Here is a 110,239-nt window from a genome sequence, read left to right as displayed (position 1 = left end):
GCGCCGGCCCGCCGCCGGGCGCCCCGAACTCCAACGTCGCCTCCACACCGAAGTGGTCGGAGATGAACAGCCCCTCCTCGGCGGGCACGTCGCCGCGCAGCGCCGCACGTGTCACCCGCGCCCCCGTGGCCCCCAGCAGGATCCGGTCCAGCCGCGCCGCGCGCCCGGACATCGAGCCCACCGCGGCCAGCGGATTGGCCACCGGGTCGAAGGTCGGCGTACCGTCCGCCGCCCCGTGCACCTCGCTCCAGGCGTCCCGCATGCCGAGTGCGGCCGCGGGCCCCTCGGCCCCGTGGCGGCCGTCGTTGAAGTCGCCCAGCAGTGCCACGGCGGCTTCGATGCCGGCCAGGCCCTCCGCGAGCCGGGCCAGTTCGGCGTCCCGCCAAAGATGCCCGTTCTCGGTGTGGTCGCTGGTCAGGTGGGTGGCGGCGGCGACCAGAGGGCCGGCCGCGGTGTCCACCGTCACGGCGGTGACCGCCTTGTGCGGGCCGAGCAGGTGCATTCCCGCCTCCCGCACCGGCAGCCGGCTCAGCACCAGCAGTCCGCACTCGGTGACGTCCCGGCCGCCGGGATCCGTGCCGAGGGCGTACCCGGCCCGCACCCACGGCGCCGCCAGCAGCATCGAGAGGAGTTCGGGCTCGACCTCCTGCAACGCGATGACATCGGCGTCGGCGGCCGCCAGATCGGCCAGCAGCAACGGCCTGCGCCGGGCGGTGGCGATGCGCGGGGCGTCGTACCGGTCCCAGAGCGTGTTCCAGGTCAGCAGCCGCACCGGCGCGGAACCCGCGGCCGCACCGCGGGGCGGGGCCTGCGCGGGCCGCCAGGCGCCACCGCCCGCCGGGTCCCACGCGTACGGGGTCCGCGCGGTGAAGAACGGGGCCCGCAGCAGGCGCGGATCGCGGACCCGCCCCGCCGCGGTGGCATCGATCCGGTCCACACCCGTGGCCCGGTCCCAGACCAGTTCGCCGTCCGCCTCGACGAACAGCACCCGGTGCCAGGGGATGTCGCCGCCGGGCACGAAGGAGGGCAGCGGAACCCGCTTCGGCGCGGCCCCGCGCTGGAGCAGGCCGAGCACGAACCGCGCCGGATCGAACCGCGGATCCCAGCGGACCTGGTGGTAGAGCTGCTCACTGGTACGCATCAGATCTCCCCGCAGATCGTGTCCGGGCCGTCGGTCAGGCCGCCCGCCGCGTCCTCCACGTCCCCGCCCGCACCGATGTACCACGTACGGTGCGCCCGACCGGCGTACGGGGGACTGAAGCGGTGCAGCTGGGAGGTCAGCACCTGCTCCGGCACCGGATGCGGGCGCACGGCGTTGCGGCGCCGCAGCTCCGGCTCGTCGACCAGCACCACGGCGTGGGTGACCAGCGCGTCGCGGCGCCGCGCGACCGAGCCGGCCAGGCCGCGCTGCTGGTCGGTGAGCGAGGTGGCGTCCCACACCACCGTCCCGCCCCGGGCCAGGGCGGCGTCGAGGCGGTCCAGGCCCTTGCCCAGCACGTCCGCGTTGGCCCGCTGGTCCGCACGGGAACCCCGGGCGGTGCGCAGGTCGTCGAGACTGATGTACGCGTCCACGCCGGGCAGGCCGCGGGCGAAGGTGCTCTTCCCGCTGCCCGAGGGTCCGCTCAGCTGCACCAGCCGAGGAAACGTTCCGTCGCGCCACTGCCAGGTCGCCGCCACCGCCTCCTCGACCACGACGCAGCTGACCCCCGGACCCCAGCCGAGGCGCGCCGCCGCGATCCGCCCCTGCCCGAACGCCCGCCGGGCCTCCGCCCAGCAACGGTCGGCCGCGTCCGCGTCCAGCCCGGCGAAGGGCTCCCGCAGCGCGGCCCGCAAGGCACCCAGCGGATCCCGGCCGCCGAGCAGCCCCGCCTCGTCGGCCCACAGCGCGGACCACTCCACGGACTCCCGCGCCTCCGGCCCCTCGGCCAGCGCCCCGGCGAGCGCGTGCAGCACCCCGAGATCGGCCGCCATGGCCATCCGGACCAGCCCGGCCCGCCGGTCCGCGTCGGGGAACGGCCGCTGCAGGTACGGGTACAGCCCCACCAGGTCGCCGACCCGGCGGGCGAGTCCCATCCCGGCCGGGCCCGCCGCGAGCCGCGCCGCGATCCGGCCGCGCGGCTCGCACCGCAGCAGGGCGGCCAGCACTGCGGCCAGCCGGTCCTCGCCGGTCCGCCCCGCCCCGTCGATCCGCGCGGCGACTTCGGCCACGTCATCGGCCACGTCAGGGGCGGGCTCATCCACACCGGCGGCACGGGCCGTGCCCGCCCCGACGGCAGCGGTCAGCCCCGCCACGTCCGGTTCGGCTCCCGAGCGCACCGCCCACAACGGGGCCGCCGGCCCGAGCCCGTTGGGCACGACCTCGGCGAACATCCAGTGCGTACCGGTCTGCACGTGCCCGCCCCGCACCCACTTGGCCACGCACCGCCCGAAGTCCTCGCGCGCGAAACCGGCCGCCGTCCGCACGACGTACCCCTCCTCCCGCGCGGTGTCGAGCTTCAGCTTGCGCAGTGCACGTTCGTCGAAGGTGCCCCGCCACAGCACGCGCGGCGTGGGCACCCCGAGGCCGCGCAGGAACCGTACGGTCCGGTCCCAGTCCAGGCAGTGCTCCCCGTCCCACACCGAGAACCCGTAGAACCAGCCGTCCAGATCCTCGTACGGGATCGAGTGCCGCGCGTACAGGTTCTCCCCGCACACCCGCCGGCCGGCCGGAATCCCCGGGCCGATCCTGCCCTGGAGCCCCTTGACCCAAGCCCGCGAGGGATGGTGTGCCGAATCGAGGGAGCGGGCGTGCAGGCCGTCCGCGTACAGGGTGGTGTTCTCCCCGTCGAGCTTCTCCGTCACCACCACCTCGCGCCCCGCCAGCCCCTCCAGCCCGACGGTCCGGACGTTGTCCGCCGAGGCCCCGGGGGACCAGGGCAGGTGCGGCGTACGGGGATAGTGGGTGCGCATGATCCGCTCCTGCTCGACGACGTGGTGCCTCGTCACTGTAGGTATCCGGAGCAGACGCATCCACCCATTAACCCCGCGGGGGAGCCCTGGCCTTCGGGGTGCTCAGTAGCCGAGGGTGAACCGCCGGCCCGCGTGCGCGTCGAGCTCGATCTCGTCGAGCAGGGCGACGGCGTAGTCCTCCGTGGAGATCCGGCTGAGGCCCTCGTCGTCGACGACCAGGTCGTCGATCCCCAGCCGGTACGTGCCCGTGCGCTCGCCCGGAGCGATCTGCGCGGCCGGGCTCAGGCAGGTCCAGCGGACCTCCTCCACGGGCACCGTCCGCAGGAAGTCCAGGGCGTCCCCGTGGGCGTGCATGAGGGCCAGCACGGGCGCCGGGATGCCCGCCTGGTCCCAGACCAGCGGGCCGCCGGGGGTGCGCAGCGAGCCCGCCCCGCCGACGACGACCACCCGCGGCCGGGGCGCATCCGGGCCGAGCGAACGCACCCCGCCGATCAGCGACTTCGCGGCGGTCAAGAGGGTGGAGGGATCGCCGGGGCCGGGACCGAAGGCGCTGATCACCACGTCGTGCCCGGCCACCGCCCCGGCCACGGACGCCGGGTCCAGCACGTCGCCGCGCACCACCGCCGTGGCCCCGCCGCCCGGGTCCGCGAGTTTCGCGGGATCGCGTACGACCGCCGTGAACTCGTGGCCGCGCCGGAGTGCTTCGCGCAGCACCTGGGTTCCGATGGTGCCGGTGGCGCCGAAGAGGGCGATCTTCGCCATGGCGACTCCCTGGGGTGGAGGGCTGTACGGAGCCCCGGTCGGGCCCGTCCGGCCCATCCAAGCGAACCGGCCCGCCGCCGCCCGGCAGCCGGGCCGGGGCCAGTCGGATGATCCGGCCTGATCGTCAAGGGACCCCCTGGCGGCACAGGCCCACGATGGACGGCGGGACCCTTCCCCGGGCCGCCTCGCACAGGGGGGCCATGTCGTACGTGCGCTGCGCCGCGGGCCGGGACTTCGCGGCTGCGGGCGGGCGCTTGCGCGGCTTGGCCGGGACGGCGGGCTTGGCGGACCTCGCCGGCTTCGGCGGTTTCGCAGGGCGTGCGGGCCCGATCCGGTGCGGCTGCTGCGGTGCCGAGGCAGGTACCGGCACCGGGACCGGCGCGGGCGCCCGCTCGGGCTCCGGCGCCACCGGGGCGGGCTCGGACACCGCCGGCAGGGGCCCCAACGGCAGGGCGAGAGGCGTCGGTTGCCGGGGTTCCGCACGGACCGCCGCGGGCACCGGCCGCGGCACGTCCGGCAGGCCGGCGGGACGCACCGTCACGCATCCGGTGGCCGTGACGAGCGCGGCAAGGGTCAGGGGCAGGGCCCGGCGCAGCTGCATCCGCCCACCCTGCCGCACCGGCGCCGAGCCAGCCGAACCCATCACACGGTCGAGTGACCCCGGCGACTCGGCGTGCACCGGGAGGGCACGCGCCGCGGCGTCCCGGAGCGAACCCGGACGATCGAACATACGATGGGCGGGAGCCGGGGCGGGCGCTCGCCGCGCCGCCGGTCCAGGCCGTCGTGGGAGACGTATGACAGAGGTCGCCGACCCAGCGCGGACCGTCATCCTGACCGTGGACGACGATCCGGGAGTCTCCCGTGCCGTCGCCCGTGACCTGCGGCGCCGCTACGGCGCCGGGTACCGGATCGTGCGCGCCGAGTCCGGCGAATCCGCGCTGGAGGCACTGCACGAGCTGAAGCTGCGCGGTGACCTGGTGGCCGTGATCCTGGCCGACTACCGCATGCCGCAGATGAACGGCATCGAGTTCCTCGAACAGGCCCTGAACGTGTACCCGGGCGCCCGGCGCGTGCTGCTGACCGCGTACGCCGACACCAACGCGGCGATCGACGCGATCAACGTCGTCGACCTCGACCACTACCTGCTCAAGCCCTGGGACCCGCCGGAGGAGAAGCTCTACCCGGTCGTGGACGACCTGCTCGCCGCCTGGCGCGCCGGCGACTACCGGCCGGTACCCGCCACCAAGGTGGTCGGACACCGCTGGTCGGCCCGCTCCTCGCAGGTGCGCGAGTTCCTGGCCCGCAACCAGGTGCCGTACCGCTGGTACTCCTGCGACGAGCCCGAGGGACTGCGGCTGCTGGAGGCGGCCGGGGCCGACGCACAGCGGCTCCCCCTGGTGATCACGCCGGACTGCACCGTGCTGATCGAGCCGGAGGCGCCCGACCTGGCCGCCCACGTGGGGCTCGCGACGACGCCGACCGCCGAGTTCTACGACCTCGTCGTGATCGGCGGCGGCCCGGCCGGGCTCGGCGCAGCCGTCTACGGAGCCTCCGAGGGACTGCGGACCGTACTGGTCGAGCGGTCGGCGACCGGCGGGCAGGCCGGGCAGAGCTCCCGCATCGAGAACTACCTCGGCTTCCCCGACGGCGTCTCGGGCGCCCAGCTCACGGAACGCGCCCGCCGCCAGGCCGGCCGGTTCGGAGCCGAGATCCTCACCGCACGCGAGGTCACCGGGCTGGAGCTCAACGGCCCGGCGCGCGTCGTCCGCTTCTCCGACGGCTCGTCCGTCGCCGCGCACAGCGTCATCCTGGCGACCGGCGTGTCGTACCGGCAGCTCCAGGCACCGGGCTGCGAAGACCTGACGGGCCGCGGGGTGTACTACGGCTCCTCCCTCACCGAGGCGGCCTCCTGCCAGGGGCACGACGTCTACATCGTGGGCGGCGCCAACTCCGCCGGGCAGGCCGCGATGTACCTGGCGCGCGGTGCGAAGTCGGTGACGCTGCTGGTGCGCGGCGCGTCCCTGGCCGCGTCCATGTCGTACTACCTGATCCAGCAGATCCAGGAGGCGCCGAACATCTCGGTGCGCACCCGGACCGTCGTCGAGGCGGCGCAGGGCGAGGGGCACCTGGAACAGCTGGTGCTGCGGGACGTGGACAGCGGCGCGACGGAACTCGTGGACGCGCAGTGGATGTTCGTCTTCATCGGCGCCGCCCCGCTGACCGACTGGCTGGACGGCACGGTGCTGCGCGACGAACGCGGCTTCATCCTGGCCGGGCCGGACCTCACGCCGGACGGCAGGCCGCCTGCCGAGTGGCCGCTGGACCGGCCGCCCTACCACCTGGAGACCAACATTCCCGGCGTGTTCGTGGCGGGCGACGCGCGGGCCCGGTCCGCGAAGCGCGTCGCGTCCGCCGTCGGAGAGGGAGCCATGGCCGTGATGCTCGTCCACCGGTACCTGGAGCAGTCGTGAGCGGGCGGGCGATGCCCTGCAGTCCGCGGGAGATCGCCTCGCTGTTCCTGTTCGAGAAGCTCTCCCCGGAGCAGCTCGGCCGGTTGTGCGCCGAGGGGCGGGTCGAGCGGTTCGACACCGGTCCCGTCTATGCCGAGGGCGAGCCGGCGACCTGCTTCTACGTGATGATCGAGGGCACCGTCGTACTGTCCCGCCGGGTCGGCGGCGACGACGTCGAGGTGAGCCGGACCTCGCAGCGCGGGGTGTACGCCGGAGCCATGCAGGCATACCTGGGCGACCGGGTGCCGCAGACGTACAACAACTCGATGCGGGTGACCGAGCCGACGCGGTTCTTCGTCCTTCCCGCCCAGTCGTTCGCGGACTTCATGCAGGAATGGTTCCCGATGGCCGCGCACCTGCTGGAAGGGCTCTTCTTCGGCGCGAAGAACACCCAGCGGGCCATCGGCCAGCGCGAACGGCTGCTGGCCCTCGGATCCTTGTCGGCCGGGCTCACCCACGAGCTCAACAACCCGGCCGCGGCGGCCGTCCGGGCCACCGCAGCGCTGCGCGAGCGCGTGGGCAAGATGCGGCACAAGCTGGCCGTCATCGCCCACGGCCCTTACTCCCGCGAGACACTCGCCGACCTCATCGAGATCCAGGAGCGCACTGCCGAGCGCGTCGCGAAAGCACCGGTGCTGAGCCCCCTGGAGGCCTCCGACCGGGAGGACGAGCTCGCCGACTGGCTCGACGCCCACGGCATCGCGGAGGGCTGGCGGATCGCACCGACCTTCGTGCAGGCCGGGCTGGACACGGACTGGCTGGAGCAGGTCGCGGCGGCCGTGGCCGAGGACATCCTCCCGGGGGCCGTCGGCTGGCTCAACTACACGGTCGAGACCGAGCTGCTGATGGACGAGATCGACGACTCCACCACCCGCATCTCCCACCTCGTGGACGCCGCCAAACAGTACTCGCAGCTCGACCGCGCCCCGCACCGGGTCGTCGACGTCCACGAACTCCTCGACAGCACTCTGCTGATGCTGTCCGGCAAGATCGGTCCCCGGGTCCGGGTGGTCAAGGACTACGACCGCTCCCTGCCGGACGTGCCCGCCTACCCGGCGGAGCTCAACCAGGTGTGGACCAACCTCATCGACAACGCGGTCTTCGCCATCGGGAGCACCGGCAGCGAGGGCACGCTGTCGGTCCGCACGGCGCGGGAGGGGGACCGGCTGCTGGTGGAGTTCCGCGACACCGGGCCCGGCATCCCGGCGGACATCCGCAGCCGCATCTTCGACCCCTTCTTCACCACCAAGCCGGTCGGCGAGGGCACCGGCCTCGGCCTGGACATCTCCTGGCGGATCGTGGTCAACAAGCACCACGGCAGCCTCCAGGTCGAGTCCGCACCCGGCGACACCCGCTTCCAGGTGCTGTTGCCGCTGACCGCACCGGAAACCGAGGCCGAGCCCGGAACCGAGGCCGAGCCCGGAACCGAGACGGAGACCGGCACCGAGACGAGGACCGTCACCCACACCGGCACCGAGACCGCCGAGGAGCCCGCATGACCGACATCAAGGGGATCGACCCGAGCGTCCCGCCCGCCGGCACCGGCTGCGCCGACTGCGACGCCCTGGGCGGCTGGTGGTTCCACCTGCGGCGCTGCGCCCAGTGCGGCCACATCGGCTGCTGCGACTCATCCCCCGCCCAGCACGCCACCGCCCACTGGAAGTCCACCGGACATCCCCTGGTGCAGAGCTTCGAACCGGGCGAAGAGTGGTTCTGGGACTACGGCCGCGACGAGATGTACGAGTCCGGACCCGAGCTGACGCCGCCGGGCGGCCACCCCGCGGACCAGCCGGTGCCGGGTCCGGCCGGCCGGGTCCCGGAGGACTGGATGCGGCTGCTGCACCGCTGAAGGGGCCCGACCCGTCACCCGCGAGTGCCGGTACCCGGCTCAGCGGGCCCGCCCCCCTGGCCGGTCCGCGCGCCGCCGTGCGGACGGCCGGTGCGGCGCAGGGCGGCGGGTGTGGTGCTGTACCAGCGTTGGACGGCCCGGCGCAGGGCGCGGGCGTCGGCGTAGTCGCTTCGAGCGGCTATCGCGTCGATGCTCAGGTCCGTGCCGTGGAGCAGCCGCGTGATGTGTTCCCGGCGTACGGTCTCGACCTCGTTGCTCCATGTGGTGCCGTGTTCGTCGAGGCGGCGCTGCAGGGTTCGCGTGCTGATGGCCATGCGCCCCGCCGCCGCGGGCAGGGTCAGGGAGCCTCCGTCGTGGAGGGAGGTCAGGGCGGCGCGGAAGAGGTCCAGCCAGTTGCGCAGCGGGACGGCGGTGGCGAGGGTCTGCTCGGCGTGTCTTCGCAGCACGCTCGACAGGCCGGGCTGGGCGTGCGGGGAGGGGGCGTTCAGGTCGGTGGTGCGGAAGGTGATCGAGCTGACCGGGGCTTCGAACTCGATGGTGCGGGTGCCGTAGAGCTCGATCAGGGCGTCGTGCCGGGCGGGTGCCTCGGCGGCCAGGGCGACGCGGACGGGCACGAGGGTCCGCTGTGCGGCTTCGCCGAGACGGCGATGGAAAAGGCCGAGCGCGCAGGCGCGGACGGCGCAGGCCGCCTCGTGGGCCAGGTCGGCCTCGTTGAGGTGACTGATGGTGACCTGGTCGCCGTCCTCGGATATCCGGGCGGTCTCCGTGCCGGTGTCGGCGACGGTGGCGAGGTAGGCCGAGGCGTCCCGCATCCCCTCGAGCGGTGTGGGCGCGGACGTGAACAGGTAGTCCCAGACCCCGAGGCTGCCGATGTCCGACTGCTGGGTCATCACCCGGGCCACCTCGGTCCAGGGCGCGTGGACGGTGGCCAGTTCCGCGATGCGGATGCTCGTGAGGGTGGGCGGCCGGCACAGGTCGTCGTTGAGGTGCTCGGGTGCCAGACCAGGCAGGTGCGCGTATCCGGCCGCAGGTATCCCGAGCAGCCGTGCGGCGTTGACGTTCAGGCGGGTGAGGGCGGAGGAGGTCGTCCCCTGGTGCGCATTCGAGACCACAGCGGCCGAGCATAGACCAGGGTGAAATAGCAGGTCATCGCAGGAGCGTGGGGGCCGCGGTCCCCAACGCGGCGTGCAAGGTCCCCCCTTGGCGCGTTCGGTCCCCTAACTGGCGTCTGCTGCCATGGGCCACGTGCCCTCCCTTCCCTAGCGTAGTGATCGTTCCCGCACGGTGCGGACGGCACGTGACCCCGTGAAACGGAGTCATCTGCGGTACGGAGTACGGGAGGTCCCGGCCGGAGTCCCCCCACGGGGGTGGGGGGCTCGGGAGCCCGATGCCCGGGTCACCTCCCGCGCTCCGCGCCGCCGGGCAGCGTGCGGCTCCCCGCCCCCGTGGCCAGGCGCAGCGCGTGTTCCAGCGGGCCGCGGCGCAGTGGGCTGCCGGCCCAGAACCGCTGCCAGGCCCACGTCAGGGCCAGCGCCGTGCCGCTGAAGGCGAGCCAGGAGGACCAGGAGGCGGCGCCGTGCGCCGGACCGGCCAGCACCAGCGCGTGGACCACGTACGCACTCAGCGCCATCGCCCCGAGCACCGTGAGCGGCCGCAGCAGTCGCCCGCCCAACGCGTGCCGGGCGGCCAGCGCGCACAGGCCGATCAGGGCGCACCCCACCCCTGCGTTGCCGAGGGTCTCCAGCGGGGTCTGGCTGTACGGGTCGGCCACCAGCAGCCAGTCCCAGGAGGTGCTGGGCACGGCGCCGAACTGCCCGCTCAGCACCTGCCCTACGGGGTCGGCGGCGGCCAGGGCCTGCGGGTGGTGGACGGTTATCGCCTCCAGCAGCCGCTGCCGGCCCCCGAACACGTGGGCGGCGAGCCAGGCGGAGCCGTATCCGGCGACCGCGGCCGCCGTGCCCCACCCCGCCATCCTCCGGGCCACGGCCCGCTCCCGCACGTCGCACAGCCGGGCCAGGGCCATCCCGGCCAGGACGTACGGGAAGTAAGTGGCCAGCGGATACGCCCCGGTGAGCAGCAGCTCGCACACCACCGTGCCCAGCCCGGACCAGCTCGCCAGGTCGGCGGCCTCCGGGACCAGGCCACGCCCGGACGACCCGTACCCGAACACCGGGCCCAGCAGGAACGACAGCAGCGGACCCGCCACCACCGAGACGCCCGCCACTGCGGCGAGCACCGGCGTGGACAGCCGGGTGAAGGGCTCGGCCGCCAGGAAGTACACGGCGAAGAAGGCCAGGATGACCAGGATCCCCGGCCACAACGAGGCCAGGAACAGGCCGAGTACGGCCAGGACGGCGCACCGGATCAGCAGCGGACGCCAGCGCCGAGCCCAGCCGTCGGGCCGCCGCGCCGGGTCCTGACCGCGCTGGGCGAGGACCAGGGAGAAACCGGCGAGGAGCGTGAAGAGGGCCGGGGCGCGTCCGTCGGCCGCGACGAGTACGTAACCGGCGCCCTCGGGCCGCGGGCCGGGGCCGACGTGCACGGCGAACATGCCGAGGACGGCGAGACCGCGCACGGCGTCCACCCCGGCCAGCCGGCCGCTCCCGCCGCTGCGGCCGCCCGTCACGCTGTCGCGCCGGCGGCCGCACCGCCGGGGCCCGCCGCCCTCCGCCGCCTTCCGGTCGCCGGCCGGGTGCCCGTGGGGGTAGCGCGTCGCATGTGGGGATCTCTCCTGGGTCCGGCCAGTGCGGTGACGTGGTCGGACCGGCGGTTTTCATGCCGCCAGTCCGCCTGCGGAAGGTACCAAGGGCGACATAACCAGGTAATAAGCAGCTAGGGGGGCGGTAAGGGCGGGGGCCGGGAGTCGGGGGGCCGAGGCGCGCGGGTCGCCGTAACCCGGGGGCCGCGCCCGCTGTTGCACAGGCGGCAGGTCCACCCACGGTGAACGGAGTCCGATGCCGCAGCTGACCGACCAGGGCGCGATCGACCGTGCGGAGACCGACGGGGCCGCGATCGACCGTGCGGAGACCGACGCGGCGGAGACCGACGGGGCCGCGATCGACGGCCCGGCCGGGACCGGCCCGGCCGGGACCGACGACCACGAGCGGACGGGGACCTGGATGACCCCCGAGGAGTACGGGGCCTCCCGCGCCGCCGTGTGGACCGCGGCCGTCGTCCTCGTCACCGACACCGACGGCCGGGTCCTCGTCCAGAGCGTCGACTACCGTGCCGACCGGCTGCTCCCCGGCGGAGCCGTGGACGCGGGCGAGGCACCCTCCGCGGCCGCCGCCCGCGAGCTGCGCGAGGAGCTCGGCGTCGACGGCCGCTACCCGCGCGGCCTGGCCGTGGACTGGATCCCGGCCGACACCCCCGGCTTCCCGCCCGAGATGCGCTTCCCCGGCGAGATCCTGCACGTCTACGACGGCGGCACCTGGAGCGCCGAGCGGATCGACGCCGTCCGCCTCCCGGCCCAGGAGATCACCGGCATCCACTTCGCCGAGCCCGCCGACCTGCCCGCCCTGATGGACGCGGGTGACGCCCGCCGTGCCCTGTCCGCCCTGCGCGCCCGCATCAACGGCCCCGGCACCGCCCTGCTGGAGGACGGCCGCCCCACCGCGCCGACCGCCCTCGACCGGCTCGGCGTGCTCCGCACCCGGCGGACCCCGCTGCACGGCACCTGGCACCCGGGTCCGGTGCCGGCGCAGCTGCCCGTACGGGACCACTGCGGCTGGCTGTTCGGCCCCGACGGCCGGGTCCTGCTCCTGATCGCCAGGGCCACCGGTACGGCCCATCTGCCGCCTCCGACGGCCGGACCGGCCACGGGGGCCGTCCCGCTCGGCTACCGGCACGCCGCTCAGGGCTCCCACGCCCGCACCGCGGCCCGCCTCACCGGCCTCCCGCCGGCCCCGGACCCGGCGTACGCCCGCCTGCTGGCCACTCCCGAGCAGGTCCGCGAACTGAGCGACTGGGGCCCGGCCGGTGCACACGAACTCGCGGCGGTCCACGAGGCCCGCGCCCGTCTGTCCCTCCCCGTCCCCACCCGCACGCCGCCCACGGAGCTCCCGGAGGACGGCGTGCGCTGGTGACGCGGGCGGGCGGCCGCCCCGGCCGCGGCCGCCGCCATGATCGGGAAATCCGGCGTCCGCGGTCCCCGGTCCCGCAGCATGGGGCCATGAGCGACAGTGCGATCACCTACACGCTGTACATCCAGGCCGATCCCGCCCGGGTGTGGCAGGCCCTCACCGACCCCGCCTTCACCCGCCGGTACTGGGGCCTGAGCTTCGAGACCGACTGGGCGGTGGGCTCGTCGATGGACTGGGTCGAGCGCGGGGCCCGCACCAGCGACCCCGAGCAGGTGGTCCTCGACTGCATTCCGGACCGCGTGCTCTCCTACACCTGGCACACCTTCAGCCCGCAGTGGGCGGCCTCGGTCGGGATCGGCGAAGAGCTGCGGGCCGAACTGGCCAAGGAGCGGCGCACGAAGGTGACGTACGAGATCGAGCCGGTCGGCGACACCCTCGCACGGCTGACCGTCCTGCACGAGGGGTTCGAGCCCGGCGGCACCCTGATCGGCATGTGCGGGCGGGCCTGGCCGATGCTCGCGTCGAGCCTCAAGACCCTGCTGGAGACCGGGGCTCCGCTGCCCGAGCCGGAGCACGAGGGCGGGCAGGGGGCCGGCGGCCACGAGACGCACGAGACCCGCCGGAACCACGGGACGCGCGAGGACTGAACCCGCGACGCGGAGAGCCGGCCCCCGGCCGTCCTGCGCGGTCCGGCGCCGCCCGGCTCTCCGCCGTACCCGGCCGGACCGGCCCGTACCCCGCACCTGAGATCATGTGGAGCAACCACGGATCAGGAGCGCGGACATGGCACCCGAGCGGCAGGGCTGACGGGCATGGGACACACACTCACGGAGATCCTGGACGCGGCGGCCGAGGGACGGTTCCCGCCCCCCGACGGCGGCACCACCGTGGTCCCGCAGGAGAACCGGCGCGACGCGGGCGTCATCGCCTTCACCGCGCACTCCGTGGTGTTCACCGACGAGGACCCGGACTGGGTGCGGTCCACCCTCGACGCCCTCGACTGCGACGCACTCGCGGCCACCATGAACGCCCGTTTCCTGGCCGCCCTGCTGGACCGCACCGGACGCAGCACCGACACGATAGACCTCCTCACCGTCGCGGGCCCGCTGCGCGGCGAACCCCCGCTCGAGCTCCGGGAGATGGCCGACCCCGACCACCCCCGCGTGCGGCGGGCCCTGAAGCGCCGGGACGACGTACGGGTCTGGTCGGCCGACGGGGGAGTCCTCGTCCTCGGCCGGGGCGTCGCGGGCCGCTGGGAGACGGCGATCGAAGTGGACGAGGACGTCCGGCACCGGGGACTGGGCCGGGAACTGGCCCGCGCCGCCCGCCACCTCGTGCCCGACGGGCAGCCCGTCTGGTCCCAGCAGGCCACCGGCAACGCGCGCAGCATCCGCGCCTTCCAGGCCGCCGGATACCGCCCGGTCGGCGCGGAGTCCCTGCTGCTGGCCCCCGCGGGCCGATGACGCCCTGACGGCACCCTGACGACCGGCCGTTCACGGCGGTCGTGTGGAATGGGTGCCATGGGGAGAGGGAAGAAGCAGCAGCGGCCTGCCATAGGCATGCCGGAGCGGGTCCTGGTCATGCCGGTGAGGGACGGCTGGGCGCAGTCGATCGTCGGTGTCGCCTGCGGCCGGGCGGACCCGGCCGTCGTCGATGCCGACCAGGCGAAGGCCCTCGCCACCGCGACCGTGACCGCCATCGCGCGGGATCACCACGGGCTGGCCGTGGAGGTCGGCTGGGAGCCGCTGCCGGACGGCGCCTGGGCCGGGCACGTACGCGAAGGCGTCGCCCGATGAGCCGTTCCGATGCCGCCACGCCCCCGGAGCACTGGCGGTACGGCCGCCACCTGGAGACCCTGGCCGTCGCGCCGGGCGGGAGCGCCGAGGCCGAGGCCGTGGCCGCCGTGCTGCGCGACCCCGATCCGGTGATGGCGGAGAGCGCGGTGGTCACCCACCTCGACCGCCGGGCGGCGCGGCTGCTCGCCGACGAGGGCTTCCCCGCCTGGGCCCGGGCGATGGCCGCCGCGCTCGCCGGACGGGCCTTCCCCGAGCGCCGGCTGCGGGAGTGGGTCCTGCTCAAGGCCATCACCCGCGGCGAGTCCTGGTCCGCCGCGGAGCTCACCGCGGCCTCCGACTGGTGCCAGCGCACCGCCGCCCAGTCCCTGACCTCGTACGAGGCCCTGCGCCTGCTGGCCGCCAGCGGCCGCACCGGCCGCGTCCGCACCGCCGCCGCGGTCCGCCTCCGTAGGCGGACCGCCCTCTGAAACGGCCGGCCGCGCCGCGGCCCGTCAGACGCCCCGGCGCACCCGGGCCGCGCGGCGGGCCTCGGCCTGCTGCCGGGCCTCCACGGTCTTGCGGGACTCCTTGCCCTTCCCCGGCCGGGTGCCGATGCCGCGGAAGCCGAGGTCCGACCCCGAGGGCCGGCCCTTGGCGTCGGTCGGCGCAGAGCCGGCCAGCGGCACTCCGGGTGCGGCCTTGGCGCCGGTGATCCGGCTCAGCGCCGCCTCACCGGACCGGACCTGCGTGATCGTCGGCCGGATCCGGGCGTCGGCCATCAGCCGGACGATGTCCCGGCGCTGGTTCGGGGTGACGAGGGTGACGACCCGGCCGGACTCGCCCGCGCGGGCGGTACGGCCGCCCCGGTGCAGATAGTCCTTGTGGTCGGCGGGCGGGTCCACGTTGACCACGAGGTCGAGGTCGTCGATGTGGATGCCGCGCGCCGCGACGTTGGTGGCGACCAGGACGGTGACGGCCCCGGTCTTGAACTGGGCCAGCGTCCGCGTGCGCTGCGGCTGCGACTTGCCGCTGTGCAGCCCCTCCGCCCGTACGCCCATGGCCCGCAGGTGCTTCACGAACTGGTCGACCCCGTGCTTGGTGTCGAGGAACATCAGCACCCGGTTGTCCCGGGCCGCGATCTCGGTCGCCGCCGAGATCTTGTCGGCCGCGTGGATGTGCAGCACGTGGTGGTCCATCGTGGTCACCGCGCCCGCCTGCGGGTCGACGGAGTGCGCGACCGGGTCCTTCAGGTAGCCGCGCACCAGCTGGTCGACGTTGCGGTCCAGGGTCGCCGAGAACAGCATCCGCTGCCCCGCGTGGTGCACCTGGTCCAGGATCTCCGTGACCTGCGGCATGAAGCCCATGTCGCACATCTGGTCGGCCTCGTCGAGCACGGTGATCTTCACCCGCTCCAAGTGCACGTCCCGCCGGCCGACGAGGTCGCTCAGGCGGCCGGGGGTGGCCACCACGACCTCGGCGCCGGTGCGCAGGGAGCTCACCTGCCGGCCGATGGACAGGCCGCCGACCACGGTGGCCATCCGCAGCTTCAGGGCCGCCGCGTACGGCTCCAGCGCCTCGGTCACCTGCTGCGCCAGCTCGCGCGTCGGTACGAGGACCAGCGCGAGCGGGCGCTTCGGGTCCGCCTGCTGTCCCGCGGTACGCGCCAGCAGGGCCAGGCCGAAGGCCAGGGTCTTGCCGGAGCCGGTCCGCGCGCGGCCGAGGACGTCCCGGCCGGCCAGCGCGTTCGGCAGCGTCGCGGCCTGGATGGGGAACGGCTCCTTGACCTCCAGGGAGGCCATGGTCGTCACCAGCTCAAGGGGCAGGTCGAGCTCCGAGAACGAGTCCACCGGCGCCAGCCCCGGCACCTTCGGCTCGTGCATCGTGAACTCGCCCTGCGGCCCGATGCTCCGGGGGGTCTTGCCGCCGGACTTGGCCCCGGCCTTGGCACCGCCCTTCACACCGAAGCGTCCGTGAACTGACGGGTTCCTCATGCAGGACCTTTCGAAGCAAGAAGCAGATGAGAAGAAGATGGTCAACCGCCCATGGTACCAGCGGCGGCTAAGCCTCCCCGGTGTCCAGCTCCCCGGAGCGCACCTGTGCACAGTGGGCGCGGACCTCGGCCGCGGCGCGCTCGAACCAGTCGGCGATCACGGCGGTCTCGTCGGGGGTGTAGTCGGCGAACAGGGCGCCCAGACGGTCGTGGAACGGCTGGTAGACCGCGACGACCCGGGCTGCCGCCTCGGGCTCGGCCACCACCCGTACCCGGCGCCGGTCGGACGGGTCGGGCCGGCGCCGCGCGTACCCGGCCCGTTCGAGGCGGTTGAGGACCCCGGTGACGGCGCCGGTCGTGAGGTCCACCAGCTCGGCGAGGTCACCGGCGGCCAGCGGGGTGTCCCCGGCTCCCAGGATGTGGCCCAGGCAGGTCAGGTCGGTGACGTTGAGCCCGAGGCGCTGTGCCATCTCCTGCTGGCCGACGATGCCCAGGGCGACGTACTGGTCCATGCGCGACATCGCCTCCGCGGCCGTGGCCGGGGGGCGGGGCTTGCCCTCCACGCACATACTCCTCAGCGTCTGAGTTACTTAGCTCGTGAGATAAGCGAATCCTCTCTCCGAGCCTACTGCCGACCGTTCGACCAGGGAGAATCATGAGCGCGCACGGCCACGTCGACCTCGGCCACACGGTGGCCGGCTGGACCGGTACCGTCCTGGCCCTGCCGGGCTTCGCCGGAGCGGGCGTCGCGGTGTGCGCGGCCTGGACCCCCGGGATCTGGCCGGGCCTCGGCGTCGTCGCCGCGGCCGGGATCGTCACCTGGCTGCTGCACCTCGCCGGATGGGGCAAGCCGAGCGGACCCCGCCCGGAGTGCGACTGGGACTGCGCACCCGGGACACCGTGGCCCGCACGGGGCACGCCGACTGCCTGGGCTGCCGGGTCAGCGGACCGCGCCGAGCCGCAGTAGCAGCGTGCGCGAGGCGGCCGGGAAGCGCAGCACCCGCATGTGGTGCCAGCCGCCGCGGGTCAGGGCGGCGAGCCGGTCGATGCCGGCCGGCCCCGGCCCGAGGCCGGGGCCCAGCCCGAGCGCCACCAGCCGCAGCAGGCGCTCGCCGAGCGCGCCCACCCCCGCGAGGTAGGCCTCCATGGCCGCGCGGTGGCCGGGATCGGGCCAGGGCACCGGCCGTGGCAGGGCAGTCCCCGTGCGGCCGTCAGGTCCGGGGTGGTGGTGAAGATCTCCGACGCGTCCCGCTCGCCCGCCGTGACCTCCTCGCCGGAGGCGATGTACCCGCTGTACGAGGTGTCGTTGACGTACGCCGTCTTCTGCGCCGGCGGCCGGGCGAAGAACCGGCGGCTCGCCGCCGGCGCCTCCCGCGTCCGCGCCCGCTGTCCGGCGTCCGCCGAGACCTGGAAGGTCCCGTCGCGCCGCCAGGCCGCGGTCTCGCCCGGCCGAGCGCCTCGTCCGCCGCCGTGCCGGTCACCCGGTCCGGCACCCCGAATGTCGCGAACCCGCCCATGTCCGTCCCCTCTCGAAGGGCTTCCGGAAGGCCTCCGGAAGGAGCTGCTCCCTCTTTTCACGGACAAGGCGCTCAGAAGTTCGAATACGCGCCGCGCCCCGGTTGGCCGCGTTCAGCGTGTGCTGTCGGGGACCGTTGGGCAGGATCGAGACGGCCGCATATGCGGCCCGCAGTGGAACGTTGAGAAGGATCAGCCAGATGGCAACAGGCATCGTGAAGTGGTTCAACTCGGAGAAGGGGTTCGGCTTCATCCAGCAGGACGACGGCGGCCCCGACGTGTTCGTGCACTTCTCCGCTATCGCGACCACCGGTTTCAAGTCGCTGGAGGAGAACCAGAAGGTCGAGTACGACGTCACCCAGGGTCCCAAGGGCCCGCAGGCAGAGCAGGTGGTCCCCCTCTCGTAGTGCCGCTTCACGAGCCACGCCCGTGAGGAGAGCCCCGCCGGTCGCCGGCGGGGCTCTCGTGCGTCCGGGGCCCCGACCGTGCCGCTAACCGGCGCGGTGGAGGGCCAGGAGCAGGCGCCAGAGGTGGTCCGCCAGGGCGGACGGGTCGGCCGGGCCGGCGCCGTGCAGCCAGTCCGCCAGGACGCCGGTGAAGGCGGCGGCCACCGCCGAGGCGACCAGGTCCGGGTGCGGGGCTCCCGCGGCCGCGCGCTCGGCGCGGGCGCGTTCGCGCAGCTCCCGGTGGAGGCGGTCGCCGAGCGGGCCGCCACCGCCCGGGAGGAGCAGGGTGCGGTAGAGCGGCGCCCGGTCGGCCGCGGCCGTGAGGAAGGCGGCCAGCGCCGCCGGGGGCCGGGCCGGGGGGAGCGCGGCGGGGCCGGTCTGCCAGGCGTGCAGGGCGTCGACCGCCGCGTGCACCACATCGGCGCACGCGTCGACGGCGAGGGCGGTGAGGTCCTCGTAGTGCAGGTAGAACGTGGCGCGGCCGACGCCGGCCCGGCGGACCACCGCCGAGACGCTGACCTCCGCGAGCGGCGTGGTGGCGCACTCCGCGAGCAGGCTCTCGCGCAGCCGCCCCTTCGTCCGGGCCGTGCGCGGGTCGCCCGTACGCGGGTCCTGCGGGCTCACGCGGCCAGCAGCGCCGCGCCGAGGGCGAGGGCGCCGGGCAGGGCCTGGGCGACGAGGATCCGGCGGTTGGCGGTCGCGGCCCCGTACACCCCGGCGACGATCACGCAGACGAGGAAGAAGATCTGCGTGGCGAGCGAGTCGATGACGAGCGACCAGATCAGACCGGCGGCCAGGAAGCCGTTGTAGAGGCCCTGGTTGGCGGCGAGCGGTGCGGTGAGGCGGGCGGTGTCGGCGTCGAAGCCGGACAGCGCGCGGCCGGGCGGGCGCTCCCACAGGAACATCTCCAGGACCAGGAAGTACACGTGCAGCGCGGCCACGAGGCCGATCAGGATCTGAGCGACCGTGTGCATGGCCGCCTCCACTTCTGGGGGCTGAATGGGGACGCTATTTCCTGGACAACTGTACAGGAAGTCTTTCCCGGTCCGTTGTCGTACCCCGCGCCCACGCTGGCCGGGTGACCCTCCTCCACGAGGACTTCGCCACCGGACGCCACCGCGGGGTCGGAGCCCGAAACTCCGCTGGGGCCGGGTGTACGCCGGCCTCGACGGGGGACGACCGGTGTTCCGCCCGTGGACCGGTCCGGGCTGCCCTGGCACGCGGCCACCGGGGGCGCCGTCGGCGAGATGGCGGGCGCGGAACCGCACACCGTGGTCCTCGCCGGGTACGGGGACGGGGACGGGACCCTGTGCGTCGACGACGGAGCGGGCTCCCCGCACGCCGTCGCGGAGGCCGAGTTCGGCACGGCCTGGTCCGGGCACCGCAAGGGCCGGGGAGTGGGCCGCCCCTCGGCGCCCCCCGGCCGCCGTACGCGGACGTCCTCGACCTCGCCGGGCGGCCCGGAGGCGGCCGCGGCCGGGCGGCGCTCCCTGTTCGACGAGTGCGCCGCCCTGGTGGACCGCTCCCCGAGGCTGGAACGGCAGGCCGTCACCCTGCTCTGAGCCTCAGAGGTTGGCGTCCAGGAAGGCCCGGAACTCCTCGCGCGTCATCGGCCCGGCCTGGCTCGCGACCGCCTCGCCGTCCTTGATGAGCACGGCCGTCGGAGCTCCGGTCACCCCGTAGCGCCTCGTCGGCTCGGGGCACCGGGTCATGTCGGTGCGGACGGCCGTGAACCGCGTCCCGTACTCCTCGGTCAGTTCGCCGACGACCGCGTCCATCGCGCGGCAGGCCTCGACGGCCTTCGGCCAGGTGCCGCAGAAGTAGGCGAGAACGGGCCCGGACGTCATCGACAGGATGAAGTCGAACTCCTGGTCCTCCAGTGGCTGGTGCACCCGACGTGCCATGCGTGTCGCTCCTCGCTCGTACGCCCCCGCGATCGGGAGGGCGTCCCCCATCATCGCCGCATTGTCAGTGGCGCCTGTGAAGCTGAGCTGCATGGACGACAGGATGCTCCGGCGCCGGGTCTACGGCGCCGACCACGACGACCCCGACCCCGGCCCGCGCCCCGGCCACGTCTACGGCGAACTGGTCGGCGGGCCGCTCGACGGGCTCCTCCTGGACATCACCGGCTGGAGCGCGCCCCAGCTCGCCGAGGAAGCCAGGCTCCCCACCGAGATAGGGCGCTACGGAGCGGGCGGCCGCGCCCACTACCGCCGCCGCGCCGCGGACCCGCGCCACTGGGACTGGACGGGTGACAGCCGCTGACCTCCGGTGGCCGTGCGCGGAAAATCTTCGAAGAATTTCCCGGAGGCTGTCGATCCGGGTGTCTCCCGTTCGACGCAGGGGTGAGAGGCGGGGAGAGTCCCCGCCCTCCCGACCGAGGAGTCACCATGCCGCGCTTCCTGACGATGATCCGCATCAATGAGCAGGAGCTCACCACCGACACCGAGTTCCCGCCCGAGTTCCTGCAGAACATGGGCGCCTACATGGAGGAGATCAACAAGGCCGGCGTCATGCTCGACACGGCCGGACTGCTGCACACCCCCGAGGGAACCCGGGTCAACTGGTCCGGCGGGAAGATCAGCTACACCGACGGCCCGTTCACCGAGACCAAGGAGGTCGTCGGCGGCTACTCCCTCATCCAGTGCAAGGACAAGGCGGAGGCCATCGAGTGGACCAAGCGGTTCCTCGAGATCCACCCGGCCGAGTGGAACGTCAGCGCCGAGGTCCGGGAGATCGAGGAGATGTGATCCCGTGGCGTCCGCGCCGCGTTTGCCCTGCCTCGTCACGGCTGCTCTGATGGGTGGCCGTGACGGCAGTGAGTGCGGCCCAAGCGGTCGAAGCGGTGTTCAGGATCGAGTCCGCGCGGATCATCGCCGGCGTCGCCCGGATCGTGCGGGACGTCGGCATCGCCGAGGAGATCGCCCAGGACGCCCTGGTCGCCGCCCTCGAACAGTGGCCGGAGTCCGGCGTCCCGGACCGGCCGGGCGCCTGGCTCACGGCCACCGCCAAACACCGCGCCATCGACCTCGTCCGCCGCAAGGAGACCTACGTGCGCAAGCTCGCCGAGGTCGGCCGGACCCTGGAGGACGCGCCGCCGCCCGCCGAACCGGCGGACCCCGATGACATCGACGACGACCTGCTGCGCCTGATCTTCACCTCCTGCCACCCCGTCCTGGCCACCGAGGGCCGGATCGCGCTCACCCTGCGCCTGATGGGCGGGCTGACGACCCAGGAGATCGCCCGCGCCTTCCTCGCCGCCGAGCCCGCCGTCGCCCAGCGCATCGTCCGGGCGAAGCGGACCCTGGCCAAGGCCGGGGTGCCCTTCGAGGTCCCGTACGGCGCCGACCGCGACGCACGGCTCTCCTCGGTCCTGGAGGTCATCTACCTCATCTTCAACGAGGGCTACTCGGCCACCGCCGGGGACGACCTCGTCCGCCCCGCCCTCTGCGAGGACGCCCTGCGCCTGGCCCGCGTCCTGGCCGGCCTGATGCCGCAGGAACCCGAGGTGCACGGCCTGGCCGCGCTGCTGGAGTTCCAGGCGTCCCGGATCGCCACCCGCACCGGCCCCGACGGGGAACCGGTCCTGCTCGCCGACCAGAACCGGGCCCGGTGGAACCGCATGCTCATCGCCCGCGGCGCCCGGGCCCTGGGTCACGCCGGGAACGGCCCGTACTCCGTCCAGGCCGCCATCGCCGGATGCCACGCGGCGGCCGTCCGCTACGAGGACACGGACTGGCCGCGGATCGCCGCGCTCTACGCGCGGCTCGTCCAGCTGATCCCCTCGCCGGTGGTGGAGCTCAACCGGGCCGTCGCGGTCTCGATGGCCGAGGGGCCGGAGGCGGCCCTGCCGCTGGTCGACGCCCTGGCGCGGGAACCGGCCCTGCGCACCTACCACTTGCTGCCGTCCGTACGGGGCGACCTGCTGGAGCGGCTCGGCCGGCCGCAGGAGGCCCGGGCGGAGTTCGAGCGCGCGGCCTCGCTGACGCGCAACGCGCAGGAGCGCAATCTGCTCCTGCGGCGCGCGGCCCGCCTCTGAGCAGGGAGCAACGGCCCCAACTCGCTGTGCACGGCGCCCCCTTGCCCTCGAAGTGTGTTCCCTCGCGGGCGAGCCGGGACTCGACGAGGACGAGGACGGCGACGTCGCCCCGATCGTCGCCTGCGGCATCGCCCGGCTGCTCGACGGCATCGAGACGTCCTGACCACCGAGGGAAGGAAACCGATGAACGAGAACCACGTACGACGGCTCATGGGAATCTGCGGCGTCGCGGCGGGCGCACTCGCAGCCGTCGCCGTACCACTCTGCTTCGTCCACTCCGGCCCGCCGCCCGCCGGCTACGTCCTCGCCCGGATCCTCCTCAACCTCCTCACCTGCGCGGCCCTGCTGGCCTTCCTCGCGGGCCTGCGCCACGTCATCCGCGGCGCGGGCCCCGCCTTCGACTGGCCCGCCACCCTGGTCTTCGGCGCCGGGCCGGCCTACGTCACCGTCACCCTGGTCGCCGCGTCCGTAGAGGCGGGCATCGTCCTGGAGCACCCCGGCGGGGACCTCGATCCGACCGTCGACGGCCCGCTCGCCCACGCCGGCATGCTGCTGCACGGCTCGGCCGCCCGGCTGCTGACGGCGGTGCTCCTCGCCGCCGCCGGGTACGCGATCCTGCGCGCCGGCGTCCCGCCGCGCTGGACCGGGTACACGGCCTACGGCGTCGCCGCGGTCAACCTCGCCTTCGTCCCCTCGCTGTTCTTCGGCACGGACGCCGCCGACTTCTACAGCGCGGTGGGCTGGGGCAACACGGCGCTGACCGCAGCCCTCCTCGTCCACTGGGCCTTCGCCGTCGGGATCGCCCTGCTGCGGAGCACCCCGCGAGCCGCCCGGGCGGCCACCCCGTAGGCCCCCGGTTCAGCGGCGCCGGGCGTACGCGGCCACGTCCAGCGGGGTCCCCACCGGACGCCGCGGCGGGGTCAGCGCGATGGGCCGGCGGAAGCCGCCGGTGCGGGCGATCTCCTGGACCGTGAGGCGCAGCGCCGCCTGGAAGTCGCCCATGGTCCGGCGGGCCGCCGGGGTGTCGACGTAGAGCGAGTTCATGTGCAGCCCGTCCGTGTCCCGCTGGAACCACGAACAGGCCCCGTTGGCGCGCGCCGACCACACGTGGGTGGCGGGCCGCCAGTCGTCGTGGCGCTCGGCGCCCGGGCACTTGCGCATGTCGATGTACGAGAAGAAGTTCACCGGGTACGGCCAGGAGCGGGCGGCGAACTCCTCGGGTGCCAGCAGCTCCCACGCCCGTACGAACGGCACGTCGAGATGCCCGATCATCTCGGTGAAGCCGGCCCGCACCGAGGTCATGACCTGCGCGAAGTCCCGGCCGGGTGAGGCGTCGAACTCGATGGGCATGGTGTTGACGAACCAGCCCACCGAGTTCGTCCAGGTTCCCCGGCCGCGTTCGCTGACCGGCATGAGGCCCCGGTAGACGCCCGGCCCGCCCGCCTCGCGCAGGCACACGGCGACGGAGGCGAGCACCCCCATGAAGGGCTTGCCGCCGGCCGTCAGGCAGGTCTTCTCGAACACCTCGGTCTCGCCGGCGTCCAGCAGCAGCGAGGCCTCGTTGACGATCGGGTACATCCGGTCCGGCTCGACACCCAGGTCGAGCGGGAAGCGGGGGAAGAACTCGCCGGCCCGGCCGATGAAGGCCTTCCAGTAGTCCAGGCGTTCGTCGCGGGCGTCGATGGACAGGTAGCGGCGGCGCTGCTGGTCGGCGAAGTCGAGATAGCTCGGGGCGGGCGGCAGCGCGATCTCGTCGCCGCGGCGCAGGGCCTCGTAGGCGGTCAGCACCTCACGGACGACGATGGGCATCGACATGCCGTCGCAGACGATGTGGTCGAAGGCCAGGTAGACCGTGGCGGAGTCCTCGCGGAGCACGGCGCCCATGATGAACAGCGGCCAGGAGAGGGTGTCGATGCTCCGCTTGAACCGTTCGACGAGGAATCCGTTCAGCAGCTCGGCGGACTCGAAGGTGCCCACGTCCCGGGGCTCGAGGGAGAGTCCTGCGGGGTCGAAGGGCTCGCAGGCCAGCTCCCCGGCCAGCCGGCGGAAGGCGCACCGCAGCACCTCGTGCCGCCGGACGAAGGACAGCAGGGACTGCGCCATGGCCTCCTCGTCCAGCGGGCCGGTCACTTCGAAGGTGACCGCGACCCAGGACGCGACCGGGTCGTCGGCCGCCCGGCTCTCCTCGGCGACGGTGAAGTGCTTGTCCTGGTTGAAGGACGCCTTCCTGCTCGCCGGATCGTCCGTGCCGCCGGCCTCCGCCGCCGTGGACCGGAGCCGCCACTCGACCACCCGGCCGGGTGCCACGTGGTGCATCTCCAGAGGAAACTGCCGCATACCGTCATCCCTTCGTCCCCCGGATCAACCCCCAGGCCCTAACGACCCCCGGCCCGGGGAAGTGACGAACCACTTGAGCCGGGCCGAGGGAGCGGGCCGGGAGACGGGGGCCGAGAGGCCCGGGATCAGAGGGAGTTGAGGTCCACGGCGTCGGCCATCGCCTTGTACCCGGCGTCGTTCATGTGGAGGCGGTCGGCGCGCAAGGCGTACTCGTCCTTGATCTTGACCTCCTTGGGGTGCGCCGGGTCGGCGGGCGCGGCGAGCACCCGGTCGAAGTCCACCACCCCGTCGTACGCGCCGCTGGTGCGGATCCAGGCGTTCACGGCCGTACGGACGTCCTCGCCGCGCTCGGTCCAGTAGGCCGAGCCGTGGAAGGGCGGGATGGTGGCGCCGATGACCTCGACCCCGCGGAGGTGGGCCTCGCGGATGAGCTGCCGGTATCCGGCGATGATCTCCTCGGCGGTGACCCTGGGGCTGGGCACGGTGCAGTGGTCGGGGGTGGGGGAGTCCGGCAGGACGATGTCGTTGGTGCCCTCCAGGAGGATGACGGTTCCCACGTCCGGGCGGCCGAGCGCGTCGCGCCGGAACCGGTCGAGGGCGCTCTCGCCGAAGCACGCAGAGTCGTTCAGGACCTGGTTCCCGCCGATGCCGGCGTTCAGCACAGGACGTGAACGGCCGTTGTCGGCCAAGCGCTTGGCGAGCTCGTCGGGGTAGCGGCGATCGGAGCCGGGGGTCGCCCCGAAGCCGTCGGTGAGGGAGTCGCCGAAGGTGACGACGGCCCTCCCGGGGCCGCTCGGACGGATGTTCTTCACGTCGACGCCGGCCAGGTAGTACCAGGAGAAGCTCGGCTGCGCGGCGGCGAAGGCGTCCGCCGCCGGGTCACGACGGTGGTCCCCGGAGGCTTTGTAGGACAGGGACATGGCGACGTTGTGGAAGGTGGCCGGACCGGTCGGGCCCTCGAAGTAGAAGGTGACGGTGAGCTGTTCGAAGGCCTTGACGGGAAGGGCCACCGGATCGCTGGAGAGCTGCCCGCCGGCCGGGACCGTGACGGACTGCGCCCCGTCGAAGCGCAGCGCACGGACCGACTCCGGCTGCACGGCGGCGCCCCCGGCGGTCCGGGCGACCGTCGCGCCGGTGAGCCGCAGCGGGGCCGTGCCGTAGGCGTTGGTCAGCCGGACGCGCAGCTCGGACCCCTCGGCGCCGACGCGGACCACCTGGCGCACGGACTCACCGGTGAAGCCCGCCTCGGACCAGTTGGGGTACCAGGGGGAGGTGGCGGGGGCCTGCGGGGAGGCGCCCCAGGCGCTGTGCCAGGGGCCGTGGGGCGCGGCGGAGGCGGGAGCGGTGGCGGTCACGGCCATGAGCGCGGCGGCCAGCGGGAGGGCGAGGACGATCTTCTTGGCAGTCATGCTCCTCTGACCCGGACGGGGGAGGGGATGTGACGGCCGAGGCCAAAGTGTCCCGCCCGGCGGACCGTCAGGGCACCAGATCGGCCATCACCGTGCGCGGCAGCGCGGGGTTGGCGGCGGCCTCATGGGCCACCCAGGAGTCCTCGTCCGCGAGCAGTGCGGTGACGGTCGCCGCCGGGAGGGCCGGATGGGCGGCGGCCAGCGGACGGGCCCTCCTGTCCGCCAGGCAGGCGAGCAGGGCCGGGCCCGTCGCGTTCGGGTGCCGGGCGACCTCCTTGAACACCCTGCGCACGGGTGGTCGATGCCCGGTCAGGTGCTCCAGCAAGGCTCCGGACGCGTCCGGGTTGGCGGCCACCGCCGAGAGGACCTGTGCCCCGTGGAGCGAGACCATCGAGCGCAGCCGGTCCTCGGACAGGCCCGGGTGCGGCGCGACGGCGCGGACCACCGCCGCATCCCGGTCCTCGGCCAGCGCGTCGCGCAACTCCGCCGGCAGATCGCGCCGCTGCGCCACGAGCATCCGTACGGCCGCATGCGGGGACGCGGCCAGTTCCGCGACCTCGCAGGGCGGGGCGGCGGCGATCCGCGGCAGCAGCGCCGGCCCGATCCGGAGCGTGGTGGCCAGCTCCACCAACACGTCGAGCGGAACCCGCGGATGCCGCGCCAGGCTCCGCCGTACGTCCTCGTCCGGGTCGGCGGCCAGGACCCGGATCAGCTCCGGCCCGATCCCGGGGTTCTGCGCGAGCGTGGCCCGGACCCCGGGCCGCGGGTCGGCGGCCGTCCGCGCGTAAACGGCCTGCGGCAGATCGGTGCGCTCGGCGAACACCCAGGTCACCGACAGTTCCGGGTCCTCGGCGAGGGCGGTCACGGCAGCAGCAGGTGTGGCCGGGTTGGCCGCCGCCGCGCCGCGCACCTCGGGATGCGGGTGCCGCGCGAGGCGGTCGGCTTCGGGTACTTCGGCGGTCCAGAGGGCCAGTTCGGTGACGACCTCCACGTCCGGGTCGGCGGCGAGGGCCGTGACGACGTCCGGGGGAAGGCCGGGGCAGGAGGCCAGTTTCCAGCGGATGTCGGGGGAGGGGTCCGCCGCGAACAGACGGGCCCACTCCGGCAGGCCGCGGCCCTCGTCGAGGAGGGCGAGGGCGGCGTAGGGCCGCGCCGCCGGGTCGACGTCGGCGGCGGTGAGGTGCCCGCCGCGGGCGAGCCCCACGGCGGTGTCCTCGTCGCGTGCGGCCAGGGTCGCCACTTGGGCGCGGCCGAGGTCGGCGCGGCCGGTCAGGGCCGCCCGGACCAGATCGTCGACCAGGTCATCGGCGGAGTCCTCGACGAGGGCCTCGGACGGGTCGGGCTCCGCCACGGCCCACGCGATCAGCCGGTCGACCAGCTCGGGCGGCAGCGCGGGATTGGCGGCGAGGCCCCACAGGACGTTGTTCACTGGCCGGCTCCGGTCTGTGGTGCGGCTGCGGCTGGCGGGGCCTCGGCCGCTACCCGCAGGACTCTCAGCCGCCGCACGTCGAACTGCGGTTTCCTTGACACCCGTTCAGCGGCTGGTCGGTTGCGGTGGGGACGATACAGCGGCAGGGCCGGGGCCACGAACGGATTTTCGTCATCGGCCGCGGCCGGGCGGTCGACTGGCCGCCGGGTGCGAACGCCGGATCGGCCGGGCCCTGATCAGCCGTCGCCGGCGCGCCGTTCCAGGGGCGTTGCTACTGCCGAGTTGCTCACACTGAAAGTCACGCTGCCGGCCCGGTAGCGGTCGTCGGACCACTCGATCGGGCGGCCGGTCGCCGTGGCGGAGACGTGCCGCTGGCGCAGCAGCGGACTGCCGCGCCGGATCGCCAGCAGCCGGGCGTCCTCGCTGCCGGCCGGGAGGGCGTCGATGAGGTGCTCGCCGTAGTGGGCGACGACCCCGGAGCCGCCCGCCAGCCGGTCCATGACGGAGCGGCAGTCCTCCGGCATGGCCTCCACCGCTGCCGCGACCCAGTCGGGGTAGGCCGTCCGCTCGACCATGGTGGGCTCCCCGTCGAGCAGGCGCAGCCGCAGTACCGCGAGGATCTCCGCACCCGGCGCCACCGCGAGCCGCTCCGCCTCCTCGACGGTCGCGGGCCGGCGGGTGCGGGAGAGGAAGCGGCCGGCGGCCTCGTGCCCGACCCCCTCGGCCCACTGGGCGAAGTTGTTCAGCTCGCCGAAGCTGTGCCGGCGCTCGTGGCGCAGAACGATCCTCCGCGCGCCCTGCCGGGAACCGATCAGCCCCTCGGAGGCGAGCGTGGCCACCGCTTGGCGGACCGTGCCGCGCGACGCGGACCAGCGGGCGGCCAGGTCGCTCTCGGAGGGCAGCTGGGAACCCACCGGGTGCTCGCCGGAGAGGATCGCCCGGCGCAGCGCATCGGCGATCTCCAGATAACGGGCCGTGCCCATGCCCTTCGCCCCCCTCGGTGCGTGCGGATCATCCCGGTCGATGCCGCACCCATGATCATTCCAACATGCCCTGTCACGACTTGTTCCGGTCATTCTCAGCTCTTCGTCGAGCCGTGCTCCCGGAGACGGGCGCCGTTCACCGTCCGTACAGCGAGCCCGGGCGAACTGGTGCCAACTTGTTCAGACAAGTGAACCCACCCTCGTCTCCGGGAGAGACCGTGCTCAGTTCCTCCGCCCGTCGCGGTGCGGCCGTACTGCTCAGCGCCGCCGTACTCACCACGCTCAGCGCGTGTGGTGCGGCACCCGACCAGAAGTCCGGCGGCGCCGGCGCCAAGACCGGCGTACAGCCGAGCGCCGCGGCCTCGGTGGCCGACTTCGGCTCGATGGAGGCCCTCGTCGCCGCCGCCCAGAAGGAGGGCAAGCTCAATGTGATCGCGCTGCCGCCGGACTGGGCGAACTACGGCGAGATCATCAAGGCCTTCGAGGCCAAGTACAAGATCAAGGTGAACAGCGAGAACCCGGACGCCTCCAGCGCCGACGAGATAGCCGCGGTCAAGTCCCGCAAGGGCCAGGACCGCGCCCCCGACGTGCTGGACCTCGGCATCGCCTTCGCCCGCAGCGGCGCCGCCGAGAAGCTCTTCGCCCCGTACAAGGTCACCGCCTGGGACAAGATCCCCGTCTCCCAGAAGGACGCCGACGCCCGCTGGTACAACGACTACGGCGGCTACGTCTCCATCGGCTGCGACGCGGCCCGCATCGCCACCTGCCCGAAGACCTTCGCCGATCTCCTCAAGCCGGAGTACAAGGGCAAGGTCGCCCTCAACGGCAACCCCACCAAGTCCGGTTCGGCCTTCGGCGGCGTCTACGCGGCCTCGCTCGCCAACAAGGGCTCCTTCGCGGACATCCAGCCGGGCATCGACTTCTTCGGACAGCTGAAGAAGAGCGGCAACTTCATTCCCGTCGAGTCCACCCCGGCCACCGTCGAGAAGGGCGAGACGCCCATCTCCATCGACTGGGACTACCTGAACGCCGGCTACGCCGAGCAGTTCAAGGGCAAGGGCGTCGACTGGAAGGTCACCGTCCCCGCCGACGGCGTCTTCGCCCAGTTCTACTCGCAGGCCATCAACGTGGACGCGCCGAACCCGGCGGCCGCCCGCCTGTGGATGGAGTTCCTCTACAGCGCCGAGGGCCAGAACCTCTGGCTCAAGGGACACGCCCGCCCGGTGCTGCTGCCCCTCATGACCGAGGACGGCACCGCCGACAAGGACGCCGTCACCAAGCTCCCGCAGGTCCAGGGCACCCCGGCCTTCCCGGCCTCCGCGGAGCTCGACCGGGCCAAGGCCACCCTCGCCGAGAAGTGGGACAAGGCACTCTCCTGATGTCCACCTCCGACTCACGCGCCGCCGGCGGCACCAGCCGCCGGCGGCGCGGCCCGCGCACCTGGCTCGCGGCCCTCCCGCTCCTCGTCTTCACCGGGCTCTGCTTCGGCATCCCGCTCGGCGCCATGGCCTTCGGTGCGGTCACCCGCACCGACCGGGCGAGCGGCGCCACCCGGCTGACCGGCGAACACCTCGCGCGCTCGCTCCAGGGGCCCTACCTCGGCTCGCTCGTCGGCAGCGTCCAGCTCTCCGCCCTCACCGCACTCGTCGGCGGAGTACTCGGCGTCGTCATCGCCCAGGCCGTGGTCACCTCCCGCTCCAAGGGCCTGCGCAGCGCGGCACTGACCGCCTCGGGCGTACTCGCCAACTTCGGCGGGGTACCGCTCGCGTTCGCCTTCATCGCCACCGTCGGCATCTCCGGAGTCGTCACCCAGCTCGCCGATCTCGGCAGCCTCGGCTGGAGCCTGTACTCCTTCACCGGCCTCACCGTGGTCTACCTGTACTTCCTGATCCCGCTGATGGTGCTGGTGATCGCCCCGGCGCTGGACGGGCTGCGTCCGCAATGGCGCGAAGCCGCTCAGAGCAGCGGGGCCACCGGATGGCAGTTCTGGCGCCACGTCGGCCTGCCGGTGCTCGCCCCCTCCCTGCTCGGCGGGTTCGTGCTGCTCTTCGGCACCGCCTTCGCCGCCCACGCCACGGCCGCGGCCCTCGTCGGCGGCTCCGTACCGCTCGTCACGCTCAAGATCGCGGACGCGCTGTCCGGGAACGTGCTCACCGGCCAGGAGAACGTGGCGCTCGCCCTGGGCCTCGACATGATCCTGATCGCCGGCCTGGTCATGGCGGTCTACCTGCCCCTCCAGCGACGGAGCGCCCGATGGCTGCGATGAACACACCCGCCCCGCCGGCCCGGGCCGTCCCGCCCGGCGAGCTCCGGGCGGACGACCGCACGGACGGGCCCGCGCGAGGCAACTCCCCGGTCCCGGTCCCGGCCCCCGCTTCCGCCCCGCCGGCCCGGCAGGGCCGAGGCGCCCGCCGCCCCGGGATCTGGCGCGGAGCCGTCCTCGCCCTGGCCGGCGTCTACTTCCTCGGCCCGCTCCTCGCCTCCTTCGTGTTCACCGTGCACGTGCCCGGCCGGGGAATCACCTTCGAGGCGTACGGCGAACTGCTCTCCGCCGACGGCTTCACCGAGAGCCTGCTGCTCTCCCTCGGCCTCGCCGCCGCCACCATCGCACTGTCGCTGCTGCTCGCGGTGCCCGCGCTGGTGGCCGTACGCATCGGCTCCCCGCGGCTGCGCCCGGTCGTCGAGGTGATGTGCATGCTGCCGTTGGTGGTGCCGCCGATCGCCCTGGTCACCGGAATAACCACCGTGCTGCGCTGGGGACCGGAACACCTGTCGCGGACCCCGCTCTACCAGACCTTCATCGCCGTCCAGAACGAGAAGTTCCCCGTCGTCCTGGTCCTCGCCTACACCGTCCTGGCGCTGCCCTTCGTCTACCGCTCACTCGACGCGGGCATGCGCGCCGTCGACGTGCCGACGCTGGCCGAGGCCGCCCGCAGCTGCGGCGCGAGCTGGCCGTACGTCGTCCTGCGCGTGCTCCTGCCGAACCTGCGGGCCTCGCTCGCCGGCGCCGCCTTCCTCACCCTGGCCCTGGTGCTCGGGGAGTTCACCATCGCCTCCCTCCTGGGGTTCCGGCCGTTCGCCGTGTGGATCGTCTCGATCTCCGGAGCCCAGGCCCGCATGTCGGTGGCCGTCTCCATCCTCAGCCTCCTCATCACCTGGCTGCTGCTGATCGCCCTTTCACGGGCGGGGACCGCCCCCGCCACCGCCGCGGCCGCCCCCGCCACCCCCTCCCGCAAGGAGTCCTGACCCCCATGCCCACCACCCTCCCCGCGGCCGGGAAGCCGGCGGACGCCACCGAGCCCGCGGACCGCACCGAGCCGACGGGCGGCGCACGCGTCGAATTCCGCGGCCTGCGCAGGGCGTTCGGCTCCGCCGTCGCCCTCGACGGCCTCGACCTGACCGTCGAGCCCGGCGAGTTCCTGGCCCTGCTCGGCCCGTCGGGCTGCGGAAAGACCACCGCCCTGCGCGTCGTCGCCGGCTTCGAGCAGCCCGACTCCGGTGAAGTCCTCGTCGACGGACAGGACATCACCCGGGTCCCGGCCAACCGCCGCGACGCCGGCATGGTCTTCCAGTCGTACAGCCTCTTCCCCCACCTCAACGCCCGCGACAACGTCGCCTTCGGACTACGCGTACGCAAGGTCGGGGCGGCGCAGCGCCGCGAACGGGCCGCCGAACTGCTCGACCTGGTCGGCCTCCCCGACCACGGCGACCGCTACCCGCACCAGATGTCGGGCGGCCAGCAGCAGCGCGTCGCGCTCGCCCGCGCGCTGGCCCTGCGCCCGAGGGTGCTGCTGCTCGACGAGCCGCTCTCCGCGCTGGACGCCAAGGTGCGGTCGAACCTGCGCGAGGAGATCCGCCGGCTCCAGCTCTCCCTCGGCATCACCACCGTGTTCGTCACGCACGACCAGGAGGAGGCGCTGTCGATGGCCGACCGGGTCGCCGTCCTGAACGCCGGCAGGCTGGAGCAGTGCGCGGCCCCGGCCGAGCTGTACGACCGCCCCGCGACCCCCTTCGTCGCCGAGTTCGTCGGCACCATGAACCGGCTGCCCGGGCGGCTCGCCGGCTCGGGCCTGGTGGAGGTCGCGGGAGCGCGCCTGCCGGTGGACGGCCCGGTGCCGCCGACGCCGGACGTGGAGGTCCTCGTACGACCCGAGAACGTGACGGCGACCGCCGACGCGCAGGGCACGGCCACCGTGGTCTCCGCCTCCTTCTTCGGCTCCGTGACCAGGCTCCACCTGGAACTGCCCGGCGGGGTACCGGTCAAGGCGGACCTGCCCTCGCGGGACGCCGGAGCCCTGGTGCCCGGTGCGCGGGCCGCCGTGGGACTGGCCGAGCGGCCGGTGCTCGTCCTGGCCAGGTCCGTGTGAGCGCCCTCGCCGCGGTCCTGTTCGACATGGACGGCACCCTCGTCGACACCGAGGGGCTGTGGTGGCGGGCCACCGAGGAGGTGGCCGACGGCCTCGGCCACCGGCTCACCGACGCGGACGCGCCCGAGGTGGTCGGCCGCGCGGTGGAGGACACCGCCGCCCACCTCGTACGGGTCTCGGGAGGGGGAGACCCGTACGAGGTGGGCGCGGCCCTCACCGACACCTTCTTCCGCCGGGTGGAGGCGGGGGCGCCGATGCGGCCCGGCGCCCAGCGGCTGCTGACCGCGCTCACGGCGCAGGGCGTGCCCTTCGCCCTGGTCAGCGCCTCCCCGCGGGTGGTCGTGGACTCGGTGGTCGGGGGCTCGCTGGCCCATGTCCCCTTCGCCTTCACCCTGTCCGCCGACGACACGGCCCGGACCAAGCCGCACCCGGACCCGTACCGGGCGGCCGCCGGACGGCTGGGCCTCGTACCGCAGGCGTGCGTGGCGGTGGAGGACTCGCCGGACGGCGCCGCCTCCGCGGAGGCGGCCGGCTGCGGGGTCCTGGTCGTGCCTTCGCTGCTGGCCGTCCCCGCCTCACCGAAGCGGGTCTTCGCCCGCTCCCTGGAGGAGGCCACCCCCGAACTCCTCAGGAGCTGCCTGCCGGCTACCCACTGAAAGGTCGCTTCTCTTGGTCAGCCGTCCTGCCGTCGCCCGAGCAAACGGCCCTGTTCCTGCTTCAGGCCTGCGAACCCGTTCCGCGCGTACGCGGCTATCTCCTCACTGGGGAAGGGCACCACGGACAGGTGCTCGTCATAGCTCCCCTGCTCCCACCGGGCGGCCGTGATCTCGTAGCCGGAAACGTGTGCGCACAGCTGGAGCAGAATCGGCGGCATCTCTGGTTCGCTCACGAGGTCAGCGCGCTTGATGACCAGGTCGCGCATCGCCTGAATGTTCGGGAGGAAGACGGTCCTGACCCACAACCGCCACTCGGCGAGTTCCTCGTCGGAAGGGGGTATCTCATGCACGAAGGGCGACCTGCCGTCAGGACGAGCGTTGCGCTCCATGAACGCGCCGAAGATGCGGCTGTTGGCTTCCGTGAGGGCGAACAGCGGTCCGTAGAAGTCGCTGAGCTGCCGGTTCAAGCGAGCGAGGCGTTCTTGGCGCTGCGACAGGCGCAAGCCGTTGATGTACGTGGCTCCATAGCCGACGAACGCCAGCACGATGGTGACGACTGCTGTGATCATGGGAGGCGATGTTAGTGAGCATCACCTCCTTTGGTTGACCTGCGGCAGCAGATCAGGGTCGACGCGATCCGGGCGAAGGCCAGGAGGTGCTCGGCCTTGCGTGCGTACCGGCGCTGGAGTCGGCGGCGTCCGGCGAACCAGGAGGACCGGAAAAGGTTCGACGGGTGGGGGGGCGGCCATGCCTAGGGTGGGCGGATGAACGGGATACAGATCGTCCCCGACCAGGGCGAGTGGCGGGGTGGGTTCGAGGAGCGGGTGCTGGCCGGGTACCGGGCTGCGGGGTGCTCGGAGCCGCTGGCCCGGGCCCTGCTGGAACGGGCCGTGGAGGACATCGACGGCTGGACGGTCGCCACGGACGGCACCGGATGGATCGCCGTCGGGGTGACGCAGGACAACGGTGCGACCGTGGGCCGGATCCATGACCTGACGGCGCCGCGGGGGCGCGAGTGGGCCGAGCGGTGGTGCGCCGAGCACGGAGCGCAGCGGGTGGAGGTCCGGCTCACCGGCGGAGCGGGGGCGTTCGCCGACTACCCCGTACGGAGACAGATCCGGATGCGTGCCACGGCCGAACGGCCGGAGCTGCCGCCGGGCCTGACGGTCCGCCCGCTCACCGAGGAGGAGTACCCGGCCTGGTACGCCGCCGAGGAGGCCGGGTACATCGCGGACATCGTCAGGTCCGGAGTCCTGACCCCGGAGCAGGCCAAGGCGAAGTCCGACCAGGACTTCGCCCGTTACCTCCCGCAGGGATACCTGACCCCCGGCCACGCCTTCTACGTGATGGAGGCCCACGGCCGGGCGGTCGGCGCCGGCTGGGTGAACCACGGCTTCCTTCCGGGCGTGACCTTCGGCTTCTCGCTGGAGGTGTACGAGGAGCAGCGCGGCAAGGGATACGGCCGGGCCGCGATGGCCGTCGGCGAGTGGGCCGCCCGGCAGGGCGGCGACGAGGCGATGATGTTCAACGTCTTCGGCGGCAACGAGGTCGCGATGAGCCTGTACGACAGCACCGGCTTCGCCGTACTGGACGAGTACCGCTCGATCGGCCTCTAGGCCGGGAAGGCATTGCGGTGGGGTGGTCGGGCCGCCGTTCGAAGGGGTCCGACCACCCCCGCCCGGCCCGATCGGCAACACACCCCTGGGGATCCGGGTCGGCGACGTCCTCAGGAACCGCCGGCGCGGAAGGCCGTGGCGCGGACGGTGGTGCCGCAGAGCGCGAACTGCCCGCCGTCGTCGGGCGAAACCTGGAGCCCGCCGCCTCCCACGCCCAGCACGATCGAGGGCGCGACGGTCGGCTCTGCTCCGGAGGCGCAGTACCCGTCGGCCTCCCCGAGCACCGGGGTGAAGGTGAGCTGGGTCCAGGCCCGGCCGCCGACCTGCAGCTCCACGGGGCGCGCCTGGCCCTGAGGGACCACGTTCAGGGGCCTGTTGCGGTCCGGCGAGCCCTGACCGGCGAGGGCGACGGTGGGGAACCCCTTCAGGGAGCACGCCTCCGGACCTTCGTTGATCAAGGTGATCCGCACCCGGCTGCCGCGGATCTGCTGCGCGCTGTCCGCGAGGAGCTGTGTGTTCGTGCAGGGCGGGGCGGGTGCCCGCAGCCCGTCCGGCTGCTGCGCCGCGGCGCCGTGACCCGCGGCCAGCAACAGGCCGCAGGTCACGGCGCCCGTCGCGAGCCAGAGGGTCGTGGCCCTGGCCACGCCTGCCTGCGTTGTGCCGTTCATGCGGTCTCCTCACGGTCCGCAGGACGCCCGCTCACGCCGGGCCACATCTCCTCCCAGCCTGGCACCACCGCTGCCCGACGGCACCCGTAACGCTCTGACCTGGAGGGCAGGACACCCCTAGGAGGCCGGCAGGCCGAGGATCTCGAGGATGCCCTCCGCGTAGGCGGCGGGTCCCGAGCCGGGGGCCGCGGTGAGTTCGCGGCGGAAGCCGACGGTGCCGGTGCGGATGAAGGCGACGCACTGCCCGTGCAGCCCGGCCTCGTGGGTGCCGCCGTCGTCCACCGTGCACAGCAGGGCCAGCAGCGTCCACAGCAGTGCCTCGCGGGTCGCCTGCCGAGGCGGCTGCGCGGCCCACACGGCCATCAGCACGGCGCACACCGCCGGAGCGGGCGGTTTCAGGTTCTCCGCGAAGAAGACGTGGCCCTCCAGCGCGTGGAACGCGGCCGGATGGCCCTCGGCGGCATCCCGCACGGCGGCCACCAGGTGGCCCGCCGAACGGCCGCAGCCGCATTCCGTCGAATCCCAGTCGTGCCGGGCGATCTCCGCCTCCACCGCGTCCGGAACCAGCGGACTGCGCGCCGCCGCGCCCTGGCGCAGCAGAGCACGCTGCTGCTTCTCGCTCCCCCTCATGGGGCACAGTATGAGCCCAGGGCCGACCGCTCTGCGAGGGGGGTCGGAACCGGATCACCAGCACCGTCGTCTGAGCCCCCGTGTGGATGAAACGAAGAATTCCGGCCCTGCTCCTCGCCCTGCTCGTCACGCAGCTCGGCGCCCTGGTCAACCCCGCGTACGCGTGCGGATGCGGGGCCATGGTTCCCGACGGCCAGTCCCGGATCGGTGTCGACCGGGAGACGTCCGTCGTGCGCTGGGACGGCCGCACCGAGCAGATCGTCATGCGTTTCACCGTCGGCGGGGACGCCCACCGGGCCGCCTGGATCATGCCGGTGCCGGGGCGGGCCACGGTGGAGCTGGGCGACGGCGACATGTTCGGCGAACTGAGGGACCTGACCCGGCCCGAGCGCAAGGCCCGGCACTACTTCTGGCCGCGCGACCGGGACTGGCCCTTCTCCGCCGGCCGGGGCGAGCTCGCCGGCGCCGCACCCCCGGGCGCCGCGGACGCGTCCGTCGGCGTCGTCGGCCGCGAACAGCTCGGCGACTTCGACGTCGCCCGGCTCACCGCCACCGACCCGGACGCCCTGAAGACCTGGCTGGAGACCAACGGCTTCAAGCTCCCCGACCGGCTCGCCGCCGAAGTCCAGCCGTACGTCGACCAGCGGTGGGAGTACGTGGCGGTACGGCTCGCCCCCCGCCAGCAGGGCAAGGTGCTGCGCGGCGACCTCGACCCGCTGAGGATCCGCTTCGAGAGCGACCGTCTGGTCTACCCGATGCGGCTCTCCCGCATGGCGAAGACGCCCCAGTCACTCGGCCTGTACGTGCTCGCCGACCACCGCATGGAACCCGCGTCCCCGATCGGCGGCTCCGCGCCGAAGGTGACCTTCGCGGGGACCGTGCACCCGAAGGACGGCCCGATCGCCGAACTGGCGGGCGGCAAGGCGGTGTTCCTGACCGCGATCGACCAGGAGTTCCCGGAGCCGGCCCGCATCGACGCCGACCACGAACTGCGCGCCACCGCCAAGGACACCCCGTACCGCAGGGCCGTCTACCACAACGAGCTGCTCACCGTGGGGGACGGCATACCCGTCTGGCTCCTGACGGTGTCGGCCGTCCTGGTGGCGCTCGCGGGCTCCTTCTTCGCTGTGGTCCGACGCCGCCGCCGGCTCCGCGAGGACCGGGCCGCCTGAACTCCCCCGTACGGGCGGCCCGGTCCCGCCGGCCACGACTCGACGGGCCGGCGGAGCAGGGCCGTCCCGCACGGGCGCCCGGAACGGATCAGAGGGGCCGGGGAGGCTGGGTCCGCCAGAAGGAGCACTGGTGGTCCTCGCCGAAGGACGAGGTCGTCCGCGTCGCCGACGGATTCAGGGTGAGGACCGTACCGGCGGCGGCGCCGGCCGCCGGCCACGGTGTCTGACCCGCTGCGACCGGAGCGCCGAAGCGTGCGAACGCGGCCCAGTAGCGCTTCATCCGGGTGCCGAGCGCGGTCTGGACCGGGGTCAGCGGGCGTTCGCCCATGGTGAAGTCGTGCAGATAGGCGAGCTCCGCGCTGTGCGCGTTCGACTCGTCCAGGCCCGGCACCTGCGCCCCGGCGAGGGTGGGCGACTGCGGGTCGTCGAACTCGTAGACGTACGTCGGAACTTGGGAAGCGAAGAGCTGAGCGGTCCACGCCGTGTGGCACGCGAAGGTCGAGTCCGTCATGACGGCCGACAGCGCCAGGTACGGCGAGCCGTGCGCCGCGACCGGATAGCGGGCCAGCACCTCGGGGCCCGCAGCCCCGTGGTCCGCCAGGATCTGCGCCGTGTACTGCTCCGCCGTCAGCCGCGGCTGCGTCAGCGCGACGAAGAAACGGGCCTCGGCGCGGGTGCTCCCGATGAGTACCGGCACCTTGTTCCACGTGCCGTCTCCGATGGCCTGCGCGGGTGGGAGCGGCAGCAGGCCGTCACCGGACGCCGGGCCCGGGGTGGGCAGCGTACGGGCCGCCTCGACCAGCGCCGCCCCTGAGGCGGCGCGCAGGCAGGCGGCCGCCTCCTCCGCAACGGTGCATCCCGCGCGGGCGGCGAAGGACCGCGCCTGCCCCTCGGCAGCCGCGCCGTCCGGCGTACGCAGCAGGGTGCACGGACCGCTCTGCAGCACCGCCCGGTGGAAGAGGCCCGCGGCCGAGGGGGCGGCCAGCAGCGCGCAGACGGAACCGCTGCCCGCGGACTGCCCGGAGATCGTCACGTTGCCCGGATTCCCGCCGAACGCGCCGACGTTCTGCCGGGTCCACTGCAGCGCCGCGAGCTGGTCCATCAGGCCGAAGGACCCGGAACGCCGGGCGTTCTCCCGGCCCAGCCCGGGAAGGGCCAGATAACCGAGCTGTCCCAGCCGGTAGTTGATGCTGACGACCACGCTCTGGGTGAGATCGGCCATGGTGCGCCCGCCGAACTGCGTGCCCGTTCCCTGGCTGTACGCACCCCCGTGCATCCAGAGGATCACCGGGAGCCGGGCTCCGGGGCGGGCGGTCCGGGGCCGGTAGACGTCCAGATACAGACAGTCCTCGCTGACGGCCTGCGGATCGGCCAGGCCGAACGGCGAGAACTGCAGGCACGCGGGCGCCTGTTGCGCGGCCTCGCGCACCCCGTTCCACCGGGGCGGTGGCTGAGGTGCCCGCAGCCGCGCGTTCCCGACCGGCGGAGCGGCGTAGGGGACACCGAGGAAATCCTGTGCACCGTCGCGTGATTGACCGCGCAGGTTGCCCTGCGCCACGGCGACGACCGGGCGCGGCGAACCGTCGGCCGATGCCGAGGGTGAGGGCGGCGAGGCCGCCGCCGGAAGCGCCGAGGCGAGCAGGGTCACCAGTGCGAGGGCCGTGCCGAGCAGGGATCTTGCCGAAGACAGCCGGTTGCCGGGCCTCTTCATCCGTCCTCCTGGAGTCGTGCGGAGTGCGCGCACGGGTGTGAGCGGGTGCGTGCGGGTGCGTTCGGGGTGTGGCACGTTCCTGCCGGGGCGGCCTCGGACCTCGGACCTCGGGCTTCTGCCTCCGGCTCGGGGGCCTCGGCGGCCTCGGGTGCGGCCGGGGGCGGAGCCGTGTGCCCGCTCCGCCCCCGGCCGGTCCGCGGTCCTACGGACGGAGCCCGGTGATCAGGGCCGAGGTCACGGCGTGGTCCGCCGGTCCGGTGTTCCAGTCGGAGTTCATCGGGCTGACGGCGATCTTGCCGGCGGCCACCGCCTCGATGTCGCCGCCCTTGGCGGCGGGCTTCAGGGCCACCTTCACGGTCACCTTCCAGGTGCCGTCACCCGCGTCGGTGAAGTCCGGCTCGAGGAAGTTCTGCGGGTCCTGGAAGGTGGTGGCCACACCGGCGGCCGTGCCCTTGCCGTCCGCACCGACGACAGGGTGGTTGACGTTCAGGCCGACTCCCTTGGGCAGCAGGGGACCGGACCGTGCCCGGACCCGCAGCCGGTCGATCAGCTTGACCGCGAAATCGAGCGTGGGCCCCATGGCGTTGACCGTGGTGACCGGGTCGGGCGCGCTCAGGCCGCCGGTGCTCAGCGCGATGGCCGGCACGCCGGACTCCAGAGCGGCGACGGCACCGCCGACCGTACCGGAGTGGGTGGCGAGCCCGGCGACGTTCGGGCCGAAGTTGGTGCCGGAGACGACCAGGTCGGGGGCCTTCCCGGCGAAAACCTCGGCCAGCCCGAAGGCGACGGAGTCGCCCGGAGTGCCGTCGACGGCCCAGACCTTCGGCTCGGGGTGCTTCACCGAGATCGCGGGGGCGCTCATCATCTTGGTGCCGGTGCCGCTCTGGTTGGTGACCGGGGCGACGATCGTGACGTCGTGCCCGGCGGCGGTCAGCCGCTCGAAGGCCTTGCGGATGCCCGGCGCGTTGTAGCCGTCGTCGTTGGTGAGCAGGATCCGCAACGGGCCGGCGGGTGCGTCCGCCGCCGCGGGCGCGGTCTGCGGCGCGGCGACCGCGGGTGCCGTGCCGGCCAGCGCCGGTGTGCACAGCATCAGGGCGGCCAGCGGCAGGACTCGCTTGCGTCTCACAGAGTGCTCCTTCAGAGCGGAGGGAGGTGAGGGTGAGCGGTGGTGCGTGGTGCAGCCCGGCGGGCGCGCGACCCTCGGCGCGCGCCCGCCGGAGTTCCGGCCGGACCCGGTCCCGCGGGACGGGCCCGGAGCGGGTCCGGGGGAGCGGGCCCGGAGGAGGGCGGTCAGCGCACGCTGCGGATCGGGAGGATCGCGAGCGCGCCGATCAGGGAGAGGGCTCCGCCGACGAGGAAGAGCGGGGTGTAGCCGCCCAGTGCGGTGACGACGGCCGAGGCGACGAAGGGGGCGATGATCTGCGGTCCCGCGTTCGCGATGTTGAGCACGCCCATGTCGCGGGCAGCGTCCTCGGCCCTAGTACTGCAACCGCATGTGTGGGTCGTGGCCTCGGCGTTGGTAATGGCAGCGGCGGGCTCGGGCCTGGCTGCGGCGTCGGAAGTGTGACCAGTGGAGACGGTGCTCGTTGGTGTGGCAGCGGGGCGTGAGGACGACGTGCCCGATCATCCGGCGGATCTCCGGGACGCTGAGGGGTATGAGGTCTTGCTCGTCGTCTCCGCTGCCCCTTTTGCGGCTTCTGCGGCACGGATGGCCGTGAGGTAGGCCAGGACGGCCATGGCGAGGGTGATGTGCCGGTACCAGGCCCGGTAGAGCCGCACCTGGTAGTGGTCGAGCCCGCATTCACCCTTCGCGGTCTGGAAGCACTCCTCCACCGCCCACCTGGCTCCGGCGGTCCTGACCAGGTCTTTCAGCCGGGAAGTGACGGGGCCGTAGCAGACGTAGTAGGCGATGTCGGTGGGGTCGGACAGGTTGCGGCGGGCGAGCACCCAGTGCCCGGATCCGCCCTCCCAGGTGGGCCGGATCGCGACGCGGGCCCAGTGGTAGATCCGCTGGCCGTGGGCGCCTGCTCCGGCGGAGATCCGCTTCCATGCCTGCTTCGGCAGGGCCGCGATCAGCTCGTCGACGCGCGCGTCGCGGCCGTCGGCGGTGATCACGGTGTCGTTGACCTTGGTGGCCAGCACATACGCGGCCTGGCGTTCTTCCAGCCAGGCACGGAAGTGTTTGACCTGCCCGTATGCCTCGTCCGCGGTGACCCAGGCGAAGGGAACAGCCGCGTCGATGGCGCGTTGCAGCATCCACTTGAGGTGCTCGATCTTCGTGGCGAACGGCACGGTGTCGTCGATCCCGGCTGCCCGGCAGCGGTCGCGGTCGTCCGTCCAGGACTTCGGGACGTAGAGTTCCCGGTCGATCAGCGCCCGCCCTTTGGCGGATGCGTAGGCGAGGAAGGTGCCGATCTGGCAGTTCTCGGTGCGGCCAGCGGTGCCGGAATACTGCCGCTGGACCCCTGCTGACCTGGTGCCCTTCTTCAGGAACCCGGTGTCGTCCCCGATGAGCACGCCATCCTTGGCGCCGATGGTCTCCACGACGAAGTCCCGGACATCGTCGCGGACCGCGTTCTCGTCCCATTCGGAGTGGTTGAGCAGGCGTTGCACACCGTCCGGGCGGAGCTGGCCGACCTGCTCGGCCAGCGTCCACCCGTTCTTCTTCTCTAGCGGCGCAAGCAGGCCCGTCATGTAGTCCAGAGCCCGATCACGTGGCTCCGACCTGCCAAAACGATGCCCGAACCGGGCATGCAACCCCGCTACACCCTCGGACCACGACTCGATCTGCTCAACCGTCAGCGATTCATCACACAGTCACAACAACGAGCAACCTCACCGACCGTCACGCCACATGCGGTTGCAGTACTAGGGAGCACCAGGGTGACGAGCGCGGTGTCCACGGCCATGAAGCAGCCGAAGGCGAGGCCGTTGAGGGCGCTGAAGACGAGCATGCCGGTCCACGTCGGGCTGACTACGGGAACCACCATGACCAGCCCGGCGAGGGCGGCCGATACGCCGACGAACACCTTGCGGCGGTCCAGACGGTCGGACAGCAGCCCGCCCAGCACGGTGGAGAGGGCCATCGCGACCATCGACACCGGGGTGAGGACGGCCATCGCGGCCGGCGGGGTGAGTCCGGCGGGCAGCGTGATGTGGTCGTCGAGGATGTACAGCTGGTACCCGACGACGGCGAAGTAGCCGAGGACCATCAGGGCGCGGCCGATGAAGGCCCAGCGGAAGTCGTGGTTGCCCAAGGCCGAGAGGAAGGCGGCCAGTTGGGCGCGCTTGGGCGCGGTCGGCGCCTTGGCGGCGGACTCGGTGCGCGGGACGTCCCGGCAGAATCCGGTGAGCAGCAGCGCGGAGACGGCGACGATCGCGCCGAGGATCAGATAGCCGGTGCGCAGGTGTTCAGCATGTCTAGCGAGGAACCCCGGGCCTTCAGGCCCGGGAGGAATCGCTTCTCTGGACTGCTCTGACCCGCAGGCTAACGCGGACGTTTCTGCTGCTCGATGTACTCCTTGATGATTGCCAGCGGTGCGCCGCCGCAGGACGCCGCGAAGTAGGACGGCGACCAGAAGTGATCTCCCCACAGGTACTTGCGGATGTGGTCGGGGAACTCCTGCCGGAGCCTGCGGGCTGATACGCCCTTGAGGGAGCCGACCAGGCGGGACAGGGCGACCTTCGGCGGGTAGTGCACGAGGAGGTGCACGTGGTCGTGCTCGCCGTTGAACTCGACCAGTTCGGTCTCGAAGTCGGCACAGACGGCCCGCATGACTTCTTCGCAGCGCGTCAGGATCTCGTCCGTGAACGGGCCGCGCCGATACTTTGGTGTGAAGACCAAGTGTGCATGGAGGCTGTAGACGACGGTTCTACCCCTACGAGTGTTGGGGTTTGGCTCCCAGCGTGGTGACATAGACCAATGCTACGATCATGGGTGTGAAGATCGTGGCGCAGGTGAAGCTGTTGCCGGAGGCCGAGCAGGCCGCCGCGCTGCGCTCCACCCTGCGCACGGTCAACGAGGCCGCGTGCTGGGTGTCCGGTGTGGCGTTCGAGCACGGTGTGCCGCGTGAGTACGAGCTGCGCAAGCACACCTACGCCGAGTTGAAGGCGCGCGGGCTCGGGGCGCAAGCCGCTCAGCACGTCATCAAGAAGACCCGTGACGCCTACACCACGTTGAAGGCGAACATCACGGCCGGGAACCTGGGCAAGCCGGGATCGAAGCGCAGGGTCAAGGCGGAGTCGAAGCCGATCACGTTCCGGCCCCAGGCCGCGCAGCCGTACGACGACCGGTGTTTGAGTTGGCAGTACGACGCCGGAACCGTGTCGATCTGGACGACGGCCGGACGGCTCAAAAGCGTTCGCTTCGCCTGCTCCCCGGACGCGCTCAAGATGCTCCGCGAGCACCGCAAGGGCGAGTCCGACCTGATCGAACGCGACGGCGTGTTCTACCTGATCGCCGTCTGCGACATCCCCGAGGCCGAGCAGTACGAGCCTGACGGGTTCATCGGAGTCGACCTCGGCATCGCCAACATCGCCACCACCTCCACCGGCTACCGGGCCGCCGGTCGCGGCTTGAACCGGCACCGGAAACGACAGCTCGATCTGCGCAGGAAGTTGCAGGCCAAGGGCACCAAGTCCGCGAAGCGCCTCCTCAAGAAGCGCTCCCGCAAGGAAGCCCGGCACACCGCCAACGTCAACCACATCGTCTCCAAGACCATCGTCACCACCGCTGAACGCACCGGCTCCGGTATCGCCCTGGAAGACCTCACGGGCATCCGAAGCCGGGTACGGCTCCGCAAGGACCAGCGGACCTCCCTGCACTCGTGGAGCTTCCACCAGCTCGCCGCCTTCGTTGAGTACAAGGCGAAGCGGGCCGGGGTGCCGCTGGTGTACGTCGATCCGGCGTACACCAGCCGGCAATGCTCCGAGTGCGGCCACATCGACCGGCGCAACCGCGCCGATCAAGCGACGCTCGCGTGCCGGTCCTGCGGGGCCCTCATGCACGCGGACGACAACGCGTCCCACAACATCCGCCGCAAGGGCGAGACCGTGTGGACAGCGGGGCGTGAGTCACGCGTCCCTGCCACCCCATAGGGGTGTCTGGACGGAGGAGCCAACCCAGCAGCCAGTTGGGCGCTACCTCCAAGCCCGGCCCTTCAGGACCGGGTCAAGTTGACAGGTGTTCGAGGCTACGAGCACGCCGACCGTGCCGCCGATGGGCAGACCGAGCCCCACCAGAGCGGACGCGGTGCCGCGCCGGGCGGCGGGGATCCGGTCCGGGACGATCGCGGTGACCGCGGCCTGGTAGATGTTCATGGTCGCCTGGATCAGGCACCAGCCGATGCCGACGAGCAGCGCGGTGTTCACGCTGCCGAGCAGGCCCAGACAGGCGAGCGAGGCCAGGCCGCCGCCCAGGATCCAGGGGTTGCGGCGGCCGCTGCGGTCGGAGAGGGCTCCGGCGATCGGGTTGAAGGCGGTGGCGAAGATCGCGCTGATGCCGCCGATCAGTCCCAGGACGGCGACCTTGTCATCGGGGGCGATCGCGGCGATCTGAGTGGGCAGCAGGACGGAGCCGACACCCATGTAGACGGCCATCAAAGCGGAGTTGGCGACCAGCAGCAGGGGCAGCAGCCCTCGTTGGCGGACGGGTTCCGGCATCGGGGGTACGGGCGTATCGACGGCTTCGGGCGTGGCCATGACGACTCCTCGGGGGACGGAGCGGGGAGGTGGCGGTGCGTGGGGGGAGCGGGGCGCCCCGCGAGCGGAGGCCGGGCGGCGGTGTCACCGGGGGTGGGGCGGACGACCGCGGTCTTCTTGATGTTGTTACACGTGTCACCAAGTGCGTTGGAGACTGTGTAGCACCCATTTCTGGGCTCCGCCAGGGGTTGAGGTCGGTCGTTGCGCAGATCGTGACCGACTGCGGGGTTGCGATGCAAAGACGTGTAACCACCGCGTTGAGGTCGCTGTGCAGGGCTGATGTGTCGAAAAACTCTCTTGCACTTGTGGCGGCCGTCACGCATGGGCAATACTCCGTGCCGCACCGCGACTATCCGTCGCCGAAGGGCGTCCTGCCCGGACGGCGGGGCGTGGCCGGCGGTGTCTGCACGACGTCGCAGCCCGTACTCGTACCCGCGGCCGGTATCCGCTCCCGCTCGTGCCACGTGGCGAGCGCGCCCACCAGGCACGGCGGGCCGACCCGGACCTCAGGGCGTCCTTCAGGGGCGCCCCCGCCGATCGGTCCGGGCTCGCGAAGCCGGCACGCGTCCTCTCCCCGGCCACCGCCGGCAGGCGCCCCGCCGCGCGGACTCCTTCGTCCGCCTCGTGATCCGCCGGACCGGAGGTGGCCCCGATCCGGTCCGGTCGGCGGGCAGCCCCTCGGCCGTACCCCGCGGCCCGGCGCCCCCCGCTCCTGGCGCCTTCCGCTCCCCGTCCCCCGTCCCCCGTCTCCCGTCTCCCGTCTCCCGTCTCCCGTCTCCCGTCTCCCGTCTCCCGTCTCCCGTCTCCCGTCTCCCGTCTCCCTGTGTTCCTCCCACGCTTCCGCCCGCCCCCGCCGCTTCCTCCCCCTCCCCATTTCCGTGCCTGCTCTCCGCGTGCCCCCACCGCCTGGGGAGACGACCGTGAAAGGCCCGCCATGTTCCCCTCGCCCTCCCTCACGCCGCCACCTCGCCCGCCCCGCCCCTCCCGCCCCTCCCGCCCTCCCCGGCACCACCTCCCCGCCGCCCCACCGCGCCACGCGCTCGCCCTCGGGGCCGGCCTGTTGCTCCTCGCGCTCCTGGTCGCGCTGCTGCTCCGGATGGACCAGCAGCCCTTCTTCCAGGAGCTCGACGACCGCTGGGCCGCCTCGGTGAACGATTCCTCGGCCGAGGAATCCGGCGGGTCGGACGGGCTCGGCGGGGCCGCCCTCTTCCTCGACCGGCTCGGCGGCCCGTTCGGCCTGGTCCTGCCGCTCGCGCTGATCGGCTGCCTCTGCGTCTACGGGCGCTGGCGCTCGGGGCTGTTCGTCCTCTCGGCGGCCGTCGTCACCAACGTCTTCCTCGTCCTGCCGCTCAAGCAACTGGCCGACCGCCCGCGTCCGCCGCACCCGTGGGTCCTGGTCAACGACGGCTCGTACCCCTCCGGGCAGGTGTTCAGCGCGGTGACGCTCGTGATCGTGGTCGCGGTGGTCGTGTTCCCGCCCCGTGCGCGACGCTGGTGGTGGGCGATCGGGGCCTCGTACGTCCTCGCCATGATGGGGAGCCGTACCTGGCTGCACGCCCAGTGGCTCAGCGACACCTTCGCCGGCGTGCTCCTCGGCGCGGGAGCCTGCCTCGTGCTGTGGCGGGTCTTCAAGCCGTTGTTGGAGGTCGAGGCGGAGCGGATGGCCTCGGACAGCCTGTGGCTGTGAGGCGGGACCCGGAAGGAGCCTCAATATATCGTGCAGTATTGACGGACGCTAAATTTGCGCCATAGTCTCGCTGTGCTCGCGCATCCGGTGCGCTGCACTCAGGAAGGACCGGCTCATGCCCCACTCCCCAGGTCAGGACCAGACGACGGTGGTGGACCTCCCCGCGGGGCGCCTGCGCGGCGCGACCGAGCGCGGAGTCACCGTCTTCCGGGCCGTGCCCTACGCCGCACCTCCGGTCGGCGACCTGCGTTGGCGGCCCGCGCAGCCGCACGCCGGCTGGAGCGGCACGCGGGACGCCACCGCCGACGGCCCGAGTGCACCGCAGATGTACCGGGAAGGCGGCGACCCGGTCCTCGGCGGGCACGGGTCGCCGCCGTTCGACGAGGACTGCCTGACCCTCAACGTCTGGACGCCCGCCGCCGACGGCGGGCGCCGCCCGGTGCTCGTCTGGATCCACGGCGGCGGCTTCGTGTCCGGCTCCGGCTCGCTGCCCGGCTACTCCGGCGAGACCTTCGCGCGCGACGGCGATCTCGTCGTCGTGAGCATCAACTACCGCATCGGGCCACTGGGTTACCTCTACACCGGTGAGGGCGAGGAGGGTGAGGCGGGCGACGGGGCCGAGGGTGGCGACGTGCACAGCGCGAGCGGCGCGGGCGCCAACCACTGGCTCTCCGATCAGCTCGCCGCCCTGCGCTGGGTGAAGGAGAACATCACCTCCTTCGGCGGCGACCCGGAGCTCATCACGGTCGCCGGACAATCGGGCGGCGCGGTGTCCACCGCCGCCCTCGCCGGACACCCCGAGACGCAGGGGCTGATCCGGCGGGTGGTCCTGCAGAGCCCGCCCTTCGGCCTGGACCTCCCCGCCCCGGACGACTACCTGGAGCGCACCGCCGCCTACCTGGAGCTGGCAGGCGCCAAGGATCTGGCCGAGCTGCGCACCCTGCCGTGGCAGGAGCTGATCGGGGCGGCCGCCGGACTCTTCGCGCAGACGATGCGGTGGGGGTACTGGCCCACGCCCTTCCTGCCCGTGATCGACGGGATCACCCTCCGCAGCCACCCGGCGCAGGCGCTGCTGAACGGAGCGGCGGCCGGCATCGACGTCATGATCGGCTGGACGAGGGAAGAGGCCAACTTCGGATTCGCCCTCGACGAGGGGTACGCCGCCGCCACCCGGGAGCAGGTGACCGACCGGATCGCGGAGACCTTCGGGACCGAAGCCGCGGCCGATGTGTACGCGGCGTACGAGCACGCCCGGCCCGGCGCGCGTCCGGCCGACGTGCTCATGGACCTCATCACCGACGAGCTCTTCCGGGTCCCCGCCGTCCGGCTGGCCGAGGCCAGGGCCGCATCGGGCAACCCCGTCTGGGCCTACCAGTTCGACCTGCCCACCCCCGCCCACGAGGGCCGGCTCGGCGCCGCGCACTGCCTCGAACTCCCCTTCGTCTTCGACAATTTCGACCAGTGGGCGCACGCGCCCTTCCTGGCCGGACTCGCTCCCGCGATCCGCGACGGCCTCGCTCCCGCCGTCCGCGACGGCCTCGCGTACGCCATGCACCGGGCCTGGATCGCCTTCGTCCGCACCGGCGACCCGAACCATCCGGACCTGCCGCACTGGCAGCCGTACGACAGCGACGCGCGCACCACGATGCGCTTCGACTCCGTCGTCACCGCGCTCGGCGACCTTGCGGGCGCCTCCCGGCTCCTGCACGGCCCCGCCCGCACGTCTGTGCACACCTCCGCTCCCTTGACCTAACTCGTGTAACCTGAAAGCAAGGAGCAAGCAGCGCAGAAGGAGCATCGAGGGACGTCATGGCCAAAGAGACACACGCCGTCCCCGCGTCGATCACCAGCGCCGACGTGGCCCGCCTCGCCGGGGTGTCGCGCGCCACGGTCTCCTTCGTCCTCAACGACACCCAGGGCCACCGGGTCAGTGCGGGCACCCGGGCCCGGGTGCTCGACGCGGCGCGGCAGCTCGGCTACGTACCGCACGCCGCCGCCCGGTCCCTGCGCGCCGGCCGCAGCAACCTCGTCCTGATGCCCTCGTCGATCTCCGCGATCGGCCGCCTCGTCAGCGACTGGGTCGACGACCTGCACAGCGAGCTGGACCGCCTCGGCTACACGGCCGTGCTCCACGCGGGCCGCTTCGCCGACCCCGTCGACGCCGCCCGTGCCTGGGCCGAGCTGCGCCCCGCGGCCGTCGTCGCGCTGGACGGCGACCGCTTCACCCCCCAGGCGGCCGAGCTGCTGGGCCGCGCCGGAGTGCGCGGCCTGCTGGCCTTCGCGTCCCACCCCGTCGAGGGCGTGCACACCATCGGCTTCGACCACACCCACATCGGCGCCACCGCGGCCGAGCACCTCATCGAGCGCGGCCGGACCAGGATCGGCGTGGTCATGCCCCAGGAGAGGGGCCTCGCCACCCTCGCGCAACCGCGCCTCGCGGGCGCAGAGTCCGTCGCGGCCCGGCACATGGCGACCGTCACCCCGGTGGAACTGGCCTACACGCGGGAGTCCGCGAGCGCTCTCGCCCGACGCTGGCGCAGCCTCGGGCTGGACGCCGTCTTCACGTACAACGACGAGTACGCCGCGCTGCTGCTGCACGCGCTGCAGGCCGAGGGCATCGTCGTACCGGACGAGGTCGCCCTCGTCGGCTGTGACGACCTCGTCCTCTCCGCACTCCAGCAGCCCGCGCTCACCACGGTCCGGCTGGACATGCCGTCGGCGGCGCAGATCGCGGGCGCCCTGCACGAGCTGATCGAGACGGGTACGGCGGTGCCGGTCCCGGCCGTGGAAGCCGTCCTGGTGCCCCGCCTGACCTCCTGAGCGAGGGCCATCCGCGTGCGCAGGCACGCCGCAGCCGCGGGCCGCGGTGTCAAGCGACGAATTCCAGCGACGTGACCGGACGGGCCGCCCCGGGGCCTACTGGGACCACGGATCGAAGCAGCATCCCGCCGGCAATGCGGCCGGACGGCATCCCGCTGTTTCTCGACGAAGGAAATGCGCCATGTCTGGTTACAAGGACACGCCCACCCTCGGGATCGTCAACACGGGCACCGGATTTTATGAGATCCAGGTTTCGTACACCATCTTCTATGCGCCGAACGAACTGCTCTTCCCGGAGGGCTGGTTCGACAGCGTTGCGCTGTTCGAAAGCGACAAGGGGGAAGTCCTCGGCGGCGGTGACGATCGCCTGTTCGATCTGGAACCAAGGTTCTTCTTCCCGCAGTCGACCGAGGAGACGCGAACGTTCTCCATCCTGCGCACCCGCGATCAGCTCGGGACCGAGTCCGGCGGCGAGGAGATCTACGCGGTGGTCCACCACGTCCGCGGTATTCAGCATGTCTAGCGAGGAACCCGGGCCTTCAGGCCCGGGAGGAATCGCTTCTCTGGACTGCTCTGACCCGCAGGCTAACGCGGACGTTTCTGCTGCTCGATGTACTCCTTGATGATTGCCAGCGGTGCGCCGCCGCAGGACGCCGCGAAGTAGGACGGCGACCAGAAGTGATCTCCCCACAGGTACTTGCGGATGTGGTCGGGGAACTCCTGCCGGAGCCTGCGGGCTGATACGCCCTTGAGGGAGCCGACCAGGCGGGACAGGGCGACCTTCGGCGGGTAGTGCACGAGGAGGTGCACGTGGTCGTGCTCGCCGTTGAACTCGACCAGTTCGGTCTCGAAGTCGGCACAGACGGCCCGCATGACTTCTTCGCAGCGCGTCAGGATCTCGTCCGTGAACGGGCCGCGCCGATACTTTGGTGTGAAGACCAAGTGTGCATGGAGGCTGTAGACGACGGTTCTACCCCTACGAGTGTTGGGGTTTGGCTCCCAGCGTGGTGACATAGACCAATGCTACGATCATGGGTGTGAAGATCGTGGCGCAGGTGAAGCTGTTGCCGGAGGCCGAGCAGGCCGCCGCGCTGCGCTCCACCCTGCGCACGGTCAACGAGGCCGCGTGCTGGGTGTCCGGTGTGGCGTTCGAGCACGGTGTGCCGCGTGAGTACGAGCTGCGCAAGCACACCTACGCCGAGTTGAAGGCGCGCGGGCTCGGGGCGCAAGCCGCTCAGCACGTCATCAAGAAGACCCGTGACGCCTACACCACGTTGAAGGCGAACATCACGGCCGGGAACCTGGGCAAGCCGGGATCGAAGCGCAGGGTCAAGGCGGAGTCGAAGCCGATCACGTTCCGGCCCCAGGCCGCGCAGCCGTACGACGACCGGTGTTTGAGTTGGCAGTACGACGCCGGAACCGTGTCGATCTGGACGACGGCCGGACGGCTCAAAAGCGTTCGCTTCGCCTGCTCCCCGGACGCGCTCAAGATGCTCCGCGAGCACCGCAAGGGCGAGTCCGACCTGATCGAACGCGACGGCGTGTTCTACCTGATCGCCGTCTGCGACATCCCCGAGGCCGAGCAGTACGAGCCTGACGGGTTCATCGGAGTCGACCTCGGCATCGCCAACATCGCCACCACCTCCACCGGCTACCGGGCCGCCGGTCGCGGCTTGAACCGGCACCGGAAACGACAGCTCGATCTGCGCAGGAAGTTGCAGGCCAAGGGCACCAAGTCCGCGAAGCGCCTCCTCAAGAAGCGCTCCCGCAAGGAAGCCCGGCACACCGCCAACGTCAACCACATCGTCTCCAAGACCATCGTCACCACCGCTGAACGCACCGGCTCCGGTATCGCCCTGGAAGACCTCACGGGCATCCGAAGCCGGGTACGGCTCCGCAAGGACCAGCGGACCTCCCTGCACTCGTGGAGCTTCCACCAGCTCGCCGCCTTCGTTGAGTACAAGGCGAAGCGGGCCGGGGTGCCGCTGGTGTACGTCGATCCGGCGTACACCAGCCGGCAATGCTCCGAGTGCGGCCACATCGACCGGCGCAACCGCGCCGATCAAGCGACGCTCGCGTGCCGGTCCTGCGGGGCCCTCATGCACGCGGACGACAACGCGTCCCACAACATCCGCCGCAAGGGCGAGACCGTGTGGACAGCGGGGCGTGAGTCACGCGTCCCTGCCACCCCATAGGGGTGTCTGGACGGAGGAGCCAACCCAGCAGCCAGTTGGGCGCTACCTCCAAGCCCGGCCCTTCAGGACCGGGTCAAGTTGACGGTCTCAAGAGCAACAAGAGGCGGACCGCCGGTTTCCCGCTCGCCGTCTGAGGACGGCCACGGCGGGCCTGGAGACGGAAAGCGCCCCGTGGCGCCCGCACCTGCTGTGGGGGACACGGGGCGCTTCGCCGCCTCGGTGTGAGGCGTGGACCTCGGGCGGTCATCCGCCGTCGGTCACCACCGAGCCCGTGCCCGCGGCCGCCCCCCGACGGTCGCGGGCACGTACGCGTTCCCGGGCGAGGGCCGGCTGGAAGAGCCACCACACCAGCAGGCCCGCGCCCGCGCCCGCGGCGGCGCCGGCCGCCGTGTCGGTGAGCCAGTGCGCGTGCAGCCAGGTGCGGCTCCACATCATGGCCAGAGTGAAGGCCGCGCCCCCGAACCACCAGGCCCGCCGACGGGCGGCGGGGACCAGGAGCACGCCCACGGTGACGACGAGGAGCGCCGCCGTGGCCGCGTGGCCGGACGGGAAGGAGCCGTGGTCGACACGGACCAGGGGGTCGGCCGGTCGCGGCCGGTCCACCAGGTGCTTGAGTCCCTGTACGACGAGCATGTTGCCGCCGAGGTAGCCGGCGAGCAGGAAGCCGGCCGACGCCCAGCGCCTGCGGACGAGCAGCACGGCCAGCAGGGTCAGCGGGACGAGGGCGCCGACCGGGCCGCCGAACCAGTCCAGCGCCGTGGCGGCGGCCAGGTACGGGCCCTCGTGGGGACCGCCCATCCAGACCAGCCAGCGTTCGTCCAGCCCCTGGAAGGGCGGATGCGTGACGTCGGACCGGACCACGAGGCCCGGCGCCACGGCGGCCGTCAGGAGCAGGAGGGCCGCGACGAGGACGCCGCGGCCGCGGCGCGGGGACGCCCCGGGCCCGGCGCGGCGGGCGGCTGCGCGGGGGCCGTCGGGTCTGTCGTTCGGGGTGGTGACCGGAGTGCCGGGCATGGCTGTGCCTCTCGCGGCCGCGGGAGCGCCCGCGGCCGTGTGTGCTCTGAAGGGAGGGGGAGGGGAGGAGCGGGGGAGGCGTTCGAGGGAACGCGGGAGGCGCGGCCGGGCCGCGCCCCCGCGGCGGAACGCGTCCGCGGGACCGGCCGTCAGGCCCCCGCGCCGAGGTGCCGGGCCAGGAAGGCCACGCTCTCCTCGACGATCGGCGTGATGTCCGGGGCTCCGAGGAAGATGTGGTCGGCGCCGTCCACGGGCTGCAGGGTGACCTCGCCCCCGGCGCCCTTCAGGGCCTCGGCGAGGACCTCGCTCTGGCTGTACGGCACCAGGCCGTCCCGGGTCCCGTGCACCAGCAGGAACGGCGGCGGGGTCGCGTCCCCGGCGTACGTCACCGGGCTCGCCGTGCGGGCGGCCTCCGGATTCTCGGCCACGGAGGCGCCCAGCAGCGCCTCGTAGGGATCGGGGAACTCCATCCCGGACGGCATGGCCGGCATGGGGTGCGCGGCCAGGGCGACCAGGTCGGAGACGCCGTACCAGTCGACGACCGCGAGGACCCCGGTGTCGCCGGAGCCGACGCCGTGCGTGCCCTCCAGCGCCGCGGCCTGCGGACTGTCGGGGCCGACGAGTCCGGCGAGCGCCGCCAGGTGGCCGCCCGCGGACTCGCCCCAGACGCCGATCCGGTCCGGGTCGATGCCGAGGGTGCCGGCGAACGCGCGGACGTAGCGGATCGCGGCCTTCACGTCGTGCAGCTGGGCCGGGAAGGGCGCTTCGAGGCTGTGCCGGTAGTCGATGGAGACGAGTGCGAGTCCGGCCGACAGTACCGCCCCGTGCAGGAGCGCGGCGGGCACGGTCGGCGGCGGGTAGCGGCGGTCGCCGTCCAGCCAGCCGCCGCCGTGGATCCAGACGACCGCCGGGAACGGCCCCTCGCCCGCGGGCACCTGGACGTCGAGCAGGCGGGGGCGGTAGCCGGGGGTGGTCGCGTACGTGACCCCGTCGAACCGGCGCACGCCGTCCGCGCCGGTCACGGGCGGCACGGGGGACTGGTACGGCGGGGGCGGCCAGGTCATGTCGGCGAGATCGAACTCGGTGGGAGGAGATTGCGTCATTGCGGCCCTTCCAATGCGGCGGTCCCGGCGGGGGCGGCGTGCAGGCTTCGCGTCGTATGTCCGAAATGCTTGCGCGAGTCGCCGGGGGAGGCGTAGCTTGTTACACGTGTAATCACGGACTCTAGCGACGCATTTCCGCTGACTACAAGCCCAGAGGGGATCTGACTTCTGGAGCAGTTACACGAGACGCACCAGTGGACGCGCCGCCTTCCCCCTCTCCGGAGCGCCTCATGCTCACCACCACCGGCAGTTCCGCTCCTCCCGCGGTGCGGAGCTTCGTCCACTGGGTCGCCGACCCCGTCGCCGCGAGTGTCCCGCAGGTCAGGGCCCGCGTGCGCGCCGCGCTCGAAGACTGGCGGGTCCCTTGTGACGCGGTCGACGTCCTGTTGCTGGCCGTCAGTGAACTCGTCGGCAACGTCGTCCGGCACGCGGGAGCCGGCCGGATGCGGGTCGGCGTGGCCGTCGGCGGGGGCTGGCTCCGGCTGGAGGTCGCCGATCGGGGCGCCGGCCTGCCGCGGCTGCCCGCTCCGCGCGCCGAGATCGACCCGGAGTCCGAAGGTGGGCGCGGACTGCTGATCGTGCAGCTGCTGACGGCCGAGCTGGGTGGCGAACTCTCCGTCACGGCACATGAGTTCGGGAAGTCGGTCCGGGTGTGCATTCCCGCGGTCTGAGGCGGCGACCGGGGGAGGGGCCGGGGGTGTGCACCGCCGCCTCGCCTCTTGGATATCGCGAGATGTTGACGGACGCCAAATATTCGACATATCTTGCTCCCCATCTCCCCGCTGCTCCCTGATTGAGGTGCCGCCCCATGGAGCTCTCCCCTTCCGTGCATGCCGATTCCTTCTGTCGGGACCGGCTGCCGCCCTTCGCTCTCTGGCCCGAACTCCACTTCGAACTACCGGAGTTGGACTACCCGGACCGGCTCAACTGCGCTCAGCGCCTGCTCGACGACGCCGTCGAACGGCTGGGCCCCGACCGCCCCTGTCTGCTCACCCCGACCGAGCGCTGGACCTACGGCGAACTGCAGCACCGTGCCAACCAGGTCGCCCAGGTCCTCACCGAGGACTTCGGCCTCGTGCCCGGCAACCGCGTCCTGCTGCGCGGCCCCAACAACCCCTGGCTCGTCGCGACGTGGTTCGGGGTCCTGAAGGCCGGCGGGGTCGCCGTCACCACCATGCCGATGCTCCGCGCGTCCGAGCTCGCCGAGCTCACCGACATCAGCCGGCCCCTGCTCGCCGTGTGCGACCACCGCTACGCCGACGAGCTCGACCCGGCCCGCCGCCCCGGCGGGGCGGACTCGCCGGACCTGCCGGACCTGCCGGAGCTGCCGGACCTGCCCGTCCTCACCTACGGCGGTCCCGGACCGACGGACCTGACCGCGCGCTGCGCGGCCAAGGACGGCCGGTTCGACACCGTGGCCACCGCCGCGGACGACGTGGCGCTGATCGCCTTCACCTCCGGCACGACCGGTCGCCCCAAGGCGACCCTGCACTTCCACCGCGACGTGCTCGCCAACGCCGACACCTTCTCCCGGCACGTCCTCAAGCCCCGCCCGGACGACGTCTTCACCGGCACACCGCCGCTCGCCTTCACCTTCGGGCTCGGCGGACTGGTGGTCTTCCCCCTCTACGCCGGGGCAGCCACCCTGCTGATCGAGCAGGCGCCCCCGCTGCAACTGGCCGAACTCGTCGCGGCCCACGGCGTGACCGTGCTGTTCACCGCGCCCACGGCCTACCGCGCGATCATGGAGGCAGGGGCGGTGGACCGGCTGGCCGGGCTGCGCCGCTGCGTGTCCGCCGGGGAAGCGCTGCCGGCCGCGGTCTGGCACGAGTTCCACGCCGCCACCGGGCTGCGCATCATCGACGGCATCGGCGCCACCGAGATGCTGCACGTCTTCATCTCCGCGGCCGACGAGGACATCCGGCCCGGTTCCACCGGCCGCCCCGTCCCCGGCTACCGCGCCGCCGTCGTCGACGAGCACGGCGATCCCGTCCCCGACGGACAGCCCGGCCTGCTGGCGGTCACCGGCCCGACCGGCTGCCGCTACCTCGCGGACCCGCGCCAGGCCTCGTACGTCAGGAACGGCTGGAACATCACCGGCGACACCTACATCCGCGACGCGGAGGGCTACTTCTGGTACGTCGCCCGCAGCGACGACATGATCGTCTCCTCCGGCTACAACATCGCGGGCCCCGAGGTGGAGAAGGCCCTCGCCACCCACCCCTACGTGGAGGAGTGCGCGGTCGTCGGAGCCCCGGACACGCGGCGCGGCATGGTCGTCAAGGCCTACGTCGTCCTGGGCGCCGGTGTCCCGGCGGCCGAGGGGACCGTCCGTGAGCTCCAGGACCACGTCAAGCAGACGATCGCCCCGTACAAGTACCCGCGCGCCGTCGAATTCGTCACCGAACTGCCGCGCACCGGCACCGGGAAGCTCCGGCGCGGCGCACTGCGCGAGCGCGCCCTCTCCGCGGCGGCACTGGCCCCGGCGGCACTGGCCCCGGCGGCACCTCCGTCCGCCCCGGCGCCCCTGCCGCCCAGCGTCGTCGTCGAACGCCGCGTCGAATGGACCGACACCGACGCGGCCGGCCACTACCACCACTCCACCGTCGTGCGCTGGGTCGAGGCGGCCGAGGCCGTCCTGCTCCACCGCCTCGGCCTGTCCCACCTGTTCGGCAGCACGCCCCGGGTCCACTTCGAGGCCGACTACCGGGCCCGGCTCTGGTTCGGGGACGCGGTGCGCACCGAACTGCAGGTCACCAAGGTCGGTTCGGCCTCCCTGCACTACGCCTTCACCGTGCGCGGCGAACAGGGCGTGGAGGCGGCCACCGGCCGCATGGTCATCGCCCACTCGGCCTCCCACGCGACCGGGTCGACCCCCTGGCCCGCCGACGTACGGGAACGGCTGGGCACGGCGGGGCCGCAGGAACCCGAACTGCTCACCACCCGCGCGGAACCCGCGCAATCACCAGGAGGTACGGCGTGCGCGTCGCAGTCATAGGAGGAGGGCCCGGCGGACTGTACTTCGCGGCCCTCACCAAGCAGCTCTCCCCGCACTGGGAGGTCACCGTCTGGGAACGCAACGCCCCCGACGACACGTTCGGCTTCGGGGTCGTCTTCTCCGACGAGACGCTCGACGGCATCGCCCAGGCCGACCGCGAGATCCACGCGGCCATGTCCGCCGAGTTCGCCCGCTGGACCGACGTCGACGTCCGCTACCGGGGCTCCACCCTCACCTCGGGCGGGCACGGCTTCGCCGCCCTCGGCCGCCGGCACCTGCTGCGGATCCTCCAGGAGCGCTGCGCCGCCCTGGCGGTGGACGTCCGCTACCGCACCCAGGCCCCGCCCGCCGCCGAACTCGCCGCGTCCTACGACCTGGTGGTGGCGTGCGACGGCGTACGGTCGGCCACCCGCGCCGCCTACGCCGACACCTTCGGCACCGACCTCGACGAACGCACCGGCCGCTACATGTGGCTGGGCACGGACAAGGTCTTCGAAGCGTTCACCTTCATCGTCGACGAGCACGACTTCGGCACCCTCCAGGTGCACGCGTACCCCTACGACGCCACCCGCTCCACCTTCATCGTGGAGATGGAGGAGGAGGCGTGGCGGCGCGCCGGCTTCGAGGAGTTCGCCGCCCTCGACCACCCGCCGGGCACCAGCGACGAGGACAGCATCCGGCGCTGCGAGGAACTCCTCGCGGACCACCTCGACGGCCACCGCCTCCTCCCCAACAACTCCAAGTGGCTCCGCTTCACCACGGTCCGCAACCGCACCTGGCGCCACGAGAACGTCGTCCTCCTCGGGGACGCCGCCCACACCGCGCACTTCTCCATCGGCTCCGGCACCAAGCTCGCCATGGAGGACGCCCTCGTCCTCGCCGCCAGCCTGCACGAACACCCGGACGTGCCGACCGCGCTCGCCGCGTACGAGGAGGAGCGCAGGCCGGTGGTGGAGTCCACCCAGCGCGCCGCCCAGGCCAGCCTGGAGTGGTTCGAGCACATCGACCGCTACACCGGCCAGGACCCGCACCAGTTCGCCTTCAACCTCCTCACCCGGAGCCGCCGCGTCACCTACGACAACCTGCGCGTGCGCGACGAGAAGTTCACCACCGCGGTCAACCGCTCCTCGACCGTGCCGCCGATGTTCCGGCCCTACCCGCTCGGCGGACTGCTGCTGCGCAACCGGGTCGTCGTCCCGCCCACCGCCCTGCACACCGCGCGCGAAGGCGTCCCCGGCGACTTCGACCTCGTCCACCTCAGTACGCAGGCCCTCGGCGGCGCCGGCCTGGTCCTCGCCGGGATGACGGCCGTCAGCGCCGACGGCCGGGCCACCCCCGGTTGCCCCGGCCTGTGGAACGACGAGCAGGAAACGGCCTGGCGGCGCATCACCGGCTTCGTCCACGGCCAGTCCGACACCTGCCTCGGCATCCAGCTCACGCACGCCGGACGCCGCGCGGCCGCGCACGACCGGCAGCCGATCGCCGCTTCCCCGCTGGCCTGGGACGAGCGGAGCCCCGTGCCGCGCGAGGCCGACCGGGCCGACATGGACGCTCTCGTACGGGACTTCGCGAGCGCGGCCCGGCGCGCCGACCGGGCCGGCTTCGACGTACTGGAACTCCAGTACGGGCACGGTCACCTGCTCTCCGGCTTCCTGTCCCCGCTGACGAACCGGCGGACCGACGAGTACGGCGGCGACCTCGAAGGCCGGCTGCGGCTGCCGCTCGAAGTACTGCGTGCCGTACGGGAGGTGTGGCCGGCCGGCAAGGCGCTGCTCGTGCGGATCTCCGCCGCCGACTGGGCCGAGGGCGGCACCAGCGAGGCCGACGCGGTCGCGATCGCACGGGCGCTCGCCGGTGCGGGCGCCGACGCGGTCGACGTCTCCACCGGCGAGGTCGTCTCCCACGAGCGGCCCCGCTACGGCCGCAGCTACCAGACCCCGTACGCCGACCTCATCCGCAACGCCACCGGGGTCCCCACCATCGCGGTCGGCGCGATCTCCACCTACGACGACGTGAACTCGATCATCCTGGCCGGCCGGGCGGACCTGTGCGGCGTCGGCCGCGCGCAGATCCACGACCCGCTGTGGACCCTGCACGCCGCCGCGGCCCAGGGCTACCAGGGCCCCGCCGCACCCTGGGCGCGTGCCTGGCGGGCCGGCAGCGGCCGGCCCCCGTCGGCCCGCACCGACCGGATCCCGCCCCGCCTCGAGCTCCTGCGGCAGCCCGCCGCGTCCGCCCACCGCCGCTGGCTGCCGCGCGCCGCCGCCCCGGCGCCCGCTCCCGTCCCCCGATAGCCGGAGGTTCCCATGCCCACGGACAGGGAGAACCTGCCCCGATTCACGGCGGCGGCCGTCCAGGCCGCACCCGTCTACCTCGACCCCGCCGCCACCGTCGACAAGGCCGTCGCCCTGATCGCCGAGGCCGCGGTCCACGGAGCCGAACTCGTCGTATTCCCGGAGGTGTTCGTCCCCGGCTACCCCTACTGGAACTGGACGATGAACCCGGTCCAGGGCTCCCCCTGGTTCGAGCGCCTCCAGCGGTCCTCCGTCGACATCCCCGGCCCGCACGTCGACGCCCTGCGCGCGGCGGCCCGCCAGCACGGGATCGTCCTCGTCATCGGGGTCAACGAGCGTGCCCCGCACAGCCTCGGCGTCCTCTACAACACCCTGCTGACCATCGGACCCGACGGCGCCCTCCTCGGCGTCCACCGCAAACTGGTGCCGACCTGGGCCGAGAAGCTCACCTGGACCGGCGGGGACGGCAGCTCACTCGTCGTCCACCGCACACCCGTCGGCCCCCTCGGCGCGCTCGCCTGCGGCGAGAACACCAACACCCTGGCCCGCTTCACCCTCCTCGCGCAGGGCGAACTCGTCCACGCCTCCTGCTACATCGCCCTGCCCGTGGCCCCCGCCGACTACGACATGGCCGACGCGATCGCCGTCCGCACCGCCGCCCACAGCTTCGAGGGCAAGGTCTTCTCCGTCGTCGCCTGCTCCACCGTCTCCCCGGAGATCGTCGACATGCTCGCCGGGGACGACGAGGAACTGCGCAAGCAGTTCACCCGTCCCCGCAGCGCACTGTCCGGCATCTTCGGCCCCGACGGCCGCCCGGTCACCGAACCCCTCGTGGACGACGAGGGGATCGTCTACGGCGAGATCGACCTCGCCCGGTGCATCCAACCCAAGCAGATGCACGACATCACCGGTCACTACAACCGCTTCGACATCTTCCGCCTCGAAGTCGACAACCGCCCCCGGCTGCCCGTGACCTTCACCGTGCCCCCGGCCCCCTTCACCGACACCGCCGCCCCTGAGGAGGACGCATGACCAGCGAGCAGGACGACACCATGCTCGGCCGCGCCCGGGTCTCCGACACCCCCGAACTCACCGCGTACTACGACGAGCTCGGCGCCCTCGACGCCGGCGCCCTGTGGACCGTGGCCAACGACATCGAGCCCTGGTACCCACAGCCCCGGTCCGTGCCCGTGCTGTGGCGCTACGAGGAGCTGCGCCCCCACGTCCTCAAGGCCCTCGGCCTCGTCAAGGGCGACGACGCCGGCCGCCGCGTCGTCATGCTCGTCAACCCGGGCCGAAAGGAGGTCAGCGCCGCGGCGGGGCTCCTCTACACCGGCCTGCAGATCATGGGCCCCGGCGAGGCCATGACCGCCCACCGCCACCAGGCCGCCGCCCTGCGCTTCGTCCACGAGGGCACCGGGGCCTGGACGATCGTCGACGGCCAGAAGCTCAAGGTCGGCCCCCGCGACTTCGCCATCACCCCGAACGGCACCTGGCACGAGCACGGGAACGACGCCGAGGACGGCCCCGTCATCTGGCAGGACGGACTCGACATCCCGCTGGTCAACGCCCTGGACGCCGGCTTCTACGAGGTCCACCCCGAGCTGTACCAGACCCCGGGGAAGGTGATCAACTCCTCGGTCCTGACCTACGGAGCGAACCTCTTGCCGTACGGGGTGGAGAAGTGGACCCGGCCGTACTCCCCGCTGCTCGCCTACCCCTGGGAGCCCACCTACGAGGCGTTGCGGGGCCTCGCCGAGGCGACCGAGGGCTCCCCCTACGACGGGGTCATCGCCGAGTACACCAACCCGGTGACGGGCGGGCCGGTCATGCCCACCATGGGCGCGCACATGCAGCTGCTGCGCCCCGGCCAGGCCACCCTCGCCCACCGCCACACCGGCTCGGTGATCTACACGGCAGCCAAGGGCCGCGGAGTCTCGGTGATCGCCGGACAGCGCTTCGAGTGGAAGCAGGGCGACATCTTCTGCGTCCCCTCCTGGGCCTGGCACGAGCACCACAACCTCGACCCGGCCGAGGACGCCTGCCTCTTCTCCTTCAACGACTTCCCCGTCATGCGCTCGCTCGGTTTCCACCGGGAAGAGGCGTACGCCGACAACGGCGGGCACCAGCCCGTCACCGCCGCCTGACCCACGAGGAGCCCCAGCATGCGCTTGCTGACCTTCACCACCGGAACCACCGGAACCACCGAACGCCTGGGCGTCGAGGCCGACGGCCTCGTCCTCGACCTGGCGGTCCTGGCCGACCACGCCGGCGCGCGGCTCCCGCACGACCTGCTGTCCTTCGTCCAGGCCGGCCCGGCCGCGGAGGAAGCGGCCCGGCAGCTGCTCGCCGCCGACCCCGCCGGACGGCCCGCCGACGCCGTCCACCGGCTGGAGGACGTGACCCTGCGCGCCCCGCTGCGCCCCGGCAAGATCATCGGTGTCGGCCTCAACTACATCGAGCACGTCGAGGAGTCCAGCCGCAGCCTCGACACCGACAAGGACCTGCCGCCGCGCCCGGTCCTCTTCGGCAAGCCCGCCACCGCCGTCACCGGACCGGGCCAGCCGATCCTGCACAACGCCGACCTGACCACCCAGCTGGACTGGGAATGCGAACTCGCCGTCGTCATCGGCCGCACCGCCCACCGGGTGAGCGAGGAGGAAGCGTACGACCACATCTTCGGCTTCAGCATCATCAACGACATCAGCGCCCGCGACCAGCGCCGCTCCGGCCAGTGGTTCTTCTCCAAGGGCCAGGACTCCTACGCCCCCTTCGGCCCGGTGATCGTGACGCGCGACGAGATCCGCGACCCCATGGCACTCGACCTCTCGCTGCGCGTCAACGGCGTCACCAAGCAGAAGTCGAACACGCGCCACATGCTCTTCCCGATCGCCCGCCTCATCGCCGACATCAGCTCCGGCATGACCCTGGAACCCGGCGACGTCATCGCGACGGGCTCGCCCTCCGGCGTCGGCGCCGGCATGGTCCCGCCGGAGTTCCTCACCCCCGGTGACACGGTGGAGGCCACCGTCGAGCTGATCGGCACCCTGACCAACCCCGTCGTCGACGCCCGCTGAGGAGCACCCCGTGGCACCCCGTACCTACCGCATCGGCCAGATCGTGCCGAGCTCCAACGTCACCATGGAAACCGAGGTCCCGGCCATCCTCCGGGCCCGCCAGGCCGTCGCACCCGACGAGCGCTTCACCTTCCACTCCAGCCGGATGCGCATGACCCACGTGACCCCGGAACAGCTCAGGGCCATGGACGCGGACTCCGACCGCTGCGCCGTGGAACTGTCCGACGCCCGGGTCGACGTGCTCGGCTACGCCTGCCTGGTCGCCATCATGAGCATGGGCCTCGGCTACCACCGGACCGCGGAACAGCGGCTGCACACCCGCACCGCCGAGAACGGGGCGCCCGCCCCCGTCGTCACCAGCGCCGGAGCCCTCGTTCACGGGCTGCACACCATCGGAGCCAAGAAGATCGCGCTGCTGGCCCCCTACATGCGCCCGCTCACGCGGACCGTCGTGGACTACCTCACCCACGAGGGCATCGAAGTCCTCGACTACGAGGCCCTCGAGATCCCGGACAACCTCGACGTCGCCGCCCACGACCCGGCCCGGTTGCCGGGCCTCGCGCGGGCGCTGGAGTACTCGGACGCCGACGCCGTGGTGCTCTCCGCCTGCGTGCAGATGCCGTCCCTGGGCGCCATCGAGGAGGCCGAACAGCTCCTGGGCAAGCCGGTCGTCTCCGCGGCGGTCTGCACCGCCCACCAGCTGCTCCGCGCCCTGGACCTCGACGCCGTGGCCCCGGGGGCGGGCCACCTGCTGTCGGGCAAGTACGCACGGGCCGCCCTTCCGGCCTAGCGCAGCGGCGGCAACGTGTACGTCGGGATCGAGGGGTCGTCCGGGTCGAAGGGGGTCGGCTTCCAGTCCATCGTCGGGACGTGGGTGGGCGCCGGCGGCGGGGTGGGCCCCCGGTAGGGGTTCTGCGGGACCTTCGGCGAACCCGCCGTGCTCCGCTTCGGCGCCGGCCCCGACCCGCGGCCGGCCGAGGACTTCGGGGCCGGCGCCGGGGGTGCGGCCGTGGCGGAGGGCTCCGGGGCGGCCGGCTGCGAGGCCGTGGGGGCCGGCGGGTCCGTCGCCGGGCCGGCGCTCGTGGTCGGCGTCGGCGGCTTCTCCTGCGCCGGTGGGGCGCCGCCGTCCGCGGCGCCCGAACAGCCGCTCAGCAGCAGGCCGCCCACCAGCACCACGGCCACGGCCCCCGGCACTCTGCCACCGGCGCTCACGCCCACCACCCGCCATTCCCGCGTCGTTCACATGTTCTGCGCGGGGATCGTAGCTCAGCCCCGCGCCCCCGATCCCGGCAGGATGACGGTGACCCCGGCTCCTGCGGCCGAGCCCATCGCGGCCAGCGCTGCCGGGGCAGCCTCCAGCGGGATCGTCGAGGTGACCAGCAGGTCCGGGCGCAGCACCCCGCCCCGGACCAGCTCCATCATCGGCGGGTAGGCGTGCGCCGCCATCCCGTGGCTCCCCAGGATCTCCAGCTCCCAGCCGATCACCCGGTCCATCGGCAGGGCCGCCGTGCCGGCCGCCGTCGGAAGCAGCCCCACCTGCACGTGCCTGCCCCGGCGGCGCAGACCGCTCACCGAGGCCGCCGCCGTCACCGGCGAGCCCAGTGCGTCGAGCGAGAGGTGTGCGCCACCACCGGTCAACTCCCGTATCACGGCAGCGGTGTCGGCGTGGGCCGCGGCGTCCACACCGTGCACGGCGCCGAACTTCCGTGCCAGCTCCAGGGCTCCCGGCGCGGTGTCCACGGCGACCACCCGTGCCCCGGCCGCCGCCGCGATCATCACGGCGGAGAGGCCCACTCCGCCGCAGCCGTACACGCTGACCCACTCGCCCGCCGCGACCCTGCCCTGCGCCACCACCGCCCGGAACGCCGTCGCGAAGCGGCAGCCGAGCCCGGCCGCCGTGGCGTACGAGAGTTCCCGGGGTACGGCCACCAGGTTCACGTCGGCGTGGTCCAGGGCCACGTACTCGGCGAAGGACCCCCAGTGGGTGAACCCGGGCTGTGTCTGCCGCGCGCAGACCTGGTGGTCACCCGCCGCGCAGTCGGCGCAGCTTCCGCAGGCGCACACGAACGGGGCCGTGACCCGGTCGCCGACCCGCCAGTTCGAGACCCCGGCCCCCACCGCCTCGACCACGCCCGCCAGTTCGTGCCCGGGCACGTGCGGCAGCACGATGTCCGGATCGTGACCCATCCACCCGTGCCAGTCGCTGCGGCACAGCCCGGTGGCCTCCACCCGCACGACCACGCCGCCCGCCGCCGGACGCGGCTCCGGCACGTCCCTGACCTCGGCCTGCTCCCCGTACCGCTCGAAGACCACCGCTCGCATGGCTCCCGCCCTCCGCTCGACTGACCGGCACGCTACCCCCGTCCTCAGGGCGCGTCGTCCCCGGCCCTCGCGAGGGCCAGCACCCCCGCGCAGATCAGGGCGATGCCCAGCAGCTAGGGGAGCAACCACCAGCCCGACCGCAGGTGTTCCTCGTAGAGGACCACGCCCAGCGCGATGCTGATGCTCGCGTCGCCGAGGGTCAGCGCGGGCTGCGACGCGACCAGCGGACCGCCCTGCATGGCGTGTTCGAGCAGCAGCAGGGCGCAGATCCCGCTCGCGCCGAAGGCGTACGTCTCCCAGGTGGTCAGGAACGCGCCGATGCCGCCGTCGTCGAGGACGTGCACCGCGGACTTCATCAGGGCGGCGGTGAGCGCGTAGCAGACGGCGGTGGCCGCGCCGAGGCAGCCGGCCCGCGAGCGGCCGGGCGGGCGGCGCAGCCCGGCCACGGCCAGCAGGGCCACGACGACCGCGCAGGCCGTCAGGGCCACCGCCCACCGCGCGGGCGGCGCGTCCGTACGGTTGCCCTGGGGCGAGGCGGCCACCAGCGCGATCCCGAGCCCCGCCACCACCCCCGCCACGGCCAGCCACAACGCCCCCGGCAGCCGTTGGCGCGTCACCAGTGAGGCGATCAGCAGGGCCAGCGGCAGCTCCAGCACGAACAGCGGCTGTACGAGGGCCAGCGCGCCCGTGGCCAGTGCGACGGCCTGCCCGACCCCGGCCGCGATCACGGCCAGGATCCCGCCGACCCACACGGGCCGCCGTAGCAGGTCGAGGACCAGACCGAAGCGGAAGCCGTCGCTCTGCGGCACGGTGAGCGCCGCCCGCCGCTGGAGCACGGTGGCGAGCGCGTTGCTGAGCGCCGCGAACAGCGCGAAGAGGACCGGCAGGACGACGCCCATGCCCCGATCCTCACCGCCCCCGCCACCGGGCCGCGCCACGACACCGGACGGGGGCCCGCGCATCCCGCGCATTCCCCCGTCCGGACCCGCACGCCTACTGCTCGGCCGCTCCTCGGGTCCGCTCCGCGGCCCGGCGCAGGGCCAGCGCCGCGAGGGCCTCCGGGGCGCCGGCCTGTCCCCGGATCCCGGGGAAGGCGTTGACGTCCACGATCAGCGGTGTACCGCCGCCGGTGTCGATGATGTCCACTCCGTAGACGTCGAGCGCGAACACCGTGCCCACCTCACGCACCAGGCCGGCCCATCCCGGGGGCAGTTCGGCCGCCGGCAGGGGCCGGGTGGGGCCGCGGCCCCCGGGGGAGAGCTCGGAGCGGCGCAGGGCCGAGAAGACCTGGTCCCCTATCGCCCACAGCTTGTGGTCCCAGCCGTTGTTGGGCGCGTGGTCCTGCACGACGACCGGCTCGTGCGGCCACTCCCGCGCCAACTCCCGCAGGCGGGCCGCGTCGTCCACGCGGGCGACGAGGTCGCCCCGGCGGCTGCGTCGGCTCTTGACGACCACGGGGGCGTCGAGCCGTGCCTCGGCCGCCCAGGTCGAGAGGGATCCGTGGGTCCGGGTCGGGGCGAAGGGCAGCCCGGCGCGCAGGGCGAGCTCCGCCATCTCCGTACGGTCCTGGCACAGCGCGGTGGCCGCCGCGGAGTTCACCACCGGCGCCCCCTGTCGCTCCAGGTGGCGTGCGAGCCCCAGCGCGTGCGGCGTCCGCGACTTCAGCAGGTACACGTCGGCCGGCGGCAGCGGCACCTCCCCGAGCGTGACCGGGTCGAGGGCCTCGACCGTGTGCTCCGGGGCCAGCAGCGCGGTGGTGTCCGCCAGCAGCGGATGCCCGGGCTCCGGGGTGATCAGGCCGATCCTCATGCGCCGTCGCCCCCCACGGCCGAGACCTGAGCCGAGACCTGAGCCGAGACCTGAGCCGGGATCGACAGGGGCAGCGCGTACGGCAGCGCCACGGGCGCCGTCGGCCGCGTGGCGCCGCCCGCCCGCGCCAGCCCCAGTACCGCCCGCGCCACCCGCGCCGCCGCGTCCGGCACCTGACGGAAGCTCGGGAAGTCGTTCACGTCGACGACCACCGGCCCGTGCGGGCCCAGGAGCACGTCCACCCCGTACAGGTCCAGCCCGTAGACCGCCCCCACCTCGGCGGCGATCGCCGCCACCTCGGCCGACAGCGGCACCCGGCGCTCCCGCACCGAGGGGTCCGGGTGCAGCGGGGAGCAGCGCTCGGTCGCGAAGAGCTCGCCGCCGACCCCGTACACCTTGATGTCCGTGCCCGCGTTGGGCACGTACGGCTGGGCGATCAGCATGCCCTCGCCCGCAAGGAGGGGAAGCATCGTCTCCAGCCGCTCCGGCGAGGACACCATGCGCACGGCCCGTCCGGAGCTTCCGTCGGCGGGCTTGACGACGAGCGGGTACTCCGCCGCCGGTATCTCCCTGAGCAGTTCGGGGCAGGCCACCGCGTACGTGGTCGGCAGCGGCAGCCCCCGGCCGCGCCCGATGGCGGCGGCCAGCGCCTTGTCCCGTACGCCCCGGATGGACCGGGCGTCGTTGACGGTGGTCATCCCGGCCGCGGCGGCGGCTTCGAGCAGCGTGAGACCCGGCCCGCCGGAGACGGTCTTGAGCACCCAGGCGTCGTGCGCCCCCGCGTCCACGGCCTCGGACATGCGCAGCAGCGACCCGCCCGGCCGCACCACGTCCACCCGGTGCCCCCACGCGGTCAGCTGCCCGATCACCTCGTTCGGCATGCCGTCGTGGCGGTAGTGCTCCTCCACCAGGAAGCAGAGCCTCATCGACCTTCCCCATATTCCCCGGACGTCCGCCGATTCCGTCCGGCGAGTTGTGACGTCACAGGATGTCATGGACCGCAATGTGATGATCGGTCCGCGTGTGGGCTTCCTTGCTACGCTGCCCGTTTTGGATCAACGGGGGAGGGATCGGGCATGGGCGTTCGGTGGACGGGGCTGCTGCACGGGCTCGCCGGGAACACGGCCGCACCGGCGGACGTGCTGCTGCGTCTGCTCGGCCACGAAGACGAGTGGGTGCGACGAGCGGTTGCACGGCGCGCGGTTGTGCCGCAGGAGGTGATCGAGGCCGTTCTGGTCCACCCGGACCGCCATGTCCGGAGCGCCTTCGCCGAGAACGGCAACGCCGACCCCGACCAGCGTGCCCGGCTGGTCGACGACCCGGCCCCGGCGGTCCACCTCGCCCTCGCGCACGGCCCCTTGGCCTACCGGCGGCGCGTGGCCCCGCTGCCCGACTGGGCGTACGAGCGGCTGCTCGACCATCCCAGGGGCCTGGTGCGCAGCGAACTGGTCACGTGGGGCCCCACGCCCGCCCACGTCCTGGCGGGACTCGCGGACCACGAGGATCCGGTGTTCCGGCAGGCGGCCTGCCGTGCCTGGGACCGGCTCGCGGACGAGGCCCGGGAGCGGCTCCTCCACGACGAGGGCCCGGACGTCCGGCAGGCCGCCGCCCGGCACGTCTGCCACGAGGACGAGGAACGGACCGCGTGGCTCGTCGGCCGGCTGGGGGACGGGTGGCAGGTGGCCGAGGTCCTGGCGAGGGGCCGGCTCACCCGGGAACTCGCCGAACGCGTGGTCGCGCAAGGCGAACGGCTCGCGGCGATCGCCGCCAACCCCTCGCTCCCGCCCGACCTGGTGGCGCGGCTGGCCGTCGACCCCGACCCGCGGGTCCGGCTCCAGGTGTCCGCCCGCCCCGAACTGAGCGAGTCCGAGCGCGCCGCCATCGACTACACGGTCGGCGCCGAGGACCGGTTGTCCACTCTCGACTGGGTGTGGGAGCGCCGCGAGGACGCCGGGTTCCTGCGACGGTGCGCCCGGTCCCCGCACACCTGGCTGCGGCGCAGCGCCGCGGTCTGCCGCGGTCTGCCGGCCGAAGCCGTCGAACTGCTCGCGCACGACGATGACTTCGCCGTACGGCTGCTGCTCGCCGAGTTCCACCCGGAACCGCCGCCCGAGCTGCTCTTCGACCTCTATCTGAACGGCACCCACCGCGCCGTGGGCATGCTGGTCACCCGGCCGGGCTTCCCCGCCGCCGGGCTCGCCGCGCGCCTCGGCGACTGCCCGGACCCGAGGGGCCGGCGCCTGGCCCTGCGCGACCCCGGTCTGGAGCCGGAGCTCCTGGACCGGCTCAGCCGGGACCCGGAGACGCGCGCGGACGCCGGCCGGGACCCGCGGCTCCCCGTGGCCCGGATCCGCGAACTGCTCGCCGGTCCCGACCGGGACGCGGCGGCGGCCGCCGCGGCCAACCCGGCGCTCCCCGCCGAGGACATGCGCCGCATGCTCGACCGGGCCGGGGTGCCGGAAATCCCGGTGAATGATCGGACAATCGGCTGCTAGTTTGATCGCGTGCCGAAGCTGAATCAGATCATCGCAGTGGAAAAGGGCGTCAAGTCCAAGTCCCTCCAGGAGCTCACGCAAGCTCACCACGACGTCCAGAAGCCCGCCCTGCTGGCCGGCATCTCCCGGACCTACCAGCCCAAGGACGAGGAGGGCGAGCAGCTGCCGCCCGAGTCCACGCGGGTGCAGGTCAAGGCGGAGGACGTGCTGCGGGCGACCGCGGGGACCCTGACGCGGCTGTTCGACGTGACGGCGACCAAGGACTGGGCGAACCGCACCGCGGCCGCCGACGTCGTCGTGGACGGGACGGTCCTGCTGGCGCAGGTGCCCGTGCCGTACCTGCTCTTCCTGGAGAAGCAGCTGACGGACATGCACACCTTCGTGCGGAAGCTGCCGGTGCTGGACGCCTCCGAGTCCTGGAACCTCGACCCGTCGACGGACTCGTGGAAGACGGACGCGGTGCGCACGATCCGTACCAAGAAGGTGCCGCGCAACCACGTCAAGGCCGAGGCCACCGAGAAGCACCCGGCGCAGGTCGAGGTCTACTACGAGGACGTCCCGGTCGGGTACTGGACGACCGTGAAGTTCTCCGGTGCCCTGCCCGCCCGCCGGGTCAACGAGCTGCTCGACCGCGTGGAGAAGCTCCAGCAGGCCGTCAAGTTCGCCCGCGAGGAGGCCAACAGCGCCGAGGTCACCGACCAGCGGGTCGGGGACGCGGTGTTCGGCTACCTGTTCAGGTAGCCTCGAAATCTCCCCCTGTACGTCTGCAGGGGGTGCGCGAGAGCGCAAGCTGAAACTGATGTTGAAGCTGAACAGGGGTGTCAGTTGGGGGTTCGAATCCCTCCCCCGGCATTGCGTGCCGGGGTGGCCCAAGCCGGTAGAGGCGGCCCCGTTAATCTCAGATTCTCGCTCCAGTCTCAGTATTCGCCGCCGAACACCGGATCGACCGAGCGTGGACGATCATCGATGGATGGGGGTTCAAGTCCCCTCTGCGCCTCTCTCGTGGCGCGGTAGTTCAAAGGTAGAACACGTCGATCTCAGAATGATCCGCGACTCTTAAACGTGCCGGTGTGCGCAATTGGGTGGCACGCAGGAGCCCGGGAACTGGATATGCTCCCGGGCTCCGTCACACCCCGGTCAGGCCGGTACGGACACGAAGGTCCGGCCCGCCTCGTTCTCCACGAGGACCGCCTTGACGTTGGCCGGATCCACCGCCGCCGAACCGTCCAGCGAGGCGCCCTTGCCCTCGCCGTTCTCCTGGCCGCCCACGACCCAGCCGCCCGCGGTCGTGCGCGTACCGTCCTTGGAGACCACGATCAGCCGGCACCGCTCGCCCCGCGGCACTCCCGTGACCGCCGCGTGCAACCGCACCCACTTGGCGGCCGGCGTCATCTGCACGGTCATCCGCACGCCCGTGCCCGGATCGGTCGCGGAGAGCAGCTTGGTCCCGGCGGGCGGCGGCGAAGGGTCCGCCGAAGCCGTCGGGGACGGCGGCGCGGGCAGGGCGACGGAATCGGGATCGCCGGCGCCCAGTGCCGTACCGGCCCAGAACACGGCGGCCAGCGAGGCGGCCACGGCCAGTCCCGCGAACCCCGCGCGCCGGCGCTCGGCACCGGCCCGCTCACCGCGCATCTGCCGCAGGGTGCGCTGGAGCAGCAGGTCCCCGCCCTGCGGCGGTCCGTCGAGGAACGCCTCCTCGGGCACCTCGCCCAGTGCCGCTTCCATCTCGCGCAACGCGGCCAACTCCTCCCGGCACTGCACGCATCCGCTCATGTGATCCTCGATCCGGCGGACCTCCTCGGCGTCCAGGACGCCGAGCACGTACGGGCCGAGCAGTTCCTCCTCGTGCCGCTGCCGGTTCATGCCACCACCTCACGCAGTCCGGCCGGCCGCTGGGGCGGCCCGCCCGGTCGTTTGCCATCTCTGAAGCTGCTGTCCTTGGAACGCTGGTCCCTGAAGACGTCGCGCAGGGCCTTGAGCGCGTAGTGCGAACGCGATTTGACCGTGCCCGCCGGGATGCCGAGGGCGTCGGCCGCCTCCGCCACGCTGAGCTGCCGGTAGTACAACTCCCTGAGGACGTCACGGTGTTCCGGCGACAGCTGGTCGAGGGCCCCCAGGACCGTCATGCTGTCCACCACCGCGTCGGCGTGGTCCGCCTCCACCGGAGGCGTGGCCGAGGCCCCGGAGACCTCCGGCGGCCGCGCGGCCTTGGCCCGGTAGCGGTCGGTGATGATGTTGCGGGTCACGGTGAGCAGCCAGCCGCGCACCGAACCCTTTCCGTTGACCAGGACTTCGGAATGCCGCCAGGCCCGGATGAGCGTCTCCTGGACGACATCCTCGGCGGCGGCCCGGTCCCCGGTCAGCCGGGTGGCGTACGCGAGCAGGGCGTGACCGTGCTCCTCGTACACCGACTTGATCAGTACCTCATCGGTCGAGCCCCGCCGAGTGCGGGGCCACAGTGGTCCGGCCATCTCACCCTCTCCGTCTTCCTCGCTTAGGTGGTGCGGTCGGAACACGCGACCGGCGCCCGCACGGTTCACGTGACCTGTGTCACTCAGGTCCGGCAGGCGCGGCCCTCGTTGAGGCAGCCGACGACCGCGGCCATCTGCCGGTCGGTCATCGCGTTGACGAACATCGCGTGGTCCGTCTTCGGGCTGTGCCGCTGCTCGGGGAAGGAGTCGAGCGCGACGGGCACCCCCGCGGGGACCTCGTAGGCGAGGGAGACGCGCAGTTCGGGCACCGGGAAGAAGTCCGGCGGGCAGACGCCGTTCGTGCCGGGGAAGCGCAGGTGCGAGCGGTGTCCGGCGCCGGCGGTGTCGATGCCGTTCCAGCAGCTCGGAAAGACCAGGGTGCGGGTGACCCGCTCGTCCTCGGGGCAGCGCGGGTAGCGGGTGGTGGACCGGTCCGGGGAGCCGGAACACCCCCAGCGGGCCCGTACGTCGGCGTCGCCGGCCGCCGTGTACGCGACGGCGTCGCCCGTCATGCCGCGCAGGAAGCGCGGCATGGCCACCACCTTGCTCACCGGGCTGCCGCGGAACTCCACCAGGACCGAGACCTCCGGGAGGACCTCGCCCGTGTTCCCGTGCCCCGCCGAGTGCTCGTGGGGGCGAGTGCCCGGCCGGTCGAGGCGCCGCAGGACGGGCCAGTAGTACGTCGACCGGTCGCCGCCCGTGCAGCTCGTGGCGGCCGCGTCGAGGGAGGCTTCGGTCGACATCGCGTCCGTGGACAGGTTGCCCACGTACGCGTGCGTGTGGTGGGCGCCGGCCCGCAGGCCGGGCGAGACCACCAGATTGTCCTCGTTGTAGTGGCCCTGCTCGTTGCGGCCGCAGTCCACCACCACCGAGCCGGTGGATCCGTCGGCACCCGGGGCGGGAGGGGCGGCCGCGACGCGTGGAACGTCGCGTATGTCCACGTAGTCGGAGGGCGCCGGACGCCCTGCCACGGTCCCCCCGTGCGGACCGGCCGCTCGCGAGGCACCCAGCACCGCAGCGGCCAGTCCGCCCCCCAGGACCAGGCAGATGACGAGTGTGAGCAGTCGGCGTTCTTTCCCCATGGCGGTCACGGTTGCCGGTGGCGCGACCGCCGTCAACCTGGCATCCGCATGGCCGTCGCCGCCCGGCCGCCGACCACCGGACCCACCCGTCCCCACCAGCCACTCAAACCCCTTGGAGGGGGCTCCGGTTGTCCGTGCGGGTGCTTGCCCGGCCGTGCCGCGACCGCGCAGAGTGGGGCGCATGACATCAGCCGCGACACCCGCCGAGCTCCTGCAAGCATTCGCCCGCACCCGCGCCTCGCTGGACGGCCGCGAGGTCACCTTCTGGTGGACCGGTGATGTCCACTCCTGGGCCCCGGGCGAGCCCTACCGGCGCCTCCTCGGCTTCGAAGGGCTCAATGTCGCCCGCCTCGTCGCGGACGAGGAGACCGGCGGCTACCAGCTGCTCTCCAGGGAGGCCGCGTTCTACCTGGACCCCCGGACCCGGGAGATCGCGGAGACCTGGGAGGACAAGCCGGTGGTCCACGTCTGGAACGACCCGGCCAACCAGAAGTGGCGGCCGTTCCCGGTGCCCGTGACCGACCTGGGCGACCAGGTCTGCTTCAGCCTGGAGATCCCGCTCGCCTACCCCTCCCCCCTGCCGGTCGAGGAGTACCCGGCCCAGTCGGCCGACGACACCTACCGGGCACTGGAGCTCTTCCAGTTCTTCGCACCCGCGTCGGTGATGGGCACCGACGAGGCGAGCGTCCCCTCGACGATGTCCTGGACGCGGATGTCCCCGTGGCTGCCGTGGATGGAGCAGGGCGCGCGCCCGGGCGGCCTCACCTTCCACTGCCGGGGCCGCAAACTCGACACGTACGCGCAGGTCCCCGAGCGCACCCGCGCCTACATCGCGGACCACCACCCGGAATTCGCCCACGCCCCGGAGAAGTGGAGCGAACCGAACGAGACCAGCTGGACCTACTTCCGCAAGCTCTTCCCGCCCAGCTAGCGGGCCGGCCGGACAGCCCGTTCGGCGGCAACCCCGGTCGCTCGCTGCCCGGCACGAGGGGATCACGGTCGGGTGGGGCACGGAGCCCCGGTTCGAGCCGTTCGGGCGGGACGCGGGCGGCCCCTGGCGCGGCTTCCAGGTGGACCGCCGGCGGCTGGACGCGCTGCTGCTCGACCGCGCCGGGGAAGCGGGGGCGGAGGTCCGCCTCGGCTGACGGCCCGGTCCCCGCGGACCGTCCGGTGAGGGCCGGCCCCTCACCGGACGGGATGCCGGGAGGCCCCCGCGGGCACCCGGCGCACCGTCGGAACCCCTGGTCACCGCGGGCCCGAGGGACCCCCGGGGGGTGCGGCAGGGGCGGACAAGGGTTTTCCCCGTATCGAGTTCATCGCCGCGTTGCCTACTGTCTGCCCACCGGCGATCTTCCCCAGGCCGGGCGGTTCACACGCCAACCCCACATGGCGTGTACGCCCCACCGTCCGGGGGAGCGCCGGGACCGCCGTTGCCCCTGCCCCGCCGTTGCGGCCGGGACAACGTGGCGCGCGGCGGCGGCCGGGGCGAGACCGACCAACTCGCTCCCGGCCCCGCGGCCGCCGGAACCTCCCACACTGCACCGACCGGCCGCTCCGGCCTGCCCGGAAACGGCCCGCGAAGGGGAACACGTGCACGCTTCCAGACGTCGGCTCATATCCGTGGCGGCCATCTCCGTCACCCTGCTCGCCGGCTCCGCCACCGCCACCGCCTCGGTGGCCGCGGCCGTCGAGGCCCCCGGCACGGCGCCGGCCGCCACGGTCGCCGCCACCGCGCCGGTCCAGAACCTCATCGTCGGCTACAAGTCCTCGGCCACCGAGGCCAGCTCGAACACCGCGGCCGCCGACGACGCCGCCGCCAAGGGCAAGAAGGCCGGCAAGAAGGCGAAGTTCGACCGCCGCCTCGGCACCGGAGCGGCCCTGGTCAACCTCGGCGGGACCGTGGCCCCGGCCGACGCGGCCGACGTGATGGCCCAGTTCCGCGCCGACCCGGACGTCGCCTACGTCGAGCCGGACTCCCGCGCCTACGCCCAGGCCGTCACCCCGAACGACACCGAGTACGCCAAGCAGTGGGACCTCTTCGAGCCCACCGCCGGCATGAACGTTCCCGCCGCCTGGGACAAGACCACCGGCTCCGGCGTCACCGTCGCCGTGATCGACACCGGCTACGTCGCCCACTCGGACGTCGCGCCGAACATCGTCGCGGGCTACGACTTCATCTCCAGCTCCGCCGACGCCCGTGACGGCAACGGTCGCGACAACAACCCCGCCGACCAGGGTGACTGGAACGCCACCGACGGCGAGTGCGGCCTCGGCTCCAAGGCCAGCAACTCCTCCTGGCACGGCACCCACGTCGCGGGCACCATCGCCGCGGCCACGAACAACTCCAAGGGCGTCGCCGGCATCGCGTACGGCGCGAAGATCCAGCCCGTCCGCGTGCTCGGCAAGTGCGGCGGAGCCACGTCGGACATCGTCGACGCCATCACCTGGGCCTCCGGCGGCTCCGTGGCCGGTGTCCCGGCCAACGCCACCCCGGCCAAGGTCATCAACATGAGCCTCGGCGGCTCGGGCACCTGCGGCACCAGCTACCAGAACGCCATCAACGCCGCCGTCGCCCGCGGTACGACCGTGGTCGTCGCCGCCGGCAACAGCAACGCGGACGCGGCCAACTTCTCGCCCGCCAGCTGCAACAACGTGATCAACGTCGCCTCGAGCAACCGCGCGGGCGACCGCTCGTACTACTCGAACTACGGCGCGATCATCGACGTCGCCGCCCCGGGCGGTGAGACCCGCCGCGCCACCGACACGCCCGGCACCGTCACCACCCCCGAGAACGCCATCCTCTCCACGCTGAACGCGGGCACCACCACCCCCGGCGCGGAGAACTACAAGCCCTACCAGGGCACCAGCATGGCCGCCCCGCACGTCGCGGGCCTCGCCGCCCTGCTGAAGTCGGCGAACTCCTCGCTGACCCCGGCGCAGATCGAGTCGGCGATCAAGACGAACGCCCGTCCGCTGGCCGGCACCTGCACCGGCGGCTGCGGCACCGGTCTCGCCGACGCCGCCGCGACCGTCGCCGCCGTCACCTCGACCCCGCCCACCCCGGCCTTCGAGAACGGCACGGACTTCGCCATCGGTGACAACACCACCGTGGAGAGCCCGATCACCGTCACGGGCAAGACCGGCAACGCCCCGGCCACCCTCAAGGTCGGTGTGAACATCGTCCACACCTACATCGGTGACCTCAAGGTCGACCTCGTGGCCCCCGACGGCAGCGTCTACACGCTCCACAACCGGGCCGGCGGCAGCACGGACAACATCAACCAGGTCTTCACCGTCAACGCCTCCTCCGAGGTCGCCAACGGCACCTGGAAGCTCCGTGTGAACGACAACGCCGGCGGCGACACCGGCAAGATCGACTCCTGGAACCTCGCGTTCTGAGGCGCCGGTGACCGGCTTCCGGCCGGTTCCCGGTCCGGCCGCCAACTCGGCCTGACGGGCCGATAGTACGGACCAGCAATGATCCCCGGACCTGCTGATACACCTCGTATCGGCAGGTCCGACGGGTTTTCCCGGGACGTGACTGATTTCTGCGTCACAATCCGGGTCCGCCCGCCATCCGACCTCGTATTGTCGCCTCTCACAGGAAGGGCACAGGAGCTGGGGAGCGAAAGGCTGGTGGCTGTGCGTGGTGGCGGCGACGGGGAACGCTGACACGAGTGTCGGACACGGTGAACTCATCAAGGCGGTCGACCATGCGCTGAGCACACACGGCCGGGCCCTGCTCACCGGACCCGCGGGCGCGGGCAAGACCGAGGTCGTCCGCGCCGTCGCGGCCGCGGCCGAATCCCGCCGCGAGAGCGTGCTCCGCCTCGCCCCCGAGGCCGCCGACCAGTGGATACCCGAAGCGTCCGCCGCCGCCCTCCTCGCGTCCGTCCCCGGCGCCGCCCTGGACCAGCTCTCCGGCCCCCAGCGCACGGCCATCGCCCTGCTGCGCCGCGAGGCAGACGCCCCCCGCGCCGGCCGCGACCACATCGCGCTGCGCCTCGCCGTCGTCGAAGTGCTCCGCACCCTGGCCGCCCGCCAGCCCGTCCTGCTCGTCCTCGACAACGCCCAGTGGCTCGACGCCGAGAGCACCGACCTCCTCCGCTTCGCGCTGCGCCTCACCCCGCCCCGCGTCCGGGTCCTGGTCGCCGAATGCGTCCAGGGCGGAGCCCCCGTGGGCGAAACCCTCTGCGGACCCGGCGTCCCCGCGGTCCGGGTCCCCCCGCTCGGCGCGGACGAGGTCGCCGAGCTCCTCGTCCGCCACTGCCTCCCCGCCCGCCTCGCCGGCCGCATCCACCAGGCCAGCGGCGGCAACCCGCGCCTCGCCCTCGCCCTCGGCCACTCCCTGGCCGAAGCCGCCGAGGCCCGCGACAGCAGCGCCCACCACGCCGACCCGCTGCCCGTCTCCGGACAGGCCCGCGAGGTGGCCCGCCGGCTCCTCGCCGGGGTCCCCGCCCAGGCCCGCCGCACCCTGCTGCTCGCAGCCCTCGCCTCCCGCCCCACCACCTCCCTGCTCCGCCGGGCCGGCCGCCCCGACGCCGAGGCGGAGCTGGCCGAGGCGGAACGGGCCGCACTGGTCAGGGTGGGGGAGGACGGCACCGTCGAGTTCACCGCCGGCGCCCTGCCCACCGCCCTCGCCGCCGACGCGGGCTGGCCCGAACGCGCCGCCGGGCACGCGGCCCTGGCCGCCGCCGTCGACGACCCCGTCCAGGCCGTACGCCACCGCGCGCTCGCCGTGGACACCCCCGACCAGTGGCTGGCCGCGGAGATCACCGAGGCCGCCGCGGTCTGCCGGCGCCGGGGCCAGCGGGTCCTCGCCGCCGAACTCGGCCTGCTCGCCGCCGAACGCACGCCGTCCTGGCTGGCCGGCGAGGAACTGGCCCGGCTCGTCGCGGCCGCCGAGGACGCCGGCTGGGCCGGCCGGGCCGACCTCGCGCGCCGCGCCACGCGCGCCGTCCTGGCCCGCGACGCCTCGTCCGCCGACCGGGTTCGTGCCCGGCTCGCCGTGATCGACGCCGCCGGCCAGGCCCTGGGCGCCCTCGACGAGACCTTCGCGTACGCCATGGACGAGGCCGCCGGCGACCCCTCGCTCCAGGCAGCCGTCCAGCTGCGGATCGCCTGGAAGCACAACCTCAGCGACGGCGACCCGGTCCGCTCCCGCGACGCCGCGGCCGAGGCCGGCCGCCTCGCCGCGCTCGGCGGCGACCAGACCGCCGAGGCCATGGCCCTGACCGTACGGGCCCGGATGGGCCGCATCCTCGGGGACACGGACGCCGAGGAGATCCTGGCCGAGGCGCTCGCCCTGCCCGCGCCCGAGGTGCCGCTGGGGATGCGCAACGCACCGCAGTACCTCGCCGTCCGGCACGCCCTCTTCGACGACCGCCTCGCCGACGCCCGCCGGCAGCTGATGGTCCTGCTCCCGGCGGTCCAGCGCACCGGCTCCGCCGAGGACGTCTTCGAGGTGCTGCGCAGCCTCACCGAGGTGGAACTGCGCAGCGGCCGCTGCGAGGCCGCCTCCGCCCACGCCCGCCGGGCCCTGGAGCTGACGATCGAGGCGGGCCTGTCGCCCGGCCCCGCCTGGTACGTCGCCGCGATGGCCGAGGCCACGGGCGGCAGCTTCGCGCGCGCCGCCGGCTACGCCCGGCGCGGCATCCAGGCCTCACAGGAGGAGCAGGACCAGGTCTTCCTCTCCCGCAGCCTGCACGCGCTCGGCCTGGTCGAACTGGCCACCGGAGAGGCGGCGAAAGCGGTCGCCACCCTGCGCCGCGTCGCCGCGCTGGAGGCCGCCCAGCAGGTGGTGGATCCCTCGGTCCTGCGCTGGCACGGGGAGCTCGCCGAGGCCCTGATCGCCGCGGACGCACCCGGCGAGGCCGCCGAACTCCTCGACCGGGTCCGTACCGTCGCCCTTAGCCTCGGCCGCACCGGGGTCGTCGCCGCGCTCGACCGGGCCCGGGGCCTGTGCCTGTCCGCCCAGGGCGAGGCCGACGCGGCCGTCCACCTGCTGGAGGCCACGGCCCAGCGGTTCGACGCCCTGCAGCTGCCGCTGGAGCGCGGCCGTACGCTGCTCGCCCTCGCCCGGGTGGAGCGCCGCCGGCGCCGGCGCGCCCCCGCCCGCGCGGCGCTGCGGACGGCAGCCGAGGTGTTCGCCCTGGCCGGGGCGGCTCCCTGGACGGAGCTCGCCAGGGAACCGGCTCCCGGCGAGGGAGGCGGTGCGCAGGTGCCGGCGGCCGCGGTGCTGACCGAGGCCGAGATCCGGCTCGCCCTGCTCGTCAGCCAGGGCGCCAGCAACCAGGAGGCCGCGGCGAAGCTGTTCCTCAGCGTCAAGACGGTGGAGGCACGGCTGACCCGTATCTACCAGAAGCTCGACGTCCGCTCACGCGCCCAGCTCGCGACCGCCCTGCGCACCCGCTGACCGCGCCGCGGATCAGCAGCCCAGGTTGTTCCCCGGGGTCACCCCCAGCAGCTGCGTGAAGCTCTGGTACTTCGAGATCCGGCTCTGGACCTGGGCGGGATTGCCCCCGTTGCACTCCAGCGAGCCGTTGATGGAGCGGATGGTCTCGCCGAAGCCCGCGCCGTTCACCATCGCGGCGTGGGCGGTCATCGTGCCCGGGCCGTTCTGGGTGTTCCAGTACCAGAGCGCCGTCTTCATGGCGACGGCCGGATCCTGCTCCACGAGGTACGGGTTGGCGAGGAGGTTGATGCCCAGCGCGTCACCGGCCGCCTTGTAGTTGAAGTTCCAGCTCAGCTGGATGGGCCCGCGGCCGTAGTACGCCGCCTGTCCCGCCGGACAGCCGTACGGCTGGCTCGCGTCGCAGTAGTGGGGGTAGTTCGCGGTGTTCTGCTCGACGATGTGCACGAGCCCGCCGGTCTCGTGGGAGACGTTCGCGAGGAAGGCGGCGGCCTCGCGCCGCTTCACGGTGTCGTCGCCGGTCCTGGCGAAGCCGGGGTAGGCGGACAGCGCCGCGACCAGGCCGTTGTAGGTGTAGAACGGGTTCCGATTCGGGAACATCTGGTTGAACTGGGCCTCGGAGACCACGAATCCGGACGGGTTGCCGGGGTCGGGGTCCGGGTCCTGGCCCCCGCCGCCGCAGACGCCCTGGTCCGACCAGACGCCCCACTGGCCGGTGGTGCCGGGCGTCTCGCCCTGGGTCCACCACTTCGTCTGCCAGTTGTGTCCGCCGTACGAGGCGCTCATGCCGTTGGTGTAGACGGCGGACGAGGCCCAGGCACCGGTGCAGGGGGCGGCCGCCGAGGCGGGGGAGGAGGGGAGGGCGATGACGAGGCCCACCGTGACGGCTGCGGCGGCGGCCAGGGAGAGGGCACGGCGGCGAAACGCACGTATCACGTAACTGCTCCTTCAGTGGGGGGAATTGCCGTGGGAGGCAACAGTGCCCACTGAAGCGAGAATGGTCTGTACCTGTCAAGGTCTAGACCAAATGAAACGCGCCGGTGTCACGCGTAACGCGTGACACCGGCGCGGAATCGGGTCGATCAGCTGCCGGCGGAGACGTTGCCGGAGAGGACCGGGATGTTGCTGAGGATGTGCGAGGCCGCCTCGTCACCCTTCGCCTGGGTGGAGTTCTCGGTGCACTGCTGGTTCTGCGGGTTGGACAGGACGTTGATGTCCTGGACGCCGATGTTGGCGATGACCGCGAACAGGGACTGGGCGTTGACCTTGGCCGGCAGGCCGATGCAGAGCTTGTTGAGGGAACCCTGGACCGCGCTGAGCTGCGGGCTCATCTTGCCGTGGGTCTCCTGGTTGCCGTAGATCTGTGCGGCGCCGTTCCCGTTGACGGTGTTGACGCCCTCGTCGTTGCCGATGGCCATGGCCGGGGAGGCGAGTGCGGCACCTGCGCCGAGCACGGAGGCGGTGACGGCGGCGGTGGCCATGAACTTCTTGAACATGTGGGGGATCCTTCTGTCGCACTGTCGCATGAGATAGCTGCCCTCGGCGGGACGAGCTGATCAACTGCTGACGGTGCCAAGGGTTATCCTCCCTCACCCGGGTGGCCCAATGGCGGGTGGAGTCGCCCGGTCCCGCCGCCGCGGCGGCGAGACTGAGCTCCTCGGGTCCGAGGGTCAGCCGGTCTTGCGGCGGACCTTCTTGTTCTTGCCGCCGGGGCCGCTGCTGGCACCCTGGACCTTCGCCCGGCTCTGGTGCGCCTGCTGGGACTGGGCGTTCGCCGCGTTGCGCTCCAGGGCCTCCCGGAACTTGCGCTTGGCCTCATCGGCCGGGGATTCGTCCTGCGGGGTGTCGGTTTCGTCAGCCATTAGTCCTCCTGGGGTGATCAAGCCGTTTCAGTCTGTCAGGTGGCGTGCCCGCTGACCAGCGAGTTCGCCGTGACCCCAAGGGGGGCTTGGGGAGGTCATAAGTTTTGTTTATGGGGTCATAAAGCGATACCGGGTGCCGGGTTAGGCTTACCTTCGTTTAGGGTTCCCCTTGATCCACCTTGCCGTCGCTCGAAGGGAACCCCTGCCATGCCTCGCCCTCTGCGGGTAGCAATCGTCGGTGCCGGCCCCGCCGGAATCTACGCCGCCGACGCGCTGCTGAAGTCCGAGGCCGCCGTCGAGCCCGGTGTGTCCATCGACCTCTTCGAGCGGATGCCGGCGCCCTTCGGCCTGATCCGGTACGGCGTCGCCCCCGACCACCCGCGCATCAAGGGCATCATCACCGCCCTGCACCAGGTCCTCGACAAGCCGCAGGTCCGCCTCTTCGGCAACGTCGACTACCCGAACGACATCAGCCTCGACGAGCTGCAGTCCTTCTACGACGCCGTGATCTTCTCCACCGGCGCCACGGCCGACCGGGCGCTGACCATCCCGGGCGTCGAGCTCGACGGCTCCTACGGCGCCGCCGACTTCGTCTCCTGGTACGACGGCCACCCGGACGTCCCGCGCACCTGGCCGCTGGAGGCCGAGAAGGTCGCCGTGCTCGGCGTCGGCAACGTCGCCCTCGACGTCGCGCGCATCCTCGCGAAGACGGCCGACGAGCTGCTGCCGACCGAGATCCCGGCGAACGTCCACGACGGCCTCAAGGCCAACAAGGCGCTCGAGGTGCACGTCTTCGGGCGTCGCGGTCCCGCCCAGGCCAAGTTCAGCCCCATGGAGCTCCGTGAGCTGGACCACTCGCCCAACATCGAGGTCATCGTCAACCCCGAGGACATCGACTACGACGAGGGCTCCATAGCCACCCGCCGTGCCAACAAGCAGGCCGACATGGTCGCCAAGACCCTGGAGAACTGGGCGATCCGGGACATCGGCGAGCGGCCGCACAAGCTGTTCCTGCACTTCTTCGAGTCGCCCGCCGAAATCCTCGGCGAGGACGGCAAGGTCGTCGGACTGCGCACCGAGCGCACCGAGCTCGACGGCACGGGCAATGTCAAGGGCACCGGCCGGTTCACCGACTGGGACGTCCAGTCCGTCTACCGGGCCGTGGGCTACCTCTCCGACGAGCTTCCGAAGCTTCCCTGGGACGTCGACTCCGGCACCGTCCCGGACAAGGGCGGCCGCGTGATCGAAGCCGGTGCCCACCTGCAGTCGACGTACGTCACCGGCTGGATCCGGCGCGGCCCGGTCGGCCTGATCGGCCACACCAAGGGCGACGCGAACGAGACGGTCGCGAACCTGCTCGCCGACCACGCGGAAGGCCGCCTGAGCGCGCCTGCCGTACCCGCGCCGGAGGCCGTCGAGGCCTTCCTCGCCGAGCGCAGCGTCCGCTACACCACGTGGGAGGGCTGGCACCGGCTGGACGCGGCCGAGAAGGCCCTCGGTGAGCCCCAGGGCCGCGAGCGCGTGAAGATCGTCGAGCGCGAGGACATGCTCGACGCGAGCGGGGCGTAGCGAGATGGGGGCCGGGACCCGGACGGGGTCCCGGCCCCACCGCGCGGAGCGGTCCTGCCGGAGCACGCGCGGACCGTGACGGGGCCTTTGAGGGCCGGCCGTACCACGCTGTCCGGGCAACGGGACGGTACCGGTCGGGGCTGGGAACGCCGAGAACGCCGAGAGCGGCGGGCCCGTCAGGAGTCCCCGGTCCGCTCCAGCACGCCGCGGACGAAGGCCGCCTGCCCGGCGTGCTGCAGGTCGTCGGCCAGTACGCTGACCAGGCGCACCCCGAGGGTGACCGGCGGGTCCCAGCGTTCGTCGACCACCCGGTCCAGATCGGCGGCGGCGAGCCCCCGGACGAACCGCAGGCTCTGTTCGTGCACCGCGTCGAAGTACCCCAGCAGCAGCGCGCCCGAGTCCACCCGCACCGTGCCCGCCTGGCGCGCCGAGTGGCCGTACCCGGTGGCCGCGGCGGGCAGCGGCAGGGCGAACCGGTCCGCCCAGTCCCCGGTCCGCCACACCTGTTCCCGGCCGGCCGCGTCGGCGATGTGGTCGTCCTGGATGCGGGTCAGGTGCCAGACCAGCCAGGTGATCGAGTTCGCCGCCGGGTCCACGCGCGCGTTGAGCAGCTCCGCCGGGACCCCGTCCACGACCTCGTGCACGATCTCCCCGATGCGTCCGAACCCGTCGGCGATGACGTCCGTAGCCTTCATGCACCCACCATGCAAGGCCCGGCGGTCCCCCCGCCGTGAGCGACACGCGGCAGGGGGACCGCCGGGCCGGCGGTGGGTCGGTCAGCGGGTGGCTTCGGCGGCCTCGCGCTGCTCGGCGGCCGCGGCCTCCTCGGCCGTCCCGGCCTGCGCGGCCGCCACCACGGTGCGGTGCCCGCCCCGCAGGCCGATCCAGCTGATCACCGCGACCAGTGCGAACGCCACGGCCCCGATCCCGAAGGTGAGGGTGAACCCGGACTCGGCGGGCAGCGGGGGCACGCCCGCCGGCAGGTGCTCGATGGTCTTCGAGGCCAGGATCGTGGTGACCACGGCGCTGCCGATCGCGCTGCCCGTGGAGCGGGAGATCGAGTTGATGCCGTTGGCGATGCCGCTCTGGTGGTGCGGGACGCTGGACATGATCACGGCGGGCATGGCCGCGTAGCCGAAGCTGACGGCCGCACCGACGACCAGTCCGGCGCCGATCACCGAGATGCTGTGCTGGTGGTCCAGGACCAGCCAGGCGAAGCCGGTCGCGCCGAGTGCGGCGGCCAGGGCCAGCGCCGTGCGCGGACCGCGGTGGCGCACGATCTGGCCGCCCACCGGCGAGGCGAGCAGCGAGACGATGGCACCGGGCAGCAGGAACTGCACGGAGGCGCGCAGGATCGACGCGTCGAAGCCGTAGCCGGTGAGCGCCTCGGGCATCTGGACGAGGTACGAGACGCCCAGGAAGTTCGCGAACATTCCGAAGCCGACGAGGACGCCGGCCAGGTTGGCCATGAGCACCGGGCGGTGGACGAACATCTTCATGTCGACGAGCGGCTCGCGGACCTTGCGCTCGACCAGCACCCAGACGGCGGTCATGACGGCGGCGCCGGCGAAGCTGCCCAGCGTGCGGGCGGAGCCCCAGCCCCACTCGTGCCCCTGGGAGATCGGCAGCAGGAGCAGCAGCAGCGCGAGGCCGAGGGTCAGCGCGCCGAGGAAGTCGGTGCGCCCGCCCGTCTTGTGGCGGGTGGCGGGCACCAGGAAGACGACCGCGAGCAGGGCGAGGACCGCGAAGCCGGTCGCCATCCAGAAGGCGTTGCGGTAGTCCGCGTCGGACCCGGAGGTGAGCAGCCCGGTCGCGACGAGCGCGAGGCCGCTGCCGAACGCCAGCGTGCCGCTGACCAGCGCCATCGCGCCCGGCAGCTTCTGCGGCCGGACCTCTTCGCGCAGGACCGAGAGGGCCAGCGGGAAGATCGCGGTGGCGGCTCCCTGGAGCACCCGGCCCAGGATCAGCAGGGGCAGCGAGGACGCCAGCGCCGCGATCACGGAGCCGACGACCATGACGCCGAGCACGGCCACCAGGGTGGGCTTCTTGCCGTGCTGGTCACCGAACCGGCCCAGCAGCGGGGTGAAGACGGCCGCCGACAGCAGGGTGGCGGTGGTCACCCAGCTCACGTTCGCGGTCGAGGTGCCGAGGTCTTCGCGGATGAGGCCCAGGATCGGGACCGGCAGGGTCTGCATCATCGACACGACCATGGCGGCGAGACTCAGGGCGAAGACGATGACCGTCTCGTTCCGGGGCCCGGAGGCCGGGGTGGCGGGGGAGTGGGTGCTCATGGCTGGGGGGACCTTCTTCGTGTTTCGGAGCTGAAGAGCTTCGGAACGCAGATGTTTGACTTCCTCAAGTAACTCGACTGACGGTAGACGTCGATAGTTAAGGCGATCAAGTAAACAATTGATAATGTCAACCATCCTGAGTACGCTCCAGGTATGAGCGACACCGCCACGCACGCCCCCACCAAGCTCCAGCTGCTGGAACTGCTCGCGGCCATCGGCACCGCCCAATGGCGCGAGTTCGCGGCCGCCGCCGCCCAGCACGGCCTCACCTCGACCCAGGCCAGGGTCCTCGCCCAGCTCGACGGACCCGTGCCCATGCGCGGCCTCGCCACCCTGCTGGTGTGCGACGCCTCGAACGTGACCGGCATCGTCGACCGCCTGGAGGCCCGCGCCCTGGTGCGCAGGGAGCCGGACCCCGCCGACCGCCGCGTCAAGAACGTCGTGGCCACGGACGCGGGCCGCGAGGTCATCCGCCGGGTCCGCGAGGAGATGCAGGACATGCACGGCGCGCTCGACACCCTCGACGAGGCCGAGAGCGCGACGCTCTACGCCCTGCTGGGCCGCCTGCGCCCCTCGATGGAGAGCTAGCCTCGACCTCCATGAGCACCCTGCAGACGATCAATGACGTACCCGTCCTGATGTGCCCGGCCGAGGGTGAGGTCATCGCGGGCGAACGCGATGCCCTCGACTGCATCGGCGACGCCTCCTACCAGGGCGCGCAGTGGGTCGTCATCCCCGCCGAACGGTTCGACGAAGGGTTCTTCCGGCTGAGCACCCGGGTCGCCGGGGAGATCATCCAGAAGTTCGCCCAGTACCGGGTCGGGATCGTCGTCCTCGGCGACATCTCCCGCCACACGGCGGCCAGTTCGGCGCTGCGCGACTTCGTCCGCGAGTGCAACCGCGGGCGCCAGGCGTGGTTCCTCGCCGACGCCGGGGAACTCGCCGCGCGGCTGACCGGGCCGACCGCGTGAGCGGCGGCGACGGGCTCCGCCTCCTGAGGGCGGCCGACCGCGGCGCGACCCCGTGGAAGAACGGCGGGGGAGTCACCCGCGAGATCGCCGCGCGGCCCGAGGGCGCCGGCACCGGGGACTTCGCCTGGCGGGTGAGCCTCGCGGAGGTCGCCGCCGACGGGCCGTTCTCCTCCTTCCCCGGGGTCGACCGCACCCTCACCCTGGCAGAGGGGGCGGGCATGGACCTCGCGGTGGCCGGTGTCCGCCACCTCGTGGAAGAGCGGTTCGCGCCGCGGGACTTCGCCGGGGACGAGCCGACGGACTGCCGGCTCCTCGACGGCCCGGTGGTCAATTTCAACGTGATGTACCGGCGGAGCGAGACCCGGGCGGAGACCGCCGTCGTACGGGGCGTGCTCACGCTCGCCGTGCCGCCCGGGGAGACCCTGCTGGTCGTGGCCCTGGACGGGCCGGCGGTGCTCCACCGGTCCGGCGACCGCGGCCCCGGCCCCGGCTGCGCCGAGGAGCTGGCCCCGTACGACGCCGCCCTGCTGGCGGCCGGGCCCGGCCGGATCCTGCGTACGGCCGGGCGCGCGGCGGTGGTCCGCTTCGGTCCCGCTCCGGCGGCGGACGCCGTCAGGGCGTAGTCCCCGCCCCCGAGGCCGCCGCCCGCGCCCGCCCCGCAGTCCCCGGGTGCGGGCGCGCCGTCGCCGGGCGCCCCAGCAGCACGCCCGTCAGCGCCAGCGCCAGGCCGCAGAGCTGCAGCGGGCCGAGGGACTCCCCGGAGACGGCCGTGCCCAACAGGACACCGGTCACGGGGTTGAGCAGTCCGAGGAGGCCGACGGTCCCGGCGGGCAGGTGCCGCAGCCCCGCGAACCAGGCGGCGAAGGCCACCGCGGTCGCCACCACGGTCACGTAGCCGAAGCCGGCCAGCGCGTGACCGTCGAGCCGCGGCGGCGCCCCCTCCAGGGCGATCGCGAGGGGGAGCAGGAGCAGCCCGCCGCCCAGCAGCTGCCATGCCGTCGACGCGAGCACGTCCACCCCGGCGCCCCACCGCTTGGCCAGTACGTAGCCGAGCGAGGCCATCCCCATGGCGGCGGCCGAGGCGAGCACGCCGAGGAGGTCGAGGGGTGCGCCCGGGGTCAGCAGCATCAGGCAGACACCGCCGACCCCGACGCCCGCACCGGCTAGGTGCCGCAGGCCCGGCCGTTCCGCCAGCAGTGCCCAGGCGCACAGCATCATCACGAGCGGCGCCGTGGCCATGACGGTCGAGGCCACGCTGGTCGGCAGTCGCTGCGCGGCCACGTACACCAGCACGAAGAAGCCGCCCATGGTGAGGACGCCGAGCAACGGCGCCCGCCACCACCAGCTGCCGCTCGGCAGCCGCCGGCCCACCGCGAGCAGCAGCAGCCCGGCCGGCAGGGCCCTGATGGCACCCCCGTACAGGGGGTGGCCGGCGGGCAGGAACTCGCGGGTGACGAAATAGGTCGTGCCCCACGCCACCGGGGCCATCGCCGTGACCAGTGACCACCGCAGATTGTCTTCCATGGAAGCCATAATACCTTCCATGGAAGCTAACGCTATGCTGATCCCGTGAAACCCCAGCCCAAGGACCACGTGGCCCGCATCCAGGACGAGTGGGCCCGCGAACGGCCCGACGTCGACGTCAGTCCCCAGGGTGTGATCGGGCGGCTGCACCGGCTCGGCCTGCTCCTGACCGACCGCCTCGCCCTCGTCTACCGCACGTACGGACTCGGCGAGGGGGAGTTCGACGTCCTGGCCGCCCTGCGCCGAGCGGGCGACCCGTTCGAGCGGGCGCCCGGCGAGCTCGCCGCGCACACCATGGTGACGACGGGCGCCATGACCAAGCGGATCGACCGGCTCGAACGCGACGGACTGGTCACCCGCCGCCGCTCGGCCGCCGACGGCCGGGGCCGGGTGGTCGCGCTCACGCCGGCGGGACGGGACCTGATCGACCGGGCCTTCGCCGAGCACATGCGCAACGAGCGGAGCCTGCTGGACGGCCTGACGCCACCGGAGGCCGCGCAGCTGGAGCAGCTCCTCACCACTTGGCTGGCGAAGGTCGAACCGCCTCCCGGACCCTGAACGCTCGGCCCTACCGCGGGCGGACGCCCAGCTTCACCCACTTCGCCGTGCTGGGCACGCCCTTGGCGTCGAGCAGGAAGAGCATGTAGTACCCGGGCGGGGCGTCGGCCGCGCTCTGAGGCGTCCGGAGCCCGATCGCCGAGCCGTGCACGCCGGTGATCCGGAGGTCCAGGTGGCGCTGACTGGTGTTCACCGAATGGGTGACGGTGGTCGGTGCCAGCAGTACGGCGCGCTTGACGTCCTTCGCCGTCGAGCTCGTGACCTGGAAGGCCGTGTCGTGGCCGAGCTCTCCCGCCGGCGCCCGGTCGAGCGCCGGGCGCGCGCCCCGGTGCAGGTAGGCGGGCTCGTACAGCTCGATGCTGCCGTCCATCCCGTCTTCGATGTCGGGGTCGTTGGCGATCTGCTGGAGCTCGTCGCCGGTGACCATCATCCGCCCGTCCGGCAGGACCAGGGCGTTGGAGTGGTAGCCGCGCGGCAGCCGCTGGGCCGGACCCAGCTTCCAGTGGCCGCGCGCGTCGCGCAGCTCGATCTGCCGGTACTTGAGGTCGGCCTTCGGATTGAAGGGCCCGTTGCCGTAGTTCCGGGTGTCCAGGGCGCCGTTAACGGTGAGCAGCGTGCCGTCCGGCAGGATCAGGGTGCCGTCCTGGGTGCGGCCGAAGGCCCTGGGCTCCTCGATGCTCCAGCGGCCCCCGGACAGCCGGTAGGTGAGCGGGTCGCGCGGGTCGCCGCCGAGCACCAGGACGGAGTCCGGGCCGCGGAAGCCGGCCGGCAGCGGCACGGCCGAGCCGTAGCCCCGGAAGTCGGCGGGCCGCCGGGGCAGGTCGGTGCGCACGTCCTTGACCGGATCGAAGAGCCACTGCTGATCGGCGTCGCGGCCGAGTCCGTAGATCTTCCCGTCCCGCAGGGAGAACAGGTGCGGATAGTCGTTGCGGAAGGGGGCCTCGGAGCGGAGCCGCTCCGCGGGGACGCCCGCCGGGATGTCGAACGGGCGCCAGGGCACCGGGCGTCCGAGCGCGGGGAAGCGCTCCACGACCGGGGTGGGGGTGCCCGTACCGCGCTCGGACTGGCCGGACATGATGATCTGCCGGCCGTCCGCCCCGGTCACGACGGAGGGGTACCAGCGGCCCACGGCCATGTCGCGGTTGCGGAACCAGGTCTCGGTCCACGGGTCGAACACGAAGGACAGTTTGGCGCCGCTGCCGCCCTTGCCGCCGACGTTGCCGCCGAAGACCCCGACCATCCCGTTGGGGAGGTAGGAGTGCCCCGCGCAGAAGAAGGGCGCCGGGCGCGGGGCGTAGGTGCCGTCGGGCATCAGCACCACCGGCGGGGGCACGTTCTTGAACGCCCGGGCCCCGGTCCCCTTGGCGGGGTCCCAGAGGTAGGCCCGGCCCGCGTTCGTCCGCCCCACCGTGTTCGTGGGGCCGGTCTCCTTGGTGGGATCGGCCTCCACGCGCTCGAACGAGAAGAGCAGCACCTTGCCCGTGGGCAGCTGGGCCACGTGGACGCCGAAGTCGGGCGAGGGGAAGAACTGCGTGAAACGGCCGAACCGCGCCGCTTCGAAACCCGCGTTGGCCTTGCGCTGGGACTCCTGCAGCGAGGTCAGGCTCGCCGTGCGCTTCGACTGCGGATAGCCCTGGGTGCCCTTGGCCTCCTGGCGCAGTCGCGCGTGCGCGCGGGCGTGGTCATCGCCGAGCACGGCCGCCTCGTCGCCGGTGTGGTGCGGTGAGGCGAAGGCGGGCGCGGGCCCCGTCGCCGTGACGGTCAGGGCGGTGGCGAGCGCCAGCGCCGCGAGGGCGGCGGACCGTCGTACGCGGGACATGGGACTCCTCACCGCAGGCCTGAAGGATCTCGCCGATATTAGAACGAACGCGACTTTATGGTCGGTCCGACTCGGCGTGCCGCGCCGCCTGCGGCCGTTCGGCGGACCGGTATGGGCTGATTGATCGTTTCTGCGGCGAATCGTTTCGGCCATCGAGGTGAGCCCGCGTACCCGTCGGCAGGCCGGTGCCGCCGCCGACGGCTATCCATGACGGTGTGATCAAGTCGCTCCGTACCGGATTCACCGCAGCCGCCGTGACCGCAACGCTCGTCACGCTCACCCCCACGGCCGGGGCCTCCCCCTCGGCGCCCACCGACGAGGTGACCGTGGACGTCGCCTCCGTCAACGGATCGGGCTGCCGACCAGGCAGCGCGGCCGTCGCCGTGGCGCCGGACAACTCGGCCTTCACCGTCACCTACAGCGAGTACCTGGCCCAGGCCGGCGGTGGCGCCCCCGCCACCGAAGGCCGCAAGAACTGTCTCCTCTCCCTCCAGGTGCACGTCCCCCAGGGCTACACCTACGCCGTGGCCCAGGTCGATTACCGGGGCTTCGGCAGCCTGCAGGAAGGCGCGATCGGCACCCAGAAGGCCAGCTACTACTTCCAGGGCATGAGCCAGACCGCCCAGCGCACCCACAAGTTCAACGGCCACTACGACGACAACTGGCAGGCGACCGACACCACGGGCATCGAAGCCCTGGTCTTCGCACCCTGCGGCGAGCAGCGCAACTTCAACATCAACACCGAACTGCGCGCAGAGGTGGGCACCTCCGACCCGTCGCAGACCAGCTTCATGGCCCTCGACTCGACGGACGGCAGCATCAACAGCATCTACCACTTCTCGTGGAAGCAGTGCCCCGTGCGCCGCTGATCCGGGACGTTCCTCCCCCTCGGCCCGGCTGCCGGGGCCCGCCGTCGCGCGGGCCCCGGCAGCCCTTTCCGCGGGCTGATTCCCCTGGGCCGCGTCAGGCCGACACGCGCCGGACCAGGGTCGTCGCGGTGATCACCGGACCGGGCACGGTCCGCTCGTCCGGACCCCCGTTCAGCGTGCGCATCAGCAGCCCCGCCATCAGGCGCCCCATGCCCTCGACGTCCTGCCGCACGGTCGTCAGCGGAGGGTCGGCGCTCTCCGCCACCGGCTCGGCGTCGTCGAAGCCCACGAGCGCAACGTCCCCCGGAACCGTCCGGCCACGCTCCCGCAGTACCTGCAGGGCGCCGGTCGCCATCAGGTCGTTCCCGGCGAAGACGGCGTCGATCCCGGGGTCCCGGTCCAGCAGTTCGGCCATCGCCCGCGCCCCTCCCGCCACGGTGAAGTCCCCCTCGGCGAACAGTTCGGGGCCGTCGGCCGGGAGCACGTCCCGGTAGCCGCTGAGGCGGTCCGCCGCCGAGGTCTGGTCGAGCGGGCCGGCGATGTGCGCGATCCGCTGCCGGCCGAGCGCCAGCAGGTGGCGCACGGCGTCCCGGGCGCCGCCGCGGTTGTCCGCGTCGACGTACGCCACCCCGTCCTGCTCACCGGACCCGGCGGTCCAGCCGGGGCGGCCGCCGTAGACCGTGGGCATGCCGATGCGGCGGGTGATGGCGGGCAGCGGATCGTCGGTGTGCAGGGAGAACGCGAGCGCCCCGTCGACGTGGCCGCCGGCGAGGTAGCGCTCGATCCGGTCGTAGTCGCCCCGGTCCTCCACCAGCATCAGGACGAGTTGGGCGTCGTGCGCGGTCAACTCCTTGCTGATGCCGCGGATCTGGCGGGAGAAGAAGGGGTCCGAGAATATCCGGACCTCCGGCTCGGCGATGATCACGGCGACCGCGCCGGTGCGCCGGGTGACCAGGGTGCGGGCCGCGTGGTTGGGGACGTACCCCAGGTCCCGGATCGCCTCGCGCACCTTGTCCGCCAGGTGCGGACGGACGCCGTCGCCGCCGTTGACCACGCGGGAGGCGGTGGCCCGGGACACCCCGGCGAGCGCCGCGACGGCCTCCAGGGTGGGGCGGTTCCCGGGACGCGGTTCCGACACGGGCGTTCCTCCATGCTGTCGTTGGATCCCACGGGCGGTGGCCTCGCCGGACACAGCAGGGTAACCGGTGCGGCGGGGAAGCCGATGGGCCCGCGACCGTACGGGGCGTCACCGCGGTGACGGTCGGTGGAGGCCGGCCGTTCACCGGCCGATGACGAGGGCCTGCCCGGCCGTCCGAGGCCGGGGAAGCGGCAAGAGGCCGAACCCGGGCGTGAGTTGGAAACGCCCCTCGATCCGGTATGAACCGGCCTGCGGTGTGGCATGACTTTCTTTGATCATTATTGTCCGGCCATATGATCTTGAAGTTGAAGGGCCGCCTCGGAGGGCGGGTGGCGGCGACGCTGGCCGCCGTGTCCTCGCTGGCGGCGTTGATGGTCGGCACCCGACAGGCGGCTGCCGCCGACTGCAGAACGTCTACTCGGGCAGGGTGCTCGGCCTGGGCGCCGGCGCCACGAAGGGCTCCCACCTCATCCAGTGGACCCGCAACGAGGAGGCGGACACGATCTGGGGCGTCTCCCGATTCGCCCCCAACAACCCCTGACCCCCTGAACTCCCCGCCTTCCGGGTCGGCCCGATCGGCACCGGCGCCGGGGCGGGCCAGTGGGGTACGTGGCGGAGGAGGCACTCGCCAAGGCTGGCGGGCACTCGCTGACAAGCTCTGGCACGGCCACACCTCCCTGCGGGAGGATTTCGCCCGCCCGCCCGCCCGCCCGCCTGGCCGGCGGACAGCGCCGGCTCGCCCGCGTGCTGCCGTACGGTCAATTCGCCGCGGACCCGGACACGGCGGCCTTCATCGCGTACATCACCGCGCGCGGCCCGAGCGGACCTGCTGGCCCGCGGTCGCGCAGCCGTGATCGACGTGGCGACGGGGCGACGAGGAAGCTCTGCGGAGGAGCGCCCGGCTCTGATCCCGGGTGGACGCCGGTTCGAATCCTGCCCTCGTCGCCACTTCGCTTGCCCGAACCGCTCAGTGACCGAAGCCGAACCAGTTGACGTTCACGAAGTCGGCGGGCTGGCCGCTCGTGAAGGTCAGGTAGACGTCGTGGGTGCCCGTGACCGCGGTGATGTTCGCCGGGACCGTCCGCCAGCTCTGCCACCCGCCGGTGCCCGCGATCGAGAAGCTGCCGACGGGCGCCGAGTTCAGGTGGTCGAGGCGCACCTCGACGAGCCCGCCGACCCCGCCGGCCGCACCGCTCGCCACGCGTCCGTAGAACTGCTTCGCCGGTGTGGAACCGAAGTCGACCCCCTTGAACAGTGCCCAGTCGCCGTTGCCGATGGACGCCAGGTCCTGGCCGCCGCCGGAGTCCGTGGTGGTCTCCTTGACCGTGCCCGCCTGGCCGTCGTACGACTCGGCCTGGATCGCGGAGTACGCGTCACGGTTGCCCGTGGGCGGGGTGGTTGGCGGGGTGGTCGGGGGAGTGGTGGGCGGGGTGGTGGGCGGTGTGGTGCCGCCCGTCGAGCGGAGCACGGACACGTAGTCGACGACCATGGCGTGGCCGGGCTGGGTGCCCGCGTCGGGCCCGCCGCCGAAGGCATCGGGGAAACCGCCGCCCATGGCGACGTTCAGGATGATGAAGTAGCCGTGGTTCGTGGCGTTGGTCCAGGTGGTCGCGTCCACCTGGTTCGCCCGTACGGTGTGGAAGTTGAGGCCGTCGACGTAGAAGCGCATCTCCTCGACCGCGGTCGAGCGGTCCCACTCCACGGCGTAGGTGTGGAAGCCGCCCTGGCAGCTCGTGCCCGGGCAGACGTGCTGGCCGCCGATGCCGGACGTCTCGTTGCAGGGTCCGCCGGGGCTCGTGCCGCAGTGCACGGTGGCCCAGACGTTGTTGATGCCCTGGACGTTCTCCAGGATGTCGATCTCACCGATGCCGGGCCAGTTCCACCAGTTGCCGCGGTACGGGGCTCCGAGCATCCAGAACGCCGGCCAGTAGCCCTTGGCCGCCGGGCCCGTGACGTTCGGCATCTGGATGCGCGCCTCGGTGCGGAGCGTGCCGCCGGCCGGGGGCTGGAAGTCGGACCGCCTGGTCTCGATCCGCCCGGACGTCCAGTTGCCGGCCGCGTCCCGCCGCGGCGTGATGCGCAGATTGCCCGCGCCGTCGAGGGAGACGTTGGAGGGGTCGGCGGTCATCGTCTCGATCTCGCCGGTACCGAAGTTGGCCGGTCCGCCGGGGTAGCCGGTGCCGGTGGTGTACTGCCAGTCGGCGGTGTTCACCCCGGATCCCGCGGCTCCGTCGAAGTCGTCCAGGAACACGCGGGACCAGCCGGCCGGGGCAGGGGGAGCCGCGGCGCTTGCGGGCAGCACGATGCCCGCGGCGGCTGCCGCGACTACCGTGATCGTGCCCAGCGCGGCCAGGACGGCCCGCCGGACCGTCGGTCGTGTCCTGCCGGATATGTCACGCATGGGTGCCCTCTCTGAAGCGCGGTGAGGCGCGGTGCGGGGGGAAGAGCCGGGGGTCCGCCGTTCTGAGAGCGCTCTCAGGACGGCGCCGCTGGACACTGTGCTCCCCGCCCTCGCAGTCGTCAAGAGATTGAACCGGCAAAGCCCCTACGGGCACAGGGAGTTCAAAGAGTGAATGCACGGCATGCGTCGATCTCCGCCGCGGGGTCGCCGGCAGGGCCGGGGGGCGTGGTCGAGAGCAGGGCCCAGGACAGTGCCGGCGACGGACGGAGATCACCCGTGCGGTCCAACCCGCCGCGCTCAGAAGGACGGACCGAGCACCTCCCCGGCTCCCGACAGGTCGTGGACATCGGTCGCCGTCCCGGTCAGGGGCAACAGCCCGGCCAGCGGGCACTCCACGGGCATCTCGTGGTCCACCTCCCACTGACCGGCCGTGTTCCCGCCGGAATGGTCCGTGATGCAGACGGCGTACAGCCGGCCGGCGCAGCCCCGGCACAACAGGGGCCCCTGGGCGGTCACGGCCGACCCCGTCGGGTCGTCCCGGCCGAGGGGGCGCCGCGATCCGCGGGGCACGTCCCCGGAGTGCCGGGTCCGCCGCGCGCTTGTAGCGTCGGTCGCGACAGGAGTCCTGGTGACCCGACAGGAGTCCGCCGGCCGGTTCGCACATGCGGAACACGTCCCGTCAGCGCGCCGAGCCACCCGTGTGCCGCCCGTGTCGGCGCAGAGCCGGTCCGCCCCTCGTGCCGCGGCCGGGCGCACGCGCAGCCCCCGTGAGAGAGGCCGTGCCGATGTCGAACGATGTCCCGATAGCGAGCCTGCTGCGTGTGGAGAGGGGCATTGTCGCCCCGGAGGAACTGGCCGCGCTCGCGGTCGTCGTCGCGTGTTACGCCCACCGGAACTCCCTTGACCGCGACCAGCGCGGAGGCCGGGACCGGGCCCGCGGCGCGGCGGGCGGTGGCGTCGGCTCCGCAGCGGGCCACCGCCGTACCTTCCGGCCCGACGCCGGCTGCTGGGCGAACTGCTGGGCCTGCCGCTGAACCCCTTCCGCCGGCCGCGTGCACGGCCGGCGGAAGGGGAGACGATGTGGTCACGCCCGGCGCAGCACCGTCGAGAGGACCTCGTGCAGAGTCGCCCGGGGATCGGCGACCGCCCCCTCCGAGCGCCAGGCCACGAACCCGTCCGGCCGTACGAGCACGGCGCCCTCGGTGCTCATCGCGTGCACCTCGCTCCAGTCGGAGCCGCTGCCGTCCTGGACCAGGTCGGCAACCGGACCGGAGCCGATGGTGTACGCGTCCAGCCGCACCGGCAGCTGCTCCGCGACCTGTTCCGCGGCCGCCTGCCACGGTGACCCCGCGCCGCTGAGCAGCACGAAGGAGCGCTCGTACAGGTCCAGCGTGGAGATCCGCTCACCCGCCCGGGTCAGCCACATGTGCGGGGCCCGGGTCCCGGTGTCGCCGACCATGCGCATCGTCTCGGGGATGACGGGCCGGCCGGGCTTGGCGCCGACGAAGGCGCCCTGCGGGTAGCAGTAGCCCATGGCCGTGGTGAGCACCCCGCTGCCCGGCCCGCCGCCCATGGTGGGCGGGGGCGCGTAGCCCGGGTGGCTGTGCTCCGCCGAACGGGCCGAAGCCCGCTCGCTGGTGGCCCTGGCGACCGGCAGCCGCTCGGCCTCGTAGGTCTCGAGCAGCCCCATGCCCGCCGATCCGTCCAGCACCGCGGCGATCTTCCACGCCAGGTTGTGCGCGTCCTGGATGCCCGTGTTGGAGCCGAAGGCCCCGGTGGGGGACATCTCGTGGGCCGCGTCCCCGGCGAGGAACACCCGACCGGACGAGTACCGCTCCGCCACCCGTTCGGCGGCATGCCACGGCGCCTTGCCGCCGATCTCCACGTCCAGGTCGGGTACGCCGATCGCGTCGCGGATCTGGTCCACGCACCGCTCGTCGGTGAAGTCCTCCAAGGTCTCGCCCTGCTCCGGGTGCCACGGGGCGTGGAAGACCCACTGCGTGTTGTTGTCCACCGGCAGCAGTGCCCCGTCCGCCCCCGGGCGCATCAGGTAGCAGACGATGAACCGCAGGTCGCCCAGGACCTCGACGAGCCGCTCCGAGCGGAAGGTCACGCTGACGTTGTGGAACAGCTCGCCGTTACCCGTCTGGGGGATCCGGAGCTGTTCCCTGACGGGGCTGCGCGGCCCGTCCGCCGCGATCAGGAAGTCCGCGCGCACCGTGCTGTGCTCGCCCGTCAACCGGTCCTTCACCACGGCGTTCACTCCGGTGGCGTCCTGGTCGAAGCTCATCAGCTCGGTGGAGAACCGCACGTCCGCGCCCTGTGCGCGGCTCTGCGCGGCCAGCACCGGCTCGATGTTGTTCTGGCTGCACAGACACCAGCCGGTCGGGCTGAAACGGGCGATCGCCCCCGACGGATCGATCGACTTGATCAGCCAGTTGTGGTCGCTGCGGTCGGTCAGTGACCCGGCCTGCAGAATGCCCTGAATGCCCTCCAGTACGGACGCCGCCTGGCGGATCGCGCGCTCCGCCCCTGCCGTGCGGAACAGCTCCATCGTCCGGGCGTTGATGCCGCGGCCTCGCGGGTGCGGGGACGTACCGGAGTGCTTCTCGACGAGCAGGTGCCTCACTCCGTGGCGGCTCAGGAAAAGCGAGGTGGACAGGCCCACGAGGGAGCCGCCCACGACGAGAACCGGTACGCGAACATCGGCGTTGTCTTCCATCAGCTGCGGGCTCCTGTTTTCTGTGTGGGGGAGTGGAGTCTTTATGCCCCCGATCCGGGATCAGGCCCAGTTGATTCGCCGGTTGTCACCCGCTTGATCCGGACATGTAGCGGTACGTCGCCACCCGGATGACGATGAGCGACAGCGGCTCCCCCTGAGACGCGCCGGCCTGCCGTTCCCCATGGAGGCGGCCGCCGGCCCGGGCGGACGCCACCGGTGACGGACGAGGGGTCCGTACGCGATGGATCTCCACCCCCTCATGAAGGAGTGAGTAGATGACAACCACCCTGTCCCAACGGGTGTCGCAGTCAGCCTTCGACGGCTCCATGCTCCGGGTCGTCCTGCTGATGGATCTCCACGAGGGGACCCAGCAGCAGTTCTTCGAGGCGTACGAACAGCTCCGCCACGACATCGCGTCGGTCCCGGGCCACATCAGCGATCAGCTGTGCCAATCCTTCGAGGATCCCTCGCAGTGGCTCATCACCAGTGAGTGGGAGAGCGCCCCGCAGTACCTCGCATGGGTCAACAGTGAGCACCACGCCGAGCAGGTGAAGCCGCTGGGCGCGTGCGCGCGCAACATGCGCCCGCTCAAGTTCACCGTCCTGCGGGAGACCGGCCGCGGCTACGACCAGGCCGCCCGCCCGACCACGGCGCATCTGCAGGCCACACCCCGGCTGGGCGCCGGGATCGTGCGCCACGCCCTCACCTTCACCGTCAAGCCGGGCAGCGAGAAGGAGGTCGCGGCCATCCTCTCCAGCTACGCCTCCCCGGCGGCACGCGTCGACGCCCACACCCGCCTGTGCCGCACCTCGCTCTTCATGCACGGCAACCGGGTCGTCCGGACGGTGGAGGTCCAAGGCGACCTGGTGACGGCCCTGCGACACGTCTCCGAGCAGCCCGAGGTACGCGCCGTGGAGGAGGCGATCAACCCCTACCTCGAACAGGACCGGAACCTGAACGACCCGGAATCCGCGCGCATGTTCTTCATGCGCGCCGCGCTCCCGGCGGTCCACCACATCACGGCACCGGAGTCCGACTCCGCCGACGTGCAGCGGCACGCGCTGTTCTACGAGGCCAAGCCCGGCTGCGGCGTGGCGCTCGCCAAGTTCCTCGCCCGGCAGGACGAGGCGGCCGCGAACCGCCCGAAGAGCCCCGTACGGAGCAGCAGCATCTTCCAGCGTGACGACATCGTCGTCCGCCTCATCGACGTGCGCGGCCCGCTGGACGCCCAGCCCGACATCACCTTCGGCGTCTCGGGCCCGCGCAAGGCGGCGGTGCTCGCCCGGCTGACGGCCGCGCCCGGCGGGCGCGTTCGCCCCGCGCACCACACCATGAACCTGATCACCGACCGCCGGGCAGCCGCGCAGTCGTGATCCCCGCCGGGGAATCCATCCGGAGCACCACCCCTCTCCACCCTTCGCTCCACCCCCCGTCTCGACCCCCATGCCCGTCCAGGCTCTCCCCACACGCCAGGAGGAACCCGCCATGACCAGACAGCGCCCACGCATCGTGGACCTCAGCGAGACGCCGCCCAACCGCCGGCGCGGTGGCGATCTGAGGGCCGTGCTCACCCCGACGTCGGTGGGTTCCACCAGCGGCTTCATGGGCATGGCGATCATGGCCCCCGGGGAGTCCATCGCCGAGCACTACCACCCGTACTCCGAGGAGTTCGTGTACGTGGTCGCCGGCCGCCTGGAGGTGGACCTCGACGGCGAGGCCCACCCGCTGCGCACCGACCAGGGCCTGCTCGTCCCCCTCAACATGCGCCACCGCTTCCGCAACGTCGGGGACACCGAGGCCCGCATGGTCTTCCACCTCGGCCCGCTCGCGCCGCGTCCCGAACTCGGTCACGTCGACACCGAGGAGGCCCCGCACCCGGAGAGCACCGCCTGGGAGCAGCCTCCGGACCGTACGGGAGCGGTCTCGTGACCCGCCGGCGGGTGGCCGTCACCGGAGTCGGTGTCGTCGCGCCCGGCGGGATCGGCGTCCGCGACTTCTGGGACCTGCTCTCCAACGGCCGTACCGCGACCCGGGGCATCAGCCTTTTCGACCCGACGGGCTTCCGCTCCCGGATAGCCGCCGAGGTCGACTTCGACCCCGCCGCGCACGGGCTCGGCGAGGGCGAAGCGGCCCGGGCGGACCGGTACATCCAGTTCGCCCTGGTCGCCGCCCGTGAGGCCGTCCGCGACGCGGCACTCGACCTCGACACGGACGAGGCATGGCGGACCGGCGTCTCCCTCGGCACGGCCGTCGGAGGCACCACCCGGCTGGAGCACGACTACGTCGCCGTGAGCCAGTCCGGCTCCTGGTGGGACGTGGACGACAAGAGGGCCGGCCCGTTCCTGCACCGCGCGTTCACGCCCGCCACCCTCGCCTCCGCCGTCGCGGAGGAGACGGGTGCGCGGGGCCCGGTCCAGACGGTCTCCACCGGCTGCACGTCGGGACTGGACGCCATCGGGTACGCCGTCCACTCCATCGCGGAGGGCCGGATGGACGTCTGCATCGCCGGCGCATCCGACTCACCCATATCGCCGATCACGGTGGCCTGCTTCGACGCCATCAAGGCCACCTCGCCGAACAACGACGACCCGGCTCACGCCTCGCGGCCGTTCGACGCCGACCGGGACGGGTTCGTCCTCGGCGAGGGCGGCGCCGTCCTCGTACTCGAAGAGCTGGAACACGCCCGCGCCCGCGGTGCGACCGTCTACTGCGAGATCGGCGGCTACGCCACCTTCGGCAACGCCCACCACATGACCGGGCTGACCGCCGAGGGCCTGGAAATGGCCCGGGCCATCGAAACCGCCCTCGCCCAGGCCGGAGTCGGCGCCGACCAGATCGACTACGTCAACGCGCACGGATCCGGGACCAAGCAGAACGACCGCCACGAGACCGCGGCGGTCAAGCGGGTCCTGGGCGAGCACGCCTACAAGACGCCGATGACCTCCATCAAATCCATGGTGGGTCACTCCCTCGGCGCCATCGGCGCCATCGAACTCGCGGCCTGCGTACTCGCCATGGTCCACCAGGTGGTGCCGCCGACCGCGAACTACGAGACGCCCGACCCCGAGTGCGACCTGGACTACGTGCCCCGCGTCGCCCGCGGCCGGAAACTGCGCAACGTGCTCTCCGTGGGCAGCGGCTTCGGCGGCTTCCAGTCCGCCGTCGTCATGACCCGGCCGAAGGAGGAGGTCTCGTGACCAGCCGTACGGTCATCACGGGCATCGGGGTCATCGCGCCCAACGGCGTGGGCGCCGAAGCCTTCTGGAAGGCGACCCAGTCCGGGGTCAGCGTGCTGGACCGCGTCACGCGAGCGGGGTGCGAGCACCTGCCGCTGCGCGTCGCGGGCGAGGTACGGGGCTTCGACCCCGGCGCCATGGTCGAGGACCGCTTCCTCGTCCAGACCGACCGCTTCACCCACCACGCCCTGGCTGCCGCCGACCTCGCCCTGGAGGACGCCCGGCTCGGCCGGGCCGACTACGAGGGCGATCCCTTCTCCGTCGGCGTCGTCACCGCCGCCGGTTCCGGCGGCGGCGAGTTCGGCCAGCGCGAGCTGCAGCACCTCTGGGAACAGGGACCGTGCTTCGTGGGTCCCTACCAGTCGATCGCCTGGTTCTACGCCGCCAGCACCGGCCAGATCTCCATCCGCCGCGGGCTGAAGGGCCCCTGCGGGGTCGTCTGCAGCGACGAGGCCGGCGGGCTGGACGCCTTCGCGCACGCGGTCCGGGCGATCCGCCAGGGCAGCCGGGCCATGCTGGCCGGGGCGACGGAGGCGCCCCTCGCGCCGTACTCCATCGTCTGCCAGCTGGAGTACGAGGGGCTGAGCACCGGGGAAGACCCCGAGCGCGCGTACCGGCCGTTCACCGACAAGGCCTGCGGATACGTCCCCGCCGAGGGCGGCGCGATGTTCGTCGTCGAGGACGAGGACGAGGCCCGCCGCCGCGGCGCCACGGTCCGGGCCGTCCTGGCCGGCCACGCAGCGACCTTCACCGGCACCCAGCGGCGGGACGCGTCCGGCGAGGGACTGGCCCACGCCATCCGGGGCGCGCTCCGGGAAGCCGGTTGCGCGCCGGAGGAGATCGACGTGGTCTTCGCCGACGCCCTGGGAACCCCGGAGGCGGACGCGGCCGAGGCCGCGGCCCTCGCCGACGCCCTCGGCGCGTACGGGCGGAAGGTGCCGGTCACGGCTCCCAAGTCCGGTACCGGCAGGGCGTACTGCGCGGCGCCGGCCCTCGACACCGCGGCCGCCGTCCTGGCCCTGGAGCACGGAGTCGTCCCGCCGACCCCGAACGTCTACGACGTGTGCCACGACCTCGACGTGGTGACCGGCAGCGCCCGCCCCGCGGAGCTGCGCACCGCGCTCGTGCTGAGCCGCGGCCGGATGGGATCGAACTCCGCGCTCGTCCTGCGCAAGGGCTCGTCGGCCACCAAGTAGTGCCCCCGTAGAAGAGAGAAGCAAGATGTCCGACCGACTGACCCTGGAGGAACTGGCGGTGCTGATGAAGACCGCCGGAATCACCGTCGATCCCGCCGAGATGGCGAGCCGTCCGGACTCCCCCTTCGAGGAGTACGGCCTCGATTCGCTGGGCCTGCTCGGGATCGTCGGCGAACTGGAGAACCGGCGGGGGCGGGCCCTGCCCACCGACGCCGAGCGGTGCAAGACCCCCGGGGAATTCCTCGACCTCGTCAACAACAGCCTGATGACCGGAGCCTGACATGCCTGGACACACCGAGAACGAGATCACCGTCAACGCGCCCGTGGACGTCGTGTGGGAGATGACCAACGACCTCCAGAGCTGGCCGCAGCTGTTCAGCGAGTACGCCTCGCTGGAGATCATCGACCAGCAGGGCGACACCACCCGGTTCCGCCTGACCATGCACCCCGACGAGAACGGCAAGGTCTGGAGCTGGGTCTCCGAGCGGACCGTCGACCGCAAGAGCCTCACCGTCCGGGCCCGGCGCGTGGAAACGGGCCCCTTCGCGCACATGGACATCCACTGGCAGTACTTCAAGGTGCCCGGCGGCACCCGGATGAAGTGGACCCAGGACTTCGCGATGAAGCCGGACGCGCCGGTGGACGACGCGTGGATGACCGACAACATCAACCGCAACTCGCCGATCCAGATGGCGCTCATCCGGGACAAGATCGAGCAGCGCGAGCGCGAGAACCGCACCCCCGCCGTCAGCCGTCTCTGAAACGAAAGGCAGGCACCCGGATGAACCAGCCGCACCGCGCCCTCATCGTCGCCCGCATGGCGCCGGGGTCGGCGCCCGACATCGCCGAGCTCTTCGCGGGCTCGGATGCGGGCGAACTGCCGCACCTCGTAGGGGTCACGCGCCGCAGCCTCTTCCAGTTCGGCGACGTCTACCTGCACCTGATCGAATCGGACCGGCCGCCCGGCCCGGCGATCGCGAAGGTCACCGACCACCCGGAGTTCCGGGACCTCAGTGACCGGCTCACGGCCTACATCAGCCCGCACAACCCGGAGACCTGGCGCAGTCCGAAGGACGCGATGGCCCACGAGTTCTACCGCTGGGAGAACCCCGGCGCGAAGTGACCCGGCGGCCCGGACGGGACCCGCACACCGGTGTGTGCGGGTCCCGCCGCGCGTGGCCCGTCCGCGAGGAGCCTCTTCAGGAGCCTCTTCAGGAGCCCGTTCGGGAGCCCGTTCCGGGAGTCCGCCCGGGGCCCGTATCCGGAGTCCGAAACAGCTGACAGCAGGGAGACGGAATGAACCCGACCGACACCGACCACTTCCCGGCGGATCCGGCCCGCCCGCACGAGGACACGTTCTCCCATTCCTCGCTGCGCGTGCTGGTCCTGTCCGGGTCCTCGCGCACCGGCTCGGTCAACGCCCGGCTCGCGGCCCTGGCCGCCGCCCAGGTGGCCAGGGCCGGCGCCGTCGCGGACGCCGCCACGCTCGCCGACTTCCCCATGCCGCTGTACGACGGCGACGCGGAGGCCGACGAGGGCGTGCCGATGGGGGCCCTGGCCCTGTGCGAGCGGATCGAGGCGGCGCAGGCGCTGGTCATCGCCTCGCCCGAGTACAACGCCTCCGTCCCGGGCGCGCTGAAGAACGCCGTCGACTGGGTCTCGCGCCGCCGCCCGCAGCCCTTCAAGGACAAGCAGACCCTGCTGCTCTCGGCCTCGCCCTCGATGGTCGGCGGCAACCGCGGGCTGTGGGCCCTGCGGGTCCCGCTGGAGCACCTCGGAGCCCGCGTCTACCCCGACATGTTCAGCCTGGCCAATGCCCACCACGCGTTCTCCGAGAACGGCGCCCTCGCCGACCGGGGCCTCGCCGAGCGGCTGACCTCGACGATCGGCGCCTTCCTCGCCCTCACCGAGGCCGACACCCGCTACCTGCACCTGCAGCACTGCTGGTACGAGTTCCTCGGCGACCGCACCGACGCCCCCGTGACCGCCCGGGCCGAGGACTGATCATCAACGACCACGGGGCGTGAGCTATGTTGGAACGCGAGTGACGTGAGAAGGAGGCCCTCCGGTGTCATCGGGGCAGCAGGCACGCGCGCAGGCGGCCGCGATCAAGCCGAGCGGCCAGTCGTCGGAAGAGGTCCGCCCCCCGGCCGACCGGCTCCTCGCCCTTTTCGACGGCCGGCGCCTCTCGCCGGGCCAGCGCCGCATCGCCCAGTACCTGATCGACCACCTCACCGAGGCGGCCTTCCTCTCGATCACCGAGCTCGCCGAGCGGGTGGGCGTGAGCCAGCCTTCCGTGACCCGCTTCGCCTCCTCCCTCGGATTCAGCGGCTACCCCGCCCTGCGCGACGTGCTCCAGCCGATCGCGCTGAGCGCGGTCGCCGGCGCCCCGGACACCCGCGAGCAGATCCGCCGCAACGAGCTGCAGGCGGCCGTGGACGCCGAGATCGAGAACCTGGAGAACGTGCGCCGGCTGCTCGCCGACACCAACCAGGTGCTGGACATCGGCCGCGAACTGGCCGGCTCGGTGCCTCTGACCGTCCTCGGGCTGCGCATCTCGGTCTCGCTGGCGGAGTACTTCGCGTACGCGGCCCGGCGCATCCACCCCGACGTCCGGCTGGTGACCCGGGGCGGCAGCGTCGCCTTCGACGCGCTGCTCCAGTCCAGGGCGGCCGGCGGGACCTGGGTCCTCGCCTTCGCCATGCCGCGGCACGCCAAGGAGACCCTGGCCGCCATCCGGGCCGCCCGCAGTACGGGGCTGCGCGTGGTCCTGATCACGGACCCCACCCTGGGGCCGCTGGTGGACGAGGCGGACGTGGCCCTGACGGCGGGGACCGGATCGCGCCTGGTGTTCGACTCGTACGCGGCGCCGGGGATGCTCTCCGCGGCCCTGCTCCAGTCCATGGCGGACGCGGACCCCGAGCGGACGCAGGCCCGCCTGGAGGACTACGAGCAGGTCGCCCACCATCACGGCTTCTTCCTCTAGCGGGGATCCGGCCCGCTCCACCAGGGGATATTCAGCCTTCGACGTGCATGAAATTTTTCATACCCTTGCTTACTCGACGGTATATATGTTTACTGACGACGGCGCTCCGGATCCACCAGATGCCAAAGGGGACGACCCCACGTCCTCTCGAACGTACGCACGGCACGACGAACCTCCTCACGTCGCGGCCGCGCGTCGAGTCCAGGCTTTCGGATCCCGCAGAGCGCCCATGGCGGCCTCGGTCAACCCCTGGGCCGAGGCCGCCCCCCAGAACGTCTCGATCAGTGCTTCGACACCATTCGGAAGTGACGAGAATGCCCCAGACGGCCACGTTTACCCTCAGCCCGGACTGGCCCCTGCAGGTCAAGGCGCCCGGAACGCACGACTGGGAGCGCACGGCCACGCGCTGGCTGCGGGACCTCCTCCCGGCCCGCTACGGCGGCTACCTCACGCTCACCCGCCACCACGCGCTCCTGGCCCGGCACGTCCAGCTCCAGCTGCAGCACGAGATGCGCGCGGTGCGGGCGGCCCTGCAGACCAGCCGGGCCGAGCTGCCGACGATGGGCATAGCCGAGACGGTCATCGAGAACTCGATCAGGATGTACGCCCTGGAGCTCGAGCAGCTGAGCCGGCTCGCCCGTGGAGCGCGCCTGGTCTCGGACGCGCTGCTGGTGGGCACCCCCGCCCAGCGCAGGCGCTGAGGGCCCGGCCCAGGGGTTACACGGGCTGCCAGGAGCGGAGCCGCGCGGCCACGTCGTAGACGCTGACGCGGAGCATGCGGACGTCGGTGATCAGGTCGCGCCACTGCTCGTAGGAGGCCTCCACCGCTTCGCCGGAGGCCTCGATGTACGCGACGGCGACCCCGTAGGCGAAGTACTCGTTGGAGTCGGGGAGCGGTCGGAGCAGGACGATCGCGTCGAGCAGGGCGGCCGCACGCCAGTAGGCGTCGGGATCGTCCACTTCCAGACTGGGCGTGTTCACCCGGTGCCGGGCGACGGCGGCGACCAGGGCGGAGTGGTCGGCCACCTCCACGTCCTTGAACAGCGCCTCCTGCCGCTCCAGCAACCAGCGGTGATCGATGTGCAGTTCCACGCGTCCGAGTATCCCCGCCCGGGGCCCGGCCGTGGGGCTTTTCGGGTCGGGCGGGGACGTACGCGGAGCCGGATCTGCGGCTGCGGCTGCGGCTTCGGCTACGGCTTCGGCAGCAGGCAGCCGGGGCGGTTCAGGTCGATCTTGTTGCCGGGGCCTATGCACGGGACGATGATGTACGTCTCCTGGGCGTAGTTGATGCCCTGGCGGACGGTCACGTTTCCGTTCTGGTCGACCTCGCACGGGTTGTTCACCGTGCAGCGCCCACCGTCCTCATTGCCCGTGTTGTTGACGGCGACGACCTTGCCGGTCGTCGTGTCGATCACCGGCGAGCCGGAGGTGCCGCCGATGGTGTTGCAGGACGAGGTGTAGCGGACCGAGTCCTTCCAGGTCCAGTCGCCCTCCTTGAGGAGGTAGGCGAAGCCGTCCACGTTGCAGCTGTAGATCCGCTTCCAGTAGCCGGAGACCACCTTGATCGCCGAGCCCTGCGCCGGGCGCACGTCGTTCAGGGTCAGCGCGGTGATGCCGTACTGGCTCTGGATCTGGGCGTAGGTCTTGGTGAGCTGGTAGATCGAGACGTCCGTGTCGGTCATCGTCCCGTACGCGATCTTGCTGGCCCGCAGCGTCGCGACCTTCGAGCCCGACGAGTTGAGCAACGAGAAGGAGCGCGAGGACGGCCGGTCCTTGATGACCTCGCCGGCGGCCGGGAAGCCGGTCTCCAGGCAGTGCCCGTTGGACAGGACGAGCGCGGGGTCGTTCGGCTGGGAGGCGGGCGCGCGGACGACCGAGCCGGAACAGTTGCTGAGGGCCACGGTGCCGGCGAAGTTGACGGCGACGGCGGTCGCCGGGGGTGCGGCGGGTGCGGCCTGGGCGGTCGGTGCGGTCGGTGCGGTCGGTGCGGTGGGTGCCGAGGGTGCGGCGACGGCCGGGGCGACCGCTGCTCCCATCAGGAGCAGCGAGAGTAAGGCACCGGCGAGAGGCTTTTTCATGTGGGGGTTCCCCTCTGATGACAATGCGACCGAAGATCCTTCGGTTGTCATGTGCATTGTTGAGACACTTGCCTCAAGTCACAAGAGGGCATGGCGAGTTGGAGCCACCCCCGGGGGAGGAGTCCCGGACGGCTCCGGAAGGCCCCGGATCTGACCGCCGCACGGGTGTTCCGCAGCGGACGCTTTGCCTCCTACGGTCTGTGCACCATGGGTTCCGGATCGGGAGGCAGCGTGAAGCGCGAGATCGACATCGACCAGCTGGTGACGGCGATGAAGGCGGTCGACGAGGCGGGGCGGCTCTTCGAGGAGGCGCGCGCCGTGTACGAGGCGCGCGGCCTCAAGCGCAACAGCGACGACTTCAAGGTCGCCGGCGGCTCCGTCCAGACACTGCAGGGCGCCGAGGAGATGGCCCTCGGGACCAGGAAGTTCCTCACCGAGCTGGCGCTGGTCGTCGGCTACGCGACCGCAGGCTTCGAGGAACGCGTGGGCGGCAGATCGGCGACCGCGCGGACCGGTTTCACCGGCATCTCCGGCGGCGGCGCCCGCATGGCCCGCCCGCTGCTCGACCCGACCGTGCGGGGGCTGCGCCTGCTGCTGGCCGTCGACTTCTTCGAGCCCGTCTTCAGGACCGAGATAGAAGAGGTCCTGCAGGCCGAGAAGGCGACCTACCCCGATCCCTCGACGTTCCGCGTCCCCGCGGCGGCCGACGGCGCCGCCACGGTCGGCCGTACGTCTTGACGCCCCGGGGTGCCGGGCCGGGCCGAGGGGGCGAGGCTGTGGATATGCGTCATGCGCCCGTCGTCGTTCACCGGATCTTCCCGTCGGGAGGCCGGCAGGTGACCCTGCGGACCGCGAGCGGAGAGCGGTCCCTCGGTCTGGCCCACTCGGACGAGGATGTCATCGAGTTCCTGCGGCGGGCCGGCATGCCGGACCCCGACGACGTGGTCCTCGGCGGCACCGAGCTGGTGGAGTGGGACGCGGACACCCCCCACGTGTACGAGGCCGACCCGCCGACCGAGGACCTCCCGTGAACTGACACCGGTCCCGCAGGTTCCGGCGGGGTCGGGTGGGTGTCGGGGGATCCCCGCAGGGCGCCGAACGCCCTATGGCCCGGCCCTCCGCCCCCCGCCGCCTTCGGCGCCCGAGGAGACGTCCCGGCGCACGCCCGGCCTCGGCGATCCGGCCCGTCCGCGGTGGCCCCGCTCGAGCGGCGCGGCCGACCGGCTCACGCCCCTCGCCGGTGGAGGGAGTCCAGGGCGGCCAGGTCGTCCGCGGTCAGGCGCAGGGCGCCCGCGGCCGCGTTCGCCTCCAGGTGGTCCGGATCGCCGGTACCGGGGATGGCCAGCACGTGCGGTCCTCGCTGCAGGGTCCACGCCAGCCGCACCTGCGCCGGGCTCGCGCCGTGTGCCCGTGAGACGGCGAGCACCTCCTCGTGCTCGGCGCCGCTCGCTCCCGCCTGCCGCCCGTCGCCGGCGATGGAGTAGAAGGGGACGAACGCGACTCCCAGGTCGCCGCAGGTGCGCAGGAACGCGTCGTGCTCGGGCCGTACCCCGATGCCGTACATGTTCTGCACGCACACGACCGGCGCGATGGCCCGCGCCTCGTCGAGGTGTTCGGGGGTGACGTTGGAGATGCCCAGGTGGCGGATGAGCCCCGCCTCGCGCAGCTCGGCGAGTGCTCCGAAGCGCTCGGCGATGGAATCGGATCCGACGACGCGCAGGTTGACCACGTCGAGGTGGTCGCGGCCCAGCTGGCGCAGGTTCTCCTCGACCTGGCCGCGCAGCTGTCGGGCGGTGGCATGGGGAATCCACGCGCCGGACGGGTCCCGGCCCGGCCCGACCTTGGTGGCGATCACGAGGTCCTCCGGGTAGGGGGCCAGCGCCCGGCTGATCAGTTCGTTGGCGGAGCGCAGCGGTGAGAAGTAGAACGCGGCGGTGTCGATGTGGTTCACCCCGAGCTCAACGGCCCGGCGCAGCACGCGGATCGCCCGGCCCCGGTCGCCGGGCACGGCATCGTCCGCGAACGCCTCGCCGCTCTGCGCCAGACGCATCGCGCCGAAGCCGATCCGGTTGATCTCCAGGTCGCCGAGTGTCCAGGTACCCGCGGCCGCCGCGGTCATCGTCTGCGAGGTCATGCCCCGGATGATCTCCGCTGTGTATGCTGCCGGGCCATTGATTAGGACATGTGTGAATCCTCGGGGAGGGCCGGACCGTGCTGGCGGAGCTGACGTTCTCGGTGAGCGATCTGGCGCAGATGCGGTTCGCCGTCTCGCCGATGTGGGAGGTCGGCCCGAGCTTCCGGCTGCTGCGCTCCGGTGCCGCGTCCCCCGTGCACCGGCCCTGGACGGAGCAGGTACGGCCACGGCTGGCGGCCGCCGGCCTCGACCGGGGCTGGCTGGCCGAACTGATCCCGCCCTCGGGGTACGTTCCCGACTTCCTCAATCCGGCACCCACGGGGCCGGCTCCCGCGCTGACGGAGGAACTGGCCGGGATCCGGGCCTCTCCCACCGCCCAAGTGCGCCGGGACCTCGACCGCCTGCGGCGCGAGCAGGGGGCGCTCGGCCCCCGGACACGGAGCCTGTACGCCGAACCGCAGGCCCGCCTGGAGCGGGTCGCCGAGGAGATCGAGGCCTACTGGGAGCTGGCGCTTGCGCCTTACTGGGCGCGGATCCGCGCGGTTCTCGACGCCGACGTCTTCCACCGGGCCCGGCAGGTCGCCGAGCACGGCGCGGGCCGTCTCTTCAACGATCTGCACCCGTCGGTGAGCTGGGACGACAACGCGCTGCGGCTGGCCCGCCGGCACCGGCCCCTGTCCCGCGGGACGGCGGGCGCGGGGCTGCTGCTCATTCCCTCCGCCTTCACCGGGCCGGTCCCGTTCACCCGCGTGACGCCGCCCGAACCGCCTCAGCTCGCCTATCCGGCGCGCGGCACGGGTGCACTGTGGGAACCCCGGCCCGCCACCCGGACCGAGGCCCTGGCCGCCGTCCTCGGCCGCTCCCGGACCCTGCTGCTGACCGAGCTGGAGTCCCCGGCGTCCACCACCGAACTGGCCCGGCGCACCGGACTCTCGGCGGCCGGGGTCTCCCAGTACCTCACCGCGCTGCGCGCCGCGGGATTCGTCAGCGCGCACCGGGCCGGCCGCTCCGTGCTCTACGCCCGCACCGCCGTCGCCGAGTCCGTCCTCGCCGCATCCTCCGAGGAGCGGTCCGCGCCGCTCCGCCCGCCCCACTCGTCCGGGTGATCACCTTTCGCCACCCTCGATCCGTGCTGCGACATGTCGCCGTAAAGGGGCCGTCATGTTGATCGACTGATGGGCACTCGTCATGCTGAAGGCCGCCCTGCAGAACCAACCCGTTCATCGCCTACGCCGTCGAGGCCGTGGCGCGGGCCGAGGACTGGCAGTGGCGCGTCGACGACGACACCCTGTGGCGCGGTGACACCCGCGAGAACGTCGAGGAGCTCTTCAGGGCGGGCTCCACCCCGCGCGGCGATCAACGCCGCCTACGGCACGGCCAAGACGGGATGGGTCTACGAGATCGAGGCCCCGGTCGGCATCGACGTGAACTCCACCGCCTGGGCCAACCCATACGAATCGCCGTACCTGTGGAACAAGGAGATCGACTTCCCCGGCGGGGTCGAGGGACGGTTCATCAAGCAGGCCTGCAAGATCCGCCTGCTCAGCACCGACCCGGTGACCAAGGTCAACACCTACGAGAACCCCGGCTGCAAGGACAACCGGGGCTTCGCCCCCTTCCGCACCGCCGACGAGCCGGCGCTCAGCAGCTGAGGCCGAGGACCGGCCGGGCACTTCCGGGTGGTGGCGGGATCACCCGGAGGTGATCCCGCCACCACCCGCTCCGTGCGTTCAGGCGGGGCCGTCCTCGAGGGAGCGGCCGAACTGCTCGTCCAGTACGGACAGCCGCCGCCAGTACTCGTCGAGGCCCGGCGCGGGGGTGCGCGGTGCCTCGCCGGGGGCGCGCAGGGTGTCGAGGACCTGCCGGACCTCGCCCAGGGCCTCCTTGCTCGCCGCCTTGATGGTGGTCAGCGCCGTACGGGCCTGCTCGGGATCGGAGTCGAGCAGGGCCAGCCCGACGCCCGCCTGGACATTGATCACCGAGATGCTGTGGGCGAGGACGTCGTGCAGTTCACGGGCGATCCGCAGCCGCTCCTCGTCCACCCGTCGTCTCTCGGCCGCCCGCCGCTCGGCCCGCTCACGGGCCCACTGCTCCCGGCGCAGGCGGACCAGCTCGGAGACGGCGAGGATCGCGAGGACCCACGCGGTGACGGCCACCTCCTGCGACCAGGGCGCCGGCCCGTCCCCGGCGGGCGGGAGCCACCGGGTACAGCCAGTGGCCGATCAGCAGGTGGCCGGCCCAGAGCAGGCCGACGGCGCCCCAGGCCGCCCGGCGACGGCCGGCGACGACGGCGGCGAAGCAGGCCACGGCCAGGCTGAGGAAGACGGGGCCGTAGGGGTAACCGGCGCCGACATAGACCAGGGTGACCACGCTGACCGCGTACACCACGGCCACAGGATGGCGGTGCCGTGCCACGAGGAGGGCGGGCCCGAGCAGCAGCAGGAGCCGCGCGAAGCCGTCCAGAGCCACCCGCCCGCTCTGCGCGTGCGCGGCCCACCCGGCGCCGACCTG

Annotated in this window: 110 protein-coding genes, 1 tRNA gene and 4 pseudogenes (2 of these 115 running past the window's edge); 63 read left to right on the top strand and 52 right to left on the bottom strand. The window is 72.7% G+C overall.

Translation table 11 applies throughout. From position 1 onward, the window contains the following. The 4 genes from OG332_RS04825 to OG332_RS04810 all read right to left on the bottom strand — a co-directional run. On the bottom strand, positions 1 to 1,141 hold the beginning of the coding sequence (locus tag OG332_RS04825) for a poly(A) polymerase (RefSeq protein ID WP_327412254.1). Its footprint begins 1,784 nt before the window's first position; 1,141 of the gene's 2,925 nt are visible here — the first part of the coding sequence; the start codon lies at positions 1,139 to 1,141; the stop codon falls past the left edge of the window. Continuing rightward, positions 1,141 to 2,949, bottom strand: coding sequence for an RNA ligase family protein (locus tag OG332_RS04820; protein WP_327419113.1), 1,809 nt, complete (start codon positions 2,947 to 2,949; stop codon positions 1,141 to 1,143). The genes OG332_RS04825 and OG332_RS04820 overlap by 1 nt, the downstream gene beginning before the upstream one ends. Positions 2,950 to 3,051: 102 nt before the next feature. Further along, positions 3,052 to 3,711 (bottom strand): NAD(P)-dependent oxidoreductase, encoded by a 660-nt coding sequence (locus OG332_RS04815; protein ID WP_327412253.1) that lies wholly within the window; start codon positions 3,709 to 3,711, stop codon positions 3,052 to 3,054. Between the two features lie 124 nt (positions 3,712 to 3,835). After that, positions 3,836 to 4,312: a hypothetical protein gene (locus tag OG332_RS04810; RefSeq protein WP_327412252.1), complete on the bottom strand. Its 477-nt coding sequence runs from the start codon at positions 4,310 to 4,312 to the stop codon at positions 3,836 to 3,838. Positions 4,313 to 4,505: 193 nt separating this feature from the next. On the opposite strand from OG332_RS04810, the gene OG332_RS04805 reads away from it, so the two are divergent. Genes OG332_RS04805 through OG332_RS04795 form a run of 3 tightly spaced genes read left to right on the top strand, consistent with a single transcriptional unit; the run spans position 4,506 to position 8,070 of the window. Continuing rightward, positions 4,506 to 6,182 carry an FAD-dependent oxidoreductase gene (locus tag OG332_RS04805; RefSeq protein ID WP_327412251.1) on the top strand — a complete coding sequence of 559 codons (1,677 nt, stop codon included), beginning with the start codon at positions 4,506 to 4,508 and terminating at the stop codon, positions 6,180 to 6,182. Positions 6,183 to 6,193: 11 nt separating this feature from the next. Beyond that, positions 6,194 to 7,720, top strand: coding sequence for an ATP-binding protein (locus OG332_RS04800; protein WP_442816331.1), 1,527 nt, complete (start codon positions 6,194 to 6,196; stop codon positions 7,718 to 7,720). Continuing rightward, complete coding sequence (locus tag OG332_RS04795; RefSeq protein ID WP_327412249.1) at positions 7,717 to 8,070, top strand: UBP-type zinc finger domain-containing protein; 354 nt, start codon at positions 7,717 to 7,719, stop codon at positions 8,068 to 8,070. The genes OG332_RS04800 and OG332_RS04795 overlap by 4 nt, the downstream gene beginning before the upstream one ends. 14 nt (positions 8,071 to 8,084) lie before the next feature. On the opposite strand, the gene OG332_RS04790 is transcribed toward OG332_RS04795, so the two are convergent. Beyond that, positions 8,085 to 9,182, bottom strand: coding sequence for an AraC family transcriptional regulator ligand-binding domain-containing protein (locus tag OG332_RS04790; RefSeq protein ID WP_327412248.1), 1,098 nt, complete (start codon positions 9,180 to 9,182; stop codon positions 8,085 to 8,087). Between the two features lie 284 nt (positions 9,183 to 9,466). Continuing rightward, the gene (locus tag OG332_RS04785; protein WP_327412247.1) at positions 9,467 to 10,696 is read right to left on the bottom strand and encodes a heparan-alpha-glucosaminide N-acetyltransferase domain-containing protein; all 1,230 of its coding nucleotides are present in this window, start codon (positions 10,694 to 10,696) and stop codon (positions 9,467 to 9,469) included. Positions 10,697 to 11,024: 328 nt separating this feature from the next. Here OG332_RS04785 and OG332_RS04780 point away from each other — a divergent pair, with 328 nt between their 5' ends. From OG332_RS04780 to OG332_RS04760, 5 genes are all read left to right on the top strand, one after another. After that, a complete protein-coding gene (locus OG332_RS04780; RefSeq protein ID WP_327412246.1) occupies positions 11,025 to 12,155 on the top strand; it encodes an NUDIX hydrolase in 1,131 nt (376 codons plus the stop codon). An 86-nt stretch (positions 12,156 to 12,241) separates the two neighbouring features. After that, entirely contained in the window at positions 12,242 to 12,799 is a 558-nt protein-coding gene (locus tag OG332_RS04775; RefSeq protein ID WP_327412245.1) for an SRPBCC family protein, read from the top strand. A gap of 165 nt (positions 12,800 to 12,964) precedes the next feature. Then, entirely contained in the window at positions 12,965 to 13,615 is a 651-nt protein-coding gene (locus OG332_RS04770) for a GNAT family N-acetyltransferase (RefSeq protein WP_327412244.1), read from the top strand. Positions 13,616 to 13,672: 57 nt separating this feature from the next. Beyond that, positions 13,673 to 13,948, top strand: a complete 276-nt coding sequence (locus tag OG332_RS04765; protein WP_327412243.1) for a hypothetical protein — start codon at positions 13,673 to 13,675, stop codon at positions 13,946 to 13,948. Further along, entirely contained in the window at positions 13,945 to 14,415 is a 471-nt protein-coding gene (locus OG332_RS04760) for a hypothetical protein (RefSeq protein ID WP_327412242.1), read from the top strand. The genes OG332_RS04765 and OG332_RS04760 overlap by 4 nt, the downstream gene beginning before the upstream one ends. Before the next feature lie 24 nt (positions 14,416 to 14,439). Here OG332_RS04760 and OG332_RS04755 read toward each other — a convergent pair whose 3' ends face one another. After that, on the bottom strand, positions 14,440 to 15,918 hold the full coding sequence (locus OG332_RS04755) for a DEAD/DEAH box helicase (protein WP_442816107.1): 1,479 nt from the start codon (positions 15,916 to 15,918) through the stop codon (positions 14,440 to 14,442). 67 nt (positions 15,919 to 15,985) lie between these two features. Next, entirely contained in the window at positions 15,986 to 16,480 is a 495-nt protein-coding gene (locus OG332_RS04750) for a MarR family transcriptional regulator (protein ID WP_327412241.1), read from the bottom strand. Between the two features lie 92 nt (positions 16,481 to 16,572). Here OG332_RS04750 and OG332_RS04745 point away from each other — a divergent pair. Continuing rightward, a pseudogene (locus OG332_RS04745) lies at positions 16,573 to 16,916 on the top strand (HGxxPAAW family protein); the annotation flags it as partial. 27 nt (positions 16,917 to 16,943) lie between these two features. Here OG332_RS04745 and OG332_RS47775 read toward each other — a convergent pair. Further along, the gene (locus OG332_RS47775; protein ID WP_442816106.1) at positions 16,944 to 17,495 is read right to left on the bottom strand and encodes a 2-oxoglutarate and iron-dependent oxygenase domain-containing protein; all 552 of its coding nucleotides are present in this window, start codon (positions 17,493 to 17,495) and stop codon (positions 16,944 to 16,946) included. 137 nt (positions 17,496 to 17,632) lie between these two features. On the opposite strand from OG332_RS47775, the gene OG332_RS04735 reads away from it, so the two are divergent. Then, complete coding sequence (locus OG332_RS04735; protein ID WP_030714758.1) at positions 17,633 to 17,839, top strand: cold-shock protein; 207 nt, start codon at positions 17,633 to 17,635, stop codon at positions 17,837 to 17,839. An 84-nt stretch (positions 17,840 to 17,923) separates the two neighbouring features. Here OG332_RS04735 and OG332_RS04730 read toward each other — a convergent pair whose 3' ends face one another. Beyond that, positions 17,924 to 18,502 carry a TetR/AcrR family transcriptional regulator gene (locus OG332_RS04730; protein WP_327412240.1) on the bottom strand — a complete coding sequence of 193 codons (579 nt, stop codon included), beginning with the start codon at positions 18,500 to 18,502 and terminating at the stop codon, positions 17,924 to 17,926. Further along, positions 18,499 to 18,852 (bottom strand): DUF1304 domain-containing protein, encoded by a 354-nt coding sequence (locus OG332_RS04725; protein WP_327412239.1) that lies wholly within the window; start codon positions 18,850 to 18,852, stop codon positions 18,499 to 18,501. Before OG332_RS04725 ends, OG332_RS04730 begins: the two co-directional genes overlap by 4 nt. 219 nt (positions 18,853 to 19,071) lie before the next feature. On the opposite strand from OG332_RS04725, the gene OG332_RS04720 reads away from it, so the two are divergent. Further along, positions 19,072 to 19,440 carry a hypothetical protein gene (locus tag OG332_RS04720; RefSeq protein ID WP_327412238.1) on the top strand — a complete coding sequence of 123 codons (369 nt, stop codon included), beginning with the start codon at positions 19,072 to 19,074 and terminating at the stop codon, positions 19,438 to 19,440. Between the two features lie 3 nt (positions 19,441 to 19,443). On the opposite strand, the gene OG332_RS04715 is transcribed toward OG332_RS04720, so the two are convergent. Continuing rightward, positions 19,444 to 19,782 (bottom strand): thioredoxin family protein, encoded by a 339-nt coding sequence (locus OG332_RS04715; RefSeq protein WP_327412237.1) that lies wholly within the window; start codon positions 19,780 to 19,782, stop codon positions 19,444 to 19,446. Between the two features lie 91 nt (positions 19,783 to 19,873). On the opposite strand from OG332_RS04715, the gene OG332_RS04710 reads away from it, so the two are divergent. The 4 genes from OG332_RS04710 (at position 19,874) to OG332_RS04695 (ending at position 22,766) form a co-directional block, all read left to right on the top strand. Next, on the top strand, positions 19,874 to 20,143 hold the full coding sequence (locus tag OG332_RS04710) for a hypothetical protein (protein WP_319725395.1): 270 nt from the start codon (positions 19,874 to 19,876) through the stop codon (positions 20,141 to 20,143). A 125-nt stretch (positions 20,144 to 20,268) separates the two neighbouring features. Further along, positions 20,269 to 20,628 carry a YciI family protein gene (locus OG332_RS04705; protein ID WP_327412236.1) on the top strand — a complete coding sequence of 120 codons (360 nt, stop codon included), beginning with the start codon at positions 20,269 to 20,271 and terminating at the stop codon, positions 20,626 to 20,628. 68 nt (positions 20,629 to 20,696) lie between these two features. Then, positions 20,697 to 21,917: an RNA polymerase sigma factor gene (locus OG332_RS04700; RefSeq protein ID WP_327419111.1), complete on the top strand. Its 1,221-nt coding sequence runs from the start codon at positions 20,697 to 20,699 to the stop codon at positions 21,915 to 21,917. 183 nt (positions 21,918 to 22,100) lie between these two features. Further along, on the top strand, positions 22,101 to 22,766 hold the full coding sequence (locus OG332_RS04695; RefSeq protein ID WP_327412235.1) for a hypothetical protein: 666 nt from the start codon (positions 22,101 to 22,103) through the stop codon (positions 22,764 to 22,766). A gap of 9 nt (positions 22,767 to 22,775) precedes the next feature. On the opposite strand, the gene OG332_RS04690 is transcribed toward OG332_RS04695, so the two are convergent. The 4 genes from OG332_RS04690 to OG332_RS04675 all read right to left on the bottom strand — a co-directional run bounded on the left by OG332_RS04690 (position 22,776) and on the right by OG332_RS04675 (position 28,075). Continuing rightward, entirely contained in the window at positions 22,776 to 24,254 is a 1,479-nt protein-coding gene (locus tag OG332_RS04690) for a condensation domain-containing protein (RefSeq protein WP_327412234.1), read from the bottom strand. Between the two features lie 125 nt (positions 24,255 to 24,379). Then, entirely contained in the window at positions 24,380 to 25,663 is a 1,284-nt protein-coding gene (locus tag OG332_RS04685; RefSeq protein WP_327412233.1) for an SGNH/GDSL hydrolase family protein, read from the bottom strand. A 67-nt stretch (positions 25,664 to 25,730) separates the two neighbouring features. Next, positions 25,731 to 27,092 carry a hypothetical protein gene (locus OG332_RS04680; protein ID WP_327412232.1) on the bottom strand — a complete coding sequence of 454 codons (1,362 nt, stop codon included), beginning with the start codon at positions 27,090 to 27,092 and terminating at the stop codon, positions 25,731 to 25,733. Positions 27,093 to 27,328: 236 nt separating this feature from the next. Further along, positions 27,329 to 28,075 (bottom strand): GntR family transcriptional regulator, encoded by a 747-nt coding sequence (locus OG332_RS04675; protein WP_327412231.1) that lies wholly within the window; start codon positions 28,073 to 28,075, stop codon positions 27,329 to 27,331. 218 nt (positions 28,076 to 28,293) lie between these two features. Between OG332_RS04675 and OG332_RS04670 the strand changes: the two genes are divergently transcribed. The 5 genes from OG332_RS04670 to OG332_RS04650 are packed head-to-tail and all read left to right on the top strand — an operon-like array spanning position 28,294 to position 33,098. Continuing rightward, positions 28,294 to 29,454 carry an ABC transporter substrate-binding protein gene (locus OG332_RS04670; protein ID WP_442816105.1) on the top strand — a complete coding sequence of 387 codons (1,161 nt, stop codon included), beginning with the start codon at positions 28,294 to 28,296 and terminating at the stop codon, positions 29,452 to 29,454. After that, positions 29,454 to 30,341 carry an ABC transporter permease gene (locus OG332_RS04665; RefSeq protein WP_327412230.1) on the top strand — a complete coding sequence of 296 codons (888 nt, stop codon included), beginning with the start codon at positions 29,454 to 29,456 and terminating at the stop codon, positions 30,339 to 30,341. Before OG332_RS04670 ends, OG332_RS04665 begins: the two co-directional genes overlap by 1 nt. Next, positions 30,329 to 31,321 (top strand): ABC transporter permease, encoded by a 993-nt coding sequence (locus OG332_RS04660; protein ID WP_327412229.1) that lies wholly within the window; start codon positions 30,329 to 30,331, stop codon positions 31,319 to 31,321. Before OG332_RS04665 ends, OG332_RS04660 begins: the two co-directional genes overlap by 13 nt. Before the next feature lie 5 nt (positions 31,322 to 31,326). Next, complete coding sequence (locus OG332_RS04655) at positions 31,327 to 32,442, top strand: ABC transporter ATP-binding protein (RefSeq protein ID WP_327412228.1); 1,116 nt, start codon at positions 31,327 to 31,329, stop codon at positions 32,440 to 32,442. Further along, entirely contained in the window at positions 32,439 to 33,098 is a 660-nt protein-coding gene (locus OG332_RS04650) for an HAD family hydrolase (protein WP_327412227.1), read from the top strand. The genes OG332_RS04655 and OG332_RS04650 overlap by 4 nt, the downstream gene beginning before the upstream one ends. Positions 33,099 to 33,115: 17 nt before the next feature. Here OG332_RS04650 and OG332_RS04645 read toward each other — a convergent pair whose 3' ends face one another. Next, positions 33,116 to 33,667 (bottom strand): hypothetical protein, encoded by a 552-nt coding sequence (locus tag OG332_RS04645; protein WP_327412226.1) that lies wholly within the window; start codon positions 33,665 to 33,667, stop codon positions 33,116 to 33,118. A 195-nt stretch (positions 33,668 to 33,862) separates the two neighbouring features. Between OG332_RS04645 and OG332_RS04640 the strand changes: the two genes are divergently transcribed. Next, positions 33,863 to 34,714, top strand: a complete 852-nt coding sequence (locus OG332_RS04640; protein ID WP_327412225.1) for a GNAT family N-acetyltransferase — start codon at positions 33,863 to 33,865, stop codon at positions 34,712 to 34,714. A gap of 110 nt (positions 34,715 to 34,824) precedes the next feature. Here the strand turns inward: OG332_RS04640 and OG332_RS04635 are convergent, their stop codons facing one another. Beyond that, on the bottom strand, positions 34,825 to 35,382 hold the full coding sequence (locus OG332_RS04635) for a DUF4232 domain-containing protein (RefSeq protein ID WP_327412224.1): 558 nt from the start codon (positions 35,380 to 35,382) through the stop codon (positions 34,825 to 34,827). Positions 35,383 to 35,499: 117 nt separating this feature from the next. Then, complete coding sequence (locus OG332_RS04630) at positions 35,500 to 36,012, bottom strand: hypothetical protein (protein WP_327412223.1); 513 nt, start codon at positions 36,010 to 36,012, stop codon at positions 35,500 to 35,502. An 86-nt stretch (positions 36,013 to 36,098) separates the two neighbouring features. On the opposite strand from OG332_RS04630, the gene OG332_RS04625 reads away from it, so the two are divergent. Further along, positions 36,099 to 37,184, top strand: a complete 1,086-nt coding sequence (locus OG332_RS04625) for a DUF2330 domain-containing protein (RefSeq protein WP_327412222.1) — start codon at positions 36,099 to 36,101, stop codon at positions 37,182 to 37,184. An 88-nt stretch (positions 37,185 to 37,272) separates the two neighbouring features. Here the strand turns inward: OG332_RS04625 and OG332_RS04620 are convergent, their stop codons facing one another. The 6 genes from OG332_RS04620 to tnpA (OG332_RS04595) all read right to left on the bottom strand — a co-directional run bounded on the left by OG332_RS04620 (position 37,273) and on the right by tnpA (OG332_RS04595) (position 42,811). Beyond that, positions 37,273 to 38,895 (bottom strand): carboxylesterase/lipase family protein, encoded by a 1,623-nt coding sequence (locus OG332_RS04620; protein ID WP_327412221.1) that lies wholly within the window; start codon positions 38,893 to 38,895, stop codon positions 37,273 to 37,275. A 202-nt stretch (positions 38,896 to 39,097) separates the two neighbouring features. Continuing rightward, a complete protein-coding gene (gene surE / locus OG332_RS04615) occupies positions 39,098 to 40,021 on the bottom strand; it encodes a 5'/3'-nucleotidase SurE (RefSeq protein WP_327412220.1) in 924 nt (307 codons plus the stop codon). A gap of 164 nt (positions 40,022 to 40,185) precedes the next feature. Further along, a complete protein-coding gene (locus OG332_RS04610; protein WP_327412219.1) occupies positions 40,186 to 40,350 on the bottom strand; it encodes a hypothetical protein in 165 nt (54 codons plus the stop codon). 168 nt (positions 40,351 to 40,518) lie between these two features. Continuing rightward, complete coding sequence (locus tag OG332_RS04605) at positions 40,519 to 41,682, bottom strand: IS701 family transposase (RefSeq protein ID WP_327419109.1); 1,164 nt, start codon at positions 41,680 to 41,682, stop codon at positions 40,519 to 40,521. Between the two features lie 11 nt (positions 41,683 to 41,693). After that, entirely contained in the window at positions 41,694 to 42,488 is a 795-nt protein-coding gene (locus tag OG332_RS04600; RefSeq protein ID WP_327412218.1) for an MFS transporter, read from the bottom strand. Beyond that, complete coding sequence (gene tnpA / locus OG332_RS04595) at positions 42,383 to 42,811, bottom strand: IS200/IS605 family transposase (protein WP_327412212.1); 429 nt, start codon at positions 42,809 to 42,811, stop codon at positions 42,383 to 42,385. Before tnpA (OG332_RS04595) ends, OG332_RS04600 begins: the two co-directional genes overlap by 106 nt. Positions 42,812 to 42,828: 17 nt before the next feature. Here tnpA (OG332_RS04595) and OG332_RS04590 point away from each other — a divergent pair, with 17 nt between their 5' ends. Beyond that, positions 42,829 to 43,992 carry an RNA-guided endonuclease InsQ/TnpB family protein gene (locus tag OG332_RS04590; protein ID WP_327412211.1) on the top strand — a complete coding sequence of 388 codons (1,164 nt, stop codon included), beginning with the start codon at positions 42,829 to 42,831 and terminating at the stop codon, positions 43,990 to 43,992. Positions 43,993 to 44,034: 42 nt separating this feature from the next. Here the strand turns inward: OG332_RS04590 and OG332_RS04585 are convergent, their stop codons facing one another. Beyond that, entirely contained in the window at positions 44,035 to 44,595 is a 561-nt protein-coding gene (locus OG332_RS04585; RefSeq protein WP_327412217.1) for an MFS transporter, read from the bottom strand. Between the two features lie 1,060 nt (positions 44,596 to 45,655). On the opposite strand from OG332_RS04585, the gene OG332_RS04580 reads away from it, so the two are divergent. The 4 genes from OG332_RS04580 to OG332_RS04565 all read left to right on the top strand — a co-directional run bounded on the left by OG332_RS04580 (position 45,656) and on the right by OG332_RS04565 (position 49,625). Further along, entirely contained in the window at positions 45,656 to 46,282 is a 627-nt protein-coding gene (locus tag OG332_RS04580; RefSeq protein ID WP_327412216.1) for a phosphatase PAP2 family protein, read from the top strand. Between the two features lie 115 nt (positions 46,283 to 46,397). Next, complete coding sequence (locus OG332_RS04575) at positions 46,398 to 48,035, top strand: carboxylesterase/lipase family protein (protein ID WP_327412215.1); 1,638 nt, start codon at positions 46,398 to 46,400, stop codon at positions 48,033 to 48,035. 56 nt (positions 48,036 to 48,091) lie between these two features. Further along, complete coding sequence (locus OG332_RS04570; RefSeq protein ID WP_327412214.1) at positions 48,092 to 49,102, top strand: LacI family DNA-binding transcriptional regulator; 1,011 nt, start codon at positions 48,092 to 48,094, stop codon at positions 49,100 to 49,102. 181 nt (positions 49,103 to 49,283) lie between these two features. After that, the gene (locus OG332_RS04565) at positions 49,284 to 49,625 is read left to right on the top strand and encodes a hypothetical protein (RefSeq protein WP_327412213.1); all 342 of its coding nucleotides are present in this window, start codon (positions 49,284 to 49,286) and stop codon (positions 49,623 to 49,625) included. A gap of 62 nt (positions 49,626 to 49,687) precedes the next feature. Here OG332_RS04565 and tnpA (OG332_RS04560) read toward each other — a convergent pair whose 3' ends face one another. After that, complete coding sequence (gene tnpA, locus OG332_RS04560) at positions 49,688 to 50,116, bottom strand: IS200/IS605 family transposase (protein WP_327412212.1); 429 nt, start codon at positions 50,114 to 50,116, stop codon at positions 49,688 to 49,690. 17 nt (positions 50,117 to 50,133) lie between these two features. On the opposite strand from tnpA (OG332_RS04560), the gene OG332_RS04555 reads away from it, so the two are divergent. After that, entirely contained in the window at positions 50,134 to 51,297 is a 1,164-nt protein-coding gene (locus OG332_RS04555; protein ID WP_327412211.1) for an RNA-guided endonuclease InsQ/TnpB family protein, read from the top strand. Positions 51,298 to 51,540: 243 nt separating this feature from the next. On the opposite strand, the gene OG332_RS04550 is transcribed toward OG332_RS04555, so the two are convergent. Next, complete coding sequence (locus OG332_RS04550) at positions 51,541 to 52,311, bottom strand: phosphatase PAP2 family protein (RefSeq protein ID WP_327412210.1); 771 nt, start codon at positions 52,309 to 52,311, stop codon at positions 51,541 to 51,543. 149 nt (positions 52,312 to 52,460) lie between these two features. Next, a complete protein-coding gene (locus tag OG332_RS04545; RefSeq protein WP_327412209.1) occupies positions 52,461 to 53,414 on the bottom strand; it encodes an alpha/beta hydrolase in 954 nt (317 codons plus the stop codon). A 230-nt stretch (positions 53,415 to 53,644) separates the two neighbouring features. On the opposite strand from OG332_RS04545, the gene OG332_RS04540 reads away from it, so the two are divergent. From OG332_RS04540 to OG332_RS04505, 8 genes and pseudogenes are all read left to right on the top strand, one after another. Next, positions 53,645 to 54,085, top strand: a complete 441-nt coding sequence (locus OG332_RS04540) for an ATP-binding protein (RefSeq protein ID WP_327412208.1) — start codon at positions 53,645 to 53,647, stop codon at positions 54,083 to 54,085. 137 nt (positions 54,086 to 54,222) lie between these two features. Continuing rightward, positions 54,223 to 55,875: pseudogene (locus OG332_RS04535) on the top strand (AMP-binding protein); the annotation flags it as partial. 147 nt (positions 55,876 to 56,022) lie between these two features. Beyond that, positions 56,023 to 56,412 carry an acyl-CoA thioesterase gene (locus tag OG332_RS04530; RefSeq protein ID WP_442816330.1) on the top strand — a complete coding sequence of 130 codons (390 nt, stop codon included), beginning with the start codon at positions 56,023 to 56,025 and terminating at the stop codon, positions 56,410 to 56,412. Beyond that, a complete protein-coding gene (locus tag OG332_RS04525) occupies positions 56,394 to 58,706 on the top strand; it encodes an oxidoreductase (protein ID WP_327412207.1) in 2,313 nt (770 codons plus the stop codon). Before OG332_RS04530 ends, OG332_RS04525 begins: the two co-directional genes overlap by 19 nt. A gap of 12 nt (positions 58,707 to 58,718) precedes the next feature. Beyond that, positions 58,719 to 59,738, top strand: a complete 1,020-nt coding sequence (locus tag OG332_RS04520) for a carbon-nitrogen hydrolase family protein (protein ID WP_327412206.1) — start codon at positions 58,719 to 58,721, stop codon at positions 59,736 to 59,738. Continuing rightward, positions 59,735 to 60,853 (top strand): cupin domain-containing protein, encoded by a 1,119-nt coding sequence (locus tag OG332_RS04515; protein WP_327412205.1) that lies wholly within the window; start codon positions 59,735 to 59,737, stop codon positions 60,851 to 60,853. Before OG332_RS04520 ends, OG332_RS04515 begins: the two co-directional genes overlap by 4 nt. 18 nt (positions 60,854 to 60,871) lie before the next feature. Further along, a complete protein-coding gene (locus OG332_RS04510; protein ID WP_327412204.1) occupies positions 60,872 to 61,783 on the top strand; it encodes a fumarylacetoacetate hydrolase family protein in 912 nt (303 codons plus the stop codon). 64 nt (positions 61,784 to 61,847) lie between these two features. Next, complete coding sequence (locus tag OG332_RS04505; RefSeq protein ID WP_327419107.1) at positions 61,848 to 62,573, top strand: maleate cis-trans isomerase family protein; 726 nt, start codon at positions 61,848 to 61,850, stop codon at positions 62,571 to 62,573. Here the strand turns inward: OG332_RS04505 and OG332_RS04500 are convergent. From OG332_RS04500 to OG332_RS04480, 5 genes and pseudogenes are all read right to left on the bottom strand, one after another. Continuing rightward, positions 62,570 to 62,995 (bottom strand): hypothetical protein, encoded by a 426-nt coding sequence (locus OG332_RS04500; protein ID WP_327412203.1) that lies wholly within the window; start codon positions 62,993 to 62,995, stop codon positions 62,570 to 62,572. The genes OG332_RS04505 and OG332_RS04500 overlap by 4 nt on opposite strands. A gap of 54 nt (positions 62,996 to 63,049) precedes the next feature. Beyond that, complete coding sequence (locus tag OG332_RS04495) at positions 63,050 to 64,105, bottom strand: zinc-dependent alcohol dehydrogenase family protein (protein WP_327412202.1); 1,056 nt, start codon at positions 64,103 to 64,105, stop codon at positions 63,050 to 63,052. Between the two features lie 44 nt (positions 64,106 to 64,149). Next, positions 64,150 to 65,004: pseudogene (locus tag OG332_RS04490) on the bottom strand (DMT family transporter). Between the two features lie 94 nt (positions 65,005 to 65,098). Further along, the gene (locus tag OG332_RS04485; RefSeq protein WP_327412200.1) at positions 65,099 to 65,914 is read right to left on the bottom strand and encodes an ATP-grasp domain-containing protein; all 816 of its coding nucleotides are present in this window, start codon (positions 65,912 to 65,914) and stop codon (positions 65,099 to 65,101) included. Next, entirely contained in the window at positions 65,911 to 66,840 is a 930-nt protein-coding gene (locus OG332_RS04480) for an ATP-grasp domain-containing protein (RefSeq protein WP_327412199.1), read from the bottom strand. The genes OG332_RS04485 and OG332_RS04480 overlap by 4 nt, the downstream gene beginning before the upstream one ends. Positions 66,841 to 66,990: 150 nt before the next feature. Between OG332_RS04480 and OG332_RS04475 the strand changes: the two genes are divergently transcribed. Next, complete coding sequence (locus tag OG332_RS04475; protein ID WP_327412198.1) at positions 66,991 to 68,409, top strand: hypothetical protein; 1,419 nt, start codon at positions 66,991 to 66,993, stop codon at positions 68,407 to 68,409. A 9-nt stretch (positions 68,410 to 68,418) separates the two neighbouring features. Further along, complete coding sequence (locus tag OG332_RS04470) at positions 68,419 to 69,150, top strand: DUF7873 family protein (protein ID WP_327412197.1); 732 nt, start codon at positions 68,419 to 68,421, stop codon at positions 69,148 to 69,150. 396 nt (positions 69,151 to 69,546) lie between these two features. Here OG332_RS04470 and OG332_RS04465 read toward each other — a convergent pair whose 3' ends face one another. The 3 genes from OG332_RS04465 to OG332_RS04455 form a co-directional block, all read right to left on the bottom strand. Continuing rightward, positions 69,547 to 70,272 (bottom strand): anti-sigma factor family protein, encoded by a 726-nt coding sequence (locus OG332_RS04465; protein ID WP_327412196.1) that lies wholly within the window; start codon positions 70,270 to 70,272, stop codon positions 69,547 to 69,549. Further along, positions 70,269 to 70,880 (bottom strand): sigma-70 family RNA polymerase sigma factor, encoded by a 612-nt coding sequence (locus tag OG332_RS04460; RefSeq protein WP_327412195.1) that lies wholly within the window; start codon positions 70,878 to 70,880, stop codon positions 70,269 to 70,271. Before OG332_RS04460 ends, OG332_RS04465 begins: the two co-directional genes overlap by 4 nt. Positions 70,881 to 70,963: 83 nt before the next feature. Further along, positions 70,964 to 71,962: a DUF1996 domain-containing protein gene (locus tag OG332_RS04455; RefSeq protein ID WP_327412194.1), complete on the bottom strand. Its 999-nt coding sequence runs from the start codon at positions 71,960 to 71,962 to the stop codon at positions 70,964 to 70,966. 181 nt (positions 71,963 to 72,143) lie between these two features. Between OG332_RS04455 and OG332_RS04450 the strand changes: the two genes are divergently transcribed. The 3 genes from OG332_RS04450 (at position 72,144) to OG332_RS04440 (ending at position 78,377) form a co-directional block, all read left to right on the top strand. Further along, positions 72,144 to 72,893 carry a DUF1838 family protein gene (locus OG332_RS04450; protein ID WP_327412193.1) on the top strand — a complete coding sequence of 250 codons (750 nt, stop codon included), beginning with the start codon at positions 72,144 to 72,146 and terminating at the stop codon, positions 72,891 to 72,893. Between the two features lie 659 nt (positions 72,894 to 73,552). Continuing rightward, positions 73,553 to 75,361 carry a S8 family serine peptidase gene (locus tag OG332_RS04445; RefSeq protein WP_327412192.1) on the top strand — a complete coding sequence of 603 codons (1,809 nt, stop codon included), beginning with the start codon at positions 73,553 to 73,555 and terminating at the stop codon, positions 75,359 to 75,361. A 247-nt stretch (positions 75,362 to 75,608) separates the two neighbouring features. Beyond that, the gene (locus tag OG332_RS04440) at positions 75,609 to 78,377 is read left to right on the top strand and encodes a helix-turn-helix transcriptional regulator (protein ID WP_327412191.1); all 2,769 of its coding nucleotides are present in this window, start codon (positions 75,609 to 75,611) and stop codon (positions 78,375 to 78,377) included. A 12-nt stretch (positions 78,378 to 78,389) separates the two neighbouring features. Here OG332_RS04440 and OG332_RS04435 read toward each other — a convergent pair whose 3' ends face one another. The 3 genes from OG332_RS04435 to OG332_RS04425 form a co-directional block, all read right to left on the bottom strand. Then, entirely contained in the window at positions 78,390 to 79,310 is a 921-nt protein-coding gene (locus OG332_RS04435; protein WP_442816104.1) for a glycoside hydrolase family 19 protein, read from the bottom strand. A gap of 146 nt (positions 79,311 to 79,456) precedes the next feature. After that, positions 79,457 to 79,870, bottom strand: coding sequence for a rodlin (locus tag OG332_RS04430; RefSeq protein WP_327412190.1), 414 nt, complete (start codon positions 79,868 to 79,870; stop codon positions 79,457 to 79,459). Between the two features lie 174 nt (positions 79,871 to 80,044). Next, entirely contained in the window at positions 80,045 to 80,236 is a 192-nt protein-coding gene (locus OG332_RS04425) for a DUF5302 domain-containing protein (protein WP_327412189.1), read from the bottom strand. Between the two features lie 207 nt (positions 80,237 to 80,443). On the opposite strand from OG332_RS04425, the gene OG332_RS04420 reads away from it, so the two are divergent. Continuing rightward, on the top strand, positions 80,444 to 81,805 hold the full coding sequence (locus tag OG332_RS04420; RefSeq protein WP_327412188.1) for an FAD-dependent oxidoreductase: 1,362 nt from the start codon (positions 80,444 to 80,446) through the stop codon (positions 81,803 to 81,805). A 176-nt stretch (positions 81,806 to 81,981) separates the two neighbouring features. Here the strand turns inward: OG332_RS04420 and OG332_RS04415 are convergent, their stop codons facing one another. Next, complete coding sequence (locus tag OG332_RS04415; RefSeq protein ID WP_327412187.1) at positions 81,982 to 82,500, bottom strand: mycothiol transferase; 519 nt, start codon at positions 82,498 to 82,500, stop codon at positions 81,982 to 81,984. Positions 82,501 to 82,581: 81 nt separating this feature from the next. Further along, positions 82,582 to 84,096, bottom strand: a complete 1,515-nt coding sequence (locus OG332_RS04410; RefSeq protein WP_327412186.1) for an MFS transporter — start codon at positions 84,094 to 84,096, stop codon at positions 82,582 to 82,584. 153 nt (positions 84,097 to 84,249) lie between these two features. On the opposite strand from OG332_RS04410, the gene OG332_RS04405 reads away from it, so the two are divergent. Genes OG332_RS04405 through OG332_RS04395 form a run of 3 tightly spaced genes read left to right on the top strand, consistent with a single transcriptional unit; the run spans position 84,250 to position 85,690 of the window. After that, positions 84,250 to 84,684, top strand: coding sequence for a MarR family winged helix-turn-helix transcriptional regulator (locus OG332_RS04405; RefSeq protein WP_327412185.1), 435 nt, complete (start codon positions 84,250 to 84,252; stop codon positions 84,682 to 84,684). 11 nt (positions 84,685 to 84,695) lie between these two features. After that, a complete protein-coding gene (locus OG332_RS04400) occupies positions 84,696 to 85,067 on the top strand; it encodes a DUF4180 domain-containing protein (protein ID WP_327412184.1) in 372 nt (123 codons plus the stop codon). Further along, positions 85,064 to 85,690: a HutD/Ves family protein gene (locus OG332_RS04395; protein WP_327412183.1), complete on the top strand. Its 627-nt coding sequence runs from the start codon at positions 85,064 to 85,066 to the stop codon at positions 85,688 to 85,690. The genes OG332_RS04400 and OG332_RS04395 overlap by 4 nt, the downstream gene beginning before the upstream one ends. Here the strand turns inward: OG332_RS04395 and OG332_RS04390 are convergent. Next, entirely contained in the window at positions 85,680 to 86,591 is a 912-nt protein-coding gene (locus tag OG332_RS04390; RefSeq protein ID WP_327412182.1) for an EamA family transporter, read from the bottom strand. The two genes, OG332_RS04395 and OG332_RS04390, sit on opposite strands and share 11 nt — an antisense overlap. A 69-nt stretch (positions 86,592 to 86,660) precedes the next feature. Here OG332_RS04390 and OG332_RS04385 point away from each other — a divergent pair, with 69 nt between their 5' ends. After that, a complete protein-coding gene (locus OG332_RS04385; protein ID WP_327419105.1) occupies positions 86,661 to 87,149 on the top strand; it encodes a MarR family winged helix-turn-helix transcriptional regulator in 489 nt (162 codons plus the stop codon). 10 nt (positions 87,150 to 87,159) lie between these two features. Here OG332_RS04385 and OG332_RS04380 read toward each other — a convergent pair whose 3' ends face one another. Further along, entirely contained in the window at positions 87,160 to 88,968 is a 1,809-nt protein-coding gene (locus tag OG332_RS04380; protein ID WP_327412181.1) for a galactose oxidase-like domain-containing protein, read from the bottom strand. Between the two features lie 215 nt (positions 88,969 to 89,183). On the opposite strand from OG332_RS04380, the gene OG332_RS04375 reads away from it, so the two are divergent. Then, the gene (locus tag OG332_RS04375; protein ID WP_327412180.1) at positions 89,184 to 89,837 is read left to right on the top strand and encodes a DUF4360 domain-containing protein; all 654 of its coding nucleotides are present in this window, start codon (positions 89,184 to 89,186) and stop codon (positions 89,835 to 89,837) included. A 94-nt stretch (positions 89,838 to 89,931) separates the two neighbouring features. On the opposite strand, the gene OG332_RS04370 is transcribed toward OG332_RS04375, so the two are convergent. Then, a complete protein-coding gene (locus tag OG332_RS04370; protein ID WP_327412179.1) occupies positions 89,932 to 90,975 on the bottom strand; it encodes a LacI family DNA-binding transcriptional regulator in 1,044 nt (347 codons plus the stop codon). Between the two features lie 872 nt (positions 90,976 to 91,847). Between OG332_RS04370 and OG332_RS04365 the strand changes: the two genes are divergently transcribed. Then, positions 91,848 to 91,923: transfer RNA gene (locus OG332_RS04365), tRNA-Gln, on the top strand. 19 nt (positions 91,924 to 91,942) lie between these two features. Here the strand turns inward: OG332_RS04365 and OG332_RS04360 are convergent. Together OG332_RS04360 and OG332_RS04355 are read right to left on the bottom strand one after the other, a co-directional pair. Continuing rightward, positions 91,943 to 93,376: a glycoside hydrolase family 16 protein gene (locus tag OG332_RS04360; protein WP_327412178.1), complete on the bottom strand. Its 1,434-nt coding sequence runs from the start codon at positions 93,374 to 93,376 to the stop codon at positions 91,943 to 91,945. Between the two features lie 297 nt (positions 93,377 to 93,673). Then, positions 93,674 to 93,892 (bottom strand): hypothetical protein, encoded by a 219-nt coding sequence (locus OG332_RS04355; RefSeq protein ID WP_327412177.1) that lies wholly within the window; start codon positions 93,890 to 93,892, stop codon positions 93,674 to 93,676. A gap of 305 nt (positions 93,893 to 94,197) precedes the next feature. Between OG332_RS04355 and OG332_RS04350 the strand changes: the two genes are divergently transcribed. Next, positions 94,198 to 94,410 (top strand): acyl-CoA carboxylase subunit epsilon, encoded by a 213-nt coding sequence (locus OG332_RS04350; protein WP_327412176.1) that lies wholly within the window; start codon positions 94,198 to 94,200, stop codon positions 94,408 to 94,410. Between the two features lie 50 nt (positions 94,411 to 94,460). Here OG332_RS04350 and OG332_RS04345 read toward each other — a convergent pair whose 3' ends face one another. After that, on the bottom strand, positions 94,461 to 96,098 hold the full coding sequence (locus OG332_RS04345; RefSeq protein WP_327412175.1) for an FAD-dependent oxidoreductase: 1,638 nt from the start codon (positions 96,096 to 96,098) through the stop codon (positions 94,461 to 94,463). 275 nt (positions 96,099 to 96,373) lie between these two features. Between OG332_RS04345 and OG332_RS04340 the strand changes: the two genes are divergently transcribed. The 10 genes from OG332_RS04340 (at position 96,374) to OG332_RS04295 (ending at position 104,217) form a co-directional block, all read left to right on the top strand. After that, positions 96,374 to 97,471: a SchA/CurD-like domain-containing protein gene (locus OG332_RS04340; RefSeq protein ID WP_327412174.1), complete on the top strand. Its 1,098-nt coding sequence runs from the start codon at positions 96,374 to 96,376 to the stop codon at positions 97,469 to 97,471. Between the two features lie 112 nt (positions 97,472 to 97,583). Next, positions 97,584 to 98,027: a cupin domain-containing protein gene (locus OG332_RS04335; RefSeq protein WP_327412173.1), complete on the top strand. Its 444-nt coding sequence runs from the start codon at positions 97,584 to 97,586 to the stop codon at positions 98,025 to 98,027. After that, the gene (locus OG332_RS04330; protein WP_327412172.1) at positions 98,024 to 99,295 is read left to right on the top strand and encodes a beta-ketoacyl-[acyl-carrier-protein] synthase family protein; all 1,272 of its coding nucleotides are present in this window, start codon (positions 98,024 to 98,026) and stop codon (positions 99,293 to 99,295) included. The genes OG332_RS04335 and OG332_RS04330 overlap by 4 nt, the downstream gene beginning before the upstream one ends. Then, positions 99,292 to 100,530 carry a beta-ketoacyl synthase N-terminal-like domain-containing protein gene (locus OG332_RS04325; RefSeq protein ID WP_327412171.1) on the top strand — a complete coding sequence of 413 codons (1,239 nt, stop codon included), beginning with the start codon at positions 99,292 to 99,294 and terminating at the stop codon, positions 100,528 to 100,530. Before OG332_RS04330 ends, OG332_RS04325 begins: the two co-directional genes overlap by 4 nt. A gap of 25 nt (positions 100,531 to 100,555) precedes the next feature. Beyond that, positions 100,556 to 100,810, top strand: a complete 255-nt coding sequence (locus tag OG332_RS04320) for an acyl carrier protein (RefSeq protein ID WP_327412170.1) — start codon at positions 100,556 to 100,558, stop codon at positions 100,808 to 100,810. A 1-nt stretch (position 100,811) separates the two neighbouring features. Continuing rightward, positions 100,812 to 101,291 carry an SRPBCC family protein gene (locus OG332_RS04315; RefSeq protein WP_327412169.1) on the top strand — a complete coding sequence of 160 codons (480 nt, stop codon included), beginning with the start codon at positions 100,812 to 100,814 and terminating at the stop codon, positions 101,289 to 101,291. 20 nt (positions 101,292 to 101,311) lie between these two features. Further along, positions 101,312 to 101,653, top strand: coding sequence for a TcmI family type II polyketide cyclase (locus OG332_RS04310; protein WP_319732405.1), 342 nt, complete (start codon positions 101,312 to 101,314; stop codon positions 101,651 to 101,653). Between the two features lie 248 nt (positions 101,654 to 101,901). After that, positions 101,902 to 102,534, top strand: coding sequence for an NADPH-dependent FMN reductase (locus tag OG332_RS04305; RefSeq protein ID WP_442816329.1), 633 nt, complete (start codon positions 101,902 to 101,904; stop codon positions 102,532 to 102,534). Between the two features lie 64 nt (positions 102,535 to 102,598). Further along, positions 102,599 to 103,516 carry a MurR/RpiR family transcriptional regulator gene (locus OG332_RS04300; protein WP_327412167.1) on the top strand — a complete coding sequence of 306 codons (918 nt, stop codon included), beginning with the start codon at positions 102,599 to 102,601 and terminating at the stop codon, positions 103,514 to 103,516. 314 nt (positions 103,517 to 103,830) lie between these two features. Then, positions 103,831 to 104,217: a hypothetical protein gene (locus tag OG332_RS04295; RefSeq protein ID WP_030723417.1), complete on the top strand. Its 387-nt coding sequence runs from the start codon at positions 103,831 to 103,833 to the stop codon at positions 104,215 to 104,217. Between the two features lie 16 nt (positions 104,218 to 104,233). Here OG332_RS04295 and OG332_RS04290 read toward each other — a convergent pair whose 3' ends face one another. Further along, positions 104,234 to 104,608, bottom strand: coding sequence for a toxin Doc (locus OG332_RS04290; RefSeq protein ID WP_327412166.1), 375 nt, complete (start codon positions 104,606 to 104,608; stop codon positions 104,234 to 104,236). A gap of 98 nt (positions 104,609 to 104,706) precedes the next feature. Then, entirely contained in the window at positions 104,707 to 105,594 is an 888-nt protein-coding gene (locus tag OG332_RS04285) for a serine protease (protein WP_327412165.1), read from the bottom strand. Between the two features lie 231 nt (positions 105,595 to 105,825). Here OG332_RS04285 and OG332_RS04280 point away from each other — a divergent pair, with 231 nt between their 5' ends. Continuing rightward, positions 105,826 to 106,332 carry a hypothetical protein gene (locus OG332_RS04280; RefSeq protein WP_327412164.1) on the top strand — a complete coding sequence of 169 codons (507 nt, stop codon included), beginning with the start codon at positions 105,826 to 105,828 and terminating at the stop codon, positions 106,330 to 106,332. A 98-nt stretch (positions 106,333 to 106,430) separates the two neighbouring features. Continuing rightward, positions 106,431 to 106,625 carry a hypothetical protein gene (locus OG332_RS04275; protein WP_327412163.1) on the top strand — a complete coding sequence of 65 codons (195 nt, stop codon included), beginning with the start codon at positions 106,431 to 106,433 and terminating at the stop codon, positions 106,623 to 106,625. Between the two features lie 194 nt (positions 106,626 to 106,819). Here OG332_RS04275 and OG332_RS04270 read toward each other — a convergent pair whose 3' ends face one another. Continuing rightward, positions 106,820 to 107,728 carry an aldo/keto reductase gene (locus tag OG332_RS04270; RefSeq protein ID WP_327412162.1) on the bottom strand — a complete coding sequence of 303 codons (909 nt, stop codon included), beginning with the start codon at positions 107,726 to 107,728 and terminating at the stop codon, positions 106,820 to 106,822. Positions 107,729 to 107,805: 77 nt separating this feature from the next. Here OG332_RS04270 and OG332_RS04265 point away from each other — a divergent pair, with 77 nt between their 5' ends. Both OG332_RS04265 and OG332_RS04260 read left to right on the top strand, forming a co-directional pair. Then, complete coding sequence (locus OG332_RS04265) at positions 107,806 to 108,834, top strand: ArsR/SmtB family transcription factor (protein ID WP_327412161.1); 1,029 nt, start codon at positions 107,806 to 107,808, stop codon at positions 108,832 to 108,834. 192 nt (positions 108,835 to 109,026) lie between these two features. Continuing rightward, positions 109,027 to 109,380 (top strand): scabin-related ADP-ribosyltransferase, encoded by a 354-nt coding sequence (locus OG332_RS04260; protein WP_327412160.1) that lies wholly within the window; start codon positions 109,027 to 109,029, stop codon positions 109,378 to 109,380. Between the two features lie 111 nt (positions 109,381 to 109,491). Here OG332_RS04260 and OG332_RS04255 read toward each other — a convergent pair. Beyond that, positions 109,492 to 110,239 (bottom strand): annotated as a pseudogene (locus OG332_RS04255) (sensor histidine kinase) (its annotated part continues 105 nt past the right edge of the window); the annotation flags it as partial.

Source organism: Streptomyces sp. NBC_01233 (assembly GCF_035989305.1).
Lineage (GTDB): Bacteria > Actinomycetota > Actinomycetes > Streptomycetales > Streptomycetaceae > Streptomyces.
This window is presented reverse-complemented; position numbering and strand designations above follow the sequence as displayed.

Excerpts from the sequence above, each read along its gene's own strand:
- OG332_RS04820 (WP_327419113.1), bottom strand. The coding sequence starts at position 2,949 with ATGCGCACCCACTATCCCCGTACGCCGCACCTGCCCTGGTCCCCCGGG.
- OG332_RS04815 (WP_327412253.1), bottom strand. The coding sequence starts at position 3,711 with ATGGCGAAGATCGCCCTCTTCGGCGCCACCGGCACCATCGGAACCCAG.
- OG332_RS04810 (WP_327412252.1), bottom strand. The coding sequence starts at position 4,312 with ATGCAGCTGCGCCGGGCCCTGCCCCTGACCCTTGCCGCGCTCGTCACG.
- OG332_RS04805 (WP_327412251.1), top strand. The coding sequence starts at position 4,506 with ATGACAGAGGTCGCCGACCCAGCGCGGACCGTCATCCTGACCGTGGAC.
- OG332_RS04800 (WP_442816331.1), top strand. The coding sequence starts at position 6,194 with ATGCCCTGCAGTCCGCGGGAGATCGCCTCGCTGTTCCTGTTCGAGAAG.
- OG332_RS04795 (WP_327412249.1), top strand. The coding sequence starts at position 7,717 with ATGACCGACATCAAGGGGATCGACCCGAGCGTCCCGCCCGCCGGCACC.
- OG332_RS04780 (WP_327412246.1), top strand. The coding sequence starts at position 11,025 with ATGCCGCAGCTGACCGACCAGGGCGCGATCGACCGTGCGGAGACCGAC.
- OG332_RS04775 (WP_327412245.1), top strand. The coding sequence starts at position 12,242 with ATGAGCGACAGTGCGATCACCTACACGCTGTACATCCAGGCCGATCCC.
- OG332_RS04770 (WP_327412244.1), top strand. The coding sequence starts at position 12,965 with ATGGGACACACACTCACGGAGATCCTGGACGCGGCGGCCGAGGGACGG.
- OG332_RS04765 (WP_327412243.1), top strand. The coding sequence starts at position 13,673 with ATGGGGAGAGGGAAGAAGCAGCAGCGGCCTGCCATAGGCATGCCGGAG.
- OG332_RS04760 (WP_327412242.1), top strand. The coding sequence starts at position 13,945 with ATGAGCCGTTCCGATGCCGCCACGCCCCCGGAGCACTGGCGGTACGGC.
- OG332_RS04755 (WP_442816107.1), bottom strand. The coding sequence starts at position 15,918 with ATGAGGAACCCGTCAGTTCACGGACGCTTCGGTGTGAAGGGCGGTGCC.
- OG332_RS04735 (WP_030714758.1), top strand. The coding sequence starts at position 17,633 with ATGGCAACAGGCATCGTGAAGTGGTTCAACTCGGAGAAGGGGTTCGGC.
- OG332_RS04725 (WP_327412239.1), bottom strand. The coding sequence starts at position 18,852 with ATGCACACGGTCGCTCAGATCCTGATCGGCCTCGTGGCCGCGCTGCAC.
- OG332_RS04715 (WP_327412237.1), bottom strand. The coding sequence starts at position 19,782 with ATGGCACGTCGGGTGCACCAGCCACTGGAGGACCAGGAGTTCGACTTC.
- OG332_RS04710 (WP_319725395.1), top strand. The coding sequence starts at position 19,874 with ATGGACGACAGGATGCTCCGGCGCCGGGTCTACGGCGCCGACCACGAC.
- OG332_RS04705 (WP_327412236.1), top strand. The coding sequence starts at position 20,269 with ATGCCGCGCTTCCTGACGATGATCCGCATCAATGAGCAGGAGCTCACC.
- OG332_RS04695 (WP_327412235.1), top strand. The coding sequence starts at position 22,101 with ATGAACGAGAACCACGTACGACGGCTCATGGGAATCTGCGGCGTCGCG.
- OG332_RS04690 (WP_327412234.1), bottom strand. The coding sequence starts at position 24,254 with ATGCGGCAGTTTCCTCTGGAGATGCACCACGTGGCACCCGGCCGGGTG.
- OG332_RS04685 (WP_327412233.1), bottom strand. The coding sequence starts at position 25,663 with ATGACTGCCAAGAAGATCGTCCTCGCCCTCCCGCTGGCCGCCGCGCTC.
- OG332_RS04675 (WP_327412231.1), bottom strand. The coding sequence starts at position 28,075 with ATGGGCACGGCCCGTTATCTGGAGATCGCCGATGCGCTGCGCCGGGCG.
- OG332_RS04665 (WP_327412230.1), top strand. The coding sequence starts at position 29,454 with ATGTCCACCTCCGACTCACGCGCCGCCGGCGGCACCAGCCGCCGGCGG.
- OG332_RS04660 (WP_327412229.1), top strand. The coding sequence starts at position 30,329 with ATGGCTGCGATGAACACACCCGCCCCGCCGGCCCGGGCCGTCCCGCCC.
- OG332_RS04655 (WP_327412228.1), top strand. The coding sequence starts at position 31,327 with ATGCCCACCACCCTCCCCGCGGCCGGGAAGCCGGCGGACGCCACCGAG.
- OG332_RS04645 (WP_327412226.1), bottom strand. The coding sequence starts at position 33,667 with ATGATCACAGCAGTCGTCACCATCGTGCTGGCGTTCGTCGGCTATGGA.
- OG332_RS04640 (WP_327412225.1), top strand. The coding sequence starts at position 33,863 with ATGAACGGGATACAGATCGTCCCCGACCAGGGCGAGTGGCGGGGTGGG.
- OG332_RS04635 (WP_327412224.1), bottom strand. The coding sequence starts at position 35,382 with ATGAACGGCACAACGCAGGCAGGCGTGGCCAGGGCCACGACCCTCTGG.
- OG332_RS04630 (WP_327412223.1), bottom strand. The coding sequence starts at position 36,012 with ATGAGGGGGAGCGAGAAGCAGCAGCGTGCTCTGCTGCGCCAGGGCGCG.
- OG332_RS04625 (WP_327412222.1), top strand. The coding sequence starts at position 36,099 with ATGAAACGAAGAATTCCGGCCCTGCTCCTCGCCCTGCTCGTCACGCAG.
- OG332_RS04620 (WP_327412221.1), bottom strand. The coding sequence starts at position 38,895 with ATGAAGAGGCCCGGCAACCGGCTGTCTTCGGCAAGATCCCTGCTCGGC.
- OG332_RS04610 (WP_327412219.1), bottom strand. The coding sequence starts at position 40,350 with ATGGGCGTGCTCAACATCGCGAACGCGGGACCGCAGATCATCGCCCCC.
- tnpA (WP_327412212.1), bottom strand. The coding sequence starts at position 42,811 with ATGTCACCACGCTGGGAGCCAAACCCCAACACTCGTAGGGGTAGAACC.
- OG332_RS04590 (WP_327412211.1), top strand. The coding sequence starts at position 42,829 with ATGGGTGTGAAGATCGTGGCGCAGGTGAAGCTGTTGCCGGAGGCCGAG.
- OG332_RS04585 (WP_327412217.1), bottom strand. The coding sequence starts at position 44,595 with ATGGCCACGCCCGAAGCCGTCGATACGCCCGTACCCCCGATGCCGGAA.
- OG332_RS04575 (WP_327412215.1), top strand. The coding sequence starts at position 46,398 with ATGCCCCACTCCCCAGGTCAGGACCAGACGACGGTGGTGGACCTCCCC.
- OG332_RS04570 (WP_327412214.1), top strand. The coding sequence starts at position 48,092 with ATGGCCAAAGAGACACACGCCGTCCCCGCGTCGATCACCAGCGCCGAC.
- OG332_RS04565 (WP_327412213.1), top strand. The coding sequence starts at position 49,284 with ATGTCTGGTTACAAGGACACGCCCACCCTCGGGATCGTCAACACGGGC.
- tnpA (WP_327412212.1), bottom strand. The coding sequence starts at position 50,116 with ATGTCACCACGCTGGGAGCCAAACCCCAACACTCGTAGGGGTAGAACC.
- OG332_RS04555 (WP_327412211.1), top strand. The coding sequence starts at position 50,134 with ATGGGTGTGAAGATCGTGGCGCAGGTGAAGCTGTTGCCGGAGGCCGAG.
- OG332_RS04550 (WP_327412210.1), bottom strand. The coding sequence starts at position 52,311 with ATGCCCGGCACTCCGGTCACCACCCCGAACGACAGACCCGACGGCCCC.
- OG332_RS04545 (WP_327412209.1), bottom strand. The coding sequence starts at position 53,414 with ATGACGCAATCTCCTCCCACCGAGTTCGATCTCGCCGACATGACCTGG.
- OG332_RS04540 (WP_327412208.1), top strand. The coding sequence starts at position 53,645 with ATGCTCACCACCACCGGCAGTTCCGCTCCTCCCGCGGTGCGGAGCTTC.
- OG332_RS04520 (WP_327412206.1), top strand. The coding sequence starts at position 58,719 with ATGCCCACGGACAGGGAGAACCTGCCCCGATTCACGGCGGCGGCCGTC.
- OG332_RS04515 (WP_327412205.1), top strand. The coding sequence starts at position 59,735 with ATGACCAGCGAGCAGGACGACACCATGCTCGGCCGCGCCCGGGTCTCC.
- OG332_RS04510 (WP_327412204.1), top strand. The coding sequence starts at position 60,872 with ATGCGCTTGCTGACCTTCACCACCGGAACCACCGGAACCACCGAACGC.
- OG332_RS04505 (WP_327419107.1), top strand. The coding sequence starts at position 61,848 with ATGGAAACCGAGGTCCCGGCCATCCTCCGGGCCCGCCAGGCCGTCGCA.
- OG332_RS04495 (WP_327412202.1), bottom strand. The coding sequence starts at position 64,105 with ATGCGAGCGGTGGTCTTCGAGCGGTACGGGGAGCAGGCCGAGGTCAGG.
- OG332_RS04485 (WP_327412200.1), bottom strand. The coding sequence starts at position 65,914 with ATGAGGATCGGCCTGATCACCCCGGAGCCCGGGCATCCGCTGCTGGCG.
- OG332_RS04480 (WP_327412199.1), bottom strand. The coding sequence starts at position 66,840 with ATGAGGCTCTGCTTCCTGGTGGAGGAGCACTACCGCCACGACGGCATG.
- OG332_RS04475 (WP_327412198.1), top strand. The coding sequence starts at position 66,991 with ATGGGCGTTCGGTGGACGGGGCTGCTGCACGGGCTCGCCGGGAACACG.
- OG332_RS04465 (WP_327412196.1), bottom strand. The coding sequence starts at position 70,272 with ATGAACCGGCAGCGGCACGAGGAGGAACTGCTCGGCCCGTACGTGCTC.
- OG332_RS04460 (WP_327412195.1), bottom strand. The coding sequence starts at position 70,880 with ATGGCCGGACCACTGTGGCCCCGCACTCGGCGGGGCTCGACCGATGAG.
- OG332_RS04455 (WP_327412194.1), bottom strand. The coding sequence starts at position 71,962 with ATGGGGAAAGAACGCCGACTGCTCACACTCGTCATCTGCCTGGTCCTG.
- OG332_RS04450 (WP_327412193.1), top strand. The coding sequence starts at position 72,144 with ATGACATCAGCCGCGACACCCGCCGAGCTCCTGCAAGCATTCGCCCGC.
- OG332_RS04430 (WP_327412190.1), bottom strand. The coding sequence starts at position 79,870 with ATGTTCAAGAAGTTCATGGCCACCGCCGCCGTCACCGCCTCCGTGCTC.
- OG332_RS04425 (WP_327412189.1), bottom strand. The coding sequence starts at position 80,236 with ATGGCTGACGAAACCGACACCCCGCAGGACGAATCCCCGGCCGATGAG.
- OG332_RS04420 (WP_327412188.1), top strand. The coding sequence starts at position 80,444 with ATGCCTCGCCCTCTGCGGGTAGCAATCGTCGGTGCCGGCCCCGCCGGA.
- OG332_RS04415 (WP_327412187.1), bottom strand. The coding sequence starts at position 82,500 with ATGAAGGCTACGGACGTCATCGCCGACGGGTTCGGACGCATCGGGGAG.
- OG332_RS04410 (WP_327412186.1), bottom strand. The coding sequence starts at position 84,096 with ATGAGCACCCACTCCCCCGCCACCCCGGCCTCCGGGCCCCGGAACGAG.
- OG332_RS04405 (WP_327412185.1), top strand. The coding sequence starts at position 84,250 with ATGAGCGACACCGCCACGCACGCCCCCACCAAGCTCCAGCTGCTGGAA.
- OG332_RS04400 (WP_327412184.1), top strand. The coding sequence starts at position 84,696 with ATGAGCACCCTGCAGACGATCAATGACGTACCCGTCCTGATGTGCCCG.
- OG332_RS04390 (WP_327412182.1), bottom strand. The coding sequence starts at position 86,591 with ATGGAAGACAATCTGCGGTGGTCACTGGTCACGGCGATGGCCCCGGTG.
- OG332_RS04380 (WP_327412181.1), bottom strand. The coding sequence starts at position 88,968 with ATGTCCCGCGTACGACGGTCCGCCGCCCTCGCGGCGCTGGCGCTCGCC.
- OG332_RS04360 (WP_327412178.1), bottom strand. The coding sequence starts at position 93,376 with ATGCGTGACATATCCGGCAGGACACGACCGACGGTCCGGCGGGCCGTC.
- OG332_RS04345 (WP_327412175.1), bottom strand. The coding sequence starts at position 96,098 with ATGGAAGACAACGCCGATGTTCGCGTACCGGTTCTCGTCGTGGGCGGC.
- OG332_RS04340 (WP_327412174.1), top strand. The coding sequence starts at position 96,374 with ATGACAACCACCCTGTCCCAACGGGTGTCGCAGTCAGCCTTCGACGGC.
- OG332_RS04335 (WP_327412173.1), top strand. The coding sequence starts at position 97,584 with ATGACCAGACAGCGCCCACGCATCGTGGACCTCAGCGAGACGCCGCCC.
- OG332_RS04320 (WP_327412170.1), top strand. The coding sequence starts at position 100,556 with ATGTCCGACCGACTGACCCTGGAGGAACTGGCGGTGCTGATGAAGACC.
- OG332_RS04315 (WP_327412169.1), top strand. The coding sequence starts at position 100,812 with ATGCCTGGACACACCGAGAACGAGATCACCGTCAACGCGCCCGTGGAC.
- OG332_RS04310 (WP_319732405.1), top strand. The coding sequence starts at position 101,312 with ATGAACCAGCCGCACCGCGCCCTCATCGTCGCCCGCATGGCGCCGGGG.
- OG332_RS04295 (WP_030723417.1), top strand. The coding sequence starts at position 103,831 with ATGCCCCAGACGGCCACGTTTACCCTCAGCCCGGACTGGCCCCTGCAG.
- OG332_RS04285 (WP_327412165.1), bottom strand. The coding sequence starts at position 105,594 with ATGAAAAAGCCTCTCGCCGGTGCCTTACTCTCGCTGCTCCTGATGGGA.
- OG332_RS04270 (WP_327412162.1), bottom strand. The coding sequence starts at position 107,728 with ATGACCTCGCAGACGATGACCGCGGCGGCCGCGGGTACCTGGACACTC.